At 74.4% G+C, this 110,926-nt stretch carries 105 protein-coding genes (1 of these 105 cut by a window edge); 43 read left to right on the forward strand and 62 right to left on the reverse strand.

The window, feature by feature from the left end:
• Window positions 1–95: 95 nt before the first annotated feature.
• Window positions 96–599: a DUF1877 family protein gene (locus ACZ4FH_RS27800; RefSeq protein WP_467308243.1), complete on the forward strand. Its 504-nt coding sequence runs from the start codon at window positions 96–98 to the stop codon at window positions 597–599.
• A 49-nt stretch (window positions 600–648) separates the two neighbouring features.
• On the opposite strand, the gene ACZ4FH_RS27805 is transcribed toward ACZ4FH_RS27800, so the two are convergent.
• Both ACZ4FH_RS27805 and ACZ4FH_RS27810 read right to left on the reverse strand, forming a co-directional pair.
• Window positions 649–1,212 (reverse strand): nitroreductase family protein, encoded by a 564-nt coding sequence (locus ACZ4FH_RS27805; RefSeq protein WP_467308244.1) that lies wholly within the window; start codon window positions 1,210–1,212, stop codon window positions 649–651.
• Between the two features lie 67 nt (window positions 1,213–1,279).
• On the reverse strand, window positions 1,280–1,717 hold the full coding sequence (locus tag ACZ4FH_RS27810) for a glutaredoxin domain-containing protein (RefSeq protein ID WP_467308246.1): 438 nt from the start codon (window positions 1,715–1,717) through the stop codon (window positions 1,280–1,282).
• Window positions 1,718–1,868: 151 nt separating this feature from the next.
• Here ACZ4FH_RS27810 and ACZ4FH_RS27815 point away from each other — a divergent pair, with 151 nt between their 5' ends.
• The gene (locus ACZ4FH_RS27815; protein ID WP_467308247.1) at window positions 1,869–2,855 is read left to right on the forward strand and encodes a phosphotransferase family protein; all 987 of its coding nucleotides are present in this window, start codon (window positions 1,869–1,871) and stop codon (window positions 2,853–2,855) included.
• Complete coding sequence (locus ACZ4FH_RS27820; RefSeq protein WP_467308249.1) at window positions 2,852–4,240, forward strand: MATE family efflux transporter; 1,389 nt, start codon at window positions 2,852–2,854, stop codon at window positions 4,238–4,240. Before ACZ4FH_RS27815 ends, ACZ4FH_RS27820 begins: the two co-directional genes overlap by 4 nt.
• A gap of 46 nt (window positions 4,241–4,286) precedes the next feature.
• Here the strand turns inward: ACZ4FH_RS27820 and ACZ4FH_RS27825 are convergent, their stop codons facing one another.
• Window positions 4,287–4,658 carry a hypothetical protein gene (locus tag ACZ4FH_RS27825; RefSeq protein WP_383637573.1) on the reverse strand — a complete coding sequence of 124 codons (372 nt, stop codon included), beginning with the start codon at window positions 4,656–4,658 and terminating at the stop codon, window positions 4,287–4,289.
• A 172-nt stretch (window positions 4,659–4,830) separates the two neighbouring features.
• On the opposite strand from ACZ4FH_RS27825, the gene ACZ4FH_RS27830 reads away from it, so the two are divergent.
• The 3 genes from ACZ4FH_RS27830 (at window position 4,831) to lnt (ending at window position 8,082) form a co-directional block, all read left to right on the forward strand.
• A complete protein-coding gene (locus ACZ4FH_RS27830) occupies window positions 4,831–5,697 on the forward strand; it encodes a universal stress protein (RefSeq protein WP_467308251.1) in 867 nt (288 codons plus the stop codon).
• A 139-nt stretch (window positions 5,698–5,836) separates the two neighbouring features.
• Window positions 5,837–6,340: a nuclear transport factor 2 family protein gene (locus tag ACZ4FH_RS27835; protein ID WP_467308253.1), complete on the forward strand. Its 504-nt coding sequence runs from the start codon at window positions 5,837–5,839 to the stop codon at window positions 6,338–6,340.
• 107 nt (window positions 6,341–6,447) lie between these two features.
• Entirely contained in the window at window positions 6,448–8,082 is a 1,635-nt protein-coding gene (gene lnt / locus ACZ4FH_RS27840) for an apolipoprotein N-acyltransferase (RefSeq protein WP_467308255.1), read from the forward strand.
• Between the two features lie 38 nt (window positions 8,083–8,120).
• On the opposite strand, the gene ACZ4FH_RS27845 is transcribed toward lnt, so the two are convergent.
• From ACZ4FH_RS27845 to ACZ4FH_RS27855, 3 genes are all read right to left on the reverse strand, one after another.
• Window positions 8,121–8,474 carry a hypothetical protein gene (locus tag ACZ4FH_RS27845; RefSeq protein WP_467308257.1) on the reverse strand — a complete coding sequence of 118 codons (354 nt, stop codon included), beginning with the start codon at window positions 8,472–8,474 and terminating at the stop codon, window positions 8,121–8,123.
• A gap of 94 nt (window positions 8,475–8,568) precedes the next feature.
• Window positions 8,569–9,468, reverse strand: coding sequence for a Gfo/Idh/MocA family protein (locus ACZ4FH_RS27850; protein WP_467308258.1), 900 nt, complete (start codon window positions 9,466–9,468; stop codon window positions 8,569–8,571).
• A gap of 19 nt (window positions 9,469–9,487) precedes the next feature.
• Window positions 9,488–10,723, reverse strand: coding sequence for an FAD-dependent monooxygenase (locus ACZ4FH_RS27855; protein WP_467308259.1), 1,236 nt, complete (start codon window positions 10,721–10,723; stop codon window positions 9,488–9,490).
• A gap of 83 nt (window positions 10,724–10,806) precedes the next feature.
• Between ACZ4FH_RS27855 and ACZ4FH_RS27860 the strand changes: the two genes are divergently transcribed.
• Together ACZ4FH_RS27860 and ACZ4FH_RS27865 are read left to right on the forward strand one after the other, a co-directional pair.
• Window positions 10,807–11,418 (forward strand): TetR/AcrR family transcriptional regulator, encoded by a 612-nt coding sequence (locus ACZ4FH_RS27860; RefSeq protein ID WP_467308261.1) that lies wholly within the window; start codon window positions 10,807–10,809, stop codon window positions 11,416–11,418.
• 103 nt (window positions 11,419–11,521) lie between these two features.
• Entirely contained in the window at window positions 11,522–11,965 is a 444-nt protein-coding gene (locus tag ACZ4FH_RS27865) for a hypothetical protein (RefSeq protein WP_467308262.1), read from the forward strand.
• A gap of 75 nt (window positions 11,966–12,040) precedes the next feature.
• Here ACZ4FH_RS27865 and ACZ4FH_RS27870 read toward each other — a convergent pair whose 3' ends face one another.
• The 10 genes from ACZ4FH_RS27870 to ACZ4FH_RS27915 form a co-directional block, all read right to left on the reverse strand.
• Window positions 12,041–12,526, reverse strand: coding sequence for a hypothetical protein (locus ACZ4FH_RS27870; protein ID WP_467308264.1), 486 nt, complete (start codon window positions 12,524–12,526; stop codon window positions 12,041–12,043).
• 168 nt (window positions 12,527–12,694) lie between these two features.
• The gene (locus ACZ4FH_RS27875; RefSeq protein WP_383637603.1) at window positions 12,695–13,378 is read right to left on the reverse strand and encodes a uracil-DNA glycosylase; all 684 of its coding nucleotides are present in this window, start codon (window positions 13,376–13,378) and stop codon (window positions 12,695–12,697) included.
• Window positions 13,379–13,479: 101 nt separating this feature from the next.
• A complete protein-coding gene (locus ACZ4FH_RS27880; RefSeq protein ID WP_467308266.1) occupies window positions 13,480–15,060 on the reverse strand; it encodes an ABC transporter substrate-binding protein in 1,581 nt (526 codons plus the stop codon).
• Window positions 15,061–15,178: 118 nt separating this feature from the next.
• Window positions 15,179–15,934 (reverse strand): SDR family oxidoreductase, encoded by a 756-nt coding sequence (locus ACZ4FH_RS27885; RefSeq protein WP_467308267.1) that lies wholly within the window; start codon window positions 15,932–15,934, stop codon window positions 15,179–15,181.
• A gap of 20 nt (window positions 15,935–15,954) precedes the next feature.
• Window positions 15,955–16,716: a 3-oxoacyl-ACP reductase FabG gene (gene fabG, locus ACZ4FH_RS27890; RefSeq protein WP_383637613.1), complete on the reverse strand. Its 762-nt coding sequence runs from the start codon at window positions 16,714–16,716 to the stop codon at window positions 15,955–15,957.
• A gap of 215 nt (window positions 16,717–16,931) precedes the next feature.
• Window positions 16,932–17,315: a DUF3037 domain-containing protein gene (locus ACZ4FH_RS27895; protein WP_467308269.1), complete on the reverse strand. Its 384-nt coding sequence runs from the start codon at window positions 17,313–17,315 to the stop codon at window positions 16,932–16,934.
• Window positions 17,312–18,163, reverse strand: a complete 852-nt coding sequence (locus ACZ4FH_RS27900) for a HipA family kinase (protein WP_467308271.1) — start codon at window positions 18,161–18,163, stop codon at window positions 17,312–17,314. Before ACZ4FH_RS27900 ends, ACZ4FH_RS27895 begins: the two co-directional genes overlap by 4 nt.
• Window positions 18,164–18,512: 349 nt before the next feature.
• Window positions 18,513–20,660 (reverse strand): protein kinase domain-containing protein, encoded by a 2,148-nt coding sequence (locus ACZ4FH_RS27905; protein ID WP_467308272.1) that lies wholly within the window; start codon window positions 20,658–20,660, stop codon window positions 18,513–18,515.
• Between the two features lie 383 nt (window positions 20,661–21,043).
• A complete protein-coding gene (locus ACZ4FH_RS27910; protein ID WP_467308274.1) occupies window positions 21,044–21,211 on the reverse strand; it encodes a hydrophobic protein in 168 nt (55 codons plus the stop codon).
• Window positions 21,212–21,278: 67 nt separating this feature from the next.
• Window positions 21,279–21,659, reverse strand: a complete 381-nt coding sequence (locus ACZ4FH_RS27915) for a VOC family protein (protein WP_467308275.1) — start codon at window positions 21,657–21,659, stop codon at window positions 21,279–21,281.
• Between the two features lie 92 nt (window positions 21,660–21,751).
• On the opposite strand from ACZ4FH_RS27915, the gene ACZ4FH_RS27920 reads away from it, so the two are divergent.
• Entirely contained in the window at window positions 21,752–22,717 is a 966-nt protein-coding gene (locus ACZ4FH_RS27920; protein ID WP_467308278.1) for a helix-turn-helix transcriptional regulator, read from the forward strand.
• Window positions 22,718–22,810: 93 nt separating this feature from the next.
• On the opposite strand, the gene ACZ4FH_RS27925 is transcribed toward ACZ4FH_RS27920, so the two are convergent.
• Window positions 22,811–23,458: a hypothetical protein gene (locus ACZ4FH_RS27925; protein WP_467308279.1), complete on the reverse strand. Its 648-nt coding sequence runs from the start codon at window positions 23,456–23,458 to the stop codon at window positions 22,811–22,813.
• A gap of 233 nt (window positions 23,459–23,691) precedes the next feature.
• On the opposite strand from ACZ4FH_RS27925, the gene ACZ4FH_RS27930 reads away from it, so the two are divergent.
• Genes ACZ4FH_RS27930 through ACZ4FH_RS27965 form a run of 8 tightly spaced genes read left to right on the forward strand, consistent with a single transcriptional unit; the run spans window position 23,692 to window position 35,590 of the window.
• Window positions 23,692–24,843 (forward strand): hypothetical protein, encoded by a 1,152-nt coding sequence (locus ACZ4FH_RS27930; RefSeq protein ID WP_467308280.1) that lies wholly within the window; start codon window positions 23,692–23,694, stop codon window positions 24,841–24,843.
• Entirely contained in the window at window positions 24,840–27,407 is a 2,568-nt protein-coding gene (locus ACZ4FH_RS27935; RefSeq protein ID WP_467308282.1) for a lantibiotic dehydratase, read from the forward strand. The genes ACZ4FH_RS27930 and ACZ4FH_RS27935 overlap by 4 nt, the downstream gene beginning before the upstream one ends.
• Window positions 27,404–29,233 (forward strand): hypothetical protein, encoded by a 1,830-nt coding sequence (locus tag ACZ4FH_RS27940; protein WP_467308283.1) that lies wholly within the window; start codon window positions 27,404–27,406, stop codon window positions 29,231–29,233. The genes ACZ4FH_RS27935 and ACZ4FH_RS27940 overlap by 4 nt, the downstream gene beginning before the upstream one ends.
• Window positions 29,223–31,169 (forward strand): TOMM precursor leader peptide-binding protein, encoded by a 1,947-nt coding sequence (locus ACZ4FH_RS27945; protein ID WP_467308285.1) that lies wholly within the window; start codon window positions 29,223–29,225, stop codon window positions 31,167–31,169. Before ACZ4FH_RS27940 ends, ACZ4FH_RS27945 begins: the two co-directional genes overlap by 11 nt.
• Before the next feature lie 14 nt (window positions 31,170–31,183).
• Entirely contained in the window at window positions 31,184–32,701 is a 1,518-nt protein-coding gene (locus ACZ4FH_RS27950) for a nitroreductase family protein (protein WP_467308286.1), read from the forward strand.
• Between the two features lie 38 nt (window positions 32,702–32,739).
• Entirely contained in the window at window positions 32,740–33,762 is a 1,023-nt protein-coding gene (locus tag ACZ4FH_RS27955; RefSeq protein WP_467308288.1) for a thiopeptide-type bacteriocin biosynthesis protein, read from the forward strand.
• Window positions 33,762–34,751: an ABC transporter ATP-binding protein gene (locus ACZ4FH_RS27960; protein WP_467308290.1), complete on the forward strand. Its 990-nt coding sequence runs from the start codon at window positions 33,762–33,764 to the stop codon at window positions 34,749–34,751. Before ACZ4FH_RS27955 ends, ACZ4FH_RS27960 begins: the two co-directional genes overlap by 1 nt.
• Window positions 34,742–35,590 (forward strand): ABC transporter permease, encoded by an 849-nt coding sequence (locus ACZ4FH_RS27965; protein WP_467308292.1) that lies wholly within the window; start codon window positions 34,742–34,744, stop codon window positions 35,588–35,590. Before ACZ4FH_RS27960 ends, ACZ4FH_RS27965 begins: the two co-directional genes overlap by 10 nt.
• A gap of 76 nt (window positions 35,591–35,666) precedes the next feature.
• On the opposite strand, the gene ACZ4FH_RS27970 is transcribed toward ACZ4FH_RS27965, so the two are convergent.
• Window positions 35,667–37,232 (reverse strand): bifunctional 3-(3-hydroxy-phenyl)propionate/3-hydroxycinnamic acid hydroxylase, encoded by a 1,566-nt coding sequence (locus ACZ4FH_RS27970; RefSeq protein WP_467308294.1) that lies wholly within the window; start codon window positions 37,230–37,232, stop codon window positions 35,667–35,669.
• Window positions 37,233–37,434: 202 nt separating this feature from the next.
• Here ACZ4FH_RS27970 and ACZ4FH_RS27975 point away from each other — a divergent pair, with 202 nt between their 5' ends.
• The 5 genes from ACZ4FH_RS27975 to ACZ4FH_RS27995 all read left to right on the forward strand — a co-directional run bounded on the left by ACZ4FH_RS27975 (window position 37,435) and on the right by ACZ4FH_RS27995 (window position 42,546).
• Window positions 37,435–37,638 (forward strand): thiazolylpeptide-type bacteriocin, encoded by a 204-nt coding sequence (locus ACZ4FH_RS27975; protein WP_383637670.1) that lies wholly within the window; start codon window positions 37,435–37,437, stop codon window positions 37,636–37,638.
• A 79-nt stretch (window positions 37,639–37,717) separates the two neighbouring features.
• Entirely contained in the window at window positions 37,718–39,361 is a 1,644-nt protein-coding gene (locus tag ACZ4FH_RS27980; RefSeq protein ID WP_467308295.1) for a class I adenylate-forming enzyme family protein, read from the forward strand.
• Window positions 39,358–40,200 (forward strand): 2-amino-3,7-dideoxy-D-threo-hept-6-ulosonate synthase, encoded by an 843-nt coding sequence (locus ACZ4FH_RS27985; RefSeq protein WP_467308297.1) that lies wholly within the window; start codon window positions 39,358–39,360, stop codon window positions 40,198–40,200. The genes ACZ4FH_RS27980 and ACZ4FH_RS27985 overlap by 4 nt, the downstream gene beginning before the upstream one ends.
• A complete protein-coding gene (locus ACZ4FH_RS27990) occupies window positions 40,172–41,290 on the forward strand; it encodes a 3-dehydroquinate synthase II family protein (RefSeq protein ID WP_467308299.1) in 1,119 nt (372 codons plus the stop codon). Before ACZ4FH_RS27985 ends, ACZ4FH_RS27990 begins: the two co-directional genes overlap by 29 nt.
• On the forward strand, window positions 41,287–42,546 hold the full coding sequence (locus tag ACZ4FH_RS27995; RefSeq protein ID WP_467308300.1) for an FAD-dependent oxidoreductase: 1,260 nt from the start codon (window positions 41,287–41,289) through the stop codon (window positions 42,544–42,546). The genes ACZ4FH_RS27990 and ACZ4FH_RS27995 overlap by 4 nt, the downstream gene beginning before the upstream one ends.
• On the opposite strand, the gene ACZ4FH_RS28000 is transcribed toward ACZ4FH_RS27995, so the two are convergent.
• The 8 genes from ACZ4FH_RS28000 to ACZ4FH_RS28035 form a co-directional block, all read right to left on the reverse strand.
• Complete coding sequence (locus tag ACZ4FH_RS28000) at window positions 42,541–43,149, reverse strand: response regulator transcription factor (protein WP_383637685.1); 609 nt, start codon at window positions 43,147–43,149, stop codon at window positions 42,541–42,543. The genes ACZ4FH_RS27995 and ACZ4FH_RS28000 overlap by 6 nt on opposite strands.
• Before the next feature lie 291 nt (window positions 43,150–43,440).
• Window positions 43,441–44,841, reverse strand: coding sequence for an amidase (locus tag ACZ4FH_RS28005; RefSeq protein WP_467308302.1), 1,401 nt, complete (start codon window positions 44,839–44,841; stop codon window positions 43,441–43,443).
• The gene (locus tag ACZ4FH_RS28010; protein WP_467308304.1) at window positions 44,838–46,064 is read right to left on the reverse strand and encodes an NADH:flavin oxidoreductase; all 1,227 of its coding nucleotides are present in this window, start codon (window positions 46,062–46,064) and stop codon (window positions 44,838–44,840) included. Before ACZ4FH_RS28010 ends, ACZ4FH_RS28005 begins: the two co-directional genes overlap by 4 nt.
• Window positions 46,061–47,062 (reverse strand): oligopeptide/dipeptide ABC transporter ATP-binding protein, encoded by a 1,002-nt coding sequence (locus ACZ4FH_RS28015; protein WP_467308305.1) that lies wholly within the window; start codon window positions 47,060–47,062, stop codon window positions 46,061–46,063. Before ACZ4FH_RS28015 ends, ACZ4FH_RS28010 begins: the two co-directional genes overlap by 4 nt.
• Window positions 47,059–48,102, reverse strand: a complete 1,044-nt coding sequence (locus tag ACZ4FH_RS28020; RefSeq protein WP_467308306.1) for an ABC transporter ATP-binding protein — start codon at window positions 48,100–48,102, stop codon at window positions 47,059–47,061. The genes ACZ4FH_RS28015 and ACZ4FH_RS28020 overlap by 4 nt, the downstream gene beginning before the upstream one ends.
• A complete protein-coding gene (locus ACZ4FH_RS28025; protein WP_467308309.1) occupies window positions 48,099–49,133 on the reverse strand; it encodes an ABC transporter permease in 1,035 nt (344 codons plus the stop codon). Before ACZ4FH_RS28025 ends, ACZ4FH_RS28020 begins: the two co-directional genes overlap by 4 nt.
• Window positions 49,126–50,094, reverse strand: coding sequence for an ABC transporter permease (locus ACZ4FH_RS28030; RefSeq protein WP_383637703.1), 969 nt, complete (start codon window positions 50,092–50,094; stop codon window positions 49,126–49,128). The genes ACZ4FH_RS28025 and ACZ4FH_RS28030 overlap by 8 nt, the downstream gene beginning before the upstream one ends.
• Window positions 50,095–50,182: 88 nt before the next feature.
• The gene (locus ACZ4FH_RS28035; RefSeq protein WP_467308312.1) at window positions 50,183–51,796 is read right to left on the reverse strand and encodes an ABC transporter substrate-binding protein; all 1,614 of its coding nucleotides are present in this window, start codon (window positions 51,794–51,796) and stop codon (window positions 50,183–50,185) included.
• 342 nt (window positions 51,797–52,138) lie between these two features.
• On the opposite strand from ACZ4FH_RS28035, the gene casG reads away from it, so the two are divergent.
• Window positions 52,139–53,782, forward strand: a complete 1,644-nt coding sequence (gene casG / locus ACZ4FH_RS28040; protein WP_467308313.1) for a steroid-24-oyl-CoA synthetase — start codon at window positions 52,139–52,141, stop codon at window positions 53,780–53,782.
• Between the two features lie 75 nt (window positions 53,783–53,857).
• On the opposite strand, the gene ACZ4FH_RS28045 is transcribed toward casG, so the two are convergent.
• Complete coding sequence (locus tag ACZ4FH_RS28045; RefSeq protein ID WP_467308315.1) at window positions 53,858–54,634, reverse strand: SDR family oxidoreductase; 777 nt, start codon at window positions 54,632–54,634, stop codon at window positions 53,858–53,860.
• 116 nt (window positions 54,635–54,750) lie between these two features.
• On the reverse strand, window positions 54,751–55,353 hold the full coding sequence (locus ACZ4FH_RS28050; RefSeq protein ID WP_467308317.1) for a TetR/AcrR family transcriptional regulator: 603 nt from the start codon (window positions 55,351–55,353) through the stop codon (window positions 54,751–54,753).
• 176 nt (window positions 55,354–55,529) lie between these two features.
• Between ACZ4FH_RS28050 and ACZ4FH_RS28055 the strand changes: the two genes are divergently transcribed.
• On the forward strand, window positions 55,530–56,405 hold the full coding sequence (locus tag ACZ4FH_RS28055) for an LLM class F420-dependent oxidoreductase (protein WP_467308319.1): 876 nt from the start codon (window positions 55,530–55,532) through the stop codon (window positions 56,403–56,405).
• Window positions 56,402–56,893 carry a nuclear transport factor 2 family protein gene (locus ACZ4FH_RS28060; RefSeq protein WP_467308320.1) on the forward strand — a complete coding sequence of 164 codons (492 nt, stop codon included), beginning with the start codon at window positions 56,402–56,404 and terminating at the stop codon, window positions 56,891–56,893. Before ACZ4FH_RS28055 ends, ACZ4FH_RS28060 begins: the two co-directional genes overlap by 4 nt.
• Before the next feature lie 63 nt (window positions 56,894–56,956).
• On the opposite strand, the gene ACZ4FH_RS28065 is transcribed toward ACZ4FH_RS28060, so the two are convergent.
• Window positions 56,957–57,877 carry an SDR family oxidoreductase gene (locus tag ACZ4FH_RS28065; RefSeq protein WP_467308321.1) on the reverse strand — a complete coding sequence of 307 codons (921 nt, stop codon included), beginning with the start codon at window positions 57,875–57,877 and terminating at the stop codon, window positions 56,957–56,959.
• 134 nt (window positions 57,878–58,011) lie between these two features.
• Between ACZ4FH_RS28065 and ACZ4FH_RS28070 the strand changes: the two genes are divergently transcribed.
• Genes ACZ4FH_RS28070 through ACZ4FH_RS28085 form a run of 4 tightly spaced genes read left to right on the forward strand, consistent with a single transcriptional unit; the run spans window position 58,012 to window position 61,470 of the window.
• Complete coding sequence (locus ACZ4FH_RS28070) at window positions 58,012–58,767, forward strand: enoyl-CoA hydratase family protein (RefSeq protein WP_383637726.1); 756 nt, start codon at window positions 58,012–58,014, stop codon at window positions 58,765–58,767.
• A gap of 14 nt (window positions 58,768–58,781) precedes the next feature.
• Window positions 58,782–59,630, forward strand: coding sequence for a CoA transferase subunit A (locus tag ACZ4FH_RS28075; RefSeq protein ID WP_383638034.1), 849 nt, complete (start codon window positions 58,782–58,784; stop codon window positions 59,628–59,630).
• Window positions 59,627–60,406, forward strand: a complete 780-nt coding sequence (locus ACZ4FH_RS28080) for a CoA-transferase subunit beta (RefSeq protein ID WP_467308324.1) — start codon at window positions 59,627–59,629, stop codon at window positions 60,404–60,406. The genes ACZ4FH_RS28075 and ACZ4FH_RS28080 overlap by 4 nt, the downstream gene beginning before the upstream one ends.
• Window positions 60,407–60,420: 14 nt before the next feature.
• On the forward strand, window positions 60,421–61,470 hold the full coding sequence (locus tag ACZ4FH_RS28085) for an NAD(P)H-dependent flavin oxidoreductase (RefSeq protein ID WP_467308461.1): 1,050 nt from the start codon (window positions 60,421–60,423) through the stop codon (window positions 61,468–61,470).
• A 61-nt stretch (window positions 61,471–61,531) separates the two neighbouring features.
• Here ACZ4FH_RS28085 and ACZ4FH_RS28090 read toward each other — a convergent pair whose 3' ends face one another.
• The 9 genes from ACZ4FH_RS28090 to ACZ4FH_RS28130 form a co-directional block, all read right to left on the reverse strand.
• Window positions 61,532–62,518: a serine hydrolase domain-containing protein gene (locus ACZ4FH_RS28090; protein WP_467308463.1), complete on the reverse strand. Its 987-nt coding sequence runs from the start codon at window positions 62,516–62,518 to the stop codon at window positions 61,532–61,534.
• Between the two features lie 68 nt (window positions 62,519–62,586).
• Window positions 62,587–63,516, reverse strand: coding sequence for a DUF6895 family protein (locus tag ACZ4FH_RS28095; protein WP_467308325.1), 930 nt, complete (start codon window positions 63,514–63,516; stop codon window positions 62,587–62,589).
• A gap of 22 nt (window positions 63,517–63,538) precedes the next feature.
• Window positions 63,539–64,543, reverse strand: coding sequence for a DUF6895 family protein (locus ACZ4FH_RS28100; protein ID WP_467308326.1), 1,005 nt, complete (start codon window positions 64,541–64,543; stop codon window positions 63,539–63,541).
• Complete coding sequence (locus ACZ4FH_RS28105) at window positions 64,540–65,259, reverse strand: hypothetical protein (protein ID WP_467308327.1); 720 nt, start codon at window positions 65,257–65,259, stop codon at window positions 64,540–64,542. Before ACZ4FH_RS28105 ends, ACZ4FH_RS28100 begins: the two co-directional genes overlap by 4 nt.
• Before the next feature lie 10 nt (window positions 65,260–65,269).
• Window positions 65,270–65,446 (reverse strand): hypothetical protein, encoded by a 177-nt coding sequence (locus ACZ4FH_RS28110; RefSeq protein WP_219569054.1) that lies wholly within the window; start codon window positions 65,444–65,446, stop codon window positions 65,270–65,272.
• A 235-nt stretch (window positions 65,447–65,681) separates the two neighbouring features.
• Complete coding sequence (locus ACZ4FH_RS28115; protein ID WP_467308328.1) at window positions 65,682–66,839, reverse strand: acetyl-CoA C-acetyltransferase; 1,158 nt, start codon at window positions 66,837–66,839, stop codon at window positions 65,682–65,684.
• Window positions 66,840–66,877: 38 nt separating this feature from the next.
• Entirely contained in the window at window positions 66,878–67,471 is a 594-nt protein-coding gene (locus ACZ4FH_RS28120) for a TetR/AcrR family transcriptional regulator (RefSeq protein WP_467308464.1), read from the reverse strand.
• A 5-nt stretch (window positions 67,472–67,476) separates the two neighbouring features.
• Window positions 67,477–68,262, reverse strand: coding sequence for an SDR family oxidoreductase (locus ACZ4FH_RS28125; RefSeq protein WP_467308330.1), 786 nt, complete (start codon window positions 68,260–68,262; stop codon window positions 67,477–67,479).
• Complete coding sequence (locus tag ACZ4FH_RS28130; RefSeq protein ID WP_467308331.1) at window positions 68,259–69,425, reverse strand: acyl-CoA dehydrogenase family protein; 1,167 nt, start codon at window positions 69,423–69,425, stop codon at window positions 68,259–68,261. The genes ACZ4FH_RS28125 and ACZ4FH_RS28130 overlap by 4 nt, the downstream gene beginning before the upstream one ends.
• 46 nt (window positions 69,426–69,471) lie before the next feature.
• Between ACZ4FH_RS28130 and ACZ4FH_RS28135 the strand changes: the two genes are divergently transcribed.
• From ACZ4FH_RS28135 to ACZ4FH_RS28170, 8 genes are all read left to right on the forward strand, one after another.
• Window positions 69,472–70,320: an enoyl-CoA hydratase gene (locus ACZ4FH_RS28135; RefSeq protein ID WP_383637755.1), complete on the forward strand. Its 849-nt coding sequence runs from the start codon at window positions 69,472–69,474 to the stop codon at window positions 70,318–70,320.
• Window positions 70,320–71,495: an acyl-CoA dehydrogenase family protein gene (locus ACZ4FH_RS28140; RefSeq protein WP_467308333.1), complete on the forward strand. Its 1,176-nt coding sequence runs from the start codon at window positions 70,320–70,322 to the stop codon at window positions 71,493–71,495. Before ACZ4FH_RS28135 ends, ACZ4FH_RS28140 begins: the two co-directional genes overlap by 1 nt.
• Complete coding sequence (locus ACZ4FH_RS28145) at window positions 71,495–72,481, forward strand: acyl-CoA dehydrogenase family protein (RefSeq protein WP_467308334.1); 987 nt, start codon at window positions 71,495–71,497, stop codon at window positions 72,479–72,481. Before ACZ4FH_RS28140 ends, ACZ4FH_RS28145 begins: the two co-directional genes overlap by 1 nt.
• A gap of 24 nt (window positions 72,482–72,505) precedes the next feature.
• Entirely contained in the window at window positions 72,506–73,582 is a 1,077-nt protein-coding gene (locus tag ACZ4FH_RS28150; protein WP_467308336.1) for an acyl-CoA dehydrogenase family protein, read from the forward strand.
• A 37-nt stretch (window positions 73,583–73,619) separates the two neighbouring features.
• Window positions 73,620–74,408, forward strand: coding sequence for an SDR family oxidoreductase (locus ACZ4FH_RS28155; RefSeq protein WP_467308337.1), 789 nt, complete (start codon window positions 73,620–73,622; stop codon window positions 74,406–74,408).
• 137 nt (window positions 74,409–74,545) lie between these two features.
• Entirely contained in the window at window positions 74,546–76,087 is a 1,542-nt protein-coding gene (locus tag ACZ4FH_RS28160) for an alpha/beta hydrolase (RefSeq protein WP_467308338.1), read from the forward strand.
• Window positions 76,088–76,249: 162 nt separating this feature from the next.
• Window positions 76,250–77,065 carry an ABC transporter ATP-binding protein gene (locus tag ACZ4FH_RS28165; protein WP_467308340.1) on the forward strand — a complete coding sequence of 272 codons (816 nt, stop codon included), beginning with the start codon at window positions 76,250–76,252 and terminating at the stop codon, window positions 77,063–77,065.
• The gene (locus tag ACZ4FH_RS28170; RefSeq protein WP_467308342.1) at window positions 77,062–79,566 is read left to right on the forward strand and encodes an FtsX-like permease family protein; all 2,505 of its coding nucleotides are present in this window, start codon (window positions 77,062–77,064) and stop codon (window positions 79,564–79,566) included. Before ACZ4FH_RS28165 ends, ACZ4FH_RS28170 begins: the two co-directional genes overlap by 4 nt.
• A 3-nt stretch (window positions 79,567–79,569) precedes the next feature.
• Here ACZ4FH_RS28170 and hsaA read toward each other — a convergent pair whose 3' ends face one another.
• The 4 genes from hsaA to ACZ4FH_RS28190 all read right to left on the reverse strand — a co-directional run bounded on the left by hsaA (window position 79,570) and on the right by ACZ4FH_RS28190 (window position 84,902).
• The gene (gene hsaA / locus ACZ4FH_RS28175) at window positions 79,570–80,736 is read right to left on the reverse strand and encodes a 3-hydroxy-9,10-secoandrosta-1,3,5(10)-triene-9,17-dione monooxygenase oxygenase subunit (RefSeq protein WP_467308344.1); all 1,167 of its coding nucleotides are present in this window, start codon (window positions 80,734–80,736) and stop codon (window positions 79,570–79,572) included.
• A gap of 22 nt (window positions 80,737–80,758) precedes the next feature.
• On the reverse strand, window positions 80,759–82,360 hold the full coding sequence (locus ACZ4FH_RS28180; protein ID WP_467308345.1) for a FadD3 family acyl-CoA ligase: 1,602 nt from the start codon (window positions 82,358–82,360) through the stop codon (window positions 80,759–80,761).
• Window positions 82,361–82,418: 58 nt separating this feature from the next.
• Window positions 82,419–83,213: an SDR family NAD(P)-dependent oxidoreductase gene (locus tag ACZ4FH_RS28185; RefSeq protein ID WP_467308347.1), complete on the reverse strand. Its 795-nt coding sequence runs from the start codon at window positions 83,211–83,213 to the stop codon at window positions 82,419–82,421.
• 129 nt (window positions 83,214–83,342) lie between these two features.
• Window positions 83,343–84,902 (reverse strand): FAD-dependent oxidoreductase, encoded by a 1,560-nt coding sequence (locus tag ACZ4FH_RS28190; protein ID WP_467308348.1) that lies wholly within the window; start codon window positions 84,900–84,902, stop codon window positions 83,343–83,345.
• A gap of 177 nt (window positions 84,903–85,079) precedes the next feature.
• Here ACZ4FH_RS28190 and ACZ4FH_RS28195 point away from each other — a divergent pair, with 177 nt between their 5' ends.
• Complete coding sequence (locus ACZ4FH_RS28195; RefSeq protein ID WP_467308349.1) at window positions 85,080–85,691, forward strand: TetR/AcrR family transcriptional regulator; 612 nt, start codon at window positions 85,080–85,082, stop codon at window positions 85,689–85,691.
• Between the two features lie 46 nt (window positions 85,692–85,737).
• On the opposite strand, the gene ACZ4FH_RS28200 is transcribed toward ACZ4FH_RS28195, so the two are convergent.
• From ACZ4FH_RS28200 to ACZ4FH_RS28270, 15 genes are all read right to left on the reverse strand, one after another.
• A complete protein-coding gene (locus ACZ4FH_RS28200; protein ID WP_467308351.1) occupies window positions 85,738–86,664 on the reverse strand; it encodes a 3-oxoacyl-ACP reductase in 927 nt (308 codons plus the stop codon).
• Between the two features lie 156 nt (window positions 86,665–86,820).
• The gene (locus ACZ4FH_RS28205; RefSeq protein WP_467308352.1) at window positions 86,821–87,609 is read right to left on the reverse strand and encodes a 2-keto-4-pentenoate hydratase; all 789 of its coding nucleotides are present in this window, start codon (window positions 87,607–87,609) and stop codon (window positions 86,821–86,823) included.
• Window positions 87,602–88,432 (reverse strand): MaoC/PaaZ C-terminal domain-containing protein, encoded by an 831-nt coding sequence (locus tag ACZ4FH_RS28210; RefSeq protein ID WP_467308353.1) that lies wholly within the window; start codon window positions 88,430–88,432, stop codon window positions 87,602–87,604. The genes ACZ4FH_RS28205 and ACZ4FH_RS28210 overlap by 8 nt, the downstream gene beginning before the upstream one ends.
• Entirely contained in the window at window positions 88,429–89,607 is a 1,179-nt protein-coding gene (locus ACZ4FH_RS28215) for a lipid-transfer protein (protein WP_467308355.1), read from the reverse strand. Before ACZ4FH_RS28215 ends, ACZ4FH_RS28210 begins: the two co-directional genes overlap by 4 nt.
• Window positions 89,604–90,038 carry a MaoC family dehydratase gene (locus ACZ4FH_RS28220; protein ID WP_385106495.1) on the reverse strand — a complete coding sequence of 145 codons (435 nt, stop codon included), beginning with the start codon at window positions 90,036–90,038 and terminating at the stop codon, window positions 89,604–89,606. Before ACZ4FH_RS28220 ends, ACZ4FH_RS28215 begins: the two co-directional genes overlap by 4 nt.
• The gene (locus ACZ4FH_RS28225) at window positions 90,035–91,153 is read right to left on the reverse strand and encodes an acyl-CoA dehydrogenase family protein (RefSeq protein ID WP_467308356.1); all 1,119 of its coding nucleotides are present in this window, start codon (window positions 91,151–91,153) and stop codon (window positions 90,035–90,037) included. Before ACZ4FH_RS28225 ends, ACZ4FH_RS28220 begins: the two co-directional genes overlap by 4 nt.
• Entirely contained in the window at window positions 91,153–92,169 is a 1,017-nt protein-coding gene (locus ACZ4FH_RS28230; RefSeq protein WP_467308358.1) for a bifunctional MaoC family dehydratase N-terminal/OB-fold nucleic acid binding domain-containing protein, read from the reverse strand. The genes ACZ4FH_RS28225 and ACZ4FH_RS28230 overlap by 1 nt, the downstream gene beginning before the upstream one ends.
• Complete coding sequence (locus tag ACZ4FH_RS28235; RefSeq protein ID WP_467308360.1) at window positions 92,166–93,332, reverse strand: acyl-CoA dehydrogenase family protein; 1,167 nt, start codon at window positions 93,330–93,332, stop codon at window positions 92,166–92,168. Before ACZ4FH_RS28235 ends, ACZ4FH_RS28230 begins: the two co-directional genes overlap by 4 nt.
• A gap of 41 nt (window positions 93,333–93,373) precedes the next feature.
• A complete protein-coding gene (gene casI / locus ACZ4FH_RS28240) occupies window positions 93,374–95,029 on the reverse strand; it encodes a steroid-22-oyl-CoA synthetase (RefSeq protein ID WP_467308361.1) in 1,656 nt (551 codons plus the stop codon).
• Window positions 95,030–95,287: 258 nt separating this feature from the next.
• Window positions 95,288–96,049, reverse strand: a complete 762-nt coding sequence (locus ACZ4FH_RS28245; protein WP_467308364.1) for an SDR family NAD(P)-dependent oxidoreductase — start codon at window positions 96,047–96,049, stop codon at window positions 95,288–95,290.
• Between the two features lie 9 nt (window positions 96,050–96,058).
• Entirely contained in the window at window positions 96,059–96,700 is a 642-nt protein-coding gene (locus ACZ4FH_RS28250; RefSeq protein ID WP_467308366.1) for a PaaI family thioesterase, read from the reverse strand.
• Window positions 96,697–97,566: a MaoC/PaaZ C-terminal domain-containing protein gene (locus tag ACZ4FH_RS28255; protein ID WP_467308367.1), complete on the reverse strand. Its 870-nt coding sequence runs from the start codon at window positions 97,564–97,566 to the stop codon at window positions 96,697–96,699. The genes ACZ4FH_RS28250 and ACZ4FH_RS28255 overlap by 4 nt, the downstream gene beginning before the upstream one ends.
• Window positions 97,567–97,568: 2 nt before the next feature.
• A complete protein-coding gene (locus ACZ4FH_RS28260) occupies window positions 97,569–99,764 on the reverse strand; it encodes an acyl-CoA dehydrogenase (protein ID WP_467308369.1) in 2,196 nt (731 codons plus the stop codon).
• A 10-nt stretch (window positions 99,765–99,774) separates the two neighbouring features.
• On the reverse strand, window positions 99,775–100,935 hold the full coding sequence (locus ACZ4FH_RS28265; protein WP_467308371.1) for a steroid 3-ketoacyl-CoA thiolase: 1,161 nt from the start codon (window positions 100,933–100,935) through the stop codon (window positions 99,775–99,777).
• 133 nt (window positions 100,936–101,068) lie between these two features.
• Window positions 101,069–101,815: an SDR family NAD(P)-dependent oxidoreductase gene (locus ACZ4FH_RS28270; protein WP_467308373.1), complete on the reverse strand. Its 747-nt coding sequence runs from the start codon at window positions 101,813–101,815 to the stop codon at window positions 101,069–101,071.
• Between the two features lie 265 nt (window positions 101,816–102,080).
• Here ACZ4FH_RS28270 and ACZ4FH_RS28275 point away from each other — a divergent pair, with 265 nt between their 5' ends.
• Both ACZ4FH_RS28275 and ACZ4FH_RS28280 read left to right on the forward strand, forming a co-directional pair.
• A complete protein-coding gene (locus ACZ4FH_RS28275) occupies window positions 102,081–103,238 on the forward strand; it encodes a Rieske 2Fe-2S domain-containing protein (protein ID WP_467308374.1) in 1,158 nt (385 codons plus the stop codon).
• Window positions 103,238–103,501 (forward strand): ferredoxin, encoded by a 264-nt coding sequence (locus ACZ4FH_RS28280; protein WP_467308375.1) that lies wholly within the window; start codon window positions 103,238–103,240, stop codon window positions 103,499–103,501. The genes ACZ4FH_RS28275 and ACZ4FH_RS28280 overlap by 1 nt, the downstream gene beginning before the upstream one ends.
• Window positions 103,502–103,537: 36 nt before the next feature.
• Here ACZ4FH_RS28280 and ACZ4FH_RS28285 read toward each other — a convergent pair whose 3' ends face one another.
• A complete protein-coding gene (locus ACZ4FH_RS28285; protein WP_467308377.1) occupies window positions 103,538–104,764 on the reverse strand; it encodes a serine hydrolase domain-containing protein in 1,227 nt (408 codons plus the stop codon).
• Between the two features lie 111 nt (window positions 104,765–104,875).
• Here ACZ4FH_RS28285 and ACZ4FH_RS28290 point away from each other — a divergent pair, with 111 nt between their 5' ends.
• Window positions 104,876–106,030 carry a sensor histidine kinase gene (locus ACZ4FH_RS28290; RefSeq protein ID WP_467308378.1) on the forward strand — a complete coding sequence of 385 codons (1,155 nt, stop codon included), beginning with the start codon at window positions 104,876–104,878 and terminating at the stop codon, window positions 106,028–106,030.
• Window positions 106,018–106,662 (forward strand): response regulator transcription factor, encoded by a 645-nt coding sequence (locus tag ACZ4FH_RS28295; RefSeq protein WP_467308380.1) that lies wholly within the window; start codon window positions 106,018–106,020, stop codon window positions 106,660–106,662. The genes ACZ4FH_RS28290 and ACZ4FH_RS28295 overlap by 13 nt, the downstream gene beginning before the upstream one ends.
• A gap of 50 nt (window positions 106,663–106,712) precedes the next feature.
• Here ACZ4FH_RS28295 and ACZ4FH_RS28300 read toward each other — a convergent pair whose 3' ends face one another.
• A complete protein-coding gene (locus ACZ4FH_RS28300; protein WP_467308381.1) occupies window positions 106,713–107,675 on the reverse strand; it encodes an RNA polymerase sigma-70 factor in 963 nt (320 codons plus the stop codon).
• Between the two features lie 202 nt (window positions 107,676–107,877).
• Between ACZ4FH_RS28300 and ACZ4FH_RS28305 the strand changes: the two genes are divergently transcribed.
• Window positions 107,878–108,375 (forward strand): carboxymuconolactone decarboxylase family protein, encoded by a 498-nt coding sequence (locus tag ACZ4FH_RS28305; protein WP_467308384.1) that lies wholly within the window; start codon window positions 107,878–107,880, stop codon window positions 108,373–108,375.
• Between the two features lie 72 nt (window positions 108,376–108,447).
• On the opposite strand, the gene ACZ4FH_RS28310 is transcribed toward ACZ4FH_RS28305, so the two are convergent.
• The 3 genes in view from ACZ4FH_RS28310 to ACZ4FH_RS28320 are tightly spaced (at most 35 nt apart) and all read right to left on the reverse strand, a layout consistent with a single transcriptional unit that may run on beyond the window.
• Complete coding sequence (locus tag ACZ4FH_RS28310) at window positions 108,448–109,944, reverse strand: FAD-dependent oxidoreductase (RefSeq protein WP_467308386.1); 1,497 nt, start codon at window positions 109,942–109,944, stop codon at window positions 108,448–108,450.
• Entirely contained in the window at window positions 109,941–110,870 is a 930-nt protein-coding gene (locus ACZ4FH_RS28315) for a VOC family protein (RefSeq protein ID WP_467308387.1), read from the reverse strand. Before ACZ4FH_RS28315 ends, ACZ4FH_RS28310 begins: the two co-directional genes overlap by 4 nt.
• A 35-nt stretch (window positions 110,871–110,905) precedes the next feature.
• On the reverse strand, window positions 110,906–110,926 hold the final stretch of the coding sequence (locus tag ACZ4FH_RS28320) for an acyl-CoA dehydrogenase family protein (protein ID WP_467308390.1). 1,164 nt of this gene lie beyond the right edge of the window; only the last 21 of its 1,185 coding nucleotides appear in the window; the start codon falls outside the window, past its right edge; its stop codon occupies window positions 110,906–110,908.

Below are 110,926 nucleotides of genomic sequence, written 5' to 3' on the forward strand. Positions count from 1 at the left end.
TCGCCCCGATACTGGATGTATCGGGGTGATCCCGACAACGCCGCGAGCGTGCGTGCCAGGCGTCGCCGAGCAGGCGGGACTTTCCGGACACGCCCATGGCCCTGACCCAGCAGTTGGCACGCGTCCCGCCCGGATACCTCGACCGGTGCCGTGAGACGGCCGCGTCCGCGGCGGACGGCGATCCCCGGTGGGATCCGCCGGGCCAGGACACCGTGGATCTCGGCTGGGCGATCTGGGAACTGCTGGGCTTCTACCGGCATGTGCGGCCCGATTCGCCGCAGATCGCCGTACTCGACCGCAGCATCGAGGGCGACCGCGACCCCGGGATCCCCTACCTCGACCATCCCGGGGTCTACGACGGCATCGACGCCCCTCCCGCGCTGCTGACGCCACCGGCGGTGGCCGAGGTCGCTCGCGCGCTCGCCGGAATGGAGATCGACTCCCTGCTCGGAAAGCTCCCGGCGTACCGGAGAGCGGGTGGGTTCCCGGGGTTCACCTCCGACCCCGCCCCCTATCTGGCCGAGCACTTCGCCACGCTGCGGAGCTTCTACGACGTCGCCGCGTTGAAGGGCATGGCCGTGGTCGTCTGGGTGGACTGACCCTGCGGGGCGAGTCCCGGGCCTCGGGGGTGTGGGACCGGCCCCGGCCTCACTCCTCGGACGTCCACGGCCCCGACCGCAGCTCGGCCGTGCTGCGTCGGGTGCGACGGGGCGACGGGCCCTCGGCGGCGGTGCCGATCGCGAGCATGGAGACGACGGCCCAGCCGGGGTCCGGGTCGAGTTCCTTGGTGAGGGCTTCCAGGTCGAAGGCGCGGAACTGGTGGGAGGCGAGGTCCATGGCCTGGGCCTGGAGGGTGAGGTGGGCGACGGCCTGGCCGAGGTCGTAGTCGGCGAACTCGGAGTAGACGAGCGAGGTGTCGTCGACGTGGCGGCGGGTCAGGGTGACGAGCAGGAGGCTCGCGTCGCTCGCCCAGCGGGCGGAGCTCGGGGCGAGGTGGGGAAGCAGGCGGGCGTGGCCGGGTTCGCCGGGGCGGGCGGCGAAGAAGGCCCACGGCTGGGAGTTCCCGGCGGAGGGGGCCCAGCGGGCGGCTTCCAGGAGCCGGTCCAGGGTGCGGTCGTCGACGACGGTCGACGGGTCGAACCGGGAGGGGCTGTAGCGGCCGGCGAGCAGGGGGTGTATGCCCTCGTCCGCCGGTTCCTGAGGTCGGGTCATGCTCGGCTGCAACCGGCCGGCCGGTGTGCGTATTCCGGTCGGGCGGCGGGCCCGGGGGCGGCGTGCGTCACGCGGAGGCGTCGAGTTGTCCGCGTACCCATGCGGGCGGCGGGTTGGTGTGCGGCCGGCCCGCCACGAACACCGTCGGCACCGTCTCGTCGCCGCCGTTGGCGGCCCGGACCTCCGCCGCGCCGGCCGGATCGCTCCAGATGTCGACCCAGTGCATCCGGCGGGCACTCCGTCCCAGCCGCAGGCGCATGCGGATGCAGTAGGCGCACCCGGGCCGCCAGAACACGACGGGCCGGCCGTCGGCGGCGCCCCGGCGCAACGCCTCGGCCGCGCCGGTCGAGGCCGGGAAGAACAAGGGTGAGTGCACCAGGGCGAGTACGAGGAACACCACGGCGACGGCCGCGCCGCCGACGGTGCTCCCCTCCGCGAACAGGGCGGCGGCGAGCACCGCGCCGACGAGCAGGTAGAGGACCGGCACACCCCAGACGCGTCTCATGGTCACGCAGGTTACCGATGCTGCCGGGCTCCGGTCCCGGCGGGCGTGCCGCACCCGCGCGGGAAGGGGCGTCCCGCACCCTCGACCCAATACCGACCACATGGTAAGTATTGTGTCGGCGGGGTGCGCGCCATCGACGAAGGGACCCGGAGTGGAGAGCATCACCAAGAACAGGCAGTCGCCCGAGACGCTGCGCGCCATGGTCGAGCGGGCGTACGGCGCGGACCGGGTGCCGGTCGGCGACGGGTGGTTCGACGAGCTGGGGCACGGCTGGTTCAACGTCGCGTACCGGATCCGGCTCCGCGACGGGGCCGAGGTGGTGCTGAAGATAGCGCCGCCGCCCTCGGTGGAGGTGATGACCTACGAGCGCGGGGCCATGTCCATCGAACTGCGCACCCTGGACCTGCTGAGAACGCGTACGTCCGTGCCGGTCCCCGCCGTGGACTTCGCGGACCGGAGCCGTGAACTGTGCGACGCGGACTACTTCTTCATGCCCTACGTGGACGCCGACAACCTCGGCATCGTCGGCGACGGCCTGCCCGCGGCCGAGCGCGACGCCTGCATGGAGCAGCTCGGCGCCGTCAACCGGGAGATCAACTCGGTGCGCGGCGAGGGCTTCGGACCGCTGGCCGGACCGCCCGCCGCGTCGTGGCGGGAGGCGTTCACGGGCATGGTCGAGGACGTGCTGCGCGACGGCGAACGCCGCGGCGTGGACATCGGGCGGTCCTACGACGAGGTCCGCTCCGTCCTGGCCGCGCACGCCGGCAGCCTCGACGAGGTGAGCGAGCCCCGGCTCGTGGAGTGGGACCTGTGGTCCGGGAACGTGATGGTCCGGGACGGGAAGATCGTCTCCCTCATCGACCACGAACGCGCCTTCTACGGCGACCCGTTGATCGAAGCCGGGTTCACGGGGACGCAGATGTCCGCGTTCGGGGACGCGGCGCCCTTCATGCGCGGATACGGCCACGGGCCGCTGACGGCCACCGAGGAGGTGCGCCGCCGCCTGTACTGCGTCCACCTGCTGCTCATCATGGTCATCGAGACGGTGTACCGGGGCCACACCACGACCGAGCAGTACGACTGGGCGCGGGCCCGTCTCGACGAGGCGATGGCGCTGTTCGAGCCCGTGCGGCCGTGACGGCCACGCGTACGCCCGCCGTCTCCGGCCCCACCGCCCGCCTCGGCTCCGAGCCGGTGGGGCCGTTGCTCTGGCGGGCCTGCGCGCAGACCACCGCCGCCGTCGGGGTGTACGGGGTGTACGCGCTGACCAACGCCTGGTTCGTCGGCCACGGCGTGGGCGACACGGCGATGGCGGCCGTGAACCTGGCCGCCCCGCTCCTGCTGCTGCTCGGCGCGGTGTCCACGACCGTCGGCGCGGGCGGCGCCTCCCTGATCTCGCGCGCGCTGGGCGCGGGGGACGAGCGGGGCGCCGCCCGCGCGGCCGGAAACGCGTTCACCCTGTTCTGGGGGTGCGCCGCCGCCACCACCGTGCTCGGCCTGGTCTTCCTCGACCCGCTCCTCACCCTGCTGGGCGCCCGTGGCGAACTGCACGCCCTGGCCCGTCCGTACGCCGTGGTCCTGCTGTGCGGGGCGCTCGTGTCGACCGGCTTCTCCAGCCTGGTGCGCGCCGAGGGGCGGATGGGGTATTCGACGCTGCTGTGGCTGGTGCCCGTCGCCGTGCAGATCACCCTCGATCCGCTGCTGATCCTCGGCTGCGGGATGGGGGTGCGCGGCGCGGCGCTGGGGACCGTCGGCGGGCAGGCCGTGTCCGCCGCGATGAGCCTGTGGTTCTTCTTCGGGCGGCGGCGGGGACGCCCCTACCGCGTCGGCGCCCGGGACCTGCTGCCGCACGGACCGACCCTGCGCGCGCTGCTGGGCGTCGGCCTGCCGTCGTTCCTGGCGGGGGCGGGGGTGACCCTGCTGGCCGTGCTCGTCAACGCCACGCTCGCCGCCACCGGTTCGGCCACCGCGCTGGCCGCGTACGCCGTCTGCGCGCGCCTCCAGACCTTCGCGATGATGCCGCACACGGGCATCGGCCAGGGGCTCCAGCCCCTGGTGGGCTACAACACCGGCCGCGGACTGGCGGCACGGGCGGTGAGGGCCCGCGATCTCGCGCTGCTGGGGTCGCTGGTGTACGGGGTGGTCACCGCGGCCGTCCTCGCCCTGTGCGCGGGGCCGCTGGCGGGGCTGTTCCTCCGGGACCCGGAGACCGTGGCGGCGGCCGGCCGCGCACTGCGCGTGCTCGCCCTCGGGCTGGCCGTCGCGGGCGTCGGCCCGCTGGTCGCCGCGTACGCGCAGTCGCTGGGCCGCCCGGCCCCCGCGTACGTCCTCTCCCTGGGCAGTCTGCTCCTCCTCAAGGTCCCGCTCGTCGCCGCGCTCGGCCGGCTCGGCACGGACGGTGTCTGGGCGGCGCTGGCCGCCGGTGACGTGGGCACCGCCGTCGTGGCGCTCCTGCTGCTGCGCCGGCTGCGCGTCCCCGTACCGGCGGCCGTGCCGGGCGGGGGCACCGCCGTGCCCGGGTAGGTGCGGGCGTGGCGTCGCGGGCCCGTGGAGAGCCGCCGGCCACGCCCTACGCCTCGCCCTCTCCCCCGGCCCCGAACTGTTCGGCGCGCAGGGCCAGGTCCTGGAGGACGTCGGCCGACGTCACGTCCGTGCGGCCCGCGTCGTGCACCTGGGCCAGGGTCGCGAACGCCAGCGTGAACGCGCCGACGAGCTGCTCCACCGCGCCGCCGACCTCGCGGCCGACGAGGACGACCACGTCCTCGATGGTCGCCGTCTCGGGGATGGCGATCCGGGGCATCGTCTCGTTGAGGAGGGCGGTGACGACGGTCGAATCGGCGGCGCGCTCCTCGCGGCCGGGGTCCTCCTCCATGAGGCGGCGCATCTCGCCCGCCTCGGTGAGGATGCCGACCACACGCTTCAGGACTTCGCTCTGCTCCATTCCGTGAGCATAGGTCCCGGTATACCCGCCACCACGGACGATCGGCCTCCGGCCCGCCGTGCCCGGTCCTGCGGCGGAACCCGGCGGGCCGTAGCGTACGGAAGGGGGCATACGCCGCCGACGGGGGACGCACCACGGGTTCAGCGCAGCCCGGCAGGATTCAGGAGGCACCATGACCAGCACCGAGCGTCCCGTGATCGCCGCGGTCGACGGCTCGACGCACAGCCGCGACGCCCTGGACTGGGCGGCCCGCGAGGCGGACCGGCGAGGGCTGCCCCTGCAGATCGTCCATGTGCGACTGCTGACCCGCCGCACGGACCAGGAGGCGCAGCAGCGCGAGGCCGACGAACTGCTGGCGCGGTCCGTACGCCAGGTGGGCGAGACCGTTCCGGGACTGCGGCCCACCACGCTGGCGCCGCTGGACTTCCCGTCGGCCGCGCTGGTCTCGCTGAGCCGCGACGCCTCGCTCGTGGTGGTCGGCTCGCGCGGGCTCGGCGGTTTCCGTTCGCTGATGCTGGGGTCCAACAGTCTCGCGACGGCGTCGATGGCGAAGTGCCCCGTGGTCGTGGTGCACGGCGGGCAGCCGGACGACGGGGCGGCGGGGTCCGCTCCGGATGTCTTTCCGGACATCGTCGCCGGGGTCGCGGCGGACGAGAGCAGCGAGGGGGTGCTGGAGTTCGCCTTCGAGACGGCGGCGGCCCGGCCGGGTGCGCGGCTGCGCATCGTGCACGGCTGGACGATGTTCTCCTCGATGCTGTCGGGCGGGCCGGTCTTCGACCGGGACGCGGCGGCGGACGCGGCGGAGCGGTCCCTCGCGGAGCTGACGGCGGGCTGGCGCGAGAAGTATCCGCAGGTGGAGGTCATGAAGGAGCCGGTGAACGGATCGGCTTCACGCACCCTGGTGACGGCGTCGGCGACGGCGGCGCTGACGGTGATCGGCCGGCGCAAGGGCGGTGAGTCCCTGGGCCTCGGCCTCTCCCCGGTCGCCCAGACGACGCTGACGCACGCGCTGGGTCCGGTGGCCGTCGTCCCGTGCTGAGGCCCCGGCGCCCGCGGGCACGGCCGGTGCCTTCCGGCCACGGCCCCGGCCGGTGCCCCGGCCGGGCCGTCGTCGCGGCCGGGGCGGTTCCCCGCGCACGCCTCTTGGCCCCTGCGGTCCACGGCCCCACACTGAGCCGATGACGCAGCGTGTGGACCTCTCGACCGTGATGGACCGTCTCGCCATCGACGCGGTGGTCACCGGCTACGCGGTGGCCGTGGACGACGGGGCCTGGACGGACTACGTGGACCTGTTCACCGCGGCGGGCCGCGCGGACTACCGTTCGGCGGGCGGCACCGAGGGCCCGGCCGCCGAGGTCGCGCGCTGGCTCGCGGAGACCATGCGGCTCTTCCCCGTACGGCAGCACCTGATCGTCAACCGGCGGCTGGACCTCCAGGACCTGGGCGGCTATCCGGGGGACCGGGCCCGGGTGCAGGCCGACTACCTGAACCCGATGCGGCTCGTCGGCGGACGGGCCGGGGACGACGGCGGGCAGGCGGAGGACGCGCCGACCGCGCCGAACTTCGTGGCCGGCGGACGGTATGTCTTCGATCTCGTCCGCACCGGCGAGGGCTGGCGGATCGAAGGGGTGACGGTCCACGAGAAGTGGCGGAGCCTCTCCGGCGATCTCTCCGGCGGCTGACCGGCCGGTCCGCGCCGGGCGGCCTGGGCTGCCCCACACTGGGGGAAGATCCGCGTGAACGGGTTCCCGGACGATGTCTGCCCCCGGGCAGGACGAGGAGGCGCGGCATGCCGAGCGGAACCGGGGCACCCGGAGGGTTCAGCCGGCTTCTCGGCTCGCCCGTGGGCCGGGGGGCCCTCGCGGTCCTCGCCGGGGCGCTGCCCGCCCTGGCCTTCCCGGCGCCGGGCCTGTGGTGGTTCGCCTACGTCGCCCTGGTGCCGTTGCTGCTGCTGGTCCGGTCGGCCGGTACGGGGCGCCGCGCGGCGCTCGACGGCTGGCTCGGCGGGACGGGCTACATGCTGGCGGTCCACCACTGGCTGATGCCGAGCCTCCATGTGTTCATCGTGGTGCTGGCCGCCCTGCTCGGGCTGTTGTGGGCGCCGTGGGGGCTGCTGGCCCGGCGGATGCTCCGTGGGCCGCTGACGGCGGCTTCCGCCGCGGCGGCGGTGGCCGTCGTGCCGTGCGGCTGGCTGATGACCGAGACGGTCCGGTCCTGGGAGGGGCTCGGCGGGCCGTGGGGACTGCTCGGGGCGAGCCAGTGGCAGGTCGCGCCGGCGCTGCGGCTGGCCTCGGTCGGCGGGGTGTGGCTGGTGACGCTGCTGGTGGTCGCGGTGAACACGGCGCTCGTCCTGCTGGTGGCGGCGTCGGCACCGGCCCGCAGGGCGGCGCTCGGCTCCCTGGTGGTGGCCGCCTCGGCCGTGGGCGCGGTGGCCGCGTGGGCGCCCCGGCCCGAACCGTCGGGCACGGCCGCGGTCGCCGTCGTCCAGCCGGGGATCGTCGACGGCCCCGGCAGTGTGGAGCGCCGGTTCGCCCGCAGCGAGGCGCTGACGCGCTCGCTCGCGGGGCGGGACGTCGATCTGGTGGTGTGGGGCGAGAGCAGTGTCGGCGTCGACCTGGCACGCCACCCGGAGGTCACGGCACGGATCGCGGCGCTGTCGCGGCTGGTCGGCGCGGACGTCCTCGTGAACGTGGACGCCCGGCAGACCGACGCCTCGGGCCGTACCGGCATCTTCAAGAGCGCGGTGCTCGTGGGGCCCCGGGGCCTGACCGGCGACCGCTACGACAAGATGCGGCTGGTGCCCTTCGGCGAGTACGTCCCGGCGCGCTCGGCGCTCGGCTGGGCCACGTCGATGGGCAGGGCGGCGGGCGAGGACCGGTTGCGCGGGACGGGCCCGGTGACGATGACGCTGCCGGAGGCCGGGGGACTGCGCATCGGCCCGCTGGTCTGCTTCGAGTCCGCGTTCCCCGACATGAGCCGCCGGCTGGCCCGGGACGGTGCGCGGATCCTCGTCGCCCAGTCGTCGACCTCGTCCTTCCAGCACAGCTGGGCGCCCCTCCAGCACGCCTCGCTCGCCGCCCTGCGCGCGGCCGAGAACGGCCGGCCGACGGTCCACGCCACCCTCACGGGCGTCAGCGCGGTCTACGGTCCGCGCGGCGAGGAGATCGGCCCCCGCCTCGGCACCGGCACCAGCGGGACCGGGGTCTACGCGGTGCCGCTCGCACGCGGTACGACGCTGTACGCGCGGCTGGGCGACTGGCCGCTGTACGGGGCGCCGGGCGTGCTGCTCGTCCTCTGCGCCGCCGAGGGCGTGCGGTACGCGCGACGGCGCGGGGGACCGGGGGCGGCGGGTCCGGCTCCGGCGCCGGCCCCGGAGCGCTCCGGTGAGGCCCGCGCGGAGGCTCCCGCCGAGACCGGTCCCTGACCGCACGGACCGGCGGACGCCGGAGGGCCTGTCCGGACTCAGCGGGATTCCGGGCCGTTCACCGTGACGATGTCGCCCATGGCATCGACCGTCAGCGCGACCCGTTCGACCCGGTGCGTGAGGCTCAGGACGAGCCAGACCGGAGCCCAGAGGAAGCAGGTGAGCATCGCGAGAACGGCGTGCAGGGCGTGCTGGACCGGGTGGCCCCGGACCATGACGGCCTGGGTCTCGGCGCGGGACTCCACCCGCCAGCCGGCCGCGACGCGCTGGCTGACGGCCCAGTCGAGGATCAGGGAGCGCTGGAGGGCGTCGGGTGGCCGGCCGTCCACCGAGTAGTAGCCCGGCGGTGGCTGGAGGGCACCCCAGCCCGGTGGCTCGCGGTGGCGTCTCACCAGGTCACCTCCTGGAGGCGGCGGTCCTTCCCCCCAGCGTGCCCGGGGCCCCCGTGTCACGCATCCGGAGCAGTGCCCGGCCGCGCGGGCGGCGTCAGGCGCAGTCGAGGTCGCGCAGGACGCGTTCGCACAGCTCGTGCGTGGCGAGGGCGTCCCGGGCGCTGAGGAGCGTGCCGGCCCGGACGGCGTCCAGGAACGACAGGACGCTCTGCTCGATGCCGCGCTGCCGGGCCACCGGCACCCAGTCGCCGCGCCGCCGCAGACTGGGCTGGCCCTTGTGGTCGATGACCTCGGCGAGGTTCAGCACCTCGCGCTTGGAGTCCTGGCCGGACACCTCCAGCCGCTCCTCGGTGGAGCCGCTGAGCCGGTTCATCGCGCCGATGGCCGTGAAGCCGTCCCCGGACAGCTGGAGCACCACGTGGTGCATCAGGCCGTCGCGGATCCGGGCCCGGACGACGGTGTGCTCGACGGGGCCGGGCGCCAGGAAGCGCAGGGTGTCGACGACGTGGATGAAGTCGTCGAGGACCATCGTCCTCGGCACCTCGGGCAGCCCGACCCGGTTCTTCTGCATGAGGATCAGTTCACGGGGGTGCTCCACGCACTGGGCGTAGCCGGGCGCCACCCTGCGGTTGAAGCCGACGGCCAGGGAGACACCGCGTGCCTCCGCGAGCTCCACCAGCCGCTCGGAGTCCGCGAGTTCGTACGCGAGCGGCTTGTCGACGTACGTGGGAACGCCCGCGTCGAGCAGCCGGGCGGTGATCTCGGGGTGGACGGCGGTCGGGGCGTGCACGAACGCCGCGTCCAGCCCCTGGGCGAGGAGCGCGTCCAGGTCGGTGTGGCACTGGGCGGGCGGGATGCGGTGGGCGGCGGCGACCGCGGCCAGCGTGGCGGGGGTGCGGGTCTGGAGGTGCAGCTCGGTCCCCGGCAGGGTGGTGAGGACCGGCAGGTACGCCTTCTGCGCGATGTCCCCGAGCCCGATGCAGCCGACCTTCACAGGGTGTTCCTCTCGCTGGTCAGCGCCGCGTGTCGCGGGTCTCCTCCGGGGAGTGGCCCGCCGGCGCGTCGTTCGTCCGGGCAGCATACGCGGGGCCGGGCGGCCGCCAGTCGGCGATGCCGTCGAAGGTCCGCAGCACCAGGCCCGGTCCGAGCCGGGAGACCGTGGACATCAGGCGGTCCCGGACGGCGACGGCGGGGGCGGAGGTCAGGGCGACCAGCCGGGTCACCCGGGCGGCCTTGCGGACGACGGACGTGGTGCGGGGCAGCCGGTCGGCGGTGTACGCGGCGAGCCCCGCGCCCGTGTCGTTCCCCGGTGCCAGGTGGTGGGCGAGCACGACGGCGTCCTCGATCGCCTGGTTGCCGCCCTGGCCGAGGGTGGGGGCCATGGCGTGCGCGGAGTCTCCGAGGAGGACGGTGCGGCCCCGGTGGTGGGCGGGCAGCGGGACGGTCATGTGGTGGACGTCGTTGCGCAGGACGTCCTCGGTCCGGGCGGCGGCGACGATGTCCGGGACGGGGGTGTGCCAGTCGCCGAAGCGGCGCAGCAGCTCGGCCCGTTCGTCCCCGGCCCGCTCCCCCGCCGGGGCGACGGCCGCCGCGTACGCGTAGACGCGCCCGTCCTTCAGGGGCTGGGTGCCCCACAGGGCACCACGTCCCCAGGTCTCGTGCGGGGCGAAGGGCTCGGGCGGGGCCGGGACGACGACACGCCAGGTGGTGATGCCCGCGTACGAGGGTCCGGGGTGGTCCGGGAAGAGCGCCCGGCGCACGCCCGAGTGGATGCCGTCGGCTCCGACGACGAGGTCCGCCTCGACGGTCCCGTCCGGGGTGCCGACGACGGCCCGCCGTCCGCCGGGGGTGCCCGGGTCGAGGAGGCGGGCGGGGCAGCCGGTGCGCAGGGCGGCGGCGGGGAGTTCGGCGGCGATGCGGTCGACGAGGGTGGCCCGGTGGACGAGCACGAGCGGCCCGCCGAACCGCTCGGCCGCCGCCGCGCTGTCCGTGCGGGAGAGCCAGCTGCCGTCCGGCCTGCGCATGCCGCCCTCGCCCTGCCAGGCGGCGAGCGCGCGGACGGGGTCGCCGAGTCCGATGACGTCGAGGGCCCGCTGGCCGTTGGGGGCGAGTCCGATGCCCGCGCCGACGGGCGCCGTCGAGGCGGCACGTTCCAGGACGGTGACCCGCCATCCGGTGCGGTGGAGCGCCACCGCCGCCGTGAGGCCCCCGATCCCGGCACCGATGACGACCGCGTGCGGCGTGTCCATGGCTTCTCCTCACCCCTCGCAACTACACCTGTAGTGACACCTTCACGTTACTACAGGTGTAGTGACGCCGGTAGGTTGACCCCATGGCCCCACGCACCACCGGTTCCTCCCGTGCCGACCTGATCACCGACGCCGCCCTCGCGCTCCTCGCCGAGCGCGGCATGCGCGGGCTGACCCACCGGGCGGTGGACGAGCGCGCGGGACTCCCCCAGGGGTCGACGTCCAACTACGCGCGCACCCGGCAGTCGCTGCTGGAGGCGACCGTGCGGCGCCTGGCCGAACGCGAGGCGCGGGTGCTGGCCCCGACAGAGCTGCCGCTGCCCGCCGGACCGGCCCCGCGGGCACCCGCCCCCGACGCGCTGATCGACGCGCTGGCCCTGGCACTGCACCGGTATCTGACCCGCCACCCCGAACTGCTCGTCTGCCGCTACGAACTGGCCCTGGAGGCCACGCGCCGCCCCGAACTGCGGGCGTTCTTCGACGAGACGGGCCGGCAGTTCCGCGAGCCGCTGCTGGCACTGATGACGGCCGTCGGGTCCCCGGAGCCGGAACGGCACACCCTGTCGCTGGTGGCCTGGTGCGAGGGGCTGATGTTCTCGTGCGCGGCCGGGTCCTTCCACCGGGAGGTCCCGGGCGAGGCGGAGCTGCGCACCGGCTTCCGCGAGCTGCTGCGCGGCATGCTCGGCGACGGCTGACCGCCCCGGCCGCCGGCTCCCCGCGGCGGCCGGGTCACTCGTGCGGGCCAATCGGGGCGCTCCGGCCCACCCGGCGCCCGGTCCGCCCCCCAGAGTGGATCAGGTGCAACGAACCCGAATCACCGTGAACCTCCTCGTCGGTGTGGCCGTCACGGCGCTCTCCGGCTGTGTGTCCGTGGAGCCCCGGCCGAGCCCGCCCGTGCCCTCGGAGACCGGCCGCCCGGCGCAGGACCTGGCACCGCAGATCGTCCGGCCGCCGGTCCGCGACACCCTGGGGGCGGTCGCCGACCCGAAACCGTCCGCCTCCCGCACCGCCCCGCGCCGGGCGGCGCCCACGGAGGTGCGGCACGATCCGCCGCGCCTGCCCCGGCAGCACCGCACACGGCCGGTCCGGCCGCTGCCCCGGCGGGTGGCGCCCCCCGTTCCCGCCCCGGCACTCCCCCGGCCGGTCGCCGGAAGCGATGTGTGCGCCCTCGGCCGGGGATACGGCCACTGGCCCGCCGACAGCCCGCAGTCACGGATCTGCGACGACACCTACGGCCACTAGGGCGTGTCCGCGACGGATTCCGCTACGGCGTCCGCGACCGATGGCACCACGCCGCGCCCGGGGAGGCGGCGGGGGTCAGAACTCCCTCAGCCGCTGCTCCAGCCGGCCGATGGCGGCCCGGACGCCTCCCCCGTATCCGTCGTCCGTGCGGTCGTCGGCCAGGACGGCCGAGGCCGCGCGGGCCCGGTCCAGATGGAGCCGGGCGGCGGCCGGGTGCTGGAGCTTCAGATAGTCCGCGGCCAGGTTGACGTGGAGGGAGGGGCTCAGGGCGCGCGCCGCCGGCGCGTCCCGGTGCGCCTGTGCGCCCGGCCCGGCGAGGGACTCCGCCGCGGTCAGCGCCCGCAGGTCCCAGGCCAGCTCGTCCCCCGGGTCGTCCTGCGTATCGGCCATGAAGTGGGCGAGGGTGCACCGCTGCAGCGGTGCCCCGTCCTCGCCGATCTCGTCCCAGAGCGCGCCGAAGCGGTTGCGGGCCTCCTCCCGGTCACCGCCGTGGAGCAGCATGACCGCCTGGCCGATCCTGGTCATGACGACGTCCTGCGACGTCTCCTGCCGCTCCGTCACTGCGCTCTCCCTCGCTCCTGTGCGCGCCCGTCCGGCCCGGGGCCCGACCGCTCCGGGCCGCGTCGGAGCAGGTTCCGGCCCCCGGGGTGCGCCCCGGGGGCCGGTCTCCGCCCGTCACCGCCGGTTCGACGCTAGCCGCCGGTCCGGGCCCGCGCACTCGGGCCGGGCTCAGCCCAGGTCGGGGATCCGCCAGTCGATCGGCGGGTGGCCCTGCGCGGCGACCGCCTCGTTGATCTGCGTGAAGGGACGGGAGCCGAAGAACTTCTTCGCCGACAGCGGCGAGGGGTGGGCGCCCTTCACCACGACGTGGCGCTCCTCGTCGATGAGGGGGAGCTTCTTCTGCGCGTAATTGCCCCAGAGGACGAAGACCGCCGGGTCGGGGCGGGCGGCGACGGCGCGGATGACGGCGTCGGTGACCTTCTCCCAGCCCTTGCCCTTGTGCGAATTGGCCTCGCCCGCGCGGACGGTCAGCACGGCGTTGAGCAGGAGCACGCCCTGCTCGGCCCACGGCATCAGATAGCCGTTGTCCGGGACGGGCAGCCCCAGCTCCTCCTTCATCTCCTTGTAGATGTTCCGCAGGGAGGGCGGCGTCTTGACGCCCGGCCGCACGGAGAAGCACAGGCCGTGCCCCTGGCCCTCGCCGTGATAGGGGTCCTGGCCGAGGACGAGGACCTTCACCCGGTCGTAGGGGGTCGCCTCCAGGGCCGCGAACACCTGCTCGCGGGGCGGATACACCGGCCCGTCGGCCCGCTCCTTCTCGACGAATTCGATGAGATCCCTGAAGTAGGGCTTCTCCAGCTCCTCGCCGAGGACACCGCGCCAGGACTCGGGCAGCGGGTAGGTGTCGGTCACGTCAACAACCTCCGGTGAACAATCGGTTCTTGACTCCAGAACCTACCGGGGACCACTGACAACGGGCGCCCGAGCCCCCGGGGCACGGGCGCCCGGGGCGGCTACCAGCTGGCCTTGCGGTACAGCTCCCACATCTGCATGACGGTCTGCGGGTCCAGGGCGCGCTCGCCGCCGCCGATGTCCTCGCCCGCGGCGACGTACAGCTTGCCCTGCCACAGCGGCAGCAGCCGGACGTCGTCCACGAGGATCTTCTGGGCCCGCTCGAACTGCTTGCTGACCGCTCCGCGGTCGCTCTCCTTGCGGGACTGGGGCAGCAGCTCGTTGGTGATCTCGGTCTTCACGTACGGCATGCCCGTGACGCTGTCCTTGCCCACGAAGGGGGCGATGAAGTTGTCCGGGTCCGGGAAGTCGGGGAACCAGCCGCGGCCGAAGACCGGGTACTCCCCCTTGGTGAAGCCCTCCTGGAAGGTCTTCCAGGGCTTGCTCTTCAGGGTGATCCTGAACAGCCCCGAGGACTCCAGCTGCCGCTTGAGCTCGGCGAACTCGGGAGCGGTCGAGGAACCGTAGCGGTCGGTCGTGTACCAGAAGGTCATGGCGACGGGCTCGGTGATGCCGGCCTTGCGGAGGATCCGCTCGGCCTTGTCCCGGCTCGGGTCGCCGAAGGTGTCGAAGAAGCTGGTCGTGTGGGTGGCGATGCCCTTGGGGACCATGGAGTAGAGCGGTTCGGCGGTGCCCTGGTAGACCTTGGCGACCAGCGCGTCCCGGTCCACCAGCTGGGCTATCGCGCGCCGCACGGCCGGGTTGCCGGCCGCCTTGTCCTGCGGGTTGAAGACCAGGAAGCGGATGTCGGCGCCGACCGTCTCGACGATCTGGAGGTCCTTGTTGGCGTCCTTGTTGTCCTCCAGGCTCACCACGTCCTCGGCGCGCAGACCCCGGTAGATCGCGTCGATCTCGTTCTTCCGGAGCGCCGAGATCACATCGCCCGACTCCTTGTAGTACCGGATGGTCACCTGGTCGTTCTTGCGGTCGGCGAAGCCCTTGTAGTCGGGGTTCCTCTTCAGGACCGAACGGTCGCCCTGCTGGTACGAATCCAGCAGGTACGGACCGGACCCGGTGACCTTGCCGTCGTTGCGGATCTTGTGCTTCCCGTACGCGCTGGGCGCGACCAGCGACATGGCCGGGGTGGCGAGGATGAACGGGAAGGTGGCGTCGGGCTTGGTGAGGTGGAAGACGACGACGTCGTCGCCCTTGGTCTCCACCTGGTCCAGCGAGCCGAGCATGCCGACCGGGCCGCCCTTGACCGCGATCGACCGGATCCGGTCGATGGAGTACTTCACGGCCTCGGCGTCCAGCTTGTCACCGTTGGAGAACTTCAGGCCCTTGCGCAGCTCGCAGCGGTAGGCGGTGCTCGTGTGGTCCGTGAACCTGCAGTTGTCGGCCGCGTCGGGCTCGGGGCTGGTGGCCCCGGTGGGGAAGCTCACCAGGGTCTGGAACACATTGCGCATCAGCTCCCAGGAACCGTCCCAGGCCGCCGCGGGATCGAGTGTGGACGGCTCGCTGGTCGTCCCGACGGCCAGTTTCTGTTCCACGTCCGAGCTTCCGCCCGGGAGCAGGCCGCAACCGGCCAGCAACGACAGGGAAGCAAGGGCTGCAGCAGCCTGCAGACTGGCCCGGTAGAACACGTGCACGCTCCTCGATCAGCCATGGGTCGGCAGACGATACCGCAGCGCCCCGCCAGGTCAATCCGCAGGCCCGGCGGGGCACTTGAGTCAATCGGGGCCAAACCGGCCCAGGCCGATATCAGCCGACCCCGGCATTGAGGAAAATGCCGCCGTCGACCACGAGCGTCTGCCCGGTGATCCAGGCGGACTGGCTCGACGTGAGGAAGGCGGCGGCCCCGCCGATGTCCTCCGGGACACCGAGCCGGCCGAGCGGGTAGGCGGCGGCCGCCTCCGCCTCGCGGCCCTCGTACAGCGCCTGCGCGAACCGGGTCTTCACGACGGCCGGGGCGATCGAGTTGACCCGGACGACCGGCGCGAACTCGTGCGCCAGCTGGAGGGTCAGGTTGACCATGGCCGCCTTGCTCATGCCGTACGCGCCGATGAACGGCGAGGCGGAGACGCCCGCGACGGAGGCGATGTTGACGATGGCCCCGCCGTTCTCCTTCTGCCAGGCCTTCCAGGTCTGCTGGGCGAAGCCGAGCGCCGAGACCACGTTCGTCTCGAAGACCTTGCGGGCGACGTTGAGGTCCAGTTCGGCGATGGGGCCGAAGACCGGGTTCGTCCCGGCGTTGTTGACCAGGAAGTCGACCCGGCCGAACGCCTCCATCGTGCGCGCGACGGCCGCCGCCTGGTGCGCCTCGTCGTGCGCCTTGCCGGCCACGCCGATGGCCCGGTCGGAGCCCAGGGCCTCGACGGCCTCCTTCAGCGCGTCCTCGTTGCGCCCGGTGATGCACACCCGGTCGCCGCGCGCGACGAGCGCCTCCGCGATGCCGTAGCCGATGCCCCGGCTCGCCCCGGTGATCAGCGCGACCTTGCCGCTGTCCTGCACAGTCATGATGTCCGTTGCCCTTCGGGTCAGTTGAGCGGTCCGCCGGCGACGTACATGACCTGGCCGGAGACGAAGCCGGCGGCGTCGCCGGTGAAGAACGCGATCGCGTTGGCGATGTCGTCGGGGACACCGACGCGCTGCACGGGGATCTGGGTGGCGGCGGCAGCCTGGAACTCCTCGAAGCCCATTCCGACGCGGGCCGCCGTCTGGGCGGTCATCTCGGTGACGATGAAACCGGGCGCCACGGCGTTGGCCGTGATGCCGAACTTGCCGAGCTCCTTGGCGAGGGTCTTGGTGAAGCCCTGGAGACCCGCCTTGACGGCGGAGTAGTTGGCCTGGCCGCGGTTGCCGAGGGCCGAGGAGGAGGACAGCGAGACGATACGGCCGAACTTGGCGTCGACCATGTGCTTCTGCACGGCCTTCGCCATCAGGAACGCGCCCTTGAGGTGCACGTTCATCACGATGTCCCAGTCGGACTCGCTCATCTTGAAGAGCAGGTTGTCGCGGAGCACGCCCGCGTTGTTGACGAGGATCGTCGGGGCGCCCAGCTCCTCGGCGACGCGCGCGACGGCGGCTTCCACCTGGGCGCTGTCCGACACGTCGCAGCCGACCGCGAGGGCGCGGCCCCCGGCTGCGGTGATCTTCTCGACGGTGTCCTTGCAGGCCGCCTCGTCGAGGTCGAGGACGGCGACGGCGCGGCCCTCGGCCGCCAGGCGTACCGCGGTGGCGGCACCGATGCCCCGTGCGGCTCCCGTCACGATGGCTACGCGCTGCTCGGTGGTGGACATGCTGCTTCTCCTCGCCCTTGGATCGCGGCTCAGCGGACGTCGGAACGTTCCCGGGAGAACGCGCCCGATAACTGAGCAACCGCTTAGTACCTTCAGCAGACGAGACGCTAGAAGCCCTGGCACCCGGTGTCAACGGCACACGGAGGCAGCGGCGCATGTCACACACCGACGGCGCCGCCCCCGCGTCGTGCGGGGGCGGCGCCGTCGGGGCGGATTCAGCGCACCAGCAGGTCGAGAAGGCGTTCGACCTCGGCCGCGGGGTCGGCGGTGAGGCCGCTGTGCACCGGACCGGGCTGGACCACGGTGGAGCGCGGCGCGATCAGCCAGCGGAAGCGCCGGCCCGGTTCGTCACCGGCCGCCTGGCCCGCGTCCGCGCCGCCCCGGCAGACACCCTCGACGGCGTGCAGCGCGGCCCGCACCCCGGTCACGTCGGCGCCGGGATCCAGGGCCCGCAGCTTGCCCTCGTCCAGGGCGGTGCGGGCGGCGACGAAGCCCTTGGCGCGGCAGTAGACCACCACACCGGCGTTGAAGAACTCCCCGCGCTCGACGCGCGGCACCACCCGGAGCAGGGCGTACTCGAAGACATCGCGTTCAGTCACGGCCGGGCGCCCTCTTCGCTGGTCCTGTCGTCGTGCCGGGGAGCGAGCCGTTCGGAGATCCACCCCGGGGCCCGGGACGGCCCGTCGGCGGTGGGCGCGTCCATGATGATCCGCTCGTGAATCGTGCCCGCCCGCGCCAGCAGCGCGTCCACGTACGCCTCCCGGAGCGCGTCGGTCGAGTCGAACCCCGGCTCGTCGGCCAGCCACGCCTCGGGCACGTCCGCGGCGGCCTCGGCGAGCAGTTCCCGCGTGACCAGCGGCGCCAGCTCGGCGGCGGCCGACGCGATGTCCGGCCCGAAGGAGGCCAGGACGTGATCGGACGCGTTGTACGGCTTGGCGGCGGACGCCTGGGCCCCGGGCCAGTTGTGGTGCCAGATCATGGTGGCCCCGTGGTCGATGAGCCACAGGTCCCCGTGCCAGACCAGCATGTTCGGATTGCGCCAGGACCGGTCGACGTTGTTGATCAGCGCGTCGAACCAGACGATCCGGCCCGCCTCCCGCGGATCCACCTGGTACGCGAGCGGATCGAAGCCCAGCGAGCCCGGCAGGAAGTCCATCCCCAGGTTGAGCCCGCCGCTCGCCCTCAGCAGCTCCTGCACCTCCTGGTCCGGCTCCGCCAGCCCGATCACCGGGTCCAGCTCGATCTGCACCAGCTCCGGCACCCGCAGCCCCAGCCGCCGCCCGAGCTGCCCGCAGATCACCTCCGCGACCAGCGTCTTACGGCCCTGGCCCGCTCCGGTGAACTTCATGACGTACGTCCCGAGATCGTCGGCCTCGACGATCCCCGGGAGCGATCCGCCTTCACGCAGGGGCGTGACATAGCGGGTCGCTACGACCTCTTCCAACACTTTCTCGGGCCACCCATCTCTTCGACCTTGCAATCCACGGAACGCTTCTCCGGAGCGCGGAGGCCGGGAACACGGGTCAGCGGCACGGGGGAGAATCCGGGGAGTCTCGGCCGGCAAGCCGATCCCCCGCGCTCCCCGAGCAGACCGTGGTGCTGCGCCCCTTGCTGCCGGCCTCCGGCAGTAAGTGAGCATAGTAACCGAGAGTGATCACAGGCGAGGAGTGTCCGAGCCGCCGGGCCGGGGGCACGACGGACTCTCCGGAGTGGCGGAGCCACCGCGCGGATCTTCTTCCCCTGCGGCGGGGCGACGTACAGCCTTCCGCGGATCGCCGGCACCTGGCGCGGCGCAATTACCCGGACGTGCCCGCGCGGCCCGGCGGTTCGAACGCGGCCAGGGTGCGTTTGCCGACGGCCGCGAATACGACGCCGTCGGCCCGGACCGTCAGGTGCGACCCTCCGCCGGACGGTCCGGGCTCCGATGTCCGGACGGGTGCGGACCGCCACAGCTCCCGCCCGCCGGCGCCATCCAGACAGACGAGTGTGCGGTTCGCCCCGAGCACGTAGATGCGGCCCTCGGCGTCGATGTACGGATCGGCGTCCGACCCGGCGATCGCCCGCTGCCATCGCACCGTGCCGTCGTCGAGGCCGGTGGCGACCAGTCGGCCCTTCACCCGGTCTCGCACCACCTTCCACGTGGGGCCGAAGACGATGGTCCCGGGTTTTTCGCCTGCGGTCTGCGGCGGGTCGATCTCGTGGCTCGCCCGCCGGGTGCCAGAGGTGTCGAACCGCATGTACTCCGTCATGCGGGTCATATCGCTGTTCCAGACCTCGATGCCGAGGGAGCCCTTGTTCGACTGGTGCGCCCAGGACACATCGGCGGAGGGCAGGTCGCGGCTCCAGCGCACGTCGCCCGTATGCGGATCGATTCGCTCCACAACCGCCCGGGGGCGTTTCGCGGTGGGGCCGGGGCGAAGGGCGACGAGGGCTCCCGCCACCATTCTGGGGTAGGCGGGCGCGTTGCCCGACGTGGTCCGGTCCCATGTTCCGGCGCCCGTCTCGACGTTCCGGCCGCTGAGGCCGAAGGCGCTTCCCACCACGAGGTCGGTACCGACGATCACCGCCGACGTACCCATCGGAGCCTTGACGTTCCACCGGTTGTGGCCGGTGGCCAGATCCACGGCGCGCAGCACCTGCCGTTCCCATGCACCGGTGCCGATGAGGTTGTTCCCCTCGGCGACGATCACCAGGGACCGCCTGGGCGAGACGGTGAGCATGACGCTGTTGTCCCGCGTACGTGGGGTTCCCCACCGTCTCTTTCCCGTGCGGGCGTCGTAGGCGGTGACCGCCTCCTTCTGCGACTCGCAGAGCACCAGTTCGTCGGTGGCGGTGCAGTAGCCGACGTCCGACGGCAGTTTCGCTGTCCAACTCGCCGCGACCGCGGGCCCCGTCGACGAGGGGGCGGCGCCGGACGCGCCGTGTCCCTTGTCCGCACGACCGGTCCACAGCTGCTGCCGGGCGACGAGGCCGAGAGCCAGCGCGACCAGGAGTGCCCCGACTGCCAAGGCCACCCGCCGCCGTGGGCGACGGCCCGGCGCGGCCACGTGCTGCCGGGGCTCGGCCCTCCTCTTCTGTTCCCGTTCCGGCAACGGGGGCGCGTCCTCGGCGGCTCCGGTCGCCGGTGGCCGAATCGTGATCTCCCGGAGCAGCTCCAGGATCTCCGCGGGGGTCGGTCGGGCGGCGGGGTCCTTGGCCAGGCACCGGCCGATCAGCTCGTGCAGGGGACCCGTACCGGTGAGGGGTGCGGGCTCGCCGTGCACGACCTGCCAGGCGATCGCGTAGGGGCTGTCGCCCTCGAACGGACCCGCGCCGGTGAGCGCGTACGTGAGCACCCCGCCCAGCGCGAAGACATCGGAGGGCGGCCCCGCCTCGGCCCCCGAGACGAACTGTTCCGGGGCCATGAACGCCGGCGTGCCCACGAGGGCGTCGGTCTGGGTGAGCCGGTCGGTGCCGTTGACGCGCGCGATGCCGAAATCGATGACGCGCGGACCGTCGTCGGTCAGCAGGATGTTGCCGGGTTTGAGGTCGCGATGGACCAGCCCCACCCGGTGGATGTCCCGCAGGGCCTCGGCCAGTTCGTACGCGAGGACGCGCACCTCGTGCTCCGGCAGCGGACCTCGGTCCCTCACCCGGTCGGCGAGCGAGGGCCCTGGTACGAACAGCGTGGCCATCCAGAGCAGCGGGCCGTCGGTGGAGGCGTCGATCACCGAGGCCGTGTACGCCCCGCTGACCCGCCGGGCCGCCTCCACCTCGCGGGCGAACCGAGCCCGGAAGCGCGGATCGGCGGCGTACTCCTCGCGTATCACCTTCATCGCGACGCGCCGGCCGGCCGGGGAGACCGCCACGAAGACGCGGCCCATGCCTCCCGTCCCCAGGAGCCGCTCGACAACGTAGTGGCCGACCGTCGCCCCCGGCCCCAACCGCTCCCCGTACGCATCCATCACTCCGGCCCCCGCTCTCACCGGCCGACGACGATACCGATCCGGGATCCCCGTCGTCAGAGCGTTCTCGGCCGTAGCCGCCCGCCGACAGGAGAACTGGGCGGCCGCTGCGCGGTTTTCCACCAGCACGGCGGGTTGCCTGTCGGGCAGATCCAAGAATCGCCCACGCCTTATGCAACAGCCTTTAGCCGCCGGGCCGGGGAAGGGCGGGGCACACCATGGGAATCCACAGCAATTTCATCGGGTACCCGGAATTTCATGGACCATGTCCGGATCGTCATCTGTTCCTGAACGACGGATATCCCTCAGACGTGGGCGGTCCCCGACGATGCACCGTCGGGGACCAGCTCCACGTCGGAAGGATTCAGGCTCGGCAAAGGCCGTCACCAGCGGTACCAGCGACCCCGCCTGCCATTGGTCGTCGACCGGATCACGAAGCCGAGCAGCCAGACAAGCAGCACGATGACAGCGATCCACCACAGGGCCTTCAACGCAAAACCGGCGCCGAAGAGAAGCAGGGCGAGCAGAAGAACAAGAAGAAGGGGAACCATGATTATCAACCTCCGAGACATCCCGTGCCCGCAGATCCCGCCTTCATTCGCCAGGCCCGACAGAATCCTATGAAGAATGCTCGCTGCCCCGCAGTGCTACGCGGATACGGTTCCCGTCGGGATCGGCCGCGAGGAAGGTCGGCCCGAATCCCGCGTCGTGGGGCTCACGCAGGATCGTGACGCCCTTGGACTTCCACTGCTCGAAGATGGCGTCGACCTCGTCGGGGCCGCTGTCCGTGGCCAGGCACACCTCGCTGGTGCGGGGGACGTCCGGTGACAGGTCCTCGAACTCTCCGGACCACACAGCGAGGTCGGCGCCCGGCCCGAGGTCGAAGGTGATGTAGCCCGGAGTCTCGAACGAGGGGCTCATGCCGAGGAGGTCGCTGTAGAAGCGTGCTGCGGCGGGAGCGTCGTTCACATAGAGGATGGACACGACAGATGTGGTCATGGTTCTTCCTTCTCGCAGGTGGTGGGTGGGCATCCGCCAGCCTGACCGGGATAGGCGCCGTATCGTGTCGCCATTCCTGAAAGGCTTGGTGCGTGACCCCGGACCGCTTCTTCTCCCTGATGCTGCTCCTGGCATCGCGGAATGCCGTGACCACGCGGGAACTCGCCTCGGCGCTCGGGGTGTCCCTCCGAACCGTCACCCGTGACCTGAACTGGCTCCGCGACGCCGGTCTGCCGGTGACCGTGCAACGGGGGCGCCTCGGGGGCGTGACGATGCTGCCGGGGGCCGGGCTCGACCTCACGCGACTCACACCCGGGGAGCGTGATCACCTCTCGCTCACCGGGCTGGACGAGAGGCAACGTGCGGAGCTCGACGTCTCGGTCGAGAGCCGGCGCGCGCTGTCCAAGGTCGCCGCCGCGCGGCCACGTCGGGGGGATGAGCTGCTGCCGCTCACCGACGTCGTGCACGTGGACAGCCGTCCCTGGCTGCGGGCACGCGTCCCGGGCACGACTCCGGCTTCGCTGATCGGCCCGGTGCGGCAAGGGCGCCGTCTACGGATCGAGTACGCCGGCACACGTGAGTCGTGCCCCCGCGAGCTGGTCGTGGATCCCTACGGGCTGCTCGCCAAGGCCGGCGTCTGGTACCTCGTCGCCGACTGCGCCCGAGTGCCACGGATGTACCGGCTCGAACGGATCACCACGTGGAAGGAAGTCGGCCGGCCACGACAGGTCCGCGAGAACCAGACCCTGGCCACCGTCGCCGCGGCGCTCGTCGAGCAGTGGGAACACCGTCACGCGATCGAGGTCAGCGCCACCGTCGACCGGACCCAGATCGAGCGAGCGCGACGGATCCTCGGCCAACGACTCGTCCAGGAGGACCATGTGGACTCCGCCAGCGGCCACAGAGTCAGGATCCGCTTCCAGCGCCTGGAGGATGTGCGGACGCTCCTGCCGTTCGGGAGCGCCGTCACGGTGCACGGCCCCGCCGACGCCAGGGCTCACCTCCGCGACCTCGCCACCGACCTCGCCCGCCACTACGCACAGCCACCGACGCCCTGACCCGGAACACCACCCCGTCACTCGCTCCGGGCCCTCGCTCCGCGAGCGCACCACCCGGGTGGTCCCGTCATGTCCGGGACGGCATCGCCCCGTTCAGACCGTGCTCGGGCGCTCGTCGTCGGCCGAGGCCGGTCCCGTGGCGTACTGGACCGGTGCTCTTCCGCCGGCGCCGTGGTGCTCCGCGAGCAGCCGCTTGCGGGCGGTGGAGCGGCGGACGGCGACGACGACGGCGATGGCGGCGCCGATGGAGATGCCGAGGACGGGCAGCGTGAAGGCCAGGAACAGTTCGCCGCTGGAGGCGACGATGGCTCCGGACGCGCCGATGGCGTAGTGCGAGAAACCGTCGGAGGAGCAGGTGACTTCGTAGGTGCCGGTCTGCCGCACCGTGATGGCGAAGAGGGGATTCCAGGTCGCGTCGCTGGTCACGAAGGCGTCGATTCCGGGTTCGCCCAGGCTGGGGTCGCCGGGGCCGGTGATGCTGCACTTCTTGTCGCCCGCCGGGGAACCGTCCTTGATCCAGATCGACTTGTCGTGGTCGGGGTCGAGGCGGAGGGAGACGGTGCGGCCGTTGGTGAAGGCGTGGTCGGTGTCGACCGCGTTCATGGTGCCGGTGAGCCAGGACGCGCCGATGACGGTGCCCACGGCGGTCAGGGTGACGGCGATGACGGCTGCGACGGCGTACCAGAAACGGGCGGGGCGGAGGTGGTTCGCGGGTATCCGCGGCGGCGCGTAGGGCTGCATCAGCGCATGGTAGACGGGGCGGGGGTGCGGGCCGGCGCCGGGCGGGGCCGTCGGTCATCGCGGTGCAGGGCGGGGGCGGGCGCGTCGAGTCCTCGTGGGCTGTCCGTGATCAATGTCATGAAAGGGATGACGCATGTCAGCCGGGATCTCCCGGCCGTTGTCGGCCCCTCGGGCGGCGACGCAGGATCGGCGGCGGCTCGCCCGACCGACCCGATCACGGCAGGTGACACGGTTTGAACCTGGACACCCACCCCGCTGCCCTTCCGGCCCGTGCCCCAGGGGGTACCACCGGAGTCCGGCTCTACACCCGAGGGGGCATCCGTCCCGAGTGGCTGACGAGCGCCGTGCTGCCGGCGGTCCGGATGCTCGACGAGGAGCTGAACGCGCCAGTGCTGTACCTGCGGCGGGGGTGGCTGCACGGACCGCATGTGGACCTGGTCGCCCGCCCGGCCGGGGGCGAGGGGGGCGCGGTGCTTCCCTGGGACGAGCTGGCGCGGAAGCTGGACGCCGGGTCGCCGGCGCCGGACGAGTTGCAGAGCGAGGAGGAATACCTCGCCCGCGCACGGGAGTTCGGCCGGCTGGAGCGGGTGGAACCGCCCTATCTGCCGATGCATCCGCACGGGCGGATCGAGTGGCTGGACGCCACCCGGACGGCCACCTGGCCGGAGCCGATGAACGCCCTGTGCGATCTGGTGCTGACCCGGATCAACCGGCCGCTGACGGCGGCGGTCGCCGAGGCCGCGTCGGGGGCGGGGACGCTCTCCGTGCGGGTGGCCGAGGCGATGGTCGCGCTGGCCTCGGCCCACCACTCCGGCCTCGCGTTCGGGGTGTTCTCGCTGCGGAGTCACGCGGAGGCGTTCCTCGCCTGGGCGGCGCCCCGCAAGGACGTACGGCCGGTCTTCGCGCAGCGGCTGGTGGGGGACGCGCCGCTGATGCGGACGCTGGTACGGCAGGCGCTTGAGGACACGGGCGGGCCGGCGGCGGCGCGGTGGCGTCAGGCGTTCCAGTACGGCATGGGGGTGTTCGACTCGGCCGTCGCGCAGGGGGCGCTGACGCTGCGGACGCTGGAGGAGCGGGAGGGCGGCTTCGACAGGACGACCATGGGGCCGCCCGGCCGGGAGGACGTCAGCGGTCACCGGGGCAGCGACTTCCACACGGCCGTGAACGCGTCCGGGGCGGTGGACGGGACCACCGACTGGTTCGCCTCGTACCGGCTGCTGATCAATCTGTTCTACCAGCAGCTCCTGCTGCTCGACGTGGCCCCGCTGCACCGCTACTACCTGTGCTACGCCATCGCGGAGACGGTGGACGAGGTGCTGGGCGAGTCCTGGAACGACCGCCTGTCCCGGGTTGCGGCCGGCCGGCGCGCGGAGACCGTCGCATGAGGCCCCGGTGTACGGGCGAGGACGGCCCCGCCGGTGAGCCGCTGTGGATGCTGCGGGTCAACCCGTTGCCGCGGGTGCGCCTGGCGGACCCCGTGCTGGCCGCGCTGCTGGACGAGGTGTGCGCGGCGGAGGACGAGGTCGAGGCCGCCGCGGCGGAGTGCTCGGCGCAGTTGCACCGGCTGATCGGTGCCACCGCCGACGCCGGGGTGCGCGGCGCGCTGATCGCGCTGCGCCGGGACATCCACAACGACCGCGTGCCGCGCACGGAGGACGATCCGGTGCCGGAGACGAGGCGCTGGCGGGCGGCCCGGCTCGCGCGGGACGGTCTGCGGGCGGCGCTGGAGTCGGAGTATCCGCAGGCCGCGGACCGGGAGCGGAAGCGGCTGGCGTGGCTGCTCGCGGACGACGACCTCAGGCGTGCGCTGGCCCTGGTCGCGCCGGAGGTGGCCGCGGGCGCCGACCGCTACCGGGCCGCCCTGGACGGCGGGGGGAAGCTCTCCGCCCGGCTGCGCAAGTCGGAGCGCGGCCTCGTCCAGTACGTGACCCGGGCGATGATCCGGACGAGTCCGCTCTCCCGGTTCACCGCGGTGGGTCTGGCCCTGCCGGGACCGGGGGGCGTCGCGCTCGGCGAGGTGACGCCGGTCGGCGCGGTCCCGGTCGTGGGGCTCGACCGGATCATGCTGCACTACGTGCTCGGCGGGCTGCGCCACCGGGCGGCCCCGGACCGGCCGCTGGGACCCGGGGACTGGGTGCAGCTGCCGCCGACCTCGGAGTTCGGGCCGGGGCGCGGGGAGCTGATGTTCCTGCGGTCCGACGGGGACACCATCCGCCGGCTGTCCGTCCCGGTCGCCGGGGCCGTGCGGCCGCTGGTCGACGCCGTGGCGCTGGGCGCCCGGCAGGTGTCCTCCGTCGCCGCCGAGGTGGCCGCGGCGCTGGGCTGTCCGGCCGAGGACGCGCTGACCGCCGTCCGCAAGGCCGTGGGCGCGGGCATCCTCTGCCTCAGCGACGGCCCGGAGGACGGGGCGCTGCCCTTCCGCACCATGCTGGACCGCCCCGGTCTGCCCGGCGCCCCGCAGCTGGCCGAGGTGAACCGGCTGCTCCCGGAGGTCGGGGCGGCCCCGGCCGGAGAGCGGGCCGGTGTGCTCGGCCGGCTGCGCTCCACACTCGCCGATCTCGCCCACCGCGCCGGCCGGCACGCACAGGTCCTGGTCGAGGAGGACTACGTCGTGCCGTCCCCGACGGTGGACACCGCGCCCTGGACCGCCGCCCTGGACGACATGGCGGCGGCGGTGGAGCTGCTGTCCGTCTTCGACCGGCTGCACGACATCCGGGCGGTGCTCTCCGCGATCTTCGTGGAGTGGTACGGGGCGGGTGCCGAGGTGCCGCTCGTGGCGCACGCCGAGCGGATCGCCGCCGAGGTGTACCGGCGGGGCGGCGCCCTGGACGGCGACATCCCGCAGGACGGCGGCCCGGCCGACGGTTCGCTGGGCCGGCTGCACGCGCTGCGCCGGGACGTCCTGGCCCGGATGCGCGACCTCCTCGGCTCCGTCGGGCAAGGCGCGCCGGAGGCGGTGCTGTCCGCGCGGGAGGCCCGCGAGCTGGTCGCCGCGCTGCCGGACCGCTTCCGGCAGGACCCGCTGGCGTACGGGGTGCTCGTGCAGCCCTGGCGGGACCGGCTGGTCCTCAACGACGCGTACGCCGGGCACGGCATGCTCTACGGCCGGTTCCTCGGCGCCGACGCGGAGTTGGGCGGACGGGCGCTGCCGCATCTGGCGGAGCGGCTGCGGCGGATCTACGGGGCGGACGGCCGGCGGGTCGCGGAGGACCTGGGGCTGCACCGGCTGAACGTCAACGCGCACGTCCGGGTGCTGCCCGACGGCATCGACGCCGAGGGCTGGGCGGCGCTGCGGCTCGCCCACGACCCGGCGACCGACGCGCTGTGCGTACGCGACGCGGAGGGCCGCGATCTGCGGGTGCTGTCGCTGGGCAGCGGGCACCCCGAGTTCCTGCCGGTGCCGGCGCGGATCGCGGCGTGGCTGGTCAGCGGCGGCCGGCTGATGGAGGACTTCGTCGGCGACTGGCGGGCGACGGCGGGCGGAGCGGACACCGCCACCCGTGGCTGTCCCCGGATCCTGGTGGGCAGGGCGGTGCTGGCCCGGCGGCGCTGGTACGGCGGGGCCGAGTTCGCCGAGGCCGTGTCGGCCGGCCCGGCGGAGACCGACCGCATCCGGGCGCTGGCCCGCTGGCGCGCCCGGCACGGCGTGCCCGCCGAAGTGGTCCTCAAGACACCGCTGGAGGCGACCTACGGCACCGAGGCGCTGGAGGCCGCGGCCGCGGCCGGCTTCGGCGCCGAGGAGCACAGGCAGCGGCAGAAACCGCAGTACACCGATCTGGAGAGCGCCGTGGGCGTACGGGTGCTGCCCCGGCTCATGGACCGGCGGAGCCCCGGCTATCTCGAAGAGGCCCTGCCCGCCGTGGCGGACTCCCGGCACGCGACGGAATGGGTGGTCGAGATCGCCCGGCCCGCCGGCGCCCCCTTCACCTACGGAGGAACGACCGCATGACGATGAGGGCACGGCCGTATCTGCACTATGCACCGGTCTCGGGAGGCGTCTACTTCAGCGGGCCGCACACCCAGTTCGTCATCCTGGGGCCCCCGGTGCTGCTCACCGTCGCGGACGTCTGCGTCCCGCTGCTGGAGACGGGCACCACGGAGGACGCGATGGTGGCGGCCCTCGGCTCGGAGCGGGCCCGCCCCGCCGTGCGCAGGCTCACCGACGAACTGCGCGCCCGTGATCTGCTGCTGGACCCGGGGCGGTTCACCGCGCCCGCGCCGGACGCGGAGAGCCGGGAGCGCTTCGGTGAGGCGCTCGCGCATCTGGAGGCGTTCGGCGACGACCCGTACGCGGCGTTCGCCGCGCTGCGCGCCGCCCGGGTCCTGCTGTACGGCCCCTGTTCCGCGGTGCTGCCCGCCGCGCGCGGGCTGAGCCGGGCAGGGGTGGGGCATCTGGTGCTCGCCCCCACCGACCCGGGCGACGCGGTCGCGACCGCCGGGCGGCTGGGCGCCACCCTGCTCACCGGCGGCGTGGACGGGCCGGCCACCGCGCACGGGGTGGACGCGGTCGTCTGGTGTGCCGAGGGCGCCGGCACCGCCGGGGCCGCGGGCCGGCTCCTCGGACTCCCCGACGGCGTCCCGCTGGTTCCCGTGCGGCTCGGCTCCACCGCCCTGGCCGGGCCCGTGGTGACCGACGCGTCCGGCGCGGACACCGCCGACGCCCTCGCGGCCCGTGCCGAGGACTGGGCGGCGGTCCTGGGGACCGGTCCGGCGCCCCGGCCGGGTGCGGACGCGCTGGCGGGGGCGCTGGCCGGACAGCTGGTCTTCGAGACGCTGGCGGGGGTCGGGACCCCGGGCGCCGCCCATGTCGTGCACGGCGAGGACCTGTCCGCCGACGGGCTGCGTACGGCGGCGGGCGGCACCGCTTCCGGACCGGCGTCGGCGTCGGCCCCGGCATCGGCGTCGGCGTCGGCGTCGGCCCCGGCGTCGGCGTCGGCGTCGGCGGGCGGGACTGCCGTGGCGGCCGACCCGGCGCTCCAGGAGGTCGTGGCGCCGCTGGCGGCGTCCTGGACCGGACTGTTCGAACTGGCCGAGGGCGGCGATCTGCCGCAGCTCCCGGTGGCCCTGCGCGAGGCCCGGCTGCCCGGTCTCGCGGGGGCCTGTGTCGTCGCCTGGGCCGGGGACCAGCAGGGCGCCACCGTCGCGGTCGCGCTCGACGCACTGCGCCGGCAGGCCGGTCCGGACGGCACGGACGCCGTCGCCGGCGCGGGGACCACCGAGGAGCTGTGGCTGCTGGACGGGGCCCTGCGGCTGCTGACGGAGCGCACCGTGCCCAGTGAACGGCCGCTGCCCGCACGGCTGTCTCCGGCCACCGAGGTGGTGCGCCGCGCCCTGGCCGAGGAGCACGGCATCCCGGTGGCGGTCCGTCTGCGGGAGGTTCCCCGGATCGGCTGGACGCTGGCGCGGGCCGTGCACGCGGAGACCGGCGAGGTGTACGGGCAGGGCTGGGGCCCCGGCGTGGACGAGGCCGTCCACGGCTGCCTCGGGACGGCGCTGGCGCTCCGTGTCGCGGACCGGCTGCGGCCCGGCGCCGCCGTCGCGGGCGTGCACACCGGGGCCCTGCGGACGGCGGGACCGGAGGAACTGGCCCGGCTGCGCGCGGAGATCGGGGCCGGTGCCGGGGTGCCGTCGGGGACGCCGCTGCGGTCCGATCCGGTGCTCGGCGCCCTGCCGGTCTTCCACGGACCGGTCTCGCTGCACCCCGCCCAGTCCCCTCACCACCCGTCCGGTCCCGATGTCCCGGCGCACGCCGAGGAGCCCGTCCATGCCCGCTGAGACGACGACGGCCCCCGGCCGCCCGCACCACGGCGCACAGGTGCTGACCGGTCCCGACCTCGTCGGGCCCGCCGCCGGGGAATGGGCGCGGGCGCTGGACCCGGTGGCCGCCGCCCTGCCCGGCTCGCTCTCCCTCAACCGCGGCTGGAACGCGGAGTGGGAGCGGGCGCGGACGGACGCCGCGTCCGTCGCCGGCCTGCCTCATCTGTCGGTCCGGCTGTTCGGCGGGGAGGTGCTGATCGGTCCCTACTGGGTCCCGGGCGCGGAGGGCGGCTGCGCGGGCTGCGCGGAGCTGCGCTCCCGGGTGGTCGCCGGCCATCCCCTGGCGGCCGAACCGATGACACCGGTCTCCCGCCCCGCGATGCGCCGCCCCTTCCTCCTGGAGATGCTGGCGCCCGCCCTGCGGAACCTCAGGGAACGCCCGCTGGAGGCAGGCGAGTTGTACGCCCTCGGCGGCCCGTCCTCGCGGCGCCATCTGGTACGGCGCAGCGCCCGCTGCCGGGTCTGCGCGACCGGCCCCGACGGGTTCGGCCGCACTCCCCCGGACCCGCTGCCGCCGCGCCGGATACCCGCCGGCGCGGACGGTCCGACGCGGGGCGCGGACGGGGCCGGGCTGCTTGCCCCGGGGCGGCTGCGGGCCCGGACGGTGGACCCCCGCTTCGGTCCGGTCGACCGGGTCGTGCGGGAGGCGCTGCCCCCGTACGCCATGAGCCTGGCCTCCCTGCCGGACTCGCTGGCCATGGGGTTCGCCCGCGCGGGGAGCTTCGCGGACGCGGAGCCGGTCGCCATCCTGGAGGCGTACGAGCGCCTCGGCGGCTTTCCCCACGAGGCGGCCGTCGTCGGTCCGGTCCCCTACCGGGAGGTCGCCGACCGGGCGGTGGATCCGGACACGCTCGGGCAGTACACGGAGCAGCAGCTGGCCCATCCGGGCTGCCGGGTCACGCGGTACACGCCGGACACCCCGATGGACTGGGTGTGGGCCCGGGACCTGCACGGCGGGCCGTCGGCGCTGGTCCCGGCGGAGATCGGCTTCTACCAGTACGACCACCGGTTCCGGCGGGCGTTCGACACCGTGCGCCGCACCGACTCCCGCGAGCGGACCTTCCACTTCCACGACTCCTCCAGCGGCTGCGCCCTGGGCTCGACACCGGAGGAGGCGGTGCTGCACTCGCTGTTCGAACTGGCCGAGCGGGACGCCTTCCTCAACGCCTGGCACCGGGCGGCCCCGCTGCCGTCGGTCACCCTGTCCTCCGTCACCGATCCGGCGTCGCGGCGGCTGCTGGACCTCATCGACGCGCGCGGATTCGACGTGCATCTGCTGGTGGCGACCGACGACATCGACCTGCCGGTGATCTGGTCGCTCGCGGTGAACCGGGAGCACCCCTTCCCCGCCAGTTTCTCCGCCGCCGGCTCCGGCTGCGACCCGGTCTCCGTGGCGCGCACGGCCCTGTGGGAGCTGACGCAGCTGGTGACCGATCCGGTGACCTGGACGCGCGAGGACATCGAGCCGATGTTCGCCGATCCGTGGCGGGTGGACCAGTTGCACGACCATCTGAAGCTGTACTCGCTCCCGGAGGCCCTGCCGCGCGTGACGACGGTGCTCGGCGGCCCCCGGGTCGCGCTGCCGGACGCCTTTCCCGGCTGGCCGCACCGGCTGCGGGACGCGGCGCGCGGCGATGTGCGCGGGGCGCTCGACTTCACCGCGGGACTCTTCGCGGCGGCCGGTCTCGAACGGGTGCTGACGGTGGACCAGTCCACGGTCGAGCACCGGGACCTGGGGCTCGCGGTGGCCAAGGCGGTCGTGCCCGGCATCACGCCGATGTGCTTCGGCCAGCCCCAGCAGAGGCTGTCCGGTCTTCCCCGGCTGGCGGCCGCGGTCGCGCGCGGCCCGGCCGGCAACCGCACGGCGCCCTACGACCCCCATCCGTTCCCGTGACCCCGGAGGCAGCAGTGGACGTACCGGAGGCCCCCGCGCCGGGCGGGGCGGGGCCGGTCCCCGAGGGCGTGGACACCATGGCCCGTGACCGGATGTGGTATCTGTACGCCGCCGGGGCCGACCGGCCGCCCGTGCCGCCGGTGCCCCCGGGCACCGAACCCCCGCCCGGTGTGCCGGTCTCGGCGCTGCCGGTGGCGCCGCGGCTGCCCGACGCGGCCCGGCCCGGCGACCTCACCGCGCTGCCGCCGGGGACGGTCGACCTGCTGGAGGACGCCCCGTTCCCGGCGGGCCGGATCACCGGCGTACCGGAGGACCGGGCGCTGGCGCACGCGCTGGTCGCGGCGTTCGGGGTGCAGCGCCGGGAGCCGGAGAACCCGTTCAACGACCACCGGGGGTACGCCTCGGTGCGGGCGAAGTTCCCGGTGCAGGTCCTCGTCAACGACCGGGGCCGACGGCAGGTGTTCGATCCCTACCGGCGGGCGCTGGTCGGGCTGGCCGGTGCCTCGGACGCGCCGTCCCGGGCGCGCGAGGTGCTGCTGACCGGGCGCTTCACCCGGCTGCCGGCCACGTACCGCTGGTACCGGGGCTCCCTGGTGCAACTGGAACTCGGCATCGCGCTGCGCGCGCTGTGCGTCGCCCTCCAGCTTCTGGGCCTTCCCGCGCGGGTGCGCCTGCCGGGGCCCGGGGCGCGGGAACGGCTGGCGGAGTTCGGGCTGACGCCCGGCTGGGAGTGGACCCTTCCGGTGGTCGTCGAACTGTCCGGGGACGCCCCCGGGGGTGCGGACGCACCGCCCGCCGGGGACGGGGCGGTGCCGGACGCGGTGATGGCCGATGTGGTGGAGATGAACCGCGCCCAGCGGTTCGCCGACGCCCCGGCCCCGGTGGACACGGCCGTCCCGCCCGGCACGCCGGACTCCGGCCTGTCCTGGGCGGAGGTGCTGTGGCGCCGCACCTCGGGCCGGATGCCGCGCGGCCTGTTCGGGAACACGGCCCGGCCGGGCCCCGTACCGGCCGCCGTCCTGGACACGGCGCGGTCCTGGCTGCTGACGCCCCCGCCCGGCGACGTGCTGCGGGCGGCGGCCGGGGCGCTGCGGGTCACCGCCGTCACCCAGTCGGTGACGGGCCGTGCCGACGGGGTGTACGAGGTGACCGCCGGGGCGTACACCCCGCGCGCCACCGGCCCCGGTGTACCGGCCCGGCTGGAGGAGATCTACGGCTACCCCCTGGCGCCGGGCAACGGCTGCGACGTACGGCACGCGTCGGTGCTGTGGTTCCTGTCGTTCCGGCCCCGGGACCTGGCCCGGGAACTCGGCGCGGGCGGCTGGACGGCGGCGCAGTACGCCTGCGGCTGGGCCGTGCACGGACTGACCCTGGCGGCCGCGTCGGCGGGCCTGTGCGCGCGCCCGGTCCGGGCCTTCCGCGAGGTCCCCGCCCGACGCGTCCTCGGCCTGCCGGACGACGAGACGGTCGTCCTCGCAGTGATCAGCGGGAGTTCGCGGTTCAGCGGCCCGCTGCTCGACCTCCGGCAGTGACAAGCGCCGGCAGTGACAAGAGAACGGAGACAACAACGGTGCAGTCCCCCACCACCGGGAGCACGGCGTCCCGGACAGCTCACTGGCTGCCCTCCGGGGCGGCGGCCTTCCGCGAACCGGTCCTCCCGGTCCAGTGGCGCTCCTGGCACCTCCATCTCGGCTCCATGGCGCGCTCCGCGCACGACCGGGTGGTCACCGAGGTGATCGGCCCCGCGGCGGACCTGTTCCCCGACCGGCCGTGGTTCTTCATCCGCTACTGGCAGCACGGGCCGCATCTGCGGCTGCGGATCGGCGGGCTGAGCAGCCCCGAGACGGCACGCACCGAGCGTCTGCTCCAGGACCGGCTGGGCCGCGCGGTGCGGCTCCGCGAGGACGAGGACCCCCTGGACCGGAACACCTATCTGGGGCACGCCCGGCGGCTGTCCGCGCTGGAGGACCCGCACGGCGGGGCCTGGCCGGCCGGGCCCCGGGACCCGGGCGTGTACCAGGACACCTATGTGCCGGAGACCGCACGCTACGGCGGGCCCGCCCTGATGCCGGCCACCGAGCGGCTGTTCCAGCTCTCCAGCGAACTGGTGCGCGCCTTCCTGCCCCGGCTGCCCGACGCGCGGTCCCGGTCGGCGATGGCGCTGCGGGCGGCGATGTCCGCCGGTACGGCGCTGGGCGGCCCGGCCGACCAGGCCGTGTTCTACGCGCGCGGACTGGACGCCCTGCGGCAGATGGTGGGGGCCGGATTCCAGCTCTCCACCGAGCAGTTGGACCGGCTGTGCGGGCCCGGACCGCGGCCCGGAGCCGCGCCGCCGGCCGTGGACCCGGCCCAGCACGGCCCGTTCGGGCCCTGGCACACCCTGCTCGCCGACCTGGCGGACCGGATCCGGGCGGAGGGCACCGCCGAGCATCCCGGAGAGGTCTTCTTCTCCCACGTCCACATGCTGCACAACCGGCTCGGGCTGACCATGGCCGAGGAACTCCAGACCTACGCACGGCTGGTCCACCTCTTCCCGCTGCCGGCACCCGACGCGTCCGACGCCGCCGCGCGGCCGGCCCCCGAGGAGCACTGATGGCCCGCACCCTGCTCACCGCGGCGGACCCGCCCGCCGCACCGTCCGCCGACGCACCGCCCGTGGCCGTACGGACCGTGGGGATGTCGCGGACCTACGGCGGCACGACCGCGCTGCACCCGCTCGACCTGGAGATCCGGGCCGGCGAACTGGTCGGCCTCCTCGGGCCGAACGGGGCGGGGAAGTCCACGCTCCTCAGTCTGCTCGTCGGGCTGCGCCGGCCCTCCTCGGGCCACTGCGCGCTGTTCGGCGGCGATCCGCGCACGGCGGCGCAGCGCAGGTTCATCGGGGTCACGCCGCAGGAGACGGGGCTGCCGCCCACCCTCCGGGTCGGTGAGGTCGCCGACTTCGCGGCCGCGCACTACGAGGATCCGGTGCCCCGGGGCGAACTCCTGGACCGCTTCGGCCTGCTGGACAAGGAGCGCCGTCAGACGGGCGGGCTCTCCGGCGGCGAGAGGCGCCGTCTGGCGGTGGCGCTGGCCTTCGTGGGGCGGCCCCGGATGGTCTTCCTCGACGAGCCCACCACCGGGCTCGACGTGGAGACCCGCCGCACCCTGTGGGAGGTCGTCCGCGCCTTCCACGCCGAGGGCGGCACCGTGCTGCTGACCAGCCATTACCTGGAGGAGGTCGAGCATCTGGCCCGGCGCGTGGTGGTGCTGACCCGGGGACGGGTCGCCGCCGACGACACGGTGGACGCGCTGCGCGGGCTGGTGCGGGCCCAGCGGGTGAGCCTGCTGGCCGACGAGGTGCCGGTGCTGCCCGGTGTCCTCGGCTCCGAGCGGGTGGGCGGACGGGTGCATCTGCTGACCCCGGACGCCGACGCGCTGGTGCGCGATCTCGTCCGGAGCGGGGCGCCGTTCTCCGGACTGGAGGTCCGCTCGGCGACGCTCGAAGAGGCCTTCCTCTCCCTCGCGGACGAGGCGGCGACCGAGGACGCCCCGGCCGGGGCGTCCACCACGACACAGTTGGGAAGCGGCCCGTGGCGATAGACACCCGGCGGACGGCGGACGGTTCCGACGAGGCGTCCGCCGCCGCGCCGCCCGGTGCGGCACAACCGGTCCGGAGCGTGCGCGCGGCCCTGCGCACACAGGTCCGGATGACCCTGATGCACGCGCGCTACCAACTGCTCCGGACCATGCGCATCCCCATCGCCCTGGTGGGCACGGCGTTCTTCCCCGGTGCGTCGATGCTGTTCTTCGTCGTCCCGGCGGCCGGCGACGATCCCGTGGGCGCGACCTACGCGACGGCGGCGATGATCGTCTTCGCGACCATGATCAGCAACCTGTTCGGGCACGGGATCGGGGTGGCGGAGGAGCGCCAGCACCCGTGGGACCTCTACACCCGCACCCTGCCCAGCGGTCCCGGCCCCAAGTTCGCGGGGCGGTTGCTGTCCGGGCTGCTGACCATGCTGCTGTCGATGATCCCGCTGCTGGTCATCGCCGCCGTGGCGACCGAGGCCACCACCACGGTGCCGGGCTTTCTGACCGGGGTGGCCGTGGTGGTCCTGGTCTCGGTCCCGTTCACCCTGATGGGGCTGACGATCGGTTATCTGCTGCCGATCCGGGCGGCGTTGACGGTGGTCCAGCTGACGTTCTTCCCCCTCGCCTTCGCCGGAGGGCTGTTCTCCGGGGCGGGCCGGGCACCCGGCTTCATCGAGACGATCGCGCCCTTCACCCCGACGCGCGGGGCCGCCGAACTGATGTGGGCGGCCGTGGGCGACTACGACCTGAACCCGGTCGCGGCCGTCTCCTTCGCCGCGTGGACGGTGCTGCTGGCCGTCCTCTCGGTGTACGCGTACCGGCGCGACGAGGGCCAGCGCTTCCACTGACCCCGGGTACGGGCACGGCCGAGGGGGTGACCGCCGGACGGGCGGTCACCCCCTCGTCGGTCTGCCGGACACCCGCCTACGCGGTCGGTTCCAGGGACGGTGCGTAGTGGTCGGCCAGGGCGCGGACCAGGGCCTCGGTCTCGGCAGGGTTCCGGGCGAGGCCGTAGAGCCGGCAGTCCGGGCGGACGACGGCCGCCGTCGCGCCGAGCGACGCCAGCCAGGCCCTCAGCGGCGCGTCGGCGGCGTTCCCGGGCCGCAGCCGGCGCAGCCCCAGCCGCCAGCGCCCGGCGCGCTCCAGGGCACCCGCGGGGCACGGCTCGGCGCGGTCGCCGGTCGTCAGGAGCACCGGGTCCGGGCCCAGGTGTCCGGCGGCCCCGAGCACCGAGGGCGGCACCGGCAGACCCGCGCCGGGGCCCGGCTCGCCGTCGTCCGCGCGGTGGAACAGGCCCCCGTCCGGGGTGTGGACGGCGGGCGGGGCGGTCCGGGCCCGGTCCGCGCCGGGCCGGACCGCCATCGCGCGGTCGCGGTGGGCGGCGGCGACCGGATCGGTCAGGCAGATCAGCCGGCCGAGCGCGACGGACCGGTCGATGCTGCCCTGGGCGTGGGGGCGGCGCTCGGCCTCGTAGCTGTCCAGCAGCTCCGGGCGGGCGGCGCCGGCCAGGACCCGGTCCAGCTTCCACGCCAGGTCGTCGGCGTCGCGCAGGCCGGAGCACATCCCCTGTCCGGCGAACGGGGGCATCTGGTGGGCCGCGTCCCCGGCGAGGAGGACCCGGCCGGTGCGCCAGCGGTCGGCGTTGCGGGCGGCGAAGGTGTAGACGGCGTGGCGTTCCAGCGTGGCGTTGTCCGGGTGGACCCCGAACATCGCGAGCAGCCGCCAGGCGTTCGCGGTGGTGCCGAAGTCCTCGGGGGTCTCGTGCGGCAGCCGCATGAACTCCCAGCGGCGGTGGCCCGGTCCGGCGGAGACCGCCACCCGGGGGCGTGCGGGGTCGGCGATCTGGACGTTGCACCGGGGGAACTCGTCCGCGCGGTGCGGTGTCACGTCACAGGCCATCCAGTCCAGCGCGAAGCCCCCGTCGCTCAGCCGCGCCCCCGTCGCCGCGCGCACCATGCTGTGGGCGCCGTCGCACCCGACGGCCCAGCGGGCCCGCAGGACCCGTTCCGGTCCGCCGTCCGTGGGGCGCACCGTGAGTGCGGCGCCGCTCTCGCCGGCGGCCAGCCGGACCGCCTCGTGGCCGCGCAGCAGCCGCAGGTTCGGCAGGAGCGCGGCGCGTTCGGCCAGCGCGGCCTCCAGACCCGGCTGGTACATGGAGGTGGAGACGGGCCAGCGGTGGGCCGGGTCGTGGCCCAGGCCGATCCGGAGCAGGGTGCGTCCGGAGGCGTCGGCGACCACGTAGTCCTCCGACGGCTCCCCGAAGGTGCTCAGATGGGGGCCCACCCCCGCCGCGTCCAGGATGCGGGCGGCGTCGGCGTCGAAGGCGACCGCGCGCGGCATCGGGTAGGGCCGGGGCCACCGTTCGACGACCGTGACCCGCCATCCGCGGCGGGCGAGCAGGATCGACAGCACCTGGCCGACCGGGCCGAATCCGACGACGAGCACATCGGCGGGGGCCTCGTGGGACGCCGGTGGCGGCGCAGCGCTCAACTCTCTTCTCCCTTCGCGGGGGTGACCGGAATCGTGGTCACGCTAGCCCTCGTTCCACGCCGGGCGGCCCCGCGGAACCCCCTCCGGAAAAGAACGTGATGAATGTCAGGGCGGTCCGGGCGGCCGTTGTCCGGGCCGAGAGGCGACTGCCAGCATCAGCGCGTCATCGAAGCCCTCTGTCCAGCAATGGAAGGGATCCATCATGAGCATGCTTGCGAACGAGAACCCGGTCGGCGACCTCTTCGCCTCCTTCGACATCACCGAGCTGGAGGTGCTGGAGGTCTCCGACAGCGTGGGTCTGCCGGAGATGGGCGCCAGCTCCTCCAGCCTGAGCGTCTCCTCGGAGGCCGCGGCCGACATCAGCCTCTGCTGCTCGTCGTCGTCCTCCACCTGCTGCTGCTGCTGATCGCGGGTGCCCGCGTACCGGCCCGGCTCCCGGACCGGTACGCGGGACCGCTTCCCCGGACGCCCCGGAGAGGAGCCCCATGAGCGCCGGTCCCCCTGTGCGGACGCCCCCTTCCTGGGCGCGGCACGAGCACTACGCCTTCCGTCTGCTGCACGCCTGGGCGGAACGTCCGGACGCGCCGGTGGTGCACTGGTCGGGGCAGCGGCTCACCGCCCGGGACTGCCTGTCGGCGGTGCTCGGCACGGCCGCGGCGCTGCGTGACGCGGGCATCGCCCCGGGCGGCACCGTCGCGCTGCTGACGGCGGCCAACCACCCCACGGCGCTCCTCGCGCGGTACGCCGCGCATCTGCTGGGCGCGGCCGTGGTGTCGGTGCGCGCGGCCAATCCGCGCAGTGACGCCGAGATGCTGTCGCCGGAGGTCCAGGCCGGGGTGCTGCGCGACACGGGCAGCCGCGTCCTGGTGGCCGACGAGACCACGGCCGCCCGCGCGTCCGCGCTGGTCTCGCCCGCTCTGCGCGGTCTGCTGCTGCCCGCTCCGGGCCGCTCCGCGCCCCGTGGGGACGGCTCCCTGGCCCCGGTGCCCGGGGGCGCGGGCCTCGACCCGAGGACGGTGGCTCCCTACGATCCCGGGGCGCGTGCCCGGATCACGTTCACCAGCGGGACGACGGGGCTCCCGAAGGGCATCATGCAGAGCCACCGCGTCTGGAACGCGACGGTCGGCTGCTACCCGGCCGTCCCCGGCCCCGGCGGGCCGGCCCGCATCCTGGCCGTCACCCCGGTCAGCCACACGGTGGGCTCCATGGTGGACGCGGTGCTGGCGTCGGGCGGCTCCGTGGTGCTGCACGAGCACTTCGACGCCGCCGATGTGCTGGACGCCTTCGGCCGCCTCGGGGTGACGGACACGTATCTGGCGGTGCCGCACCTCTACCGCCTGACCGAGCGGCTCGGCGCCGGCGGCGGGCCGGATCTGTCCGCGCTGCGCCGGGTGGTGTACAGCGGGACGCCGGCGGCCCCGCACCGGATCGCCGAGGCCCTGCGCTGGTTCGAGGGCCCGCTGTCCCAGCTGTACGGCTCCTCCGAGGCGGGGGGCATCTGCGGTCTGGACCGGCTCGACCACCGGGAGCCGGAGCTGCTCGGCTCGGTGGGCCGGCCGTTCCCCGGGGTGGGGCTGCGGCTGCGCGACCCGGACACCGGGCACGACGTCCCGCGGGGCGCGGTGGGCGAGGTGTGCGTACGGTCCGCGACGGTCATGGACGGCTACCTCGGCCGTGGGACGGCGGAGGGCCGCACCCCGGACGGGTGGCTGCGCACCGGCGACCTCGGCCTCATCGACGTGTACGGCCGGCTCCGGCTGACCGGGCGCCTGGGCCAGGTGATCAAGAGCGGCGGGCAGAAGGTGCACCCGGCCGCCGTGGAGAGGGTGCTGACGGAGTGTCCCGCGGTGCGCCAGGCGGTGGTGTTCGGGGTGACGGACGACGACCGGGTGGAGCGGGTGCACGCGGCGGTGTCGCTGTACCCGGGGAGCCAGGACGACGAGGCACGGCTGCGGGCCCATGTCGGGGCGCGGCTGGACTCGGCGCATGTGCCGGTGCGCATCAGCCGGTGGCCGGAGCTGCCGCTGAACGACGCCGGCAAGCCCGATGTGCGGTATCTGCGGGGCCTCGTACGGGCGGCGGACGGCGGACCCGGAGCGGGATTCCACGGTGAGAGGAGAGCGGTATGACAGCACATCTGCATTTCGCCCGTGAGATGCGGCTCGGCAGGCTGTTCCGTCACGGGGACGGCCGGCTTCTGATCACCCCGCTCGACCACTCCGTCACCGACGGTCCGGTGGTGCCCCGGGGCAGCACGATCGACCGCCTCACCGGCCAGCTGGCCGCGGGGGGTGTCGACGCGGTGGTGGTCCACAAGGGCGTGCTGCGGCACATCGATCCGTCCCGCTTCGCGGGGATGTCGCTGGTCGTGCATCTGAGCGCGAGCACCCGGCACGCGCCGGATCCGGAGGCCAAGTATCCGGTGACCGCCGTGGAGGACGCGCTGCGGCTGGGGGCGGACGCGGTGAGCGTCCACATCAACCTGGGTTCGGACGACGAGCGGCGGCAGATCGGGGACCTGGGCCGGGTGGCGGATCTGTGCGACCGCTGGAACCTGCCCCTGCTCGCGATGGTCTACCCGCGGGGCCCCGGCATCGTGGATCCGCGCGCCCCGGAGCTGGTGGTGCACGCGGCGACGCTCGCCGCCGACCTGGGTGCGGACATCGTCAAGACCCCGTACGTGGGAAACGTGGCCGAGATGCGCGACGTGGTGGCCGCCTGCCCGATCCCGCTGCTGTGCGCGGGCGGTCCGCGCCGGGGTGCGGACGGCGACGCCCTGGCGTTCGTCAGGGACGCCCTGCTCGGCGGCGCCGCCGGCGTCGCGATGGGGCGCAACATCTTCCAGGCCGCCGACCCCCGTCGGATGGCCGCCCGGGTGGCCGCCGTCGTGCACGGCGCGCCCCGGCCGCTTCCGGCCGACGAGACAGAAGGGCAGTGTGATGAACGGACAGAAGCTGTGCTGGCTTGACATCCGCGGTGCCGGTGCCGCCGCACCCGCGATCGTCGAGGAGGCCCTGCACCGGCGGACCGACGGCATCGTCGCCGGTGACGTCCGGACGCTGGCCGGCCTCCCCCCGACCGTGAGCAAGGTGCTGCTGCCCGGCGGCGACGGCTGGTGGCGGGACGAGTGCTTCCCCGGCGAGGCCGACATCGTCATCCTGCCGCCCGGCTTCGAGGGCCGTGCCGAGCTGGAACGGGCCCATCCCGAGGTGGAGTTCGGGCGTCTGGTGGAGATCACCGACGCCGCGAGCCTGGAGGAGGCCTGCCACGCGGCGCGGACGGAGCGCTGGAGCGTCCTCGACTTCCGCGACCCCACCAAGATCCCGCTGGAGATCGTCATCGCCGCCGCGTCCGGCTCCAAGGGCGCGATCGTGACCACCGCCGCCGACCCCGAGGAGGCGGCGATCACCTTCGGGGTGCTGGAGCTGGGCTCGGACGGCGTGATGATGCCCGGCCGCTCCGTGGGCGACGCCACCGCCCTGGTGGAGGCGGCCGGGTCCGTCACCGGTGAACTGACGCTGACCGAGCTGACCGTCACGGCGACCACGCACATCGGCATGGGCGAACGGGCCTGCGTGGACACGTGCAGTCAGCTCCGGGAGAACGAGGGGCTGCTGGTCGGCTCCTACTCCAAGGGCATGGTGCTGTGCGTCAGCGAGACCCACCCGCTGCCCTACATGCCGACCCGCCCCTTCCGCGTCAACGCCGGAGCCGTGCACTCCTACGTCGTCGCGCCGCACGGACGGACCAACTACCTCAGCGAACTGCACGCGGGCGCCCCGGCCCTGGCGGTGGACTCCGACGGGCGGACCCGGGTGGTGCCGGTGGGCCGGGTCAAGATCGAGACCCGGCCCCTGATCTCGGTCGACGCGGTGTCGCCGGAGGGCGTACGGGTCAATCTCGTGCTCCAGGACGACTGGCACGTACGGGTGCTGGGGCCGGGGGGCACCGTGCTGAACTGCACCGCGCTCGTCCCGGGCGACCTCCTGCTGGGGTACGTGCCCACGGCCGACCGGCATGTCGGCTACCCCATCGACGAGTTCTGCCGCGAGCGGTGAGCGGCGCCCGGGGCCACGTGGAGGACTCCTCCGCCGTGGCGGTGGTCGGCGGCGGCATCGCGGGGCTGACCCTGGCCCTCGCCCTGCGGCGCGAAGGGGTGGACTGCACCGTCTTCGAGCGGAGTCCGGAGCCGGCCGGGTCCGGGGCCGGGCTCCAGCTCGCGCCCAACGCCACCCGGCTGCTGCGCCGTCTCGGCGTCGCCGACGCGCTCCACGCCGTCGCGGACCTCCCCCGCGCGCTGCGCGTCCGCGGCTGGGACGACGACCGCCCGCTCGCCACCACCGCGCTGGGGGCCGCCTGCCTGCGCACCTTCGGCGCCCCCTACTACACGGTCCACCGGGGCCAGTTGCACCAGGTGCTGCGGGAGGCCGTGGGCGCCGGGCGGCTCCGCACCGGGCATCGGCTGACCGCCTGGACGGAGGACGGGGACGGGGTGTGCCTCACCTTCGCCTCGGGCGCCAAGCACCGGGCCGGGGTGATGATCGGCGCGGACGGGGTGCATTCGGTGGTGCGGGCCCGGATGGCCGGGGACACGCCGGTGTTCTCCGGCAGCAGCGTCTACCGCGGACTGGTCCCGGCGGAGCGGCTGCCGTGGGCGGCCGGGGAACCGGAGATCCGGGTCTGGCCGGGCCCCGGACGCCATCTGGTCTGCTATCCGGTCTCGGCGGGCCGGGAGATCAGCTTCACCGCCACGGTGCCGGCCGCCGCGTCCGGCGAGGAGTCCTGGACCGCCGAGGGCGACCCGGCCGAACTCGCCGCCGCCTACCGGGGCTGGAACCCGGTGGCCGTCCGGCTCCTCGCCGCCGCCGGCCCGGTACGCCGCTGGCTCCTGCACGACCGCGAGATCCTGACCGACTGGGTGACGCCCCGGGTGGCGCTGCTCGGCGACGCCGCCCACCCGATGCTGCCCTTCCTCGCCCAGGGGGCGAACCAGTCGGTCGAGGACGCGGTCACCCTGGCGGTCTGCCTGGCCCGGACCGGCGGGGACGACGCCCCGGCGGCGCTGCGCCGCTACCGGGACCTGCGTCTGCCCCGTACGGCGCTGATCCAGCGCGGGGCGCGCGAGGCCACCCGCTTCCTGCACCGGCCGGGTCCGGCCGGGCCGCGTGCGAGCGGCCCGCCCCCGGACCCGCGGGGACCGGCGGGGCTGCGGGCGATGGGCCCGCTGTACGGATACGACGCGGAGGCGGTGGCCGAGAAGGCGATGGGCGAGCCGGTCCCCGGGCGGGCGGTGTCCCGGCCGCCCGCCTCATAACCAGCGCTGTTCGATGGCGATGCGGGCCGCGTCGAAGCGGTTGCGGGCCTGGAGTTTGCGGATGGCGGTCGACGCGAGGTTCCGTACGGTGCCGACCGCCAGGTAGAGGTCCCGGGCGATCTCCTTGAGCGAGGCGCCCGAGGCGGTCATGCGGAGCACATCGGCCTCACGGGTGCTCAGCGGGCAGTGCAGCGAGATCGGCTGGGCGGCGAAGAGGCCGGGGTCCATCGTCAGACAGCCCACCGCGGCCCCGCGGATCGCCCCTATCAGGTACTGCAGTTCGACCTGTAAGGACACCACGCTGAGGACGCCGGCGCGGATCGCCTGGTCGGTGAAGGTCGGCGAGGACTGACTGGATATCAGGGCCACTCCGCACTGGGGCTGTTCGGTGCGCAGCTTCCCGAGGATGTCGAGTACGCCGTCGCCCACGGTGGCGGCCTCGACCACCGCGACGGCCGGCTCCCAGCGCGCCACCGCCGGAAGCAGGTCCTCGTGCTGTTTCGCGGCCCCGACGACCGAGAAGTCGGCCACGGTGTCCAGATACTTCGCCATCACCTCGACGGACAGGGCGTACTCTCCGGCCACGACGATGCGGATGCTCATGTGTGTCCCCCATGCACGCGGAAGCAACATGTCCGGGAGGCCACGTCCGCCCGCGGCGGTGGTCACGGTGGTCGCCCGACTCCATGTAGATAATGCGCCAATGCGTGAAGTGTTTGTGTAATGACGGAGAACAAGGTGTACAGCGTGAGGGGGGCGCGGACAAGAGGCCCGTTCCCACCTCGGACCAGGTCACTCCCCACAGAACGGTGGTTCTCCGGCCGACGCACGCCGACCGCCGGACGGCGGGGGCCGTCCGGCGGTCGGTGGCGGTGGTACGGGCGGGGCCCGTCGTCAGCCCGGCGGGGGCGGTCCCCACGGAGCCGCCTGTTCCAGTTGTGCGGCGAGTGCGAGCAGGGTGCCCTCGCCGCCGAGCGGCATCGCGAACTGGACGCCGAGCGGCAGTCCTTCGGTGTCGGTGCCGAAGGGAACGGACATGGCCGGCATGCCGGTGACGTTGTACACGCTGGTGAAGGCGGAGTAGTCGGAGGCGTGCCGGTAGACCGACTCCGGGTCCGCCGTGTCCAGGGTGCCCAGGCGCGGAGTGGGCCGCGCCAGGGTCGGGCCGAGGAGCACGTCGTGGTCGCGGAAGGCGGCGCCGACCTCCCAGCCGATCTCCTGGGCCCGGCGCAGCGCCCGGCTGACGTCGGGGGCGGGCAGGGCCCGGTACGCCTCGTACAGGATCCGGGTGAACGGTTCGATGTCGTCGTCGGCCAGGGGGCGGCCGAGCTGTTCCAGCCGGGCGTCGATCTGGGCGACGAGGTCGGCGCCCATCAGGACGCCGGAGGTGCGGCCGACGTCGTCGGGCCGGTAGGGGGCGGCCGTCTCGGTGACGCGGTGGCCGAGGCGTTCGCAGAGGAGGGCCGCCTCCCGTGCGGCCCGCAGGCAGTCGGGGTGGACGTCGGGGCCGTCCGGCAGGACGGTGACCAGGCCGATCCGCAGCCGTCCGGGGTCGCGCCCGGCGAGTTCCGCGAAGGGCGCTTCCGGGGCCGGTGAGCCGTAGGCGTCCCCGGGCAGCGTCCCGGCGAGGACGTCGAGGAGCAGGGCGCTGTCGCGGACCGTCCGGGTCAGGGCGTGGTGTCCGGAGACCGGGCCGGACAGGGTGGTGGGCCGGGGCGCGGGTGAGACCCGGCCCCGTCCTGGCTTGAGCCCGAAGAGTCCGCAGGCGGCGGCCGGGATGCGGATCGAGCCGCCGCCGTCGCTGGCGTGGGCGACCGGGACCATGCCGGCGGCCACCGCGGCCGCGGAGCCGCCGCTGGAGCCGCCCGGGGAGCGGGTGGGGTCCCAGGGGTTGTGGGTGGGTCCGTACAGGGCGGGTTCGGTGGAGGCGTTGAGGCCCAGTTCGGGGGTGTTGGTGGTGCCGAGGACCACGGCTCCGGCGCGTTTGAGGCGGGCGACGACCTCGCTGTCGCGGCGGGCGACGGCGGTGGCGAAGAGCTGGCTGCCGCCGGTCGCGGGCAGCCCTTCGACCTCGGTCCCCAGGTCCTTGACCAGCAGGGGGACGCCGCGCAGCGGGCCCTCGGGCAGTCCGGCGGCCACCTCGGCGCGCGCGGCGTCGAACCGGGTGTGGATCACGGCGCCGAACCGGGGGTCGTCCTGTTCGATCCGGGCGATGGCCTCCTCGGTGACGGTGCGGGCGTCGGCCGCGCCGTCGCGTACGGCCGCGGCCGTGGCGACGGCGTCCGGGGCGGTCACGACACGTATCCGGCGGGCTTGCCCCAGGTCTCGCCGCGCGGGGTGCCCCGGTCGACGAGGACGCAGCGGGTGCCGGTGAAGTTGGTCGGCATGCACTTGTTGCAGTGGATGCACAGCGACGGGGTGGCCGCGTCGCGGCCGATCCGGTTCACCAGGTCGGGCTCGCGCAGCAGGGAGCGGGCCATGGCCACGAACTCGAAGCCCTCGCGCATCGCGAGGTCCATGGCAGGCCGGTCCGTGATGCCGCCGAGCAGGATCATCGGCACCTTCACGGCGGACCGGATCTGGCGGGCGTCCTCCAGGAGGTAGGCGTCCCGGTAGGGGTAGCTGCGCAGGAAGTGCTTGCCGACCAGTTTGACGCCGAGCTTGATCGGCTGCGGCATGATCGCCGAGAAGTCGTCGAGCGGGGCGTCGCCCTTGAAGAGGTACATCGGGTTGAGCAGCGAGCTGCCCGCGGTCATCTCCAGGGCGTCGACCGTACCGTCCATTTCCAGCCACTGAGCGACGGGGATGGCCTCGTCGAGCCAGAATCCTCCGGGCACGCCGTCGTCCATGTTCATCTTGGCGATCACGGCGATCCGGCCGCCGACCGCGTCGTGGACGGCGCGCATGATCTCGCGGGCGAACCGGGCCCGGTTCTCCAGGCTGCCGCCGTAGGCGTCGGTGCGGTGGTTGACCTTGGGGCTCAGGAAGGAGCTGGCAAGGTAGTTGTGGCCGAGGTGGACCTCGACGGCGTCGAACCCGGCCTCGATGGCGCGCCGGGCGGCCTCGGCGTGCGCCTCGGTGATGCGGTGGATGTCGTCGACGGTCGCCTCCTTGGCCCAGCTGAGGGTGGTGGCGTGGAAGTGCTTGGAGGGGGAGAGCGCGGGGGCGCCGTTGCCCTTGGGGTTGGCGACCGGGCCGCCGTGGCCGATCTGCGCGCTGACCGCGGCGCCCTCGGCGTGCACGGCGTCGGTGAGCCTGCGCAGACCGGGCATCGCCTCGTCGGTCCAGTGGATCTGGTGGCGGTCGGTGCGTCCCTCCTTGGCGACGGCGCAGTAGGCGACGGTCGTCATGCCGACGCCGCCCTTCGCGTAGCCGACGTGGAAGTCGACCAGGTCCTGGGTCACCAGGGACTTGTGGCTGAGCCCCTCGTAGGTCGCGGCCTTGATGACCCGGTTGCGGAGCTTGAGGGGGCCGAGCTGGGCGGGGGCCAGTACATCGGGGGTCTCGACGGTGGTCATGCGGGGTTCCTCTCGGGTGCGGCGTGGTGACAGGCGATCCGGTGGCCGGGCCGGACCTCCCTGAGCGGCGGCTCCTGTGCGGCGCACCGCTCGGTGGCCAGCGGGCAGCGGGTGCGGAAGCGGCAGCCCGACGGCGGGTCCAGGGGGGACGGGAGTTCGGCGGCCTCGCCGGGGGCCTCGGCGGCGGCCCCCGCCGCGGGGTCGCGCTGGGCCTCGGGGAGGGAGGCGAGGAGCAGCCGGGTGTAGGGGTGCAGGGCTTCGTGCTGCATTCCGTCGGAGGGCAGCACCTCGCCGACCTTGCCCAGGTACATGACCATGACGCGGTCGCTGATGTTCTTGACCACGGAGACGTCGTGGGCGATGAAGACCATGCTCAGTCCGCGCCGCGCGACCGTCGTCTCCAGGAGGTTGAGGATCTGCGCCTGGACGGACACGTCGAGGCTGGAGACGGGTTCGTCGCAGATCAGCACCTCGGGGTCGAGCATCAGCGCGCGGGCGATGCAGACGCGCTGGCACTGGCCGCCGGAGAGTTCGTGCGGGCGCCGGTCGCGTACGGTCGCGGGGTCGAGGCCGACGTCGCGCAGGGCCTCGTCCACGCGGGTGTCCCGGTCCCGGGGGTCGTCGCCGCTCCCCCAGATCGAGGGGCCCTCCCAGACCAGTTCGCGGACCCTGCGGCGCGGGTTCAGGGCGGAGACCGGGTCCTGCATGATGATCTGCATCCGGGCGCGGGCCCGCCGCAGTTCGCCGGGGGCGAGGCCGGTGAGCGCGGTGGGGCCGAGGCGGACGGTGCCGGAGTCCGGGGGCGGCAGCTGGATCAGGGAGCGGCCGACGGTGGACTTGCCGCAGCCGGACTCGCCGAGGATGCCCAGGGTCTCGCCGGGGGCGACCTCCAGGGAGACACCGGAGACGGCGTGCACCTTCTGTCCCCGGCCGGCCGGGTACTCCACGACCAGGTCCTCGGCGCTCAGCGCCGGTGCGGTGGGGCGGTTGCTCGTCATACGGCGGCCTCCTCGGCGGCGCCCAGGGGGTGGTGGCAGGCGACGGTGCCCGGTCCGTCGTGGCCGGCCGGCAGCGGCGACTCGGTGGTGCAGCGTTCGGTGGCGAACGTGCACCGGGGGGCGAACCGGCAGCCCGGCGGCGGGTCCAGCAGATGCGGCGGCCGCCCCTCGATGGCGGGGAGCAGGGTGTGCGGGGGCATGTCCAGACGGGGGACGGAGGCGATCAGGGCGCTGCTGTACGGGTGCCGGGGCCGGGCGAACACCTCGGCGGTGGGGCCGTGTTCGACGAGGCGTCCGGCGTACATCACGGCGACCCGGTCGGTGCGGCCGGCGACGGTGGCCAGGTCGTGGCTGATCAGGACGGTGGCCATCCTGAGGTCGCGGGCGAGCGACTGGAGGAGGTCGAGGATCTGCTTCTGCACGGTGACGTCGAGCGCGGTGGTCGGTTCGTCGGCGATGAGCAGACGGGGGCCGCAGGCCAGGGCCATGGCGATGACGACGCGCTGGCGCATGCCGCCGGAGAGTTCGTGCGGGTACTGGCGGGCCCGGCGGGCCGGTTCGGGGATGCCGACCTGGCGGAGCAGGCCGACGGCGCGGTCCCGGGCCTCCTGGCGGCCGAGCCCCTGGTGCAGCCGGATGCTCTCGGTGAGGTGGGTGCCGACCCGTTTGACCGGGTTCAGCGAGGTCATGGGGTCCTGGAAGACCATGGCGACCTCGGTGCCCCACAGGGCGCGGCGTCCGGCGGGGCTCAGGGCGTGGACGTCCCGGCCGCCGAGCAGGACCGTTCCGGAGACGGTGGTGTCCGGTCCGTCGGTGATCAGGCCCATCAGGGTGCGGCCGAGGACGGACTTGCCGGATCCGGACTCCCCGACGATGCCGAGGGTCTCGCCCTCGGCGAGTGCGAGGCTGACGCCGTCGACGGCCTGGAGGGGGCCGCGCGGGGTGTGGAACACGGTGCGGACGTCGGTGGCGTCGAGCACCGGGGCCGGGGCGGTGCCGGGCTGCGGGGCGGGGGTGGCCGTGGTGGCGCGCGTGGTCACAGTTTCACGCTCCGGGAGTCCCAGCGCCCGCGAGCCTTCTCGCCGACGATGTTGAAGGCGAAGACCGTGAGGAAGAGGAAGGCGCCGGGGACGAGCACGATGTGCGGGTGCTGTTCGAAGACCCGGCCCTCCCCTTCCGCGATCATGTTTCCCCAGGTGGGTTCCGGTGGCTGGATGCCGAGGCCGAGGAAGCTCAGGGAGGCCTCGGCGACGATGAGGACGGAGATCATCACGACGGCCAGCGACATGAGGGGCAGCAGCACGTTGGGCAGCAGTTCGCGCACCATGACGCGGGTGCGGGTGGCGCCCATGGCGCGGGCCGCGACGACGAACTCCCGGTTGGCGTACGCCATGGTCGTGGCGCGGGCGAGCCGCACCATGCCGGGGATCGTGAGCAGGGCGAGGGAGAGGGCGACGTTGCGCAGGCTCGGCCGCAGGACGGTGGCCAGCGCGATCAGCAGGATCAGCGGGGGCACGGCGAGCAGCGAGTTGGTGGCGATGCCCACGGCGCGGTCGGTGGCCTTGCCGAAGTAGCCGGCGATCATGCCGACGGCGCCGCCGACGACGGTGCCGACCGCGACCGCGGTCAGCGAGATCAGCAGCGAGGACCGGGCTCCGTACAGGGAGCGGGCGAGCAGGTCGAGGCCGAAGCCGTTGGTGCCGAGCGGATGGGCGCCGGTGAACACCGGTCCGGCGAAGACCGGTTCGGCGACGGTGCTCGCCACGTCCCGGTCCTCGGCGAGCGGCAGCCAGGGGGCGGCCAGCATCGCCAGGCCGAGGAGGATCAGCCAGCCGGCGCCGAACCAGAAGACGATGTCGAAGCCGGGTCCGGACCACAGTCTGCCGAGCCGTCCGGCTCCGGCGAGGGCGAGTCCGAGGCCGAGCAGGGCGAGCGCGGCCCGGCCGAGCGGCACGAGCTGGGTCGTGGTGGCCCCGTAGACGAGCAGGGCGAGTCCGGCCGCGGTGAGGACCGCGGCGGTGAGCAGGGGCGGTGGGGCGAGGGTCCGCGTGCGCGGAACGCTGTCAGACATGGACACGTCGCGTCCTCGGGTCGAGATAGCCGTAGGAGAAGTCGATGCCGGCGTTGATCACCACGTAGATCACGGCGATCGTGAGCACCGCGCCCTGGACCATCGGGTAGTCGCCCTGGCCCGCCGCGTTGACGATGAGCGTGCCCATGCCGGGGAGCGAGAAGAGGTACTCCACGACGACGGTGCTCCCGATGAGCCGGCCCAGGCTGAGCCCGAGCAGGGTGACCAGGGAGAACGAGGAGGGGCGCAGGGCGTCGGAGAACAGGATGCGCAGCGGGCTCATGCCCTTGGCGCGGGCGGCGAGGATGTAGTTCTCGCGCAGGGTCACGATGAGGTCGCCGCGCAGGACCCGGGTGAACATGGCGAGTTCGGCCAGGGCCACGGTGAGGGCGGGCAGGAAGGCGTGGTGGAGGTTGCCGGCGAGGTCCCCGTCGCCGATCCGTACCCAGTCGGAACGGGGGAACCAGCCGGCCGAGTTGACCAGGACGAGGACGAGCAGCAGTCCGGCGAGGAAGCTGGGGACGGAGAGCACGCCGAAGGTGCCGGCGCCGATGATCCGGTCCGCGGCGGAGTTCTCGCGGTAGGCCGACCACATGGCCAGCGGCACGGCGATCAGCAGGGCGATCAGCAGGCCGAGCGCGGCGATCTCGAAGCTGACGGGCAGCGCGGAGAGCACCCGGTCGGTGACCTCGCTCTGCGGGGGGACGACGGAGTGGCCGAGGTCGCCGGTGAGGGCGTTGCCGAGCCAGTCGAAGTAGCGGGTGACCAGCGGGTCGTCGAGGCCGAGGTCGTGGCGGACCTCGGCGTATTCGGCGGGCGACCGGCCCGCCCCGAGGATGTCCACGGCGGGGTCCGAGGGCAGCAGGACCACCAGCGAGAACACCCCGACGCTCGCGATGAGGAGCACGCCCACCAGTTCCAGGGCCCTGAGGGCCAGGCGGCGCAGCGCAGCGGGACTCATGGTTTCCTCCAGATCCGCCCGGCGGGGCGGGCCGGTCGACAACGGGCGTGCGAGGGGGCCGGGCGCGGGCGGCCCCGGCCCCGGGGCGTCATTTGCTGATCCAGGCCTCTCCGAAGAGGGCCATGTACTCGTCGGTCGGGACGATGCCGTGCACGTTCGCGCCCCAGGCGGTGAAGGCGGCGCTGGCGCCGAGGTTCACCAGGGGGACGTCCTCGTTGAACAGGGTCTGGACCCGGTCGAGGATGCGCTTGGTCTCGGCGTCGCCGTCGGCGCGCTGGAGCTCGGCGAGGAGCGCGTCCATCTTCGGGTTCTTGTAGCCGCCCGGGTTTCCGTAGCTCTGCGAGTTCAGGACGCTCTGGAGGCGGTGGTAGGGGTCGCTCTCGGAGATGCTGGCGGCGCCCCGGCTGATGTCGAAGTCGTGTTCCACGTACGTCTTCGCCGTGCGGTCGGCGATGGAGGGGACGAGGTCGAGCGTCACCTTGAAGCCGACGCGTTCCAGCATCGCCTTGGTGACGACGGCCTTGGCCCGGGAGACGGGGTCGGTGCCGTCCATGTAGGTGAGGGCGCCGTCGTAGCCGTCCTTCTTCGCCTCGTCGAGGAGCTTCTTCGCCCCGTCGAGGTCGACGCCGAGGGGCTTCACGGAGGAGTGCAGCCGGGACTCGGGCGGGAAGATCTCCTTGCCGGGCAGTCCCTTGCCGTTGTAGGCGCGGGCGGTGTCGAGCTCGGGGTCGAGGGCCAGGGCCATCGCCCGGCGGACCCGCAGGTCGGCGCCGGGGCGGCCGGCGCGGGTGTTGATGGTGACCATGTTGCCGAGGCCGGTGAGGGTCAGTTCGCCGGGGTGCTTCTCGTGGACGGCGTCGTCCACGACGTCGGGGCTGCGCATGTACGTCACGTCGACGGTGCCGTCGTTGAGCGCGTCGAGCTTGGAGCGGTCGGACTGCGGCCAGCTGAAGCGCAGGGCGTCCAGGTAGGGCTCGCCCTTCCAGTACGTCTTGTTGGCCTTGAGGACCATCTCCTCCTGCGGGGCGTAGGAGCCCAGGGTGAAGGGGCCGGCGCCGATCGGCCTGAACGTCTTGGTGGCGTACGCGGCGGGCGCGACGATCATGCCGGGCGCCTGGGCGAGCATGGCGGGGAAGGTCGCCCAGGGGGTGCGCAGGGTGAAGACGACGGTGCGGTCGTCGGTGGCCCGGGTCGAGGCGAGGTTGGGGGCGAGCAGGGCGGTGTCGGCGCCCTTGTTCTTCTGGTACCAGGCGATGCTGGCGACGACGGCGTCGGCGTCCAGCGGGGTGCCGTCGGAGAAGTTCACGCCGTCGCGGAGCCTCAGCGTCCAGGTCTTGAGGTCGGCGCTGCTCTCCAGTGATTTCGCCAGCCAGGGCTCGTACTTCTTCGCGGCGGTGTCGTACCGCATGAGGACGTCGTAGACGGCGGCGAGGGCGGAGCCGCCGGAGGCTCCGGTGGCGTAGGTGACGGCGGGGCTGAGGCTGCGGGCCTCGGCGTAGTCGGCGAAGCGGAGGGTTCCGCCGCGGACCGGTTCGCCGGCGTCGGGCTGCTTGCCGAGGGCGCCGAAGGTGTAGCGGCCGCGTTCCGCCTTGGTCTGCTGGGCCGGCTTTCCGTCGTCGTTGGAGGCGCAGGCGGCGCTGAGCATCGCCGAGGCGGCCAGGACGGCGACGAGGCGGGCTCTTGTCCGTGGTGCTCGCTTCATATCGTTCCTCCAGGGTGTCCGGAGCCCGGTGTCGGGACGAGCCGGTGCGCTGAGGCGGGGAAGGACAGTGCGGGAAGGGCGTCGCGGGGGCGGGCGGCCCCTGCGGTGGGCGGGACGCTACGGCGGCGTCTCCCGGCCGACGTGACGCATCCCACTCAGCGGGAACCGGCCGTCCGGGGCCGGACGGGGCTCACGCGCGCGTGTGACCGGGCCGTTCCCTCCCGGTCCCGGCCGTGGCACGGTGTCCCAGTGACCGGAATCGTCCGGGGATCGAGGGGCGTGCACTGCCGACACTGACGTCGACCGCGATCACAGTGGAGTTCACGACGCCCAGGAGTCCCGATGTCCAGCGAAACGGATCACCGCACCGCCGCCCTTGCCCGGGTGGCCGGGCTCACCGGCCCCGGCGGCCGGTTCGAGCTCTCCGAGGAGGAGGTGCTGGGCAGCCGGCTGCCGGTGTTCCGGCACCGGCAACGGGCCCTGCACGAGGTGCTGCACGCCTCCGTCGCCCATGCGGACCGTGACTTCATCGTCACGGCCGACCGCCGGATCGGTTTCGCCCGGCACGCCGCCGAGGTCGCCTCGCTGGCCGAGGTGCTGCGCGAGGAGTACGGCATCGGCGTGGGCGACCGGGTGGCCATCGCCGCCGCCAACTCGCCCGAATGGATCCAGACCTTCTGGGCCACCGTCTCGATCGGTGCCGTCGCCGTCGGCTTCAACGCCTGGTGGTCGGCGCGCGAGATGGCCCACGGCGTCGAGAACGCCGACCCGGCGCTGGTGGTGGCCGATGCCCGGCAGACCGCCAAACTGGCCGATTGCCCGGTGCCGGTGCTGTCCATGGAGGACGACGTCCGGCGCTTCCTCACCGCCCGCCCCCACGCGCCGCTGCCCTCGGCCGAGGTCGCCGAGGACGATCCGGCCGTCATCCTGTACACCTCGGGCACCTCGGGCCGCCCCAAGGGCGCCGTGCACACGCACCGCAATCTGCTGGCCGTGACCGAGTACCACCGGCTGAACGACGCCCTGCTCCGGGAGTTCGGGGATCCGACGCCCCCGGAGGACCGCGTCTATCTGCTGACGCTCCCCCTGTTCCACATCGCCAGCCTGCACAATCTGGTGGTGCCCCGGCTCGCCACGGGCAGCCGCATCGCCCTGCACACGGGCGCCTTCGACGTCGACAAGGTGCTCGGCATGGTCGAGAAGGAGCGGGTCACCAACTGGGGCGCGGTGCCCACGATGGCGCACCGCATGCTCGAACACGGTGGTGTCCACCGGTACGACACGTCGTCGCTGACGGCGTTCGCGCTGGCCTCCGCCCCCTCGTCGACGGCGTTCAAGGAGCGGCTGCGGCAGAATCTGCCGTTCGCGAAGGACTCGCTGGTGGACAGTTACGGACTGACGGAGACCTGTACGGCGGTGGCGGCGGCGAACCCGCAGGAGCTGGCGGCGGCCCCCGGCACCCTGGGCCGGCCCGTCACCGGGGTCCGTCTGGAGATCCGGGACCCCGCCGGGCAGGTGCTGGGCGAGGGCGAGGAGGGCGAGGTCTGGGTCCGCAGCCAGTACAACATGCTGGGCTACTGGCGCGACCCGGAGGCCACCGCCGCCACGGTCGGACCGGACCGCTGGCTGCGCACCGGTGATCTGGGCGAGCTGCGCGAGGGCCGGCTGTTCCTGAGCACCCGCCGCTCCGACCTGATCATCCGGGGCGGCGAGAACATCTACCCGGCCGAGGTCGAGACGGTGCTCGCCGAGCACCCGGACGTCCGCGAGTGCCTGGTGCTGGGGGTGCCCCACCCCGACCTCGGCCAGGAGGTGGCCGCCGTCGTGGTCCTCGCCCCGGGCTCCACCGCCACCGCCGAGGAGCTCCGGGCCCACGCCCAGGAGGCGCTGGCCTACTTCAAGGTGCCCAAGCAGTGGCGGCTGACCACCGAGGAGCTGCCGCGCAACGCGACGGGCAAGGTGATCCGGAACAGGGTGCGGGTCTGAGGACCGCCCCGGCCACGACGACGGGTGCCCCGGCCGTGATCCACGGCCGGGGCACCCGTGTGCGCGGGGCCGGGGTCAGAAGGCGCCGGGTCCGCGCAGGGTGGCCTCGGCGCCCCCGTCCACGTACAGCACCTGTCCGGTGATGTGGGTGTTGTCGGGCGAGGCGAGGAAGAGCACGGCGCGGGCGATGTCCTCGGGCCGGGAGTAGCCGTTCAGCGGCATGGGCACCGCCGCGTCCATGACCGCGCGCATCGCGGGGTCGTCGAAGAGCCCGGCGCTCATCGGGGTGAGGACGATGCCGGGCGCGACCACGTTGAGCGCGATTCCGGCACCCGCCCACTCCTCGGTGACGGCGGTGGTGCGTGCCCAGTGGGCGAGGGCCGCCTTGGACGAGGGGTAGAGGCGGCGCCCGCGCTCCTCGGCCAGCGCCCGGTCGGCGTGGTCCAGCGCGGCGGCCTCGTCGCCGGCCAGACAGGCGGCGACCACGTCCGGATCGGTGGCCTGGGTGCCCGAGATGGAGCCGATCGCGACCGCGCGGGGCTGTTCGGCGGCGGCCAGCGCGGGCCGCAGCGCGGTCAGGAACGCGGTGGTGCCGAAGTAGTTGACGGAGACCGTCGCCCGCCCGGGTACGGAGGTCCCGGCGCAGGTGACGACCGCGTCGACGACCCCGTCCGCCGCGTCGCCCGCGGCGGCGGCCGCGTCGGCGCGGCCCTCTGGGGTGGCGAGGTCGGCGTCGATGTCGCCGCCCTTCAGGTCCACCCCGACGACCCGGTCGCCCCGGGCGCGCAGCAGGGCGGTGAGCGCGGCTCCGATCCCGGATCCGGAACCGGTGACGACGACGGTGCGGGGCATGGGCACTCCTCGGGGCGGTCGGGGCCGGGCCGCCCGGACGGGCGGGGGCGCTGCGGACGCTAGGCGGTCCGGCGGTCGCCCTGAACCCTCCTGTCCCGCTGACCGGACGGGAGGGGTCAGGCAGGGCGGCCCAGGAGCAGGCGGCAGGCCAGGCGGATGCCGTCCAGGGCCTCGCGGTGCGAGGCGCGCTCGTAGAGGACGGTGGTGAGCAGTCCGTACCAGGCCTGTTCCAGGATGCGGGCCACGCTGCGGTCGCGTTCGGTGGGCTGGGCGACGCCCGCGGTGCGCAGCACCAGGTCCGCGAGGATCTCGTCGGTGGTCCGGGAGCGGCGGTCGGTGCCGGTGGTGGAGACGTTGCCGGACTGCATCATCGCCAGGGCCAGCAGGGGCTGTTCGAAGAGCCGGCGGCTCGCCCCGGTGAGCAGGTCGCCGACGGCCTCGGCGGCCGCGGTGCCGGGCGGGGGCGGCGGGGTCTCGGCCTCCATGCGCAGGACCTGGTCGTGCATGACGGCCGCGAACAGGTGCGGTTTGGAGGGGAAGTAGCGGTACAGGGTGGCGATGGCGACCCCGGACTCGCGGGCCACGTCGTGCATCTGCATGCGTTCCAGGCCGTGTTCGGCGCCGAGGCGGGCGGCGACGCGCAGGATGCGGGCGTGGCGCTGGTGCTGTCTGACCGAGGTGGGGCGTGCGGGGGTCCGCTCGCCGTTGGTTCGGGGCACGGTGCTCCGTCCTTCCGCCGGCGGCCGATGGTCTCCCGCCCGGGACGGGCCCGGGGCGGCGGTTCCGTTGAGTGGGACGCGCGGCCTCCCGCCCACCGGGACGGCTCCTGCGGGTGCCGGGCGGGCGCGTCTTGGATGGGCGGACACTCCCCGTCCCCGCCCGAAAGAGGTTGTCCATGCGGCTCGGCATCAACAGTCCGGTCGTCACGGCCGTCCCCGGAGTCCATTCGCCCTGGGAGCGCACGGCCGGTATCGAGGAGCTGGGGGCGGTGGCCGAGGCGGCCGACCGGCTCGGCTTCGATCACCTGACCTGCTCGGAGCATGTCGCGGTGCCGGTGGAGGTGGCCGAGCAGCGCGGCGGCACCTACTGGGACCCGCTCGCCACCCTCGGCCATCTGGCCGCCCGGACCCGGCGCATCCGGCTGGCCACGCAGGTCCTGGTGCTGGGCTACCACCATCCGCTGGAGATCGCGAAGCGCTACGGGACGCTGGACCGGGTCTCCGGCGGCCGGCTGGTGCTGGGGCTCGGGGTCGGCAGCCTGGAGGAGGAGTTCCGGCTGCTGGGGGCGGCCTTCGAGGGCCGGGGCTCGCTCGCGGACGACGCGATCGCCGCCCTTCGGGCGTCCCTGTCCCGGCGCGAACCGGCCTACCGGGGCGAGCACTTCGCCTACGAGGGCTTCGTGGTCGAGCCGCACGCGGTGCAGGACCGGGTGCCGTTCTGGATCGGTGGCCGCACCCCGCGCTCGCTGCGCCGGGCGCTGGCCCACGGCGACGGCTGGGTGCCCTTCGGGCTGCCGCTGGAGCGGCTGCGCGAGATGCTGGACGCGGCCCCGCTGCCCGAGGGCTTCGAGGTGGTGCTGAGCGCGGGCCGGCCGCTCGATCCGTCCGGGGACCCGGAGGGCACGGCGGACCGGCTGCGCGGGGTGACGGAGGCCGGGGCGACGCTGGTCGGGGTCTCGCTGGGCGCGGAGTCGGCGGGCCATTACGTGGAGCAGCTGGAGGCCCTGGCCAAGATCGCGGGCCTCGGTGCGGACGGGGAGGCGCGGGCATGAGCGGGGACCGGCTGGCCGCGCTGGAGGCCCGGCTCGCGGCGCTGGAGGACGAGCGCGAGATCGCCCGCATGATGGCGTCGTACGGACCGCTGGTGGACGGTGGCGACGCGGTGGGGGTCGCGGCGCTGTGGGCGCCGGACGGGGTCTACGACATCGACGAGCTGTTCCTCGCCGGGCGGGAGCGGATCGAGGGCATGGTGCGCTCCCCCGCCCACCGGGGCTGGATCGCCGGGGGCTGCGCGCATGTCGTGGGTCCGCCGCACATCACGGTGGACGGCGACGAGGCCGTGGCCGTCTGCCATTCGCTCATGGTGGTGCGGGAGGAGGGGCGTTACGCGGTGCGGCGGGCGACCGCCAATCACTGGCGGCTGCGGCGCACCGGGGAGGGCTGGCGGGTCGTCACCCGCACCAACCGGATCCTGGACGGGCGCCCGGACTCCCCCGAGCTGCTGGTACGCGGGGTGCGCGGCGAGCCCGCGGACTCCTGAACGCCCGCGCGGCGGCGCCGGAACGGCCCGCGGGGTCCGTTCCGGCGCTGCCGCGCGTCCGGGTCAGCGCGCCCCGTACACCGGCTGCGGGGTCTCGGCGCGGGCGAGCAGTCCGGTGGCGGCCTCGCCCGCCTCGGCCGGGCTCCAGCGGGCGCCCTTGTCGGCGGTGGGGCCGGGCCGCCAGCCCTCCATCACGGTGATGCGTCCGGCCTCGGCCTCGAAGACCCGGCCGCTGACGCCCTCGCAGGCGGCCGAGCCGAGCCAGACGACGAGCGGGGAGACGTTCTCCGGGGCCATCGCGTCGAAGGCCCCGTCGCCGGGCGCCGCCATCGTCTCGGCGAAGGTCTCCTCGGTCATCCGGGTGCGGGCGGCCGGGGCGATGGCGTTGACCTGGACCCCGTAACGGCCCATCTCGGCGGCGGCCACCAGGGTCAGGGCGACGATCCCGGCCTTGGCGGCGGAGTAGCTTCCCTGGCCGACGCTGCCCAGGAGCCCGGCGCCCGAGCCGGTGTTGACGACCCTCGCCCGTGGGGTGCGTCCCGCCTTGGCCTCGGCGCGCCAGTGGGCGGCGGCGTGCTTGAGCGGCAGGAAGTGGCCGCGCAGATGGACCCGGGTGACGGCGTCCCAGTCGTCCTCGTCCAGGTTGACGAGCATCCGGTCCCGGAGGAATCCGGCGTTGTTGACGAGGGTGTCGAGCCGGCCGAAGGAGTCGAGGGCGGTGGCGACGAGGGAGGCGGCGCCCTCGGCGGTCGCGATGTCCCCGTGGTGGGCGACGGCCTCGCCGCCGGCCGCGCGGATCTCCTCCACGACCTGCTGGGCGGGGTTGGTGCCCGAGCCGGAGCCGTCGAGGCCGACGCCGAGGTCGTTGACGACGACCCTGGCCCCCTCGGCGGCGAAGGCCAGGGCGTGGGCGCGGCCGAGTCCTCGGCCGGCGCCGGTGACGACGGCGACGCGTCCCGTGCACAGGGCGGTCGGTGCGGTCATGACGGATGTCCTTCCGTTCGACGGGCGGGGAGCGGGTGCCGGACCACTCAGTGGTACGACGCCCTCCCACGGCGTCCGTATCGCTGCTACCTTGAACCAAACAAACGTTAGGTGGAAAGGTAGCTGATCTGCTCATGGGTGTCTCCACCTCGGTCCCGGAAGAGGGCGTCGCCGTCGTCACCGTGGACTTCCCTCCGGTCAACGCCCTTCCCGTCCGGGGCTGGTACGACCTCGCCGCCGCCGTGCGCGCCGCCGGGGCCGACCCGGACATCCGCTGCGTGGTCCTCGCGGCCGAGGGCCGGGGCTTCAACGCGGGCGTCGACATCAAGGAGATGCAGCGCGCGGCGGGCCCCGAGGCCCTGATCGGCGCCAACCGGGGCTGCTTCGAGGCGTTCGCCGCGGTCTACGAGTGCGAGGTCCCGGTCGTCGCCGCCGTACAGGGCTTCTGTCTGGGCGGCGGCATCGGGCTGGCCGGCAACGCGGACGCGATCGTGGCGAGCGAGGACGCGACCTTCGGCCTGCCCGAGCTGGACCGGGGCGCGCTCGGCGCCGCCACGCATCTGGCGCGGCTGGTCCCCCAGCATCTGATGCGCACCCTCTACTACACCTCGCGCACCGTCACCGCCGTCGAACTGCACCGGCACGGCTCGGTGTGGGACGTCGTCCCCCGGGAGAAGCTCGCCGCGGCCGCGCTGGAGCTGGCCCGCGAGATCGCCGCGAAGGACGGCTCCCTGATCCGGATGGCCAAGGCGGCCATCAACGGCATCGACCCGGTCGACGTGCGCCGCAGCTACCGCTTCGAGCAGGGCTTCACCTTCGAGGCCAATCTCAGCGGTGTCGCCGCCCGTGTGCGCGACACCTTCGGCACGGACAAGGAGCAGCAGGCGTGACACAGGACAAGACGATGACGCCCGAGGACGTCGTCGCCCGGCTGGAGAGCGGCATGACGCTCGGCATCGGCGGCTGGGGTTCGCGGCGCAAGCCGATGGCCCTGGTCCGGGCGCTGCTGCGCTCGGACGTGACGGATCTGACGGTGGTCTCCTACGGCGGCCCGGACGTGGGCCTGCTGGCGGCGGCCGGGAAGATCCGCAAGCTGGTGGCGGCGTTCGGCACGCTCGACTCGATACCGCTGGAGCCGCACTTCACCGCGGCCCGGCAGCGCGGCGCCTTCGAGATGGCCGAGCTGGACGAGGCGATGATGATGTGGGGGCTGACGGCGGGCGCGCAGCGGCTGCCGTTCATGCCGGTGCGCGCCGGACTGGGCTCGGACCTGATGACGGTCAACCCGGCGCTGCGCACGGTCACCTCGCCGTACGAGGACGGGGAGAAGCTGGTGGCCGCCCCGGCCCTGCGGCTGGACGCGGCGCTGGTCCACGTCAACCGCGCGGACCGGCAGGGCAACGGCCAGTACCTGGGCCCCGATCCGTACTTCGACGACCTGTTCTGCGAGGCGGCCGACCACGCCTACGTCTCCTGCGAGCGGATCGTCGAGACGGCGGACCTGCTCAAGGAGCACGGTCCGCAGACGCTGCTCGTGAAGCGGCCGTTCGTGGACGGTGTCGTCGAGACGCCGAACGGCGCGCACTTCACCTCGTGCGTCCCCGACCACGACCGGGACGAGTCCTTCCAGCGCGCCTATGTGCGGGCCGCCCGCGACCCCGAGGCGTGGCCCGCCTTCGTCGAACGGTTCCTGTCCGGGGACGAGGCCGCCTACCAGGCCGCCGTCACCGCGTTCCACCAGGAGGAAGCATGAGCGCCACCGACACCACCGCCACCCGGGCCGTGAGCCGCGCCGAGTACTGCGTGGTGGCCTGCGCCGAGGCCTGGCGGGGCGCGGGCGAGATCCTCGCCAGCCCGATGGGCACCGTGCCGGCCATCGGCGCGCGGCTGGCCCGGCTCACCTTCTCGCCGGATCTGCTGCTGACCGACGGGGAGGCCCTGCTGATGGCCGACACCCCGGCCGTGGGGGCGCGGCCCGGCACCGTCGAGGGGTGGCTGCCCTTCCGGCAGCATCTGACGCTGACCGCCACGGGCCGCCGCCACGTGATGATGGGCGCCAGCCAGATCGACCGGCACGGCAACCAGAACATCTCCTGCATCGGCGACTGGGCCCGGCCCGCGCGCCAGCTCCTCGGGGTGCGCGGGGCCCCGGTCAACACCCTGAACAACGCCACCAGTTACTGGGTGCCCAAGCATTCCTCCCGGGTCTTCGTGGAGCACGTCGACATGGTGAGCGGCGTCGGTCACGCGCGCGCGGCCGAGGCCGGTCCGTCCGCCACCCGCTTCCACCGGATCCCCGAAGTCGTCAGCAATCTCGGGGTGTTCGACTTCGAGACGCCCGACCGCACGATGCGGCTGCGCTCGCTCCACCCCGGGGTGAGCGTCGAGCAGGTCACCGAGGCCACCGGCTTCGCCCTCACCGTCCCCGACGAGGTGCCGTTCACCCGGGACCCCACGGAGGCGGAGCTGCGGCTGATCCGCGAGGTCATCGACCCCGCGGGGCTGCGCGAGCGCGAGGTCCCGGCGTGACCGGGACGGCCCCGATGCCGACCGCGCTCACCCGCCTCGTCGGGGTGCGGTACCCGATCGTGCAGACGGGGATGGGCTGGGTGGCCGGTCCCCGGCTGGTGTCGGCCTCCGCGAACGCGGGCGCGCTCGGCATCCTGGCCTCCGCGACGATGACGGTCGAGCAGCTGCGCGCGGCGGTCCGCGAGGTGAAGTCCCGTACGGACGCGCCGTTCGGTGTGAATCTGCGGGCGGACGCCGGGGACGCGGGCGAGCGCGTGCGGATCATCGTCGAGGAGGGCGTGCGGGTGGCGTCCTTCGCCCTCGCCCCCTCGAAGGACCTGATCGCGCGCCTCAAGGACGCCGGCGTCGTCGTCATCCCCTCGGTGGGGGCGCGCCGGCACGCGGAGAAGGTCGCCGCGTGGGGCGCGGACGCGGTGATGGTGCAGGGCGGCGAGGGCGGCGGTCACACCGGCGAGGTCGCCACGACGGTGCTGCTCCCCCAGGTGGTCGACGCGGTCGGGATCCCGGTGATCGCGGCGGGCGGCTTCCGCGACGGCCGCGGCCTGGTCGCCGCGCTGGCCTTCGGCGCGGCCGGGATCGGCATGGGGACGCGCTTCCTGCTGACCTCCGACAGCACCGTCCCGGACGCGGTGAAGGCCAAGTACCTGGCGGCCACCGTCAAGGACGTCACGGTCACCGACCGGGTGGACGGGCTGCCGCACCGGATGCTCCGCACCGCGATGGTCGACTCCCTGGAGCGTGCGGGCCGGGTCTCCTCGCTGCTCGGGGCGGTGCGGCACGCCTCGGCGTTCCGGAAGGAGTCCGGGGCGAGCTGGCCGCAGCTGGTCCGGGACGGTCTGGCGATGAAGCACGGCAAGGAACTGACCTGGAGCCAGGTGCTGCTGGCGGCCAACACCCCGATGCTGCTCAAGGCCTCGCTGGTCGAGGGCCGCACCGACATCGGGGTGATGGCCTCGGGCCAGGTGGCCGGGCTGATCGAGGACCTGCCCTCGTGCGCGGAGCTGGTGGAGCGCGTCATGGCCGAGGCGCGGGCGGTCCTGAAGGACCTGCCCGGGGCGGACTGACCTCCCGGACACGGCGCGGGGGCGGCCCGGATCCCTCCGGACCGCCCCCGCGCGCGGAACGTCAGAGCCGCTCCGTCAGCAGGGCGTGGACCGTCGCGACGAACGGGTCCGTCCGGTGGACCCGCCGGGCGCACATCGCCGCCACGGCGGTCCCGGTGTCCGGGCGGAAGCCGAGGAACATCTGCTGTCCGAGCGTGGCCCCCGCGTGGAAGCAGACCGGTCCGCGCGGTGACGGATGGCGGAACCAGGTGAGCGTATGGGTGTGGGCGTGCCCCAGCCCGCGGCGCAGCAGCGGGCGCCGTACGTCCGCGAAGGCGGCGGCCAGCGCGGGCGTGGGCGCGGCGGCCTCCGGGAGGTGGGCCTCCAGGAAGGCGAGCAGGTCCGGGGGCGCCGCCCGGACCGCTCCGGCCGCCGGGAAACCCCCGGTGTCCAGCGCGGGCAGCGGTGTGCCGTCGCGCCGGTGCCCCACCGCGTCGCCGGGCGGCGGTCCCGGCCGCAGCCGGGTGCCGTGCAGCCCGAGCGGGTCCAGCACTTCCCTCTGGAGCAGCGTCTCCCAGGGGGTGCCGGTGGCGGCGGCCAGGGTGTGGCCGAGTACGGAGACGGCGAAGTTCGAGTAGTGCCAGCGGGTGCCGGGGCGGTGGCGCGGACGGGCGCGCAGGAAAGCGCGGACGACGCGGTCGGCCGGGTAGCGGCTGTACGGCGCCGTCGACCACCGGGGCAGGGCCTGCGGATAGAAGTCGGCCGGCAGCCCGGGGAGACCCGAGGTGTGGGTGATCAGATGGCGCAGGGTGATCGCGCGCACCGAGGGGTGCACCGGACGCCCGGGGGCGAGCAGTTCGGCCGCCCGGTCCTCGTAGCGCACGCGTCCCGCCGCGACGAGTGCGGCCAGGAGCAGCCCGGTGAAGGGCTTGGAGGCGGAGCCCAGTTCGTAGCGGGGGGCGTCGTCCGGCCGCCCGCCCCCGTCGAGCCAGTAGGTGCGCCGGTTCCGGTCGCTGAGCGCGAGCACGAGGCCGGGCGCGTCGATGGTCCGGGCGGCCTCGGCCAGCAGGAGCGCCTTCTCGCCGTCGTCCCGGTGCGGACGGCCGCCGGTGGCCGGCCGGGCCTCCTGCCGGGCGGTCACGCCGGGGCCGGTGCGGTGAGGTCCGACAGGGAGCGGGACAGGGCCAGCGCGGAGGCGAACGCGGCGACCAGGGTCGGGTGGTAGACGAGGTCGAAGACGGACTCCTCGTCGCCCTCCGGCATGTCTCCCATCACCGGCATCGCTCCGTCCGGCTGCTGGGCCGCGGCGAATCCCGCCCAGGCCGCCGGATCGAGCGTCGGTTCCGGGAGGCAGGCGTCCACGACGAGCAGTTCGCCCAGCAGGTCCCAGCGCCCGAGGTCGAGCCAGTCGTCGAGCCAGGCCGGCAGCCAGAGGGCGAGGTAGTCCGCCACGTCGGCGGGGAGTCCGGCCGGGTCGGCGCCCCAGTCCGTCAGATGGAAGACGGTGTGGGTGATGTCGTAGCCGATGTTTCCCTCGACCGTCCAGGGCTCGGGCTGCCGGGACAGCCAGGTGCGCCGGAACGCCTCGTCGGCGGGCATGCTCGGCTCCAGGCCGAAGCGGCGCTCCATGGCGCTGAGTCCGAGCCGGCGCACCGGCACCACCTCCAGCGCGCCCCAGCTGGTCAGCCGGTGGTTCAGCCGGACGGCCGCCTCCAGGGGCGGGGCCTCGTAGCCGAGTTCCCGGAACGGTACGTAGACCTCCATCGGGACCGGGCAGAGGGGTTCCCGCCGCTGACCGTCGAGCAGGCGGCTCCCCGATCCCAGCAGTTCGTGCCAGGCGTGGTCGAGGAGCTTGCGGGCGAGCGCGGCCTGCCGGGAGCCGGCGACGCCCTCGCGGAAGATGACCTTGCTGATGAGGGCCAGTTCGCCCAGCGGCTTGAACCGGTCCAGGACCCCCACTTCGGGGGGCGGGTCGTCGTCCAGCCGGAACCCCGACCGGTGGGTGTACAGCCACTCCAGGGCCCGTGCGCCGACGTCATGGATCTGCTGGATGCCGTTGCCGTTCATGCGGCGATTCCCTTCGTACGGCTCATGCGGGGGTCCCGGCCGCGTCCGCCGTGTGCGCACCGGTCCGGGGTGCGGTGAGCCGGCCCAGGCACAGGGCGGCGGCGAAGGCCGTCACCAGGGTGGAGTGGTAGCAGGCGAGGAAGGGGTACGGATCCGGGTCCCCGTCCGCCGGATCGGCCGTGGGGCCCGTCTCCGGCACCGCGCCGCCCGGCGCCTGCGCGGCGGCGAGCGCGGGCCAGGCGGCGTCCATCAGGTCCGCGGGCGGCGGGCCCGGCAGCGCCGCGGCGACCGCGAGCAGTTCGCCCGTCAGGTCCCACTGGAGGCTCTCCAGGCAGCCGTCGGTCCAGGGCGGCAGCCAGGCGCGCAGATAGGCGTCGATGTCCGCCGGCATCCGCTCGGGGAAGCAGCACCAGTCGGTGATGTGGAAGACGGTGTGGGTCAGCGCGTAGCCGGAGGGTCCCTCGAACGTCCACGGTTCGCAGAGCCCGCCCAGCCAGGTGCGCGCGAGCACCGTGCCGGCGTCGGCGTGCGGGGCGTCGCCCACCCGCCGCTCCGAGTTGACGAGGCCCAGCTCCCGGTTGGCCTGCTGCTCGGTGTGGGCCCAGCCCCGGGTCGCGGCGAGGGTGCCGGCCAGGGCCTCGAAGCTCTCGTTGCGCAGTCCGCGCCCGGCGAAGGCGGCGTAGATCTCGTACGGGTACGTGGCGAAGGGCTCACCGCGCAGCAGGTCCAGGAGCAGGTCACCGGCGCGCACCTGGTCCCACGCGAACGCGATGAGGTCCCGGGCCGTCCGGTGCTCCGGGGTGTCCGGGGCGGTGGCGCGGCACACGGTCGAGCAGAGCTGGGCCAGTTCGCCCAGGGGTTTGAGGGTGTGGTCGACCTTGGTGTGCGGCTCCAGCACGTCCGGCGGGAGCACGAAGCCGTCGCGGTGGGTGTCGGTCCAGCCGAGTGCCCCGCGCAGCACGCCGGGCAGGACGGAGAGGGCCGCGCCCGCGGTGACGCCGGGCGCGGTGGCCGCCGGTGCCGTCACCGCGGCCGTCCCTCTGCCATGAGCCGGGCCGCCCGGACGTGCAGGGCGACGCGGGGGTCCGTGCCGCCCATGAGTTCGACGAAGTCGAGTCCGCGGTCCAGGCCCAGGCTGTCGGGCCGGCCGTCCAGCGCGGCCAGCCAGCGGCCGGTCCCCGCCGCCTGGAGCCAGTCGCGCCGGCGGACCGCGCGGACGAAGCCCCGGGACAGGTCGACGACCCGGTGGGCGGCGGCGCGGTGCACGGCCGACGAGGCGGCCGGGACGGCGAGCGGGGCGAGGACGGAGAGCTGATGGGTGAAGGACTGCCAGGGGGCGCCTTCGAGCCAGGCCGCGTCCGGCTCCTCGGCCGGGGAGACCGCGAGCGGCGGCTGTCCCGCGGCGACGGCGGCGGGTGCCGACCGGTGCAGGGCGGACATCATGCCCCAGTGGCTCCACATCGCGGCGTCGGAGGCGTCGGGCCGGGGCGGGAACTCCCGCACGGCGCGGTGGAGGAGGGCGACGTCGCCCGGATGCGGATGGCTCCCGTGGAGCACGCTGGGCAGGAGCAGATCGGCGCCGATGACGCGTACCGCGGCGATTCCCGTCCGGTCGTCCTCGTCGATTCCGGCCGCGCCGCACACCGTGGCGAGGTGGTCCCCGCTCCGAAGAGCGAGGACCACCTCTGTTGCCAGGTCATGCACGGCACCCGCGAGGGGGGACGGAGCATGTGACTGGTCCATGGCCTGCCGACTAGCCCTTCTTCGGGCGGGGGGTCGGAGGCGAGAGGAGCAGCGCGGAACCGCCGCCGAGGAGGGCGAGGTACGCGCACTCACGCGAGTCCCGGTAGAAGCCTTCGGCCTCGCCCGGGTTGAGGGCCTCGTCGAGGTCCAGCTCGATGTCGGTGGCAGTGGTTTCCGTGGTGTACATGGTGGTGCCCCGTCCTGTAGGAAATGGGGGTTGCCGTACGTTCCGAGTGGAATCCACGGAATGCGCCTCCGCAAATCGAAGGGCCCGGAGCGTGGAGTTCTCCATTCAATTGAATGATGAATTCAGAACTCCACCACAAGGCTCTGACCTGCTGGAACGCCCATTTCTCTCATCGGTCAGGGGGGTAGTGCGCGGGGCGCATTCAGGGTTTCCCGGCGCGCTCCCGGCAGGTCCTTCAGAGGCGCTCGATGATGGTGACGTTGGCCTGGCCGCCGCCCTCGCACATGGTCTGGAGGCCGTAGCGCCCGCCGGTGCGCTCCAGTTCGTGCAGGAGCGTCGTCATCAGCTTGGTGCCGGTGGCGCCGAGCGGGTGGCCGAGCGCGATGGCGCCGCCGTTGACGTTGACCCTCTCGGGGTCGGCGCCGGTCTCCTTCAGCCAGGCCAGCACCACCGGGGCGAAGGCCTCGTTGATCTCCACCAGGTCCATGTCGTCGATGGACATCCTGGCCTTCTTCAGCGCGTACGCCGTGGCCGGGATGGGCGCGGACAGCATCCGGATCGGGTCCTCGCCGCGCACCGAGAGGTGGTGGATCCGGGCCCGGGGCGTCAGCCCGTGCTCGGCCACGGCCCGTTCGGAGGCGATGAGCAGGGCGGAGGCGCCGTCGGAGACCTGGGAGGAGACGCCCGCGGTGAGCCGGCCCCCCTCCACGACGGGCTTGAGTCCGGCCATCTTCTCCAGGGAGGTGTCGCGGCGCGGACCCTCGTCCACGGTGACGTCCCCGTAGGCGACGGTCTCCCGGGCGAAACGGCCCTCGTCGATGGCGCGCAGGGCCCGCCGGTGCGAGCGCAGGGCGAAGTGCTCCATGTCCTCGCGGCTGATCCCCCACTGCTCGGCGATCAGTTCGGCGCCGTGGAACTGGTTGACGGGGGCGTCGCCGTAGCGGGCCCGCCAGCCCTCGGAACCGGCGTACGGACCCTCGGTGAGGCCGAGGGGTTCGGCGGCCTGCCGGCTGGCGAAGGCGATGGGGATCATCGACATGTTCTGGGTGCCGCCGGCGACGACCAGGTCCTGGGTGCCGGACATGACGCCCTGGGCGGCGAAGTGCACGGCCTGCTGGGAGGAGCCGCACTGACGGTCGACGGTGGTGCCGGGCACCTCCTCGGGCAGGCCCGCGGCGAGCCACGCGGTGCGGGCGATGTCGCCGGCCTGCGGGCCGACGGTGTCCAGGCAGCCGAAGACCACGTCGTCCACGGCGGCCGGGTCGATGCCGGAGCGCTCGACCAGCGCCTTGATGACATGGGCCCCGAGGTCGGCGGGGTGGACGGCGGACAGACCGCCCTTGCGGCGGCCGACCGGGGTGCGGACGGCTTCGACGATGTAGGCCTCGGCCATGACTGCTGCTCCTTGGATGAGGGGTGGTGAGGGTGGGGTCAGATGCGTGTGGTGATGCCGGAGAGGACCATCGACAGGTACTGCCGGGCGATCTCCTCCGGGCTGTGGGTGCCGCCGGGGCGGTACCAGGAGGCGGCGACCCAGACGGTGTCGCGCACGAAGCGGTGGACGAGCCGGACGTCGAGGTCGGCACGGAAGGCGTGCTCGGCCACGCCGCGCTCCAGGGTGCGCAGCCAGGCGTTCTCGAACTTCTGCCGGGAGTCGGCGAGATGGGCGAAGCGCGGCTGTGCGGCCAGGTGCCGGAACTCCTTCTGGTAGATCGCGACCGCGGGTCCGTGCCGGTCGATCTGGCGGAAGGACTGGGTGACGAGTCCGGCGATGGTCTCCCTCGGTCCGAGCCGGGCGGCGAGCACGGTGGCGTAGCCGGTCCACAGCTCGTCCAGGAAGGCCGTGAGGATCTCGTCGAGCATCGACTCCTTCGAGTCGAAGTGGTAGTAGAGGCTGCCCGCGAGCAGGCCGGCCTCGTCCGCGATGCGGCGGACGGTCGTGGCGTTGTACCCCTGGGCGGCGAACACCCCGGCGGCGGTGGCGAGGAGTTCGGCGCGTCGCTCGGCGTTGGGGGTCGGGGTGATCGCCGTCACGCCCTCTGGCTGCTGACGGAGACGGTCTCCCCCGTCATGTACGAGGAGTAGCCGCTGGCCAGGAAGACGATGACGTTGGCGATCTCCCAGGGTTCGGCGTAGCGGCCGAAGGCCTCGCGTTCGGTGAGTTCGGCGAGGAGTTCGGGGGTGGTGACCTTCACCAGGTGGGGGTGCATGGCCAGGCTCGGGGCGACGGCGTTGACGCGGACACCGAAGTCGGCGGCCTCCAGGGCGGCGCAGCGGGTCAGGGCCATGACGCCCGCCTTGGCGGCGGCGTAGTGCGCCTGGCCGCGCTGGGCGCGCCAGCCGATGACGGAGGCGTTGTTGACGACGACGCCTCCGGCGGCGCGGTCCTTGAAGTGGCGCAGGGCGGTGCGGGTGCAGCGGAAGGTGCCGTTCAGGGTGACGTCGAGGACCTTCGTCCACTCCTCGTCGGTCATGTCGACGAGGTCGGCGGTGCCGCCGAGTCCGGCGTTGTTGACGACGACGTCGAGGCCGCCGTGGCGTTCGACGGTGAGGGCGAACAGGGCGTCGACCTGGTCCTGGTCGGTGACGTCGCAGGCCAGCGCGGCGACGCGGTCGGCGCCGAACTCCTCGGCGAGGGCGTCGGCGCTCTGCGTGAGGCGGCGCTCGTGGGCGTCGGAGATGACGATCCGGGCGCCCTCCTCCAGGAACCTGCGGGCGGTGGCCCCGCCGATTCCGGCGCCCGCGGCGGCGGTGATCACCGCGGTGCGTCCGTCCAGGAGGGAGTGGCCCGGCACATAGGGCGGCTGGGTGGTCACGGGCGGGTCTCCTTGGGCAGGCCGAGGACGCGCTCGGCGATGATGTTGCGCTGGATCTCGTTGGATCCGGCGTAGATGGTGTCGGAGCGGGAGAAGAGGAACAGCCGCTGCCAGTCGTCCAGTTCGTACGGGGCGGCCGGGGCGGTCATGCCGCCGGCGCCGAGGACCGCCATGGCCAGTTCGCCGAGTTCGCGGTGCCAGGTGGCCCAGAAGATCTTGCCGATGGACGCCTCGGGCCCGGGGGCTCCGGCCGCGACGCCGTCGAGCATGCGCAGGGCGTTGCAGCGGATGGTCTCCAGGCCGGTCCAGGCGCGGGCCAGGCGGTCGCGGATCAGCGGATCGCCGGCGGCGCCGTTGCGGCGGGCCAGGCCGATCAGGGTCTCCAGCTCGCGCCGGAAGCCGACCTGCTGGCCCAGCGTGGAGACACCGCGCTCGAAGCCGAGGGTGGCCATGGCGACCCTCCAGCCGTCGCCCGGCGCCCCGACGACGTGGTCCGCGGGGGTGCGGGCCCGGTCGAAGAAGACCTCGTTGAACTCGGAGGTGCCGGTGAGCTGCTGGATCGGCCGGACCTCGACCCCGTCCTGGTCGAGCGGGACCAGCAGGTAGGAGAGCCCGGCGTGGCGGACCGATCCGGGTTCGGTCCGGGCGACGACGAAGCACCACTGGGACTCGTGGGCCAGTGAGGTCCAGATCTTCTGTCCGGTGACGACCCAGTCCTCACCGTCCCGTTCGGCCCGGGTCCGCACATTGGCGAGGTCGGAACCGGCGTCGGGCTCGCTGTAGCCCTGGCACCACAGCTCCTCCGCGGCGACGATCGGCGGCAGGAACCTGGCCCGCTGCTCGGGGGTGCCGAAGGCCACCAGGGTGGGTCCGAGGAGCTGTTCGCCGATGTGGTTGACGCGGGCGGGCGCGTCGGCCAGGGCGTACTCCTCGTGGAAGGCGACCTGCTGCTCGATGGTCGCGCCCCGGCCGCCGTACTCCTCGGGCCAGCCCACACAGGTCCAGCCCTCGGCCGCCATGTGCCGTTCCCAGGCGAGCCGTTCGGCGAAGGCCTCGTGCTCGCGGCCGGGTCCGCCGCGGCCCCGCAGGCCCGCGAAGGCACCGGTGAGGTGGGCGGCCAGCCAGCCGCGGATCTCGGTGCGGAACTCCTCGACGCTGCTCATGGGGGTACGTTAATCTACCAAACACTTGTTAGGGAAGGAGGGGCCGATGTCCGCTGCCCCCGACGAACCGGTGCGCTACGAGAAGCGCGGCCCGGTCGCGATCGTGACCATGAACCGGCCCGCGTACCGCAACGCGCAGAACTCCGCGATGACCTACGCCCTGGACCGGGCGTTCTACCGCGCGGCCGACGACGGCGAGGTGAAGGCCGTCGTCCTGGCCGGTGCCGGCGAGCACTTCTCCGCCGGCCACGACATCGGTACCCCCGAACGCGACGCGCATCTGCCGTTCGAACGCCGGGCGGGCCTGTGGTGGGACCACTCCGACAAGGAGGGCGCGGAGAGCCGCTTCGCCCGGGAGTCCGAGGTCTACCTCGGCATGTGCCGCCGCTGGCGCGAACTGCCGAAACCGCTGATCGCGTCCGTACAGGGCGCCTGTGTGGCCGGCGGGCTGATGCTCGCCTGGGTCTGCGATCTGATCGTCGCCTCCGAGGACGCCTTCTTCGCCGACCCGGTGGTCCGCATGGGCATCCCCGGCGTCGAGTACTTCGCCCACCCCTGGGTGATGCCCCCGCGCATCGCCAAGGAGTTCCTGTTCACCGGGGACCGGATGAGCGCCCGGCGGGCGTACGAGGTGGGCATGGTCAACCGGGTGGTGCCCCGGGCCGAACTGGCCGGGCACACCGAGGAACTGGCCCTGCGCATCGCCGAGATGCCGCGTCTGGGTCTCGCCCTCACCAAGCGCGCCGTCAACCAGGCCGAGGACCTCCAGGGCCTGCACACCGGCATGGACTCGGTGTTCGGCCTGCACCACCTGGCCCACGCGCACAACGCCGAGACCGCGCCCGACGCGCTCGGCGGCATGGACATCCGGGCGATGAAGAAGGCGAGCGGCTGATGGACCTGGCATTCGACGCGGCCGACGAGGCGTTCCGCTCCGAGGTGCGGACCTGGCTGGCCGCGCACGTACCGGCCGCCCCCCTGCCGTCCCTGGAGACCGCCGAGGGCTTCGCCGCCCACCGGGAATGGGAGGGCGTGCTGGCCGGTGACCGCTGGTCGGCGGTCTCCTGGCCCGAGGAGTTCGGCGGGCGCGGCAGCTCCCTGCTGCACTGGATGATCTTCGAGGAGGAGTACTACGCCGCCGGCGCGCCCGGCCGGGTCGGCCAGAACGGCATCAACCTGCTGGCCCCCACCCTCTTCGAGCACGGCAGCGCCGAACAGCGCGCCCGGGTGCTGCCCCCGATGGCGCGCGGCGAGGTCGTCTGGGCCCAGGCCTGGTCCGAGCCGGAGTCCGGGTCCGATCTGGCCTCGCTGAGGTCGCGCGCGGTGCGGACGGAGGGCGGCTGGCTGCTGAGCGGCCAGAAGACCTGGTCGTCCCGGGCCGCCTTCGCCGACCGGGCCTTCGGGCTCTTCCGCAGCGACCCGGACGCGGACAAGCCGCACCGGGGGCTGACGTATCTGATGTTCCCGCTGGACGCCGAGGGGGTGACGGTCCGGCCGATCGGCCGGCTGGACGGCAAACCGGCCTTCGCCGAACTCTTCCTCGACGAGGTGTTCGTCCCCGACGAGGACGTCATCGGCGAGCCCGGCCAGGGCTGGCGGGTGGCCATGAGCACCACCGGCAACGAACGCGGGCTGACCCTGCGCAGTCCCGGCAGGTTCACCGCCGCGGCCGACCGGCTCACCGCTCTGTGGCACGCGCACGGCGACCCCGCGGACACGGCGCTGCGCGACCGGGTCGCCGACGCGGTGATCGGGGCCCGCGCCTACCGGCTGTTCTCCTACGCGGGCGTCTCCCAGGTCCTGCACGGCGAGGGCGGGCCCGCCGGGGCCGCGTCCAGCCTCAACAAGATCTACTGGTCCGAGCTGGACATCGCGCTGCACGAGACGGCGCTCGATCTGCTCGGCCCGTACGGCGAACTCGCCGACCACGCCGCCGAATCGCCCGCCGGCGGCGGCTGGGCGGAGGGCTACACCTTCTCCCTGGCCGGGCCCGTCTACGCCGGCACCAACGAGATCCAGCGCGACATCATCGCCGAGCGGCTGCTCGGCCTGCCGAAGGGACGCCGGTGATGCGCTTCTTCCCCGACGCCGAGCAGCGGGAGTTCGCCCGCTCCCTCGACGCCCTGCTGACCTCCGCCGGCACCCCGGCCGTGATCCGGTCCTGGGCCGCCGGAGACCACGCACCGGGCCGGGACCTCTGGGCCCGGCTGGCCGGGGCGGGGGTGTTCGCCCTGGCCGTGCCCGAGAAGTACGACGGATTCGGCCTCCTCCCCGTCGAACTGGCCCTCGCCTTCGAGGTGCTGGGCCGGCACGCCGTCCCCGGTCCGCTGGTCGAGACGGTGGCCGCCGCCGCCCTGCTGGACCGGCTCGGCGACGACGGCGAGGCCGCCGCACGGCTGCCCGGCATCGCGGCCGGCACCGCGCTCGTCTCGCTGCGCCCGGCCGCGCCCGGCCCCTACGCCCTGGACGCCGACGCGGCGGACACCGTCCTCGTGGTGGAGGGCGACACCCTGCTCCTGGCCGAGGGGGCCGGGCCCGTACAGCCCTCGGCCGATCCGGCGCGGCGGCTCGCACGGCCCACGGGCGGCACGGTCCTGGCCACCGGGCCCTCGGTGACGGCCGCCGCCGCGCACGCGGCCGACGTCGCCGCGCTCGCCACGGCCGCCCAGTGCCTGGGACTCGGCCGGACCCTGCTGGCCCGCACGGTCGCCTACGTCACCGGGCGCACCCAGTTCGGCGTGGCGATCGGCTCGTTCCAGGCGGTCAAGCACCGGCTCGCGGACACGCTGCTGGCGCTGGAGTTCGCCGAACCGCTGGTGCGGGGCGCCGCGCTGGCGCTCGCCGCCGGGGGGCCGGACGCCGGACGGGACATCGCCGCCGCCAAGGTCACGGCCGGCGAGGCCGCCTACGGGGCGGCCCGCGCCGCGCTCCAGCTGCACGGCGCCGTCGGCTACACCGAGGAACTCGATCTGTCGCTGTGGATCCGCAAGGCCCGGCCGCTGCGGGACGCCTGGGGCACCCCGGCCGCGTGCCGGGCCCGCGTCCTGGCCCTCTGACCGCCCGCCGAAGGAAGCAGCCCGATGAGACTGACGCAGGAGCAGGACGAACTGCGCGCGGCCGTGCGCGCGGTACTGGAGCAGCACCCGGGCGACACCGCCTGGAAGCCGCTGGCCGGGCAGATCGGCGCGGCGGGACTGGCCGTGCCCGAGGAGTACGGCGGGGCGGGCGGCGGCGCCCGGGACGTCCACGTCCTGATGGAGGAGCTGGGCCGGAGCCTGAGCCCGCTGCCCTTCCTGGGCTCGGCGGTCCTCACCGCCGGGGCGCTGCTGGCCTCCGGGGACGCGGCGGCGTGCGCGCGGCTGCTGCCGGGCCTCGCCGGGGGCGACTCGGCGGGCACCCTGGCCTGGGCGGAGGAGGGGTCCTGGGAGACCGGGGCGGTCCGTGCCTCGGCGGTGCCGGGGCCGGACGGGGGCTGGCTGCTGACCGGGACGAAGGAACACGTCCTGGACGGGCCGGAGACCGGGGTGCTCCTGGTCGCCGCCCGGACCGGGGCCGGGGTGTCGCTCTTCGAGGTGGCGCCCGCCGCCGCCGGGGTGCGCCGGGAACCCGTCGTCACCATGGACGCCACCCGGGCGCTGGCGCGCTGGGTGCTCGACGGTGCCGAGGCGCGGCTGCTGGGCACCGACGGGGACGGCGGACGCGTCCTGGAGCACGTACGGGACCTGGCGTGCACGGCCCTGGCGGCGGAGCAGGTGGGGGCGGCCGAGCGCTGTCTCGGACTCACCGTCGCCTACGCGCGGGACCGGGTGCAGTTCGGCCGGCCCATCGGCTCCTTCCAGGCCGTCAAGCACCGGCTGGCGGACGCCTACGTCCTGGTGGAGTCGGCGCGTTCGGCCGCGCTCGGTGCCGCGTTCGCCGCGGACGAGGACCCGGCCGCGCTGCCGCGCGCGGCCGCCGTCGCGAAGTCCGTGTGCTCCGAGGCGTTCTCGGCGGTGGCCGGCGAGACGATCCAGCTGCACGGCGGGATCGGGATCACCTGGGAGCACGACGCCCACCGCTACTTCAAGCGGGCGCACGGGACCGGCGAGCTGTTCGGCCCGCCGGCCCTCCACCGCGCCCGGCTCGCCGACGGGCTCGGACTCGTCGCGGCGCGCTGACGCCTGCCCCCGTTCCCGACAGAGAGGCTCAATCACCATGGACATCGGCACCCCGCTGGACTTCACCGGGCGCGTCGTCCTGGTCACCGGCGGCACGAAGGGCATCGGTGCCACCATCGCCACGGCGTTCCTGGCGGCGGGCGCGGACGTGGTCGTCTGCGGGCGCACCGCCCCGGAGGCCCTGCCCGAGGCGGCGGGGCGGCGCGCCGTCCTCGTCCCGGCCGACGTGCGCGATCCGCAGGCGGCCGGGGCGCTGGTGGACGCGGCCGTGGAGCGCTTCGGCCGCCTCGACGTGCTCGTGAACAACGCGGGCGGCTCCCCCGACGCGGACGCGGCGACCGTCTCGCCGCGCTTCGTGGAGAAGATCGTGGCGCTCAACCTCCTCGCCCCGTTCTATGTGGCCCAGGCCGCCCACCGGGTGATGGCCGGTCAGGACGGCGGCGGCTCGATCGTCAACATCGGCAGCGTCTCCGCGCACGACCCGCAGCCCGGGACCGCCGCGTACAGCGCCGCCAAGGCCGGGCTGCTGGGTCTGACGAAGGCCCTGGCCCTGGAATGGGCCCCGGCCGTCCGGGTCAACCACATCACGACGGGGCTGATCCGCACCGAGAGCGCCGCGTCGGTCTACGGGGCGGACGGCGGTGCCTCGGTGGCGGCGGTCGTCCCGATGGAGCGGATGGCGGTGCCGGGCGATGTGGCGGGCGCGTGTCTGTTCCTGGCGGGCGGACTGGCCGCGTACGTCAACGGGGCGGACCTCGCGGTGCACGGCGGCGGGGAGTTCCCGGCCCGCTATCTGGCGGCGAAGGCCGCAGGCGGGGCGGGGTAGCCCCCTCCGGACCCACCGCCCCCGGCCGGTCCGGAGGGGGTTTTCCCCCGGCTGCGTCGACCGGGTGGCCCGATGGTGACGGGCCACCCGGGCTCCTAGCGTCGTGCGCGTACCCCCCGCCCGACCAGAGGAGCACGATGCGCGTCATCCGTCCGGCCGTCCTGGGTCTCGCCCTGGCCTGTTTACTCGCGGGCGGCCTTCCCGCGTCCGCCGTCTCCGCCGGACCGGCCCGCCCGTCCCTGGTCTGGGGGCCCTGTGCGCCGCAGCAGACGGAGCTACGGGCCGCCGGTGCCCGCTGCACGAAGGTGACCGTCCCCCTCGACCACGCCGACCCCGGCGGCCCGACGATCGAGATCGCCGTCTCGCGCGTCGCGGCGACGGGGGCGCACGGGAAGCGCCGGGGCATCCTGCTGTCCGACCCCGGCGGTCCCGGCGGCACGGGCCTGGCCAACACGCTTTACCTGCGGCCCGCGTTGGGGAAGGCCGCCGAGGACTACGACCTGATCGGCTTCGATCCGCGCTTCCTCGGGGAGTCCACCCCGCTCGTCTGCGATCCGGCCGCCCCGGCGCCCGCGCCCGGCCCCACCACGACCCGGCGCGCCGAGTTCGACCGGTCCGTGCGCGACGCCCGGGACACCGCGCGCCGCTGCCGGGAGCACGGCGACAACGCCCGGCTGCTGCCGCACGCCACGTCCCGGGACGTCGCCCGCGACATGGACGCGATCCGCGCCGCGCTGGGCGAGCCCAGGCTCTCTTACTACGGCGTCTCGTACGGCGCCGATCTGGGCGCCGTCTACACCCAGATGTTCCCCCGCCGGGCCGACCGGATCGTCCTGGACTCGTCGACGGATCCCGCCGCCACCCAGTACGAGCTGTTCCGGCGCGCCGGCCGCCCCCTGGAGGAAGGGCTGGACGACTGGGCCGGGTGGACCGCGCGGCACGACGCGGCCTACCGGCTCGGCACCACGCCCGCGCGGGTCCGCGCCCGGGTCCAGCGGCTGCTGGACGGGGCGGAGCGGCGGCCGGTCGTGGTCTCCGGTGTCCCCCTCACCGCGCCGCTGGTGCGCCTGGTGCTGAGGCAGTTCGTGCAGCACACGGAGTACGACCCGGCGCTCGCCTCCACCGTGCGCGACCTGGCCGACGCCGCCGCGGGGCGGCCGGTCGAGCCCGGTCCGGAGCTCGCCGCCATGCTGGAACTGCTCTCCTCGCCGGAACTTACGGACAGCATGCTCGGCGGGGCGCTCTTCATGTGCGGCGACCGCGGCTGGCCCGCCGGGGGCTGGCCGAAGGATCCGGAGACGTACTGGCGGAACATGGAGCGCAGCCGCGCGGACCAGCCCGTGTTCGGCCCGCTGGTGAACGGCATGACCGCGCCGTGCGCCTTCTGGACCAGCACCTCCCGCGAGCCCGCCACAGTGATCGGCAACGACGTGGACGTGCTGATGCTCCAGGCCCGGTACGACAACAACGTCCCGTACGAAGGGGCCCTGGCCCTGCACCGCCGGCTGACCGGCTCCCGGCTGGTCACGGCGGACATCCGGTCGCACGGCGTGTTCGGCCGCGGGCTCGACGGCCTGACGCCCGTGCCCTGCGCGGACCGGGCCGTCGTCCGCTACCTGAGCGGCGGCACACTCCCCGCCACCGACACGGTCTGCCCCCGGACCCCAACGGCCCGGTGATCAGCCGGATCACCGGCCCGCCGGGGCAGGGGGCTGAGCCGCACCTGGGCGGTGGCCTCGGGTTATCCCCACCCCGGGTCCGCCAGCAGCCGCCATGGCCGGGTGCCCGGCGTGATCCGTAGCGTCGGGGGCATCGGCTCGGCGGATCACGAGAGGACGGACATGAGGAAGCGCGGCGGCGGAGCACGGCGGACGGACGAGCGGCCGGAGGCCCGGGAGGCCTCGGCACCCGCCGTCGAACTGCGCGGGGTGCGGCGGCGGTACGGGCGCGGCTCCGGTGCGGTGCACGCGCTCGACGGCATCGACCTGGTCCTGCCGCGCGGCACGTTCACGGCGGTGATGGGCCCGTCCGGGTCCGGCAAGTCCACGTTCCTCCAGTGCGCCGCCGGGCTCGACCGGCCCTCGGAGGGTTCGGTGCGCCTCGGCGGTACGGAGATCACCGGCATGGGCGAGACCCGGCTGACCGAACTCCGCCGCAGCCGCGTCGGCTTCGTCTTCCAGGCGTTCAACCTGCTGCCCTCGCTCACCGTGGAGCAGAACGTGCTGCTGCCCATGCGCCTGGCCGGGCAGCGCCAGGACCGCCGCCGGGCCGCCGAGGTCCTGGCCCGGGTCGGCCTCGCCGACAAGGCGCGGCGCCGCCCCGGCGAGCTGTCCGGCGGGCAGCAGCAGCGCGTGGCCGTCGCCCGCGCCCTGGTCACCGGCCCGGACGTGATCTTCGCCGACGAGCCGACCGGCGCCCTCGACACCGTCACCGCCGCCGAGGTCCTCGGTCTGCTCCGGCAGGCCGTCGACACCCTCGGGGCCACCGTCGTCATGGTCACCCACGACCCGGCGGCGGCCGCCTGGGCCGACCGCGTGCTCTTCCTCGCCGACGGTGTCCTGGCGGGCTCCCTCGACCGCTCCCCGGCCGAGCGGATCGCGGCGCGCATGGCCACCCTCGTTCCCCGCTCCGGCCCGCTCGCGGGGGTCGCGGCATGAGGTTCGCCCCCAACGGACTGGCCCGCGCGGCCGTCCGCTTCAAACCCGCGTCCTTCGCGGGGACCTTCGTCGCACTCATGACGGCGGCGCTGATCGTCTCGGCCTGCGGCATCCTCCTGGAGACGGGCGTACGCGCGTCGGTGCCGCCCCAGCGGTACGCGGGAGCGCCGGTCGTCGTCGCCGCGGACCAGTACGCCCGTCTCGTCACGGGCAGCGGTGACAGCCGCTCCGAGTCGGCGGACCCCCTGCCGGACACGGCGCGGGTGGACACCGCGCTGGCCGGGCGGGCGGCGCGGGTGCCGGGCGTCACGGCGGCGGTGGCGGACTTCACGTTCCCCGTGCGGCTGGGCGAGGGCGCGCTGACCGGCCACGGCTGGGGCTCGCACCTCTTCACCGGGACCTCGCTGACGTCCGGCACCGCGCCCCGGGCGGGCGAGGTCGTGCTGGACACGGCGGCCGCACGCGCCGCGCAGGCCGGTCCCGGTGACACCGTCACCCTCGAAACGGCGGCCGGGCGGGCGGACTTCCGCGTCTCGGGGCTCGCGGCCCCGGGGCCGGGCGAGACGGCCGAGGGGCCGACGGGCTGGTTCGCCGACGCCCGCTCGCCCGTGCTGGCCGGTCACCCCGGCCGGGCCGACGCGATCGCCGTCCTGGCCCGGGACGGCGGCTCCGCCGGGCGGGACGCCGGTCTCGCCGCCGGGGTGCGCACGGCGCTCGCCGGCACCGGTGCCGAGGTCCGCACCGGTGACGACCGGGGCGCCGTCGAGAACCGCGGGCTGGCCTACGCGGCGGAGACGCTCACCGGGCTCGGGGGCTCGTTCGGCGGGATCGCCGCCCTGGTCGCCGTCTTCACGATGTCCGGCACCGTCGCGCTCTCCGTCGCCCAGCGCGCCCGGGAGTTCGCGCTGCTGCGGGCGATCGGGGCGACACCCCGCCAGATCCGCCGCGCGGTCGCCTGCGAGGCGCTGCTCGTCGCACCCCTCGCCGGGCTGATCGGCTGTCTGCCGGGGATCGGGCTCGCGCACTGGTGGTTCGGCCAGTTGAAGGACCGCGGCGCGGTCCCGGACGCCGTGGACCTGCGCGTCTCGTGGATCCCGCTCGTCGTCGCCGTCTCGGCGGGGCTGGTGACCGCGCTGGCCGCCGGCTGGGCGGCCGGTCGCCGGCCCGCGCGGATCAAGCCGGGCCTGGCGCTGGCCGAGGCCTCGGTGGAGCGGTCGCGTCCCGGTGTGATCCGTACCCTCCTCGGGCTCGGCGCCCTCGTCGGCGGCGCGTTCTTCACGGTCTTCGCCGCCCGTTCGGCCGGGGACGACGCGGCGAACGCCGCGCTCGGTGTCGTGATGCTGTTCATGCTCGCCGTCGCCCTGCTGGGCCCGCTGGTGGCACGGCTGTGCGCCGCGCTGCTCGGGCTCGTCCTGGACGCGCGCGGCGACGCCCCGGCCACGCTGGCCGCGGCCAACTCCCGTACGAACGCCCGCCGGCTGGCCTCCGCGATCACACCGATCGTGCTGGCCACGGCCTTCGCCTCGACGCTCACCTTCATGCACACGAGCGAGAGCCGTGTCGCGGCCGGGCAGGTGCGCGCGGGCACGACGGCGGACCATGTCGTCACCCACCCCGCCGGGCTGTCCGCCGACGCCGTCGGCCGGGCCGCCCGCACGCCCGGTGTGTCGGCCGCCGTGGGACTGCTGGACACGCAGGTGCTGGTGCCCGTCGGCTCGGGCGGTGACCGCTGGCTGCAGGGTGCGCCGGCCCAGGGTGTCACCGGGTCCGGCGCCCTGCTCGGAAAGGTGCAGGACCTCGATGTGCGCGACGGCGGGCTGGACCGGATCGGCGCGGGACGGATCGCCGTCGACCGGACGCTCGCCCGGTCGGCCGGGGTGGAGGTGGGCGACCGGCTGCCGATGTACCTCCCCGACGGCACCCGGACCAGCCCCGAGGTCGTCGCGGTGTACGGCAGGGGGATCGGGCTGGCCGCCGTCACGATGGACCGGGCCGCGCTGGACGGACACGTCACGTCCGGCTTCGCCACCACGCTCCTGGTACGGGGCGGGGACGCGAAGGCCCTCGCCCCGCTGGGCACGGTCACGGACGCCTCCGGCTACGCGGTGGGGCTGACCGCCGACCGCGAACTCAACGCCTGGGCCAACTACACGATGGCCGCGGTGCTCGGCGGCTTCGCCGCCCTCGCCGCCGTCAACACCCTCGTGATGACCGTTCTGGACCGCCGCCGCGAACTCGGCATGCTCCGCCTCGTCGGCGCCACCCGGCGTCAGGTGATGGCCATGCTCCGCTGGGAGGGCCTGCTGGTGGCGGTGGCCGGTCTCGCGCTGGGCACGGCCATCGCCGCGGCCACCCTGTTCCCGATGGTGCGCGGTCTGACCGGGGAGTCCCCGTACGTCCCGCCGCTGGTGTACGGGTCCTTCGCCGCCGCCGCGGTGGGGCTCTCGCTCCTCGCGGTCCTGCTCCCGGCGCGCGGCGCGCTCCGCGCCCGGGAGGGCTGAGGCTCAGACCAGGTTGTCCTCGACGGTGAGGCCGAAGGCGCCGCGCCCGTACATGGCCAGGGCCCGCTCCACGTCGTTGGCGACGTGGACGCTGCCGGCGTGGGCGTCGCGCCAGGCGCGTTCGACGGGGTTGCCGCGCCGCAGGGCGTTGCCGCCGGCGGTCTTGAAGAGCAGGTCGATCGCGGCGACGGCCCGTTCGGTGCCCCGGACCTGGTCGCGCCGGGTGCGCAGCCGCAGTTCCATGGGGATCTCGTCGCCGGCCTCGGCCAGCTCGTACAGCTCGCGCAGGTTGCGGTCCATCTGGAGGACGGTGGCGTCGATGTCGGAGGCGGCCCGTGCGATGGCGACCTGGGCGAAGGGGTCCTCGGTGAACCGCCCGCCGCCCAGGCTGAGCCGGACGCGCTCCTTCATCCGGGTCACGTACGAGGCGTAGCCGCCGGACACCGCCCCGATCACCGGGGCGGTCACGGCGCAGGTGAAGACCGCGCCGAACGGCAGCCGGTAGAGCGGCCCCGGGTTGACCTGCTGGCCGGGCACCTTCAGCCGGGCCTGCTCGTAGTTGCGGAGCACCCGGTGGGCGGGGACGAACGCCGATTCGACGAGGATGTCGTTGCTGGCGGTGCCGCGCAGCCCGACCACGTCCCACATGTCCTCGATCCGGTAGTCGGAGCGGGGCACCAGCACGGTGAGGAAGTCCACCGGCCGGCCCTGGGCGCCGGTGACGAGGGCACCCAGCATCGCCCAGCCGGCGTGTTCGCAGCCGGAGGAGAAGCTCCAGCGGCCGGTGAGCCGGTAGCCGCCGTCGACCGGTGCGAGCCGTCCGACCGGGGCGTACGCGGAGGAGATCCGGGTGTCCGGGTCCTCGCCCCACACCTCTTCCTGGGCCTCCTGCGGGAAGAGGCCGAGCTGCCAGGCGTGGACGCCGAGGACCGACGCCACCCAGCCGGTGGAGCAGCAGACGGCGGCGAGCGCCCGGACCACCTCGTAGAACCGGACCGGATCGGCCTCCAGGCCGCCGTAGCGGGCGGGCTGGAGCATCCGGAAGACTCCGGCGCCGGTCAGCTCGCGGATGGTGGCGTCCGGGATCCGCCGCTGCTCGTCCGTCGTCCCGGCCCGCTTCTCGATGGCCGGCAGCAGTGCGCGTACCTTCTCCAGGACCTCGTCGGTCATGGTCCGTCCTTCCTGCCTCGTGTCAGTGCGTCCGCAGGGCGGCCTTGTCCACCTTGCCGGTGGCGTTGCGCGGAAGGGTCTCGACGACCACGACCTCGCGGGGGACCTTGAAGTTGGCGAGCCGGTCACGGCAGTGGCCGGTCAGCTCGTCCGGGCGGGTCCCGGCGCCCGGACGGAGGGTCACGTACGCCCGGCCGACCTCGCCGAGGCGGTGATCGGGCACACCGATCACGGCGGCCTCGGCGACCGCGTCGTGTCCGGCCAGCACCTGTTCCACCTCGGCCGGGTACACGTTGAACCCGCCGACGACGAACATGTCCTTGGACCGGCCGGTGATCACCAGGTTGCCCCGGTCGTCGAGCCGGCCGACGTCCCCGGTGTCCAGCCAGCCGTCGGCGTCGACGGCCGCGGCGGTGGCGGCCGGGTCGTCGAGGTAGCCGAGCATCACGTGGTAGCCGCGCACCAGGATCCGGCCGTCGCGCCCGGCCGGGAGGGGCCGCCCGTCGGAGCCGGCCACCCGGACCTCGGTGCCGTCGATCGGGCGGCCCGCCGTCAGCGCGACGGTCTCCGCGTCGTCGTCGGCCGAGCAGACGGTGACGGTGCCGCAGGTCTCGGTGAGCCCGTAGGCGGTGAGGACCTCGGGGAAGAGTTCGGCGCGCATCCTCCGCACGAGGGCGACCGGGACGACGGAGGCGCCGGTCACCGCGAGCCGCAGCGAGGAGAGGTCGTGGCGGTCGCGGCCGGGGGCGTCGAGCAGTTCGGTGTAGATGGTGGGCGGCCCCGGGAGCACGGTGATCCGTTCGTCCTCGACCGCGCGCAGCACCCGTTCCACGTCGAAGACCGGCTGGAGGACCATGGTGGCGCCGCGCAGCAGGCAGGCGAGGACCCCGGCTTTGTAGCCGAAGCAGTGGAACAGCGGGTTGACGACGAGGTAGCGGTCCTCGCCGGTGACCCCGGTGCGTGCGCTCCAGGCGCGGTACGTGGTGAGGTTCTGCCGGTGCGTGGTGAGCGCGCCCTTGGGGCGGCCGGTGGTGCCGGAGGTGAAGAGCAGGTCGGAGGGCTCGTCGGGGCGGACCGCCCCGGCGCGGGCGCGGGCCTCGTCGTCCGTCACCGCTCCGCCCCCGCGCAGGAAGGCGTCCCAGGTCAGGACGGCGGGGCGGTCGACGGCGTCGAGCGTCACCACGTGCTCCAGCGCGGGCAGTCCGGGCACCGGGCCGCCGTCGCCGGCGGGCCCGTCCCCCGCGCCGAGCAGCGCGAGGTAGTCCTTGCCGAGGAAGCCGTTCTCGACGAACAGCAGCCGCACCCCGCCGCGTTCCAGCAGCCAGCGGGTCTCCTCGCCCCGGTAGCGGGTGTTGACGGGGACGAGCACCGCCCCGGCCGAGGCGGCGGCGAGCGCGGCGACCACCCAGCGGTGGCCGTTGGGCGCCCAGACGGCGATCCGGTCGCCCGGGCGGACGCCGAGCGCGATCAGGGCCTTCACGGCCTCGTGCACACGGTCGCGCAGGTCCGCCCAGCCGAGCCGGACCCCGCCGTCCACGACCGCGTCCCGGTCGGGGTGGCGGTGGGCGGCGCGGGCGAGGGCGGCGGGGACGGTGAGGGGGTGCTCGTTCTCGGTCTCGCTCATCTGCTCTCCGGGAGGGACGGGCCGCGCGCGGGGCGCCGGGCCGGGACGGCGGGGCCGTTCAGGACGACGGGGGCAGGAGGCGCGCGGATGCCTCGTGGGCGCCGAGCACCAGGCCGGCGCGGGGGAATCCGCTGCGCTTGACCGCGGCCCCCTCGTTGCCGCCGGCCACCAGGACGGGGCCGTCGGCGAGGTGGGCGAGCCCTTCCCGGGCGACGTCGTCCGGTTCGGCGACGTTCAGTCCGGGCAGGTCCATGCGGAGTCCGGCGCGTTCCATGGCGGGGGTGCGGGTCACGCCGAGGACCAGTTCCAGGACGTGCACGCCGTGCGGGCGCAGCTCCAGCCAGAGGCCCTCGGCGAAGACCCGGCTGAAGGCCTTGGCGGCGGAGTAGACGCTGATCCGCGCCTGGCCGAGGTAGCCGGAGAGCGAGCCGACGAGCACGATGCCGCCGCGGCCGCGTTCCTTCATCAGGGCGCCGAAGTGGTGGGTGAGGGCGAGTTGGGCGGTGATGTTGAGGTCCAGGACGCCCTGGACCCGGTCCAGGTCGCCGGTGACGAACTCGTGGCCGTAGCTGTTGGCGCCCGCGTTGAAGATCAGCAGCCCGACCTCCAGGTCCTCGGTGGCCGCGCGGACGGTGTCCGGGGCGCCGGGGTCGAGCAGGTCGAGGGCGAGGGTGCGGACCTCGACGCCCCGCGCGCGGACCCGGGCGGCGGTCTCCTCCAGGGGGCCCGGCTTGCGGGCGATCAGGACGAGGTTGATCCCGGCGTCCGCGAGCTGTTCGGCGAACGAGGCGCCGACCCCTTCGGATCCTCCGGCGACGACCGCCCACGGCCCGTACACGCTCTTGTCGACCATCAGGTCCCTCTCTCGTTCCTCGGTGGTTCCGGCCGGCGGTGCGGCGACGGTAGATCGGTGCCCGGGGGTGGCGCCCCCGGGGATCCCACTGGCCGGGACGCGGGCGAACGCGCCCCGGACCAGGCGGTTTCAGCGGTGGCCGGCGGCGCGTTCGCGCATGTCGCGGACGGCCAGCGAGGCGAAGACCATGGCGGTGCCCAGGGGCACGCCGGGGCCCGGGTAGACCCGGCCGGTGAAGGAGGCGCTGGTGTTCCCGGCCGCGTAGAGGCCCTCCAGCGGGCGTCCTGCGGTGTCCAGGACGCGGGCGCGGGCGTCGGTGCGCAGGCCGCCCTTGGTGCCGAGGTCGGCGAGGACGATCCGGGCGGCGTAGTAGGGCGGCCGGTCGACGGGGACCAGGCAGGGGTTGGGGCCGGTGGCGCCCCGCCGGTCGGCGAAGAACAGGTCGTAGGGGTCCTCGCCGCGCCCGTGGTCGAGGTCTTTGCCGTCGGCGGCGAAGCCGTTGAAGCGGGTCACGGTGGAGGTGAGGGCGTCGGCGGGGACGCCGATGAGCGCGGCGAGTTCCGGCAGGGTGTCGGCGCGGACCCAGGTGCCTGCGGCGAGCTGGGCGGCGGGGTCGCAGGGGGGCACGGTGATGGCGGGCAGGGCGCCGCCGTGCCGGGAGTCGAAGACCAGGTGGACGAGGGTGTCCTCGGCCGCGGCGGCGATGGCCCGGCCCATCCGGTCGTAGGGCAGCGACTCGTTGGCGAACCGTCGCCCGGAGGCGTCCACGGCCAGTCCGCCGCGCAGCCCGAGGGTGAACGCGGCGGATCCGTCCGGCAGTTCGGTGCCGGGGCACCACCAGGCCTCGTCCATGAGCGCGGTGGCGGCGCCCGCGTCGACGGCGGCGTTCAGGAGTTCGCCGGTGTTGGTGCCCCGGGGGGCCATGGTCCAGGCGGCCCGGCCGGGTACGCCGTGCGCGGTGCGCAGGGCGTCGTCGCCCTCGAATCCTCCGGCGGCCAGCAGCACACCGTGCCGGGCGCGGAGCCGGACGGTGCCGTCGGCGGTCCGGGCCTCCACTCCGGTGATCCGGCCGTCCTCGGTGACCAGGCCGGTGACGTGGTGGCCGGTGCGCATCCGGGCGTTCCCGGTGCGGGTGGCGGCGAGCAGGAGGCGGCCGATGAGGGCGCGGCCGGCGGACAGGGGCGCGTCGGGGTGGTCCTGTCCGGCCCGGTCCCGGTCGACGGCCGGGCGGACCAGCGGCAGCAGCTCGCCGAGTTCGCCCGCGTCGAGGTCGAGCGGGACGAAGGAGCGTCCGGCGTCCATGCGGCCGGGGGCGTCGACGTAGTCGGGGAAGGCCCGGTACGCGAAGGCGAGGGCCGGGTCCGCCTCCAGCCGGGCGACCAGCTCGGGCGCGTGGCCGAGGAAGGCGGCGCGCCGCTCCGGTTCGGCGTCGCCGGTCAGGGCCCGCAGATAGGCGTCGGCGGCCTCGGTGGAGTCGCCGAGCCCGGCCCGTTCCTGGACCGCCGTGCCGGGCAGCCAGCAGGCCGCGCCGGAGTAGGCGGAGGTGCCGCCGAGGCGGTCGGTGCGCTCCAGTACGGCGGTGTCGAGACCGTCCAGCGCGGCCACCAGGGCCCCGGTCATCGCTCCCGCGCCGGACCCGACGACGATCACGTCGTGGGTGGCGTCCCAGTCCTGCCGGCCGTCCCGCATGAGGTGCCCTTCCTGCCGCTCGGTGGTGTGCGGTGCCAGCTCATCGCGGACGGGGCCGGCGGGGCGGGCCCGGTCCCGCTGACCGGTACGGCGGGCGGACGCCACCTGACGCGGGCCGGGGCCGGGCGTATTGTCTGAGCCGTCGTGGACGCCATCGATCCTCGGGAGGAGGAGAGCGTGCCCAGAATCGCCGAGGCCCGTGCCGGGGCCGAACCCACGTCGCCGCGGCAGCGCGCACGCCGGCAGAGCATCCTGGAGGTGGCCGCGGACCTCGCCGCCTCGACGGGGCTCGAACGGGTGCAGATGCACGAGGTGGCGAAGGGGGCCGGGGTGGCGATCGGCACCCTGTACCGCTACTTCCCGTCGAAGACGCATCTGTTCACCGCGTTGATGGCCGACCAGATCGAGGGCTTCGCGGCCCGGGTGCCCGAGCGCGCGCCCGGCACCCCGCCCGAGGAGGCGGTGTTCGAGACGCTGCGCAGCGCCACCCGCAATCTGCTGCGCCGCCCGGCCCTGGCCACGGCGATGATCCAGTCGGCGAACGCGGCGCGGGCCACGACCGTCCCGGACCTGGCCCGGATCGATTCGGGCTTCCTGGACCTGCTGCTGCGCGCCTGGGGCGTACGGGAGCCCACGGAGCACCACATCGCGCGGGTGCGGCTGCTGATCCTGCTCTGGTACGGGGTGCTCCAGTCCCGGCTCAACGAGCGGCTGAGCCCGGAGAAGGCCGACGCGGATCTGCGCATGGCGTGCGCCCTGCTGCTGGCCCCGGGCCCGGACACGGTCTGACCGGGCCGGCGGGGTGCGCCGGCCCGGTCGCAATGCCTCCGGCCGTTCAGCCGGTCTGCTGGGTGCCCGTCGTGTCGAGCGCGGCGACGCTGTAGGCGGCGTACGTGCGGTGCGGGTCGCGGCCGGTGAAGTACGGGGTCAGCTGTGCGTCCAGCTCCTCGGGGCTGAAGGTGCCGTCCGCCGCGGTGAACTTGTGCTCCACGGTCGGCGGGGCGAGCAGGGCGACCATGTCGCCGTAGACGACGAAGACCTGGCCGCTGATGGAGTCGGCGGCCGGCGAGGCCAGATGGGCGACGAGCGTGGCGACGCGTTCGGGCGCCATGATGTCGAGGCCGCCCGGAGCGGTGGTGCCCTCGCCGAACGCCTCGGCCGTCATCGCGGTGCGGGCCCGGGGGCAGATCGCGTTGGCGCGCACCCCGTAGCGGGCCAGGCCCTGGGCGGTGGCCAGGGTCAGCGCGGTGATGCCGGCCTTGGCGGCGGAGTAGTTCGGCTGGCCGGGGGCGCCGAACAGGAAGGCCTCGGACGAGGTGTTGACCACGCGCCCGTAGACCGGGGCACCGGCGGCCTTGCTCGCCGCGCGCCAGTGCACGGCGGCGGCGCGGGAGAGTCCGGCGTGCCCCTTGAGGTGGATGCGGATGACGTCGTCCCAGTCGGACTCGCTGAGGTTGAAGAGCATCTTGTCGCGGAGGACGCCCGCGTTGTTGACGACGATGTCGAGGCCGCCGAAGCTCTCCACCGCGGCCTCGACCAGCCGGTCCCCCATCGACCAGTCGCCGATGTCGCCGGTCACCGCGACGGCCCCGCCGCCCAGCGCCTTGATCTCGGTGGCGACGTCCTCGGCGGCGGGGCCGATGTCGTTCACCACCACATCGGCGCCGAGCGCCGCGAGTGCCAGTGCCTCGGCGCGGCCGAGCCCCGCCCCGGCGCCGGTGACGACGGCGGTACGCCCCTGAAGGGTCTGCGTCGCGCTCATGCTGCCTCTTTCCGTGTTCCGTCGAACCGTTGAAGGGAACGGCGCACCCCGGACAGGTCGTCGAGGTGCGCCGAGGCAGCAGAAACTAGTATTGATTTCAGTTTTGCGCGGAGCGCTGTCCCGTTCAGTGGACGGACGCGGGCGCGGCGGATCCGCTCAGGGGGCGAACGCCACCGAGACCGCTCCGAGCCCGTCGAACTCGGCGCGGAAGGAGTCGCCCGGCCCCACGTCCACGGCGGCGGTGCAGGACCCCGGCAGGACGACGTGCCCGGCCTCCAGGGTCACGCCGAAGGACGCCACCGTGCGGGCCAGCCAGGCCACGGCCTCCGTCGGGTTCCCGAGCACCGCGCTGGTGTGGCCCCGGGCGACCTCCGTCCCGTCCTTGAACAGGACGGCCGCGATGTCCGCCGGGTCCAGGTCGGCGGGGCGGACGCGGGCGGCCCCGAGGACCACCCCGGCGGAGGAGGCGTTGTCGGCGACGGTGTCGGCCAGGCCGATCCGCCAGTCCTTGATCCGGCTGTCGATCAGCTCGATGCTCGGGACGAGGTACTCGGTGGCGGCGAGCACGTCCTCGGTGGTGCAGCCCTCGCCGGGCAGGGTGCGGCCGAGGACGTAGCCGATCTCGACCTCGATGCGCGGGGAGCAGTAGCGGGCGGTGTCCACGGGGGTGTCCTCGGCGAGCACCATGTCGGAGAGCAGATGGCCGTAGTCGGGTTCGTCGACGCCCATCATCCGCTGCATGACCTCGGAGGACAGCCCGACCTTGTGGCCGCGCACGGTCCGGCCGAGGGCCAGTTGTCTGCGGATGTTGACGAGCTGGATCTCGTACGCGTCGGCCGCGTCCATCCCCGCGTACAGGGCGGTCAGCGGTTCGATCGGGGTGCGCTCGCACTGGGCGGTCCACAGCAGGTCGGCGGCCTCGGCGCGCCGGGCGGTGTCAAGCATGGCGGGTCTCCTGGGGTGCGGTGGGGCCGAAGCGGACGCGTCCGCCGGACAGGGCCGTCCGGTCGCCGGCGGACGCCTCGAAGAGCAGGGCGCCGTCCCTCGGGTCGTGCCACGCGCGGGCGTCGAGCCGGTCGCCCGGGAAGACCGGGGCGGCGAAACGGGCGTCGAGTTCCCGCAGGTCGGCGGGGTGGGCGCCGGTCAGTTCGGCCAGCGGCAGCAGGGTCGCCGCGAGGGTGCACAGGCCGTGCAGGAAGGGCCGGTCCATCCCGGCGGCCCTGGCCGCCTCCGGGTCGATGTGCATGGCGTGCCGGTCGCCGAGCAGCCGGTAGAACGCGGCCTGGCGGGGGTCGGTGACGACGGTCGCGGTGCGGTCGGCGGGGCGGTCGGGGCCGCGCGGGGCCGAGGGGCCGCGCTCGCCGCCGAAGCCCCCGGCGCCGGGCGCGAAGAGCGACCAGGTCGCGGTGAAGGACGGGCAGTCGACCTCGACGTCGAAGACGGCGGCGGTGCCCTTGTCCCGGACCCGGGCGACGCGCGCGGTGGCGGTCAGTTCGCCCTCCGGGGCGAGCGGCCGGTGCACGACGAGGTGCTGGCTGCCGTGCACGGCGGTGGTGGTGTCGAAGGCCCCCAGCGCCCCGAGGGCGTCGGGTGCCCACTGGGCCAGGGTCAGGGCGAAGGTCGGCAGGACCCGCAGCCGCTTCTCGTACACGAGGTCGAGCCGGTCGGCGGGGGCGCCGACCGCCAGCGCGTAGAGGACCGCGTCGCGCGCCGTCCAGGAGACGGTGCGGCTGCCGAGCGCGCGCCCCTCCCAGGGGGAGACGGTCATCGGTCGGCCCCCAGGATCAGTCCGCTGGTGGGCACGCCCGTACCGGCGGTGACCAGGACGTGGTCGGCCCGGTCCGGCTGGTTGCAGGAGGTGCCCCGGATCAGCCGGACGCCCTCCGCGATGCCGTTCATACCGTGCAGATACGCCTCGCCGAGCTGGCCGCCATGGGTGTTGAACGGGAGCCGGCCACCGAGTTCGAGATGGCCGTCGGCGATGAAGTCCTTGGCCTCGCCGGGCTTGCAGAAGCCCAGTTCCTCCAGCTGCGGCAGGACCAGCGGGGTGAAGTGGTCGTAGAGGACGGCCGCGTCGACGTCGTCCGGACCGAGTCCGCTCTGCCCGTACAACTGCCGTCCCACCAGCCCCATTTCGGGGATTCCGGTGATGTCCGGCCGGTAGTAGCTGGTCATCATGTGCTGGTCGGCGCCGAGCCCCTGGGCCGCCGAGCGGATCACGGCGGCGGGCCGGGGCAGATCGCGGGCGCGTTCGGCGGAGACGATGACGAGGGCCTGTCCGCCGTCGGTCTCCTGGCAGCAGTCGAGCAGCCGCAGCGGCTCCGCGATCCAGCGGGAGTCCCGGTGGTCCTGGAGGGTGATGGGGCGGCCGTGGAAGTAGGCGGCGGGGTTGTTCGCCGCGTGCTTGCGGTCGACGACGGCGACCCGGCCGAAGTCGTCCGTGGTGGCGCCGTACTCGTGGAGATAGCGGCGCGCGAACATCGCGACCCACTGGGCCGGGGTGTTCAGCCCGAAGGGCGTCATCCAGGCGTAGGCCGCGCGGTCGGCGCCGGTGTCCATGGGGCGATCGGCCTGCCCGAGCCCGTACCGTTCGCCGGAGCGCTCGTTGAACGCCCGGTAGCAGACGACGACGTCCGCGACGCCCGTGGCGACGGCCATGGCCGCCTGCTGCACGGTGCCGCACGCCGCTCCCCCGCCGTACCCGACGCGGGAGAAGAAGCTCAGGTCGCCCATGCCGGTGTTGCGGGCGACATGGATCTCGGAGTTGGTGTCCGCCGTGAAGGTGACCAGACCGTCCACGTCGGCGGGGGTGAGACCGGCGTCGTCGAGGGCGGCGAGCACCGCCTCGCAGGCCAGCCGGAGTTCGCTGCGCCCGGAGTTCTTGGAGAACTCGGTGGCGCCGATCCCGGCGACGGCCGCCGCTCCGGAGAGTGTCCCGTTCATCGGTCGCCCTCCGGAAGGCTGACGGTCACGGTGCCGGTGAGATGGTCGCCGAGCGCGTTGGCCCCGCGCACGGCGATCTCGACGAGCCGGTCCGGATCCGAGGTCGAGCGGACCGTGCCGGTGAACACCATGGTGTCGCCGGGGTGGTTGGGGACGCCGAGCCGGATGCGGAGGGACCGGACGACGGCGGCGGGTCCGGCCCAGCCGGTGACGTACCGGTCGACCAGTCCGTTGCTGGTCAGAATGTTCATGAAGATGTCCTTCGAGCCGCGTTCCCGGGCGAGCGCGGGATCGTGGTGGACGTCCTGGAAGTCGCGGCTCGCGAGTGCGGTGGCGACGATCAGGGTGCGGGTGATCGGGATCGACAGCTCGGGGAGTACGTCTCCCACGGCCACGTCCGCGTAGGCGCGGGTGCCGGGCCGGGCGGTCATGCCGTCGCCTCCGCGGCGGTGAGGAGCGTGCCGAGCCGTTCGAGGCCGGCGCCGGGACCGCCCAGGGTGCCGGCGATCTGCTTGCCCCAGAGGAAGTGCCGGTGGACGGGGTAGTCGGTGTCCACGCCGATGCCGCCGTGCACGTGCTGGACGCGGTGGACGGTGGTGAGGCCCGCCTCGCAGGCCCACCATTTGGCGACCTGGGCGGCGCGGTCGGCGGCGGCCGGGTCGAAGGGCTCCGCGAGCGCGTCCACGGCGTGCCACAGCGTGACCCGCATCGCCTCGATGTCGATGTAGCAGTCGGCCAGTTGGTGCTGCACGGCCTGGAACGTGGCGAGCGGGCGGCCGAACTGCTCGCGGCCGCGCAGATGCGCCGCCGCGTGGGCCAGCGCCCCTTCGGCCACGCCCACCTGCACGGCCGCCAGCGCCAGCGAGGCATCGCGGACGAGCGAGGCCGCCGCGTCCCCGCCCACGGCTCCGACGGCCCGGCCGCGGGCCCCGTCGAGCGTGAGGTGGCCGGCCCGGTCGTACGTGGTGGTCTCGGCGTACTCCCAGCCCGCCCCGTCCGCCTCCGCGTCGACCAGGAAGAGGCCCGGCCCCCGGCTCGTCGCGGCGGTGACCAGGACGTGCCGGGCACCGCCGGGCGAGGGCACCGCGGCCTTGACGCCGCTCAGCCGCCAGCCGGGCCCGTCCTGCACGGCGACGGTGTCCGGCGCGAGCGGGTCGGCGGGGCCGAACTCCTCCAGGGCCGCGGTGAGCCGGACGCTGCCGTCGGCCAGCCCCGGCAGCACCTCGGCCCGCAGTTCCCCGTCGCCGTGCGCGGCCAGGGCGAGGGCCCCGGTCAGGGCCGGCCACAGCGGGACCGGCGCCACCCTGCGGCCCTGCTCCTCCAGGAGCACACAGGCCCCGGCCGTGCCGAGTCCGGCGCCGCCGTCCCGTTCGGGCAGCACGGCCGCGAACAGCCCGGCGGACGCCAGATCCGCCCACAGCCGCGTGTCGACGCGCTCCGGCGAGCGCTCCACCGCGCGCAGCCGCTCGGGCACGGCGTGGTCGGTGAGGATCGCCCGCGCCAGATCGCGTACGGCTTCGAGCTCTTCTCCCAGGGAGAAATCCATCAGGGCGCCTCCGTCGGGGCGGGCCGGAAGACCGGCAGGGTCAGTTCGGGGTCGGCGTCGAGCCAGTCCAGGACCACCGGCATGCCGACGGTGACGTCCTCGGGGGCGACACCGGTCAGGCCGGTGATGAGCCGGGTGCCCTCGGCGAGTTCGACGACGGCCACCAGGTACGGGCTGTCGAAGGCCGGGTGCTTCGGGTGGTGGCTCACGACGAAGCTGTAGACGTGGCCGGGGCCGGACGCCTCGACGGTGTCCCACTCCAGCGAGCGGCACGCGGGGCAGCAGGGGCCCGGCGGGTGGCGCAGTTCGCCGCAGCCGGCGCAGCGCTGGATCAGCAGCCGGTGCTCGGCCGCGCCCTCGAAGAAGAAGGCGTTGTCCCGGTTGACGGCGGGGCGGGGGCGCAGCGCGGCGGGGGGTGACGCCGGTTCCGGTACGGGTGCGGCGGCGGGTGCGGGCGTCTCCTTCGCCGCCGGCCGGAAGCGCAGGGTCCGCCACCGCTGGGTGGCGACGGTGGCGCCGTCCGCGTCGGTGTACGTCTTCAGGGTGGTGACGAACCGTCCGGGGCCGAGCCCGGTCCGCTTCTGTGCCGAGACGGACTCCACGGTCTCGCGGACGGCGATGCGGTCGCCGGGCACCAGTTCGCGCAGGAAGGTGAACTCGGAGTCGGTGGCGACCACGGAGGTGTAGCCGCCCTCGTCGAGGAGGGCGACCAGTTCGGCGAAGCCGTCGGGGGCGGCGTCCGGCGGCGGTGCGACGGTGGCCGCGTAGCCGCGCATCGTCCACGCCTGGACCATCGAGGCGGGGGCCACCACCCCGTCGCGCCCGGTGGCGCGGGCGGCCTCGTCGTCGGTGTACACCGGGTTGGTGTCGCCCATCGCCTCCGCCCAGTGCCGGATCATCGGCCGGTTGACCGGGTCCTGGCCCGGTGCGGCGGCGCGCAGTTCGCGTCCGGCGAAGGCCCTCAGCCGCTCCTCGTACTCCGGGGTGTCCGGTCCGGGGCCGGTGGGGCCGGTCATGCGCCACGCCCCTTGCGCGGCAGGCCGAGTCCATGGGTGGCGATCATGTCGCGCAGGACCTCGTTGACGCCGCCGCCGAAGGTGTTCACGATGCCCTGCCGGGAGAGCTGTTCGACCTGCCCGGCGAGGACCGCCCCGGGCGATTCGGGCCGGATGCGGCCGGCCGCGCCGAGGATCTGGGTGAGGGCGCGCTGGACGTCGATGTGGGTCTCGGTGCCGTACGCCTTGACGGCGCCCGCGTCCGCGCCGGTCAGCTCGGAGCGGGCCACAGCGGCGGTCATCTTCCAGTTCATCAGGCGCATCGCCTCCAGCCGGGCGTGGGTGCGGGCGAACTCGGCGCGCACCCAGGGGATGTCGGCCGTGCCGTTGTCCCGGGCCCAGTCCAGGACGTGTTCCCAGAGCTGGATCATGCGGCCGCCGAGCGCGGCGAGACCGATGCGTTCGTGGTTGAGCTGGGCGGTGATCAGCCGCCAGCCGGCGTTCACCTCCCCGACGACGTCCGTGGCGGGGACCCGTACGCCGCTGTAGTAGGTGGCGGTGACGGCCAGGCCGCCGACGGTGCGGATCGGGCTCCAGGAGAAGCCCTCGGCGGCGGTGGGCACGATCAGGATGGAGATGCCCTTGTGCTTGGGCGCCTCGGGGTCGGTGCGGGCGGCGAGCCACACGTGGTCGGCGGTGTTGGCGCCGCTCGTGAAGATCTTCGAGCCGTCCACGACGAAGTCGTCGCCGTCGCGGACCGCCCGGGTGCTGAGCGAGGCCAGGTCGGTGCCGGCCCCGGGCTCGGTGTAGCCGATCGCGAAGACGATGTCACCGGAGAGGATTCCGGGCAGGAACCGCTTGCGGTGCTCCTCGGAGCCGTGCGCCATCAGGGTCGGGCCGACGGTGTTCACGGTGACGAACGGGAAGGGCAGCCCGGCGCGCTGGACCTCGTCGAAGAAGACGTACTGGTCCTCGGCCGGCCGGCCCTGTCCGCCGTACTCGGTGGGCCAGCCCAGTCCCAGCCAGCCGTCCTCACCGAACCGTTTGACGATCTCGCGGAAGCGGTCGCCGCCCACGCCCTCCTCGCCGGCCCGGCGGCGTTCGTCCTCGGGCATCAGGCCCGAGAAGTACGCCCGCAGTTCCCGCCGCAGCTCCTGGTGCGCGGCGCTCTCGCGCAGTTGCATAAGTGGTTCTCCTCGGATGTGGTCCGGTCGGGCGGTGCGGATCAGGGCAGGAAGCGTCCGCGCCCGTTCGCGAGGAACTCCTCGCGCAGCGCCGCCTTGTCGTCGTCGCCCATCAGCGCGTACGTGGGCCGGCCCCGGCCCTCCCAGCGGTAGACGGGGTCGTCGGTGCGCCAGCCGTCGAGCTGCATCTCCTTCTTGCGGAGCTTGTTGGAGCCGGTGGTGGGCAGCGCGTGGGAGACCCGGACGAAGCGGGGGGCGCCCTTGGTGCCCAGGTCCTCCTGGCGTTCCAGGAAGGCGGGCAGGTCCAGTCCGTCGAAGGCGGTGCCCTCGCCTATCTCGACGGCGGCCATGACCTGGTCGCCGGAGCGGGGGTCGGGGACGCCGAAGACTCCGGCGGCGACCACGCCGGGGTGGCGGCGCAGGATGCGTTCGGTGAGCAGGGCGGAGATGTTCTCGCCGTCGACCCGGATCCAGTCGCCGGAGCGTCCGGCGAAGTAGAAGTAGCCGTCCCCGTCGACGTATCCGAGGTCGCCCGTCCAGTACCAGCCGTGCCGGACGCGTTCGGCGTCGGCGGCCTCGTTGTTGTAGTACCCCTCGAAGCGGGCGGCGCCCTCGGTGTCGACGATCTCGCCGATGGCCTCCTCCGGGTTGCGCACCCGGCCGTAGGCGTCGAGTTCGGCGGGCGGGCAGGTCTCCCGGGTGGCGGGGTGGACGATGCGGACGCCGGGCCGGGCGGGCATGCCGAGCGCGCCGGTGGGGGCGTCGGGGACGCGCCTGAGCATGCCGGCGCCCTCGCTGGAGCCGTAGCCCTCGACGAGCCGGCAGCCGAAGCGCTCCAGGAAGCGGGCCGCGTCCTCGGGGGACGCCTCGGTGCCGAAGGCGTGGGTGAGCCGGTTGTCGGCGTCCTCGGGGGTCGCGGGGCGGGCGAGGACGTAGCCGATCGCCTTGCCGACGTAGGTGAAGTACGTGGCGCCGAAGTGGCGGACGTCGGGGAGGAATCCGGAGGCGGTGAACTTCGGCGGGAGCGCGATGGTGGCGCCCGCGGTGAGGGCGGGGGCCCAGAGCGCCATCAGCGCGTTGCCGTGGAACAGCGGCATCGGGCAGTAGCAGGTGTCGTCGCGGGTGATGTCGTACTTGGCGCTGTTGGCGGCGCCGAGCGCGGCCAGCCGGCCCTGGGAGCAGATCGCGGCCTTGGACACGCCGGTGGTGCCGGAGGTCAGGAGCAGCAGCATCCGGGTGGTGGCGGTGACGTCGGGTGCCTCGGCGGGGCGGCCGGTGTACGGGGCGAGCGCGGCGGCGTACGCGGGGGTGTCGACGACGAGGAAGCGGTCGGGGGCGACCCCGATGTCCAGTCCGTCGAGCAGTGCGGCGCCGGCCCGGTCGGTGACGAGGAGCGCGCAGTCGGTGTGCCGGACCTCCTGGGCCAGTTCGGCGCCGCGGCGGGTGGGGTTGATCCCGACGACGGCGGCTCCGGCCAGGGCCGCGGCGCCGAGCCAGAAGAGGTACTCGGGGCGGTTGTCCAGGAGCACACCGATGTGGAAGGGGCCCTCGGTGCGCAGTTCACGGGCCCAGTGGGCGCGGGCCGCGCTCTCCTGGACCACCTCGCCCCAGGTCCAGGAGCGTTCCCGGGTCAGGAGGCCGGGGTGGTCGTCCCCGGCGCGGGCGAGCAGCAGGTCGGCAATCGTCTCGTGTGGCAACGTCGGTCCCTCTCACCCGGTGTCCGGGTCTGCCGAAGTCGGTACGGAATCGGAAGCGCGCGGGCGACGCGGCGCGGTCCGTGGGAAGGGCGGGGGCCGCCGGACGGGGCGGGGCGGCGGTGGCCGGTCCGCCCGGACCGGTGCCGCGGGCCGGCGGGTCCCGGCCCGGCCGGCTCCGCGCCGGTGGCGACGCTAGGCCGTCCGGCCGGTCGCGGCCGGGGCGGTCCCGCTGACCGGGAGGCGGGCGCGCCGCCCCGGTCAGCCGAAGTGGGCCTGGCCGCCGTCGAGCGGGATCGTGGCCCCGGTCAGATAGCGGGCGTCCGGTCCGCAGATCATGGCGACGGCCCGCCCGATGTCCCGCTCGCAGTCGCCGACGTACCCGAGCGGGATGGAGGCGCAGAACTCCTCGGCCTCCTCGGGGTGCGCCTCCTGCCATCCCGCGTAGGCGGGCGAGGCGGCGTGCGGGGCCACGGCGTTGACGCGGATGCCGTCCGCGCCCCATTCGCAGGCGGCGGCCCGGGTCAGGGTGCGCAGCGCCGCCTTGGCGGAGGCGTAGGCCCCGTAGGTGCTCAGGTCCCAGCGGACCATGGCGGAGGTGACGAGGTTGACGATCACTCCCCCGCCGTTGGCCTTCAGGTGCGGATGCGCGGCCTTCATGAAGGCGAAGGCGGCGAAGGGCCCGCTGTCGAAGCCCTTGCGGAACTGGGCGTCGCTGAGCTGGAGCAGGGGCCCGTAGGCGCCGGTGTAGGCGTTGTTGACGAGGATGTCGATCCCGCCGAAGCGGTCGGCGGCCTCGTCCACCACCTCGGTGACGCGCGCGGTGTCGCGGACGTCCAGCACGAACGGCTCGGCCCGTACGCCGCGGGCGCGGAGCAGGGCGCAGGTGGTGTCCAGTTTCTCCGGGGTGCGGCCGAGGACGGCCACATCGGCCCCGTCGGCCGCCAGTGCGAGGGCGATGCCCTGGCCGACGCCCTGGCCGGCGCCGCTGACGACGGCGGTCTTTCCGTCGAGGTGTCCCATCGGTCCTCCTCAGCTCGGCCGGGGCAGGTGCTTGTTGATGAACAGGCCCTCGGCCGTGACGCAGGTGCGGCCACCGGCGGTGATCTCGCCGACGGTGCGGATGCGCGAGCCGTCGACCGAGAGCTGCCGGCCGGTGACGGTCAGGGGCTCGAACAGCGGGGTGGGCCGCAGATAGCGCAGGGTCAGTTCGGCGGTCATGCCGGAGGTGCCGCCCCAGTGGTTGGCCACGCCCAGGGTGTGGTCGAGGAGCAGCGCGGAGACGCCGCCGTGCACATGGCCGGGCGGTCCCTGGTAGGGCAGGTCGAGGGTGACGGTGCCCGCGACGGCGCCGTCGTCGCGGCCGTGCAGCCGCAGCGGCGGGGCGAGGGCGTTCTCGGGGCCGGTGACGGGGTCGTGGCGGGTGACGCCCTCGCCGTGCCACATCTCGGCGAGGCGGGCGTCGCGGCCGGGGGCGCGTGCGGTCAGCTCGTCGGCGACGGCCTCCAGCCGGGCGGTGACGGATTGCATGTCGGCGCCGGAGCCGTCGCCGGCGCGCAGCAGGGCGGCGACCACCCGGCGGGCCGCGGCGACGGCGGCGTCGACCCCGTCCTCGTGCGGTGCGGCGACGAGCCGGGGGCCGGTGGCGGTGGCCTCGTGGGCGGGGGCGTTCACGCGGTCACCGTCGCCGTGGCGTGGGTGAGCACGGGCGCGCCGTCGCGTTCCGGGCAGCCGGTGTGCAGTTTCAGCAGCCGCTCCCCGTCCTCGGTGGCGCCGTCGTGCCAGACGGAGGTCTCCAGGGTCTCGCCGGGGACGACCGGTCCGGCGAAGCGGACGGCGAGGCCGGTGAGGCGGCGGACGTCCCCGTCGAGGAGCCCGGTGACCAGGGCTTCGCAGAGCAGCCCGTACGAGGCGAGCCCGTGCAGGATCGGCCGGTCGAAGCCGGCGGCGCGGGCGAACTCGGGGTCGGCGTGCAGGGGGTTGAGGTCGCCGTTGAGGCGGTACCAGAGGGCCTGCTGCGGGGTGGTGGCGGAGGTGAGGACGGTGTCGGCGGGGCGGTCGGGGGCCGTCCAGTCCTCCTCGGGGCCGGGGCCGCCGCCGAAGCCGCCCTCGCCGCGCGCCCAGATGCGCATGGTGGAGGTCCACAGGGGCGCGCCGCCGGCGTCCGACGCGGTGGACTCCAGGACGATCAGGGCGGCCTTGCCCTTGTCCCGCACCTCGGCGACCCGGGAGGCGAGGGTGGCGGTGCCGGAGGCGGGCAGCGGGCGGTGGACGCGCAGCCCCTGGCCGGCGTGGAGGACCGACCGGAGGTCGATGTCGATGCCGGGGAGGTGGAAGGAGGGCGGTGCGGCCTCGCCGGAGGAGATGCCGGTTCCGGCGACGAGGGCGAAGGCGGGGAGCACGCCGAGGTGCTTCTCGTAGGTGAGGTGCGGCGCGGTGGCGCCGAGGCTCAGGTGGTAGAGCAGCACGTCACGGGTGGTCCAGTGGATCTCGCGCACGGACGGTTCGGCGGTGAGCGCCTTGTCGCGGTCGATGGGCACGGTCAGCCTTTCTGGGTGGGCTCGGGGTCGCGGGGCAGGCCGAGCATGCGCTCGCCGATGATGTTGAGCTGGACCTCCGTGGTCCCGCCCGCGATGGACAGGCAGCGGGCGTTGAGGAACTGCCAGGTGGCGTCGAGGCGTTCGCCCTCGCCGGTGAGCGCGGCGGTGCCCTGCCACTCCATGCAGGTCTCCCAGACCCGCTGCTGGTGTTCGACGCCGAGGAGTTTGGCGACGGAGGCCTCGGGGCCGGGCTGCTGTCCGGAGACGGTGCGCAGGGTGGTCCGCAGGGCGAGGACGGCGCCGGTCTGGGCGTCGCAGAGGTGGCCGCCGAGCACGGTGAGCTGTTCGTCGTCGAGTCCGGCGGAGGCGGCGGCGATCTCCAGCAGGGCTTCGGCACCGGAGCCGACGGAGTCGTGGGAGAGGGCGACGCGCTCGTTGGCGAGGGTGGTCCGGGCGAGCTTCCAGCCCGCGCCGGGTGCGCCGACGAGGTGCGCGTCGGGGACGAACACCCCGTCGAGGAAGACCTCGTTGAACTCGGCCTCTCCGGTGATCTGGCGCAGCGGCCGGATGTCGATGCCGGGGCTCGTCATGTCGAGCAGGAAGTAGGAGATGCCCTTGTGCTTGGGCACGTCGGCGTCGGTGCGGGCCAGCAGGACGCCCCAGTGGGCGTCGCGGGCCATGGACGTCCACACCTTCTGGCCGGTGATCAGCCAGCCGCCGTCCGTCTTCTCGGCGCGGGTGGTGAGGGCGGCCAGGTCGGAGCCGGCGCCCGGTTCGCTGAAGAGCTGGCACCAGCGGATGTCGCCGCGCAGGCTGGGTGCGAGGAAGCGCTCCTGCTGGGCGGGGTCGCCGTGGGCGACAAGGGTGGGCACCACCCAGCCGCCGATGACCATGTCGACGGGGGTGAGCGCCGCGGCCTGCAACTCCTCGGCGATGACCAGCTGTTCGACGGGTCCGGCGCCCTTGCCCCAGGGGGCGGGCAGATGGGGGGCGGTGTAGCCGTGGTCGGCGAGGTGGGTGAGGCGCGCGTGGCCGTCGAGGGCCGCGGCCTCCCGCAGTTCGGCGCGGATGGCGGCGCGTACGGTCTCGGCCTCGGGCGGCAGTTCGACGCCGAGGGTGCGGCGGGTGCCGTCGAGGGTGAGCGCGGCGACCCGGCGGCGCCAGACGGCGGCCGGGCCGAGCGCGAGGCGCAGGGTCTGGGCGCGGCGCAGCGCGAGGTGGGCGTCGTGCTCCCAGGTGAAGCCGATGCCGCCGAGGACCTGGACGCAGTCCTTGGCGGCGGCGAAGGCCGCGTCGGGGCCGGCGACGGCGGCGACGGCCGCGGCGAGGGAGGCTTCGCGGGGGTCGGCGGCGCCCGCGGGGCCCGCCGCGCGGGCGGCGTCCCAGGCGCAGGCGCGGGCCTGTTCGGCCTGGGCGAGCATGCGGGCGCAGCGGTGCTTGACGCCCTGGAACATCCCGATGGGGTGGCCGAACTGCTCGCGGACCCGGGCGTAGGCGGCCGCGGTGGTCACACAGCGGTCCGCCAGTCCGGCGGCCTCGGCGGCGAAGAGCGTCGCGGCGAGATCGAGCGGGGTGCGGGGGTCGAGGTCCAGCAGATCGCCGGCCGGGACGGGCACGGAGCGGGCGGTGACCCGGGAGGAGCGGCGGGTGAGGTCGTGGCTGCGGAGGTCGGTGGTGTCCACGGCGGCGCGGGGCAGGACCAGCCAGGTGGTGCGGCCGTCGTCGGAGACGGGCAGCACGAACACATCGGCGAGGTGGCCGCCGATGACCGCTTCGGAGGTGCCGCTGACGGTGGCGGTGCCGTCGGCCGCCCGGGTCAGGGCGAGGGTGCCCGCGCCGAGGCCGACGGCGCCGAGGGTGGTGCCGGCGGCGAGCGGGGCCAGGTAGCCGGCGTGGCCGGCGGCGTGCAGGACGGCCGAGGCGAGGGCCGTCGGCAGGAACGGGCCGGGGGCGCAGGCGCGGCCCAGTTCCTCGGTGACGACGGCGAGTTCGACGAGGCCGTAGCCGGCTCCGCCGTTCTCCTCGGGCAGGTGGAGCCCGAGGAGGCCCTGGGCGGCGAGTCCGCTCCAGTGCGCGGGCAGGGTCTCCTTGGCGGCGTCGGCGGCGGCGCGCAGGGTGTCCTCGGTGATGTGCCGGGTCGCGAAGGCGCGTACGGCGTCGCGCAGGTCGAGGTGTTCCTGGGTGAGTCCGATGGTCATGGCGCGCCCCTCAGATGCGTTCGATGACGGTGGCGGTGGCGTGCGCCCCGCCGGCGCACATGGTGATCAGGGCGGTGGACTTCCCGGTGCGTTCCAGTTCGTGCAGGGCCTGGGTGAGGAGCCGGGCGCCGGTGGAGCCGACGGCGTGGCCGAGCGCGATGGCGCCGCCGTTCACGTTGACCTTGTCGAGATCCGCCTGGTGGACCTGCGCCCAGGACAGGACGACGGAGGCGAAGGCCTCGTTGATCTCGACGAGGTCGATGTCGGCGAGCGTCATTCCGGCCCTGGCCAGGACGCGTTCGGTGGCGGCGACGGGCCCGTCGAGGTGGTAGTACGGGTCGGAGCCGACCATGGCGGAGGCGACGATCCGGGCGCGGGGCCGCAGTCCCTCGCGGGCGGCGCGCTCCCGGCTCATGAGGAGGACGGCGGCGGCGCCGTCGCTGATCTGGGAGGAGTTCCCGGCGGTGTGGATGCCGTCGGGGAGGACCGGCTTGAGGGCGGCGAGCGCGTCGGGGGTGGTGTCGCGCAGTCCCTGGTCGCGGGTGACGGTGACGGTCTCGCCGGTGGGTCCCTCGGGGCCGGTGACCGGGGCGTCGACGCCGATGATCTGTCCGTCGAAGCGGCCTTCGGCCCAGGCGCGGGCCGCCTTGCGCTGGGAGGCGAGCCCGAGGGCGTCCGCGTCGGCGCGGGTGATGCCGCGGTGGCGGGCGATGCGTTCGGCGGCGGTGAACTGGTCGGGCATGTCGAGCGACCAGCTGTCCGGGACCGGGGAGCCGCTGCCGGGGGTGAGGGCGGCGCCGAGGAAGACCCGGCTCATGGCCTCGACCCCGCAGCCGATGCCGGTCTCGACGGCGCCGGAGGCGATGAGGCCCGCGACCAGGTGCACGGCCTGCTGGGAGGAGCCGCAGGCGCAGTCGATGGTGGTGCACGCGGTGGTGTGCGGGAGTCCGCCGTGCAGCCAGGCGGTGCGGGTGACGTTGTTGGACTGCTCGCCGGCCTGGGTGACACAGCCGCCGATGACCTGGTCCACGCTGTCGGCGGCGATTCCGGCCCGTTCCAGCAGGCCCTTCTGGGCGAACCCGAGGAGTTCCGCCGGGTGGAGCCCGGACAGGACGCCCCGGCGCCGGCCGACCGGTGTCCGTACGGCTTCGACGATGACGGCCTCGGTCATGGCTCTCCAAAAGGGGGTGAGGGGCCCGTGGGGGGCCGGGACACTGTGCGAGGAAAACTAGAATTCGTTCTGGAAACTGGCAAGGGCCAGTCCCGCTCAGTGGCCGGCCGCCCCGGACCACCTCAGCCGCCCCTCAGATGTGGGAGCCGCCGTCCGCCCGGATCTCCGCGCCCGTCAGACAGGCCGCGTCCTCCGAGGCGGCGAAGGCGATCACCCCGGCGATCTGCTCGGGCCTCGCGGTGCCGAACGGGGCCCGGATCCGGGCGTAGTACGACACGTCGAGACCGGCGGGCAGCACGTGCGGCCCGGCCAGCGGGGTGGCGACGGAACCGGGCGAGACGGGCACCACCCGGATGCCCCGGTGCGCGACCTCGGCGGCCAGCGAGAGCGAGAACCCGATGACCGCGCCCTTGGAGGCGGCGTACGCGGTCATGTACGGATTGCCGTGCGAGGCGGCCGACGAGGCGACGTTGACGATCACGCCGGAGCCGTCGGGGAGACGGGGCAGCGCCTCCCGGCAGAACAGCGCGGTGCCGACCGTGTTGACGCGGAACAGCAGCTCCAGGTCCGCCACCGTCAGCCGGTCCACCGGGGTCGTGCGGTGGGTGCCCGCCACATTGGCCAGCACGTCGATGCCGCCGAGCGATCCGGCCGCCTCGGCCACGGCCGCGACCACCGCGTCCTCGTCCGCGACATCGGCGACGTGCGCCGTGAAGCCGCCCGGACCCGTCACCGCCCGCGCGGTCTCCTCCAGTCCCTCCGCCGACAGGTCGACCCCGAACACCGCCGCCCCCTCGGCGGCCAGGCGCAGCGCCGTGGCCCGCCCGATCCCAGATCCCGCCCCGGTGAGCAGGACCTTCTTCCCCTCGAAACGCCGCATGCCGGGCTCCTCCATGTGTGTGTGCCGTCGGACGGGCGGCGGACTGTACGGGCGGCCGGTCCCGGGGCGCGGGCCCGGTCCCACCGACCGGGACGGGCCCCTCGGCGGCCTCCGGCGCCCGGTACCGGTCAGTGGGACTCCCCCGCCCACGCGCCGCGATCCGGGCCTAGCGTCCGGAAGCCGGACGACGGTCTCGTACGTCCGGACCGGCCCGGCGCGGTCCGCACCCGAGGCCACCAGGCTCCTCGAAGGGGATGAGAGCAACGTGAGCGCAGTGGAGTCGGCACACGACGACGTCAGGGCCATCGAGGCCACCGCGGCACCCGCCCGTTTCGCCCGCGGCTGGCACTGCCTCGGCCTGTCGGAGACGTACAAGGACGGCAAGCCGCACGCGGTGACGGCCTTCGGGCAGAAGCTCGTGGTGTTCCGGGCGGGCGACGGCACGCTCAACGTCCTGGACGCCCACTGCCGCCACATGGGCGGCGACCTCTCCCAGGGCACGGTCAAGGGCGACGAGGTCGCGTGTCCGTTCCACGACTGGCGCTGGGGCGGCGACGGGCGGTGCAAGCAGATCCCGTACTCCAAGCGCGTGCCGCTGCGCGCCCGCACCGCGTCCTGGCGGACCCTGGACCAGGACGGGATGCTCTTCGTCTGGAACGACCCGGAGGGCAATCCGCCGCCCGAGGACGTCCGCATCCCCCGCATCGCCGGGGCGACCAGCGACGAGTGGACCGACTGGCTCTGGTACGAGACCGTCGTCGACGCCAACTGCCGCGAGGTCGTGGACAACGTGGTGGACATGGCCCACTTCTTCTACGTCCACTACTCGTTCCCGACGTACTTCGAGAACGTCTTCGAGGGCCACACCGCCACCCAGCGGATGCGCGCCACCGGCCGCCCCGACGCCCGCCCCCAGGAGGACGGCACGGAGCGCAGGACGATCGGCAGCACGTCCGTGGCCTCGTACCACGGACCGTCCTTCATGATCGACGACCTGACGTACCACTACGAGACCGGCGACGTGGACTGCGTCCTGATCAACTGTCACTATCCGGTGGACGCCAACAGGTTCGTGCTCCAGTACGGGATCACCGTGCAGCGCTCGCCCGCCATGGCGGGGGACGCGGCCGACCAGCTCGCCGCGGGGATGGCCCAGTTCATCAAGCTGGGGTTCGAGCAGGACATCGAGATCTGGAAGAACAAGGCCCGTATCGACAACCCGCTGCTGTGCGAGGAGGACGGCCCGGTCTACCAGCTGCGCCGCTGGTACGAGCAGTTCTACGTGGACGCCGCCGACGTGACACCGGAGATGACGGACCGTTTCGAGTTCGAGCTGGACACCACCCGGCCGGTCGAGGCGTGGCAGAAGGAGGTCGAGGCGAACCTCGCCCGCCGGGCCGCCGCCGCCGGAGGACCGGCCTGATGCGCACCGACAACCGCCTTCTCGACGGCGCCCCGATGCGCCCGCTGGACTGCGGACGGTGTGCCGCGCGGGTCCTGGTGCGCAAGAGCAGCTGGCAGCAGACCAGTGTGCAGTGGGACGCCCGGTCCGCGGCCGCCTGCGCGGAGCGCGCGACGGCGGCCACGGCCTTCGAGGGCTGCGGCGCGCTGCGCGAGACGATCCGCGAGGCGGCGCTGAACGGCACCGTCGAGGTGGTGGACGGCGGCGAGGAGCGCACCGCCTAGACACCCGTCCCGCCCCGGCCGCCGGGGCGCCGCGCGTCAGCGCCCGGGGCCCGGGGCGCTTCCGGGGCCGGTGTCCCGGGCCGTGCACAGGGCATCGTCCACGAGCCGGTTCAGGGCGCCTTCCACGCGCACGACGTCGTCGTCGGACGCGGCGAGCACACCCGAGAGCGAGACGGTGACGGCGTGCCGGCCGTCCTCGGTGGCACCGGTGGCGGTGATCCACCCGGCGTCACCGCCCTCGTGCCCCCAGTAGGCCCCGCCGCAGGACAGCGGACGCGCGAAGATCCCCAGCCCGTCGCGGGCCCCGGGCATGAACCGTTCGAACGCGGGGCCGACCGGCACCGTCCGCTTCATCCACGCCAGGGCGGCGGGCGGCAGCAGCCGGCCGCCGAGCAGGGCGCGGTGGAACCGGGCGAGGTCGGCGGTGGTGGAGATCATCCCCGCCTCCCCGTTGGTGCCGGAGCCGATCTGCTCGGTGACGTCCACCAACGGCTCACCGGGGGCGAACCGCTGGTACGTGGTGGCGTGCGGCCGGGGCAGCGCGGGCGAGGGACCGGGGCCCGTGGTGTGCCGCAGCCCCAGCGGCCGGACGATCCGCCGCTCCACCTCCTGCTGCCAGGAGTTCCCGGTGACCCGCCGGACGACCATGCCGAGCAGCACATAGCCGGTGTTGGAGTACGCCCAGCGCGTGCCGGGCGCGAAGTCCGGCTCGTGGCGCATCGCCCGTGCGACGGTCTCCTCGGCCGTGTACCGGTCCAGCCGGTGCTCCCGGTAGTCCGCCGCCGAGACGTAGTCCGGGTAGTCGTCGTGGAGTCCGGCGGTGTGGCTGAGCAGCTGCCGCAGGGTGATCGCCCGGCCGTCGTTGCCGTTCCCCGAGACCGTTCCGGGCAGCCACCGCTCGGCCGTGTCGTCCAGGGAGAGCCGGTGTTCGGCGGCCAGTTGGAGGACGACGGTGGCCACGAACGTCTTGGTGACGCTGGCGATCCGGAAATGGCCGGTGTCCGGGACCGGGCGGCCGGTCGCACGGTCGGCGACACCCGCCGTGGCGGTGGTTCCCGTGCCGTCGGCGGTGACGAGACGGGCCTGGACCCCGGTGGCCCCGGCCGCGACGAGCGCGCCGGCGTCGCGCCGGAGCAGCTCCCGGACGTCCGGGGGTGCGGGCCGCGCGGCGGCCGGACCGGAGGGCAGCGCGGTGGACAGGGTGGCGGCGAGGGCCGCGGCCAGGACGAGGGCGCGGCGGGTACGGGTCGGGGTGTGGTTCATGGCGCCGACGCTAGGGCGGGGCGCGGGGGCGGCACGATACCGCTCGCGGGCGGGGAAACAGGGGGGCCTGCTGTAGTGCCCGGCCGGTCCGCGCCGCCGACACTGGTGCGCATGAACGACCTTGTGCGCGGGCGGATTTCGGCGACACCCCGGAGTCTGGGGTATCTGCTGGGCACGCTGGCCGCCGCCGCCCTCACCCTGCTCGCCCTGCCGGTGTTCCTCGTCCCCGCGGCGGGCCGCGCCTGGGCGCTCCGGCACCGGGAACGCGCGGCACGGCTGCTGCACGCGCCGCCCGCCGGGCCGGTGCGGTCCGGGGCGTGGCGGGTGCTCGGCGGGCTGGGCGTCTGGACGGTGACCGGTGCGGCGGCCGGACTGCCCGCGGTGGTGTGCGCGGCCAACGCGGTGACCGCCGCCGTCACCGTACCGATGTGGTGGGCCCTGCCCGAGGGCACCCGCGCGGGCGGCTTCGCCGCCGGGGCCCCGCTGACCGGCTGGGGCACGGCCCTGACCCTGGGCACCGCCCAGGCCCTCGCCTTCGCGGCCCTCACGTGCGCGCTCGCCCCCGGGCCGGCCCGGCTGCACGCCCGGACGGCCGTGGTGCTGCTGTCCCCCTCGGCCGCCGAGCTGCTGGCCCGCCGGGTGGCCGCCCTGACCGAGACCCGGGCCGGGGCGATGGACGCGCACGGTGCCGAACTGCGCCGTATCGAAAGGGATCTGCACGACGGGGCGCAGGCCCGGCTGGTGGGCATCGCGCTGCGACTGGACCTGGCGCGGGAGTCGCTGGGCGAGGACCCCGGGACGGTCGCCGCGCTGCTGAAGGAGGCGCACGAGGGGACGGAGGCGGCCATGGCCGAGTTGCGCGCGGTGACCCGGACGCTCTTTCCGCCGGTCCTCGCGGACCGCGGGCTCGCCGGGGCGCTGGCGTCGCTGGCCCCGGGTCCGGCCTCGGGCACCACGCTGGACGTCGGCGCGCTGGGCGAGGTCCCGGCCGCGGTGGAGGCCGTCGCCTACTTCACGGTGGCCGAGGCGCTCACCAACGCCGCGAAGCACAGCGGCGCCACCCGGACCGCCGTCCGCGTGGTGCGCGACGGCGGCCGGCTGCGGGTGGAGGTCCGCGACAACGGGCGCGGCGGCGCCGACGCGGGACGGGGCACCGGGCTCACCGGCATCCGCCACCGCGTCCTGGCGCTCGACGGCAGCGTCCGCCTGAGCAGCCCCGCCGGCGGGCCGACCGCGCTCACGGTGGAGCTGCCGTGCGGGTCGTGATCGCGGAGGACAACGTCCTGCTGGCCCACGGGCTCGAACTGATGCTGACGGCCAAGGGGTTCGAGGTCGCGGCGGTCACCGGCGACGTGGAGGCGTTCGCGGCGGCCGTCGACACGTACCGCCCCGATGTCGCGCTCGTCGACGTGCGCCTGCCCCCGGGCTTCCGCGACGAGGGCATCCGCGCCGCGATCCGGGCCCGCCGCCGCCGTCCCGGGCTGCCGGTGCTGGTCCTCTCCCAGTACGTGGAGCGGAGTTACGCGGGCGAGCTGGTCGCCGACGGCAGCGGCGGCGTGGGCTATCTGCTCAAGGACCGGGTCGGCCGGGTCGCCGCGTTCACCGACGCGCTGCGCCGGGTCGCGGCCGGGGAGACCGTGATGGACCCCGAGGTGATCGCCCAGCTCCTCGCCCCGCGCGCCCACGACCCGCTCGCCTCCCTCACCCCGCGCGAGGGCGAGGTCCTGGCCCTCATGGCGCAGGGCCTGGACAACACCACGCTCGCCGAGCGGCTCGTGATCACGGAGAACGCCGTCCACAAACACATCGGGAACATCTTCGCCAAGCTGGGCCTCTCCCCCGCCGACACCGGCCACCGCCGGGTCCTCGCGGTGCTCACCCATCTCAGTCACCGCTGAACCCGTTTCGGCCCGGCAGGCGCCGGCACCCCGGGCGGGCCGGGGCGGGCTCAGCGGGTGACGGCGGTCTCGTGGTCGAGCCGCGCCAGCTTCTCGGGGTTGCGGACGGCGTAGAGGCCGGTGATGAGCCCGCCCGCCAGGCGCACGGCCAGGACGGTGTCGATCGTGCCGGCCGTCCGCAGGACGAGCGCCGGATGCCCGTTGACCTGGGCATGGCTCAGCGTCGACGCGTCGATCCGGCCGAGCACGGCGGCCACGGCGCGGGCGCCCACGACCGGTTCCAGGGCGGCGCGGACGACGCCCCCGCCGTCGGTGAGCAGGACGACGTCCGGAGCGATGAGGCCGAGGAGCGCCGTGAGGTCGCCGGTCCCGACGGCCTGCCGGAACGCGGTCAGGACGGCGCGGGTCCGGTCCGGCGGGACGGTCTCGCGGGGGCGGCGGGCCGCGACACGGGCGCGGGCCCGGTGGGCGATCTGCCGGACGGTGGCGGGTCTGCGGCCGACGGCCCGCGCGATCTCCTCGTAGTCGAGGGCGAACACCTCGCGCAGGACGAACACGGCCCGCTCGGTCGGGGCCAGGGTCTCCAGCACCAGCAGCATCGCCATGGACACGCTGTCGGCCAGCTCGATGTCCTCGGCGACGTCGGGGGCGGTGAGCAGCGGTTCGGGCAGCCAGGGGCCGGCGTAGGACTCCTTGCGGCGGCGCAGGGTGCGCAGCCGGGTGAGCGCCTGGCGGGTGGTGATGCGGACGAGGAAGGCGCGCGGATCGCGGACGGTGCCCTGGTCGACGCCGGCCCAGCGCAGCCAGCTCTCCTGGAGGACGTCCTCGGCGTCGGCGGCGGAGCCGAGCATCTCGTAGGCGACGGTGAACAGCAGGTTGCGGTGGGCGACGAAGGCCTCGGTGGCCGGATCGGTCCCGGCCGTCCGGTCGTCCGTGCCGGTCCCGCCGGCCCCTGCCGGGCCGCTCCCCGCCCCGTCGTCCGCCGTCCGGCTGTTCCGTACCGGCTCGTGCATCGCCGTCTCCCGCCCGCTCGCGTCCCCTGTGCCTGTCACGCACGAGTCGCCGCCCGGCGCCCGTCCGTGACACCGCACCGGGGTGGCCTTCGTCACAGTGCGGTCCTGTCACGGGGGCGGGGCGGGCGGCGACTCATGGGCATCGGAACGCGGCGCGGACACTCCGCGCGGCACGACACCCCGTCAGAAAGGCCCCGAACCCATGGACACCCTCGCACAGGCCCGGCTGAACCTGTTCGCGCACGAGACCGGCGCCCGGATCGGCAGGCGGATCCACGCCGTGAGCCAGGTGATCCAGGCGTCCTCCCTGCCCGGACCCGTCCGGGAACTGGTGCAGTTGCGGGCGAGCCAGATGAACGGCTGCGGCTTCTGTGTCGACATCCACGCCAAGGACGCCTCGGCGGCCGGGGAGAGCGCGGACCGCCTCCATCTGGTCGCCGCCTGGCGCCACTCCACCGTCTTCAGCGAGGCCGAGCGGGCCGCGCTGGAACTCACCGAGGAGGGCACCCGCATCACCGACGGCCACGGCGGCGTCCCGGACGCGACCTGGGACCGGGTCCGGAAGCACTACGACGAGGAGCAGTGCATCGCGCTCGTCTCCCTGATCGCCATGATCAACGCCGCCAACCGGATCGGGGTGATCCTCGGCAACCCGGGCGGCGCCTACCGGCCCGGCGATCTCGGCGCGGTCGCCGGCTGAGCACCGCGCGCGGCGGCGGGCCGGCCCGGGTCGCACCCCCGGGCCGGCCCGCCCCCGTCCCTCCTGCCCCGGTCAGGCCGTCGCAAGGGCGGGGGCGGCGGCCGCGGCGCATCCGGCCCGGCGGCCGAAGAAGGTCCCGTCGCCGAGCGAGGTGCCGCTGACGTAGCCCTCGCCGTGGATTCCGGCAGCGGCCCGCCCGGCGGCGTACAGACCGGGCACCGGCGCTCCGGAGACGTGGAGGACCTCGCCGTCGGGCGTGGTGTGCAGCCCGCCCAGGGTGAAGCCGGAGGCGCCGGTGCCGGCGGCGGCGCCCGGCTCTCCGCCCCGGTGGAAGCCGGCCCGGGGGTCGATCGCCGCGAATGGGCCGCGCAGCGGCCTGACCCAGCGCGGGTCCTTGTGGAAGTAGGGGTCCTCGCCCCGTTCCGCGTGGGTGTTGTACGTGGCGACCGCGGTCTCCAGGGCGCCCCGGGGCATGCCGAGTTCGGTCTCCAGCTCGGCGAGGGTCCCGGCGGCGAACCGCGGGACGACGCCCCAGCGCTCCCGCTCGGGGACGTCCTCGTAGCCCTCCTCGTCGACGATCACCCAGTACGGGGCGGGCCGGGTGAGGACGGCCGCGACGCTGTACAGGCCCGGGTAGACGTCCTCGTTGATGAAGCGCCGGCCGTGGGCGTCGACCAGCATGCCCCGGACCGCGAGCGCGGGCAGGGCGGTCAGCGCGATCTCGACCGTGCCCATGCGGCGGGTGGCGGCGCCGAGGGCGGCGGCCATCCGGATGCCGCTGCCGTCGTCGAGCCCGTCGCTGACCTTGCCGTGGCCGAGGAGGGCCGGGGCGTGGGCGCGCAGCATCTCCTCGTTGTCGACGAATCCGCCGGTGGTCAGGACCACGCCGCGCCGGGCCCGGTAGACGAGGTCACGGCCGTGGCGGCGGGCGGTGACGCCGACGACCCGGCCTTCGGCGTCCGTGACGAGCGCGGTGGCGCGGGTGTCGTCGTGGGAGACGGCACCCGCGCCCCGGGCGGCGTCGACGAGCTTCGCCATGACCTCCCGGCCGCCGAAGCCCGGTACGGCGGGGCGGTGGCCGCGCGGGGCGGGGCGGGCGAGCTCGTTGTACGGCCAGGCGTTCTCGCCCAGCCACATCAGCCCGTCCCGGCCGGTCGGCATCCACGTCGGCGCGTCCCACAGCGTCGGTTCGAAGACCAGCCCGCGGTCCGTGAACCAGTCGAAGTGCGCGGCGCTTCCGTCGCAGTACAGGCGCAGCTTCTCCTCGTCGGCGTGCGGGCCGAGCGCGGCCCGGAGGTAGGCGAACATCTCGTCCGCGCTGTCCTCGAAGCCGCAGGCGCGCTGGACCGGGGTGCCGCCGCCGAGGTACAGCTCGCCGCCGGACAGGGCCGAGGAGCCGCCGGGACCGCCGGCCCGTTCCAGGACGAGGACGTCCGCGCCGGCCGTGGCCGCCTCGTACGCGGCGGCGGCCCCGGCGCAGCCGAACCCGACGACGAGCACCTCGGTCTCGGCGTCGTACCGGGTGATGTCCTCGGCGCGCACCGGGGTCACCGGCGGTCCCGCGTTCACGCGGCGGGTCCGGGCGGGGTGAAGGCGGCCAGCGGCTCGGAGCCGGACCAGTCGTGGCCCCAGTAGCTGTCCGCGGTGATCTCCTCGGCGGTGTAGGACCGTTCGTCCACGCGCATGCCCTCGCAGCCGTACTCGACGTCCCAGCCGCCGGGCGCGCGCACGTAGAACGAGACCATCTTGTCGTTGGTGTGCCGGCCGAGCGTGGAGGAGAGCGAGAAGCCGTGCTTCGCCACGTTGTCGAGGGCGCGGCCGACGGCGTCCAGGGTGTCGGCCTCGACCATGAGGTGGACGAGGCCGGGCTCCTCGCCGTGCGGCGCGGGCACCACGGCGAGGCTGTGGTGGCGTTCGTTGACGCCCATGAAGCGGACCCGGCGGGCCGGTCCGGGGGCGCCGGGTCCGCCGAGCCGCATCGCGCCGCGCGGCAGGAAGCCCAGCACCTCGGTGTAGAAGGCGACGGTCTCCTCCTGGCAGGTGGTGGGCATCACCACGTGCCCCATGCCCTGGGCGCCGGTGACGAAGCGCTGGCCGAGGGCGGTGACCAGGGGGCTGTGGTCGAGGACGGGGGCGTAGAAGATCTCGACGCGCACCCCGGCGGGGTCGTCGAAGGCGATGGCCTCCTCGACGCCCCGGTCGTCGGCCTCCTCCCGGGTGAGGGCCTTGACGGCGGTGCCGGAGGCCTCGACGGCGCGGCCGACGGCGGCGAGGGCGGCGCGGTCGCGGACCTCCCAGCCGATCGACAGCACCCGGTCGCGGTCGCCGGGCAGCAGGACGAGTCGGGAGCGGCGCTCGTCCATGCGCAGATAGAGGCCGTCGGGGTCGGGGCCCGTGCCGACGGCGAAGCCGAGGGCGTCCACGGCCAGTTCGCGCCAGCGGTCGAGGTCACGGGTCTGCACCCGGAGGTATCCGAGGCCGCGGATCTGGGTCATGGCTGTTCCTCTCAGTAGGGGGCGTCCGGGCGGGGTCAGATCATCGAGCGCATCGG

Source organism: Streptomyces sp. NPDC024555 (genome assembly GCF_055559335.1).

Excerpts from the sequence above, each read along its gene's own strand:
- ACZ4FH_RS28280 (WP_467308375.1), top strand. The coding sequence starts at position 103,238 with ATGCGCACCGACAACCGCCTTCTCGACGGCGCCCCGATGCGCCCGCTG.
- ACZ4FH_RS27980 (WP_467308295.1), top strand. The coding sequence starts at position 37,718 with ATGAGCGCCGGTCCCCCTGTGCGGACGCCCCCTTCCTGGGCGCGGCAC.
- ACZ4FH_RS28015 (WP_467308305.1), bottom strand. The coding sequence starts at position 47,062 with ATGACGAGCAACCGCCCCACCGCACCGGCGCTGAGCGCCGAGGACCTG.
- ACZ4FH_RS27825 (WP_383637573.1), bottom strand. The coding sequence starts at position 4,658 with ATGGAGCAGAGCGAAGTCCTGAAGCGTGTGGTCGGCATCCTCACCGAG.
- ACZ4FH_RS28220 (WP_385106495.1), bottom strand. The coding sequence starts at position 90,038 with ATGACCGCCCGGCCCGGCACCCGCGCCTACGCGGACGTGGCCGTGGGA.
- ACZ4FH_RS28155 (WP_467308337.1), top strand. The coding sequence starts at position 73,620 with ATGGACATCGGCACCCCGCTGGACTTCACCGGGCGCGTCGTCCTGGTC.
- ACZ4FH_RS28190 (WP_467308348.1), bottom strand. The coding sequence starts at position 84,902 with ATGCGGGACGGCCGGCAGGACTGGGACGCCACCCACGACGTGATCGTC.
- ACZ4FH_RS28110 (WP_219569054.1), bottom strand. The coding sequence starts at position 65,446 with ATGTACACCACGGAAACCACTGCCACCGACATCGAGCTGGACCTCGAC.
- ACZ4FH_RS27910 (WP_467308274.1), bottom strand. The coding sequence starts at position 21,211 with ATGGTTCCCCTTCTTCTTGTTCTTCTGCTCGCCCTGCTTCTCTTCGGC.
- ACZ4FH_RS28285 (WP_467308377.1), bottom strand. The coding sequence starts at position 104,764 with ATGAACCACACCCCGACCCGTACCCGCCGCGCCCTCGTCCTGGCCGCG.
- ACZ4FH_RS28160 (WP_467308338.1), top strand. The coding sequence starts at position 74,546 with ATGCGCGTCATCCGTCCGGCCGTCCTGGGTCTCGCCCTGGCCTGTTTA.
- ACZ4FH_RS27835 (WP_467308253.1), top strand. The coding sequence starts at position 5,837 with ATGACGCAGCGTGTGGACCTCTCGACCGTGATGGACCGTCTCGCCATC.
- ACZ4FH_RS28290 (WP_467308378.1), top strand. The coding sequence starts at position 104,876 with ATGAACGACCTTGTGCGCGGGCGGATTTCGGCGACACCCCGGAGTCTG.
- ACZ4FH_RS27885 (WP_467308267.1), bottom strand. The coding sequence starts at position 15,934 with ATGACTGTGCAGGACAGCGGCAAGGTCGCGCTGATCACCGGGGCGAGC.
- ACZ4FH_RS28215 (WP_467308355.1), bottom strand. The coding sequence starts at position 89,607 with ATGAACGGGACACTCTCCGGAGCGGCGGCCGTCGCCGGGATCGGCGCC.
- ACZ4FH_RS28080 (WP_467308324.1), top strand. The coding sequence starts at position 59,627 with ATGAGCGCCACCGACACCACCGCCACCCGGGCCGTGAGCCGCGCCGAG.
- ACZ4FH_RS28045 (WP_467308315.1), bottom strand. The coding sequence starts at position 54,634 with ATGCCCCGCACCGTCGTCGTCACCGGTTCCGGATCCGGGATCGGAGCC.
- ACZ4FH_RS28205 (WP_467308352.1), bottom strand. The coding sequence starts at position 87,609 with ATGCTTGACACCGCCCGGCGCGCCGAGGCCGCCGACCTGCTGTGGACC.
- ACZ4FH_RS28000 (WP_383637685.1), bottom strand. The coding sequence starts at position 43,149 with ATGAGCATCCGCATCGTCGTGGCCGGAGAGTACGCCCTGTCCGTCGAG.
- ACZ4FH_RS28200 (WP_467308351.1), bottom strand. The coding sequence starts at position 86,664 with ATGAGCGCGACGCAGACCCTTCAGGGGCGTACCGCCGTCGTCACCGGC.
- ACZ4FH_RS27860 (WP_467308261.1), top strand. The coding sequence starts at position 10,807 with ATGGCCCCACGCACCACCGGTTCCTCCCGTGCCGACCTGATCACCGAC.
- ACZ4FH_RS27905 (WP_467308272.1), bottom strand. The coding sequence starts at position 20,660 with ATGGATGCGTACGGGGAGCGGTTGGGGCCGGGGGCGACGGTCGGCCAC.
- ACZ4FH_RS28180 (WP_467308345.1), bottom strand. The coding sequence starts at position 82,360 with ATGAGCGAGACCGAGAACGAGCACCCCCTCACCGTCCCCGCCGCCCTC.
- ACZ4FH_RS28235 (WP_467308360.1), bottom strand. The coding sequence starts at position 93,332 with ATGCAACTGCGCGAGAGCGCCGCGCACCAGGAGCTGCGGCGGGAACTG.
- ACZ4FH_RS28025 (WP_467308309.1), bottom strand. The coding sequence starts at position 49,133 with ATGTCTGACAGCGTTCCGCGCACGCGGACCCTCGCCCCACCGCCCCTG.
- ACZ4FH_RS28065 (WP_467308321.1), bottom strand. The coding sequence starts at position 57,877 with ATGACCGCACCGACCGCCCTGTGCACGGGACGCGTCGCCGTCGTCACC.
- ACZ4FH_RS28170 (WP_467308342.1), top strand. The coding sequence starts at position 77,062 with ATGAGGTTCGCCCCCAACGGACTGGCCCGCGCGGCCGTCCGCTTCAAA.
- ACZ4FH_RS28115 (WP_467308328.1), bottom strand. The coding sequence starts at position 66,839 with ATGGCCGAGGCCTACATCGTCGAAGCCGTCCGCACCCCGGTCGGCCGC.
- ACZ4FH_RS27945 (WP_467308285.1), top strand. The coding sequence starts at position 29,223 with ATGCCCGCTGAGACGACGACGGCCCCCGGCCGCCCGCACCACGGCGCA.
- ACZ4FH_RS28225 (WP_467308356.1), bottom strand. The coding sequence starts at position 91,153 with ATGGATTTCTCCCTGGGAGAAGAGCTCGAAGCCGTACGCGATCTGGCG.
- ACZ4FH_RS27915 (WP_467308275.1), bottom strand. The coding sequence starts at position 21,659 with ATGACCACATCTGTCGTGTCCATCCTCTATGTGAACGACGCTCCCGCC.
- ACZ4FH_RS28140 (WP_467308333.1), top strand. The coding sequence starts at position 70,320 with ATGGACCTGGCATTCGACGCGGCCGACGAGGCGTTCCGCTCCGAGGTG.
- ACZ4FH_RS28130 (WP_467308331.1), bottom strand. The coding sequence starts at position 69,425 with ATGAGCAGCGTCGAGGAGTTCCGCACCGAGATCCGCGGCTGGCTGGCC.
- ACZ4FH_RS28135 (WP_383637755.1), top strand. The coding sequence starts at position 69,472 with ATGTCCGCTGCCCCCGACGAACCGGTGCGCTACGAGAAGCGCGGCCCG.
- fabG (WP_383637613.1), bottom strand. The coding sequence starts at position 16,716 with ATGTCCACCACCGAGCAGCGCGTAGCCATCGTGACGGGAGCCGCACGG.
- ACZ4FH_RS28185 (WP_467308347.1), bottom strand. The coding sequence starts at position 83,213 with ATGGTCGACAAGAGCGTGTACGGGCCGTGGGCGGTCGTCGCCGGAGGA.
- ACZ4FH_RS28230 (WP_467308358.1), bottom strand. The coding sequence starts at position 92,169 with ATGACCGGCCCCACCGGCCCCGGACCGGACACCCCGGAGTACGAGGAG.
- ACZ4FH_RS27985 (WP_467308297.1), top strand. The coding sequence starts at position 39,358 with ATGACAGCACATCTGCATTTCGCCCGTGAGATGCGGCTCGGCAGGCTG.
- ACZ4FH_RS28315 (WP_467308387.1), bottom strand. The coding sequence starts at position 110,870 with ATGACCCAGATCCGCGGCCTCGGATACCTCCGGGTGCAGACCCGTGAC.
- ACZ4FH_RS28095 (WP_467308325.1), bottom strand. The coding sequence starts at position 63,516 with ATGAACGGCAACGGCATCCAGCAGATCCATGACGTCGGCGCACGGGCC.
- ACZ4FH_RS27940 (WP_467308283.1), top strand. The coding sequence starts at position 27,404 with ATGACGATGAGGGCACGGCCGTATCTGCACTATGCACCGGTCTCGGGA.
- ACZ4FH_RS27935 (WP_467308282.1), top strand. The coding sequence starts at position 24,840 with ATGAGGCCCCGGTGTACGGGCGAGGACGGCCCCGCCGGTGAGCCGCTG.
- ACZ4FH_RS27805 (WP_467308244.1), bottom strand. The coding sequence starts at position 1,212 with ATGACCCGACCTCAGGAACCGGCGGACGAGGGCATACACCCCCTGCTC.
- ACZ4FH_RS28150 (WP_467308336.1), top strand. The coding sequence starts at position 72,506 with ATGAGACTGACGCAGGAGCAGGACGAACTGCGCGCGGCCGTGCGCGCG.
- casG (WP_467308313.1), top strand. The coding sequence starts at position 52,139 with ATGTCCAGCGAAACGGATCACCGCACCGCCGCCCTTGCCCGGGTGGCC.
- hsaA (WP_467308344.1), bottom strand. The coding sequence starts at position 80,736 with ATGACCGACGAGGTCCTGGAGAAGGTACGCGCACTGCTGCCGGCCATC.
- ACZ4FH_RS27960 (WP_467308290.1), top strand. The coding sequence starts at position 33,762 with ATGGCCCGCACCCTGCTCACCGCGGCGGACCCGCCCGCCGCACCGTCC.
- ACZ4FH_RS28210 (WP_467308353.1), bottom strand. The coding sequence starts at position 88,432 with ATGACCGTCTCCCCCTGGGAGGGGCGCGCGCTCGGCAGCCGCACCGTC.
- ACZ4FH_RS28245 (WP_467308364.1), bottom strand. The coding sequence starts at position 96,049 with ATGGGACACCTCGACGGAAAGACCGCCGTCGTCAGCGGCGCCGGCCAG.
- ACZ4FH_RS28265 (WP_467308371.1), bottom strand. The coding sequence starts at position 100,935 with ATGACCGAGGCCGTCATCGTCGAAGCCGTACGGACACCGGTCGGCCGG.
- ACZ4FH_RS28085 (WP_467308461.1), top strand. The coding sequence starts at position 60,421 with ATGCCGACCGCGCTCACCCGCCTCGTCGGGGTGCGGTACCCGATCGTG.
- lnt (WP_467308255.1), top strand. The coding sequence starts at position 6,448 with ATGCCGAGCGGAACCGGGGCACCCGGAGGGTTCAGCCGGCTTCTCGGC.
- ACZ4FH_RS27855 (WP_467308259.1), bottom strand. The coding sequence starts at position 10,723 with ATGGACACGCCGCACGCGGTCGTCATCGGTGCCGGGATCGGGGGCCTC.
- ACZ4FH_RS28055 (WP_467308319.1), top strand. The coding sequence starts at position 55,530 with ATGCGGCTCGGCATCAACAGTCCGGTCGTCACGGCCGTCCCCGGAGTC.
- ACZ4FH_RS28260 (WP_467308369.1), bottom strand. The coding sequence starts at position 99,764 with ATGACCATCGGACTCACCCAGGAACACCTCGACCTGCGCGACGCCGTA.
- ACZ4FH_RS28300 (WP_467308381.1), bottom strand. The coding sequence starts at position 107,675 with ATGCACGAGCCGGTACGGAACAGCCGGACGGCGGACGACGGGGCGGGG.
- ACZ4FH_RS28070 (WP_383637726.1), top strand. The coding sequence starts at position 58,012 with ATGGGTGTCTCCACCTCGGTCCCGGAAGAGGGCGTCGCCGTCGTCACC.
- ACZ4FH_RS28030 (WP_383637703.1), bottom strand. The coding sequence starts at position 50,094 with ATGAGTCCCGCTGCGCTGCGCCGCCTGGCCCTCAGGGCCCTGGAACTG.
- ACZ4FH_RS28305 (WP_467308384.1), top strand. The coding sequence starts at position 107,878 with ATGGACACCCTCGCACAGGCCCGGCTGAACCTGTTCGCGCACGAGACC.
- ACZ4FH_RS28060 (WP_467308320.1), top strand. The coding sequence starts at position 56,402 with ATGAGCGGGGACCGGCTGGCCGCGCTGGAGGCCCGGCTCGCGGCGCTG.
- ACZ4FH_RS28075 (WP_383638034.1), top strand. The coding sequence starts at position 58,782 with ATGACGCCCGAGGACGTCGTCGCCCGGCTGGAGAGCGGCATGACGCTC.
- ACZ4FH_RS27925 (WP_467308279.1), bottom strand. The coding sequence starts at position 23,458 with ATGCAGCCCTACGCGCCGCCGCGGATACCCGCGAACCACCTCCGCCCC.
- ACZ4FH_RS27975 (WP_383637670.1), top strand. The coding sequence starts at position 37,435 with ATGAGCATGCTTGCGAACGAGAACCCGGTCGGCGACCTCTTCGCCTCC.
- ACZ4FH_RS28035 (WP_467308312.1), bottom strand. The coding sequence starts at position 51,796 with ATGAAGCGAGCACCACGGACAAGAGCCCGCCTCGTCGCCGTCCTGGCC.
- ACZ4FH_RS28270 (WP_467308373.1), bottom strand. The coding sequence starts at position 101,815 with ATGCGGCGTTTCGAGGGGAAGAAGGTCCTGCTCACCGGGGCGGGATCT.
- ACZ4FH_RS27990 (WP_467308299.1), top strand. The coding sequence starts at position 40,172 with ATGAACGGACAGAAGCTGTGCTGGCTTGACATCCGCGGTGCCGGTGCC.
- ACZ4FH_RS28165 (WP_467308340.1), top strand. The coding sequence starts at position 76,250 with ATGAGGAAGCGCGGCGGCGGAGCACGGCGGACGGACGAGCGGCCGGAG.
- ACZ4FH_RS27810 (WP_467308246.1), bottom strand. The coding sequence starts at position 1,717 with ATGAGACGCGTCTGGGGTGTGCCGGTCCTCTACCTGCTCGTCGGCGCG.
- ACZ4FH_RS28010 (WP_467308304.1), bottom strand. The coding sequence starts at position 46,064 with ATGACCACCGTCGAGACCCCCGATGTACTGGCCCCCGCCCAGCTCGGC.
- ACZ4FH_RS27830 (WP_467308251.1), top strand. The coding sequence starts at position 4,831 with ATGACCAGCACCGAGCGTCCCGTGATCGCCGCGGTCGACGGCTCGACG.
- ACZ4FH_RS28105 (WP_467308327.1), bottom strand. The coding sequence starts at position 65,259 with ATGGACCAGTCACATGCTCCGTCCCCCCTCGCGGGTGCCGTGCATGAC.
- ACZ4FH_RS28145 (WP_467308334.1), top strand. The coding sequence starts at position 71,495 with ATGCGCTTCTTCCCCGACGCCGAGCAGCGGGAGTTCGCCCGCTCCCTC.
- ACZ4FH_RS27800 (WP_467308243.1), top strand. The coding sequence starts at position 96 with ATGGCCCTGACCCAGCAGTTGGCACGCGTCCCGCCCGGATACCTCGAC.